Origin of the sequence: Mycolicibacterium sp. 624, from assembly GCF_040548615.1 — a bacterium.
GTDB lineage: Bacteria > Actinomycetota > Actinomycetes > Mycobacteriales > Mycobacteriaceae > Mycobacterium.
Genome location: NZ_JBEPRZ010000008.1, coordinates 57,672 through 173,014, shown reverse-complemented (window position 1 = coordinate 173,014; position 115,343 = coordinate 57,672). Strand labels below are relative to the sequence as shown.

The 115,343-nt window shown below is 67.0% G+C and carries 104 protein-coding genes (2 of these 104 cut by a window edge); 68 read left to right on the top strand and 36 right to left on the bottom strand.

Going from position 1 to position 115,343, the window contains the following annotated elements; translation table 11 throughout:
* The 8 genes in view from cobN to ABIA65_RS27480 are tightly spaced (at most 49 nt apart) and all read left to right on the top strand, a layout consistent with a single transcriptional unit that may run on beyond the window.
* Window positions 1–2,274, top strand: partial view of a cobaltochelatase subunit CobN gene (gene cobN / locus ABIA65_RS27515; protein ID WP_241404850.1) — the 3' portion only. Its footprint begins 1,314 nt before the window's first position; only the last 2,274 of its 3,588 coding nucleotides appear in the window; the start codon falls outside the window, past its left edge; it ends in the stop codon at window positions 2,272–2,274.
* The gene (locus ABIA65_RS27510; protein ID WP_241404851.1) at window positions 2,271–2,786 is read left to right on the top strand and encodes a GNAT family N-acetyltransferase; all 516 of its coding nucleotides are present in this window, start codon (window positions 2,271–2,273) and stop codon (window positions 2,784–2,786) included. The genes cobN and ABIA65_RS27510 overlap by 4 nt, the downstream gene beginning before the upstream one ends.
* A 49-nt stretch (window positions 2,787–2,835) precedes the next feature.
* Complete coding sequence (locus ABIA65_RS27505) at window positions 2,836–3,219, top strand: PPOX class F420-dependent oxidoreductase (RefSeq protein WP_241404852.1); 384 nt, start codon at window positions 2,836–2,838, stop codon at window positions 3,217–3,219.
* A gap of 2 nt (window positions 3,220–3,221) precedes the next feature.
* Window positions 3,222–3,626 (top strand): PPOX class F420-dependent oxidoreductase, encoded by a 405-nt coding sequence (locus tag ABIA65_RS27500; RefSeq protein WP_354525540.1) that lies wholly within the window; start codon window positions 3,222–3,224, stop codon window positions 3,624–3,626.
* A 34-nt stretch (window positions 3,627–3,660) separates the two neighbouring features.
* Window positions 3,661–4,173 (top strand): FxsA family protein, encoded by a 513-nt coding sequence (locus ABIA65_RS27495; protein WP_241404854.1) that lies wholly within the window; start codon window positions 3,661–3,663, stop codon window positions 4,171–4,173.
* Entirely contained in the window at window positions 4,170–5,783 is a 1,614-nt protein-coding gene (locus tag ABIA65_RS27490) for an amidohydrolase (protein ID WP_354525539.1), read from the top strand. The genes ABIA65_RS27495 and ABIA65_RS27490 overlap by 4 nt, the downstream gene beginning before the upstream one ends.
* Complete coding sequence (gene lnt, locus ABIA65_RS27485; protein WP_354525538.1) at window positions 5,776–7,509, top strand: apolipoprotein N-acyltransferase; 1,734 nt, start codon at window positions 5,776–5,778, stop codon at window positions 7,507–7,509. Before ABIA65_RS27490 ends, lnt begins: the two co-directional genes overlap by 8 nt.
* Window positions 7,506–8,267 (top strand): polyprenol monophosphomannose synthase, encoded by a 762-nt coding sequence (locus tag ABIA65_RS27480; protein WP_241404857.1) that lies wholly within the window; start codon window positions 7,506–7,508, stop codon window positions 8,265–8,267. The genes lnt and ABIA65_RS27480 overlap by 4 nt, the downstream gene beginning before the upstream one ends.
* A 25-nt stretch (window positions 8,268–8,292) precedes the next feature.
* Here the strand turns inward: ABIA65_RS27480 and ABIA65_RS27475 are convergent, their stop codons facing one another.
* Window positions 8,293–8,637, bottom strand: coding sequence for an RNA polymerase-binding protein RbpA (locus ABIA65_RS27475; RefSeq protein ID WP_241404858.1), 345 nt, complete (start codon window positions 8,635–8,637; stop codon window positions 8,293–8,295).
* A gap of 143 nt (window positions 8,638–8,780) precedes the next feature.
* On the opposite strand from ABIA65_RS27475, the gene ABIA65_RS27470 reads away from it, so the two are divergent.
* The gene (locus ABIA65_RS27470) at window positions 8,781–9,128 is read left to right on the top strand and encodes a hypothetical protein (protein WP_241405615.1); all 348 of its coding nucleotides are present in this window, start codon (window positions 8,781–8,783) and stop codon (window positions 9,126–9,128) included.
* 29 nt (window positions 9,129–9,157) lie between these two features.
* Here ABIA65_RS27470 and ABIA65_RS27465 read toward each other — a convergent pair whose 3' ends face one another.
* The 7 genes from ABIA65_RS27465 to speB form a co-directional block, all read right to left on the bottom strand.
* Window positions 9,158–10,006 (bottom strand): NAD-dependent epimerase/dehydratase family protein, encoded by an 849-nt coding sequence (locus ABIA65_RS27465; RefSeq protein ID WP_354525537.1) that lies wholly within the window; start codon window positions 10,004–10,006, stop codon window positions 9,158–9,160.
* Between the two features lie 55 nt (window positions 10,007–10,061).
* A complete protein-coding gene (locus tag ABIA65_RS27460) occupies window positions 10,062–11,513 on the bottom strand; it encodes an APC family permease (RefSeq protein WP_241404860.1) in 1,452 nt (483 codons plus the stop codon).
* 67 nt (window positions 11,514–11,580) lie between these two features.
* The gene (locus ABIA65_RS27455; RefSeq protein ID WP_354525536.1) at window positions 11,581–12,165 is read right to left on the bottom strand and encodes an SDR family oxidoreductase; all 585 of its coding nucleotides are present in this window, start codon (window positions 12,163–12,165) and stop codon (window positions 11,581–11,583) included.
* On the bottom strand, window positions 12,162–12,860 hold the full coding sequence (locus tag ABIA65_RS27450; protein WP_354525535.1) for an SDR family NAD(P)-dependent oxidoreductase: 699 nt from the start codon (window positions 12,858–12,860) through the stop codon (window positions 12,162–12,164). Before ABIA65_RS27450 ends, ABIA65_RS27455 begins: the two co-directional genes overlap by 4 nt.
* Window positions 12,853–13,629 (bottom strand): creatininase, encoded by a 777-nt coding sequence (locus ABIA65_RS27445; protein WP_241404863.1) that lies wholly within the window; start codon window positions 13,627–13,629, stop codon window positions 12,853–12,855. Before ABIA65_RS27445 ends, ABIA65_RS27450 begins: the two co-directional genes overlap by 8 nt.
* 50 nt (window positions 13,630–13,679) lie before the next feature.
* Window positions 13,680–15,293 carry a thiamine pyrophosphate-binding protein gene (locus ABIA65_RS27440; RefSeq protein WP_354525534.1) on the bottom strand — a complete coding sequence of 538 codons (1,614 nt, stop codon included), beginning with the start codon at window positions 15,291–15,293 and terminating at the stop codon, window positions 13,680–13,682.
* Window positions 15,290–16,243, bottom strand: a complete 954-nt coding sequence (speB, locus tag ABIA65_RS27435) for an agmatinase (protein ID WP_354525533.1) — start codon at window positions 16,241–16,243, stop codon at window positions 15,290–15,292. Before speB ends, ABIA65_RS27440 begins: the two co-directional genes overlap by 4 nt.
* A gap of 237 nt (window positions 16,244–16,480) precedes the next feature.
* On the opposite strand from speB, the gene ABIA65_RS27430 reads away from it, so the two are divergent.
* Complete coding sequence (locus tag ABIA65_RS27430) at window positions 16,481–17,374, top strand: Lrp/AsnC family transcriptional regulator (RefSeq protein ID WP_354525532.1); 894 nt, start codon at window positions 16,481–16,483, stop codon at window positions 17,372–17,374.
* A gap of 173 nt (window positions 17,375–17,547) precedes the next feature.
* Window positions 17,548–18,855, top strand: coding sequence for a diaminopimelate decarboxylase (gene lysA, locus ABIA65_RS27425; RefSeq protein ID WP_354525531.1), 1,308 nt, complete (start codon window positions 17,548–17,550; stop codon window positions 18,853–18,855).
* 19 nt (window positions 18,856–18,874) lie between these two features.
* On the opposite strand, the gene ABIA65_RS27420 is transcribed toward lysA, so the two are convergent.
* Window positions 18,875–20,545, bottom strand: coding sequence for a PucR family transcriptional regulator (locus ABIA65_RS27420; RefSeq protein ID WP_354525530.1), 1,671 nt, complete (start codon window positions 20,543–20,545; stop codon window positions 18,875–18,877).
* 443 nt (window positions 20,546–20,988) lie between these two features.
* Between ABIA65_RS27420 and ABIA65_RS27415 the strand changes: the two genes are divergently transcribed.
* The 13 genes from ABIA65_RS27415 (at window position 20,989) to ABIA65_RS27355 (ending at window position 38,084) form a co-directional block, all read left to right on the top strand.
* Complete coding sequence (locus ABIA65_RS27415) at window positions 20,989–22,545, top strand: ABC transporter substrate-binding protein (RefSeq protein WP_354525529.1); 1,557 nt, start codon at window positions 20,989–20,991, stop codon at window positions 22,543–22,545.
* Between the two features lie 47 nt (window positions 22,546–22,592).
* A complete protein-coding gene (locus ABIA65_RS27410; RefSeq protein ID WP_241404870.1) occupies window positions 22,593–23,531 on the top strand; it encodes an ABC transporter permease in 939 nt (312 codons plus the stop codon).
* Window positions 23,532–23,539: 8 nt separating this feature from the next.
* Window positions 23,540–24,415 carry an ABC transporter permease gene (locus ABIA65_RS27405; protein WP_354525528.1) on the top strand — a complete coding sequence of 292 codons (876 nt, stop codon included), beginning with the start codon at window positions 23,540–23,542 and terminating at the stop codon, window positions 24,413–24,415.
* Window positions 24,412–25,392, top strand: coding sequence for an ABC transporter ATP-binding protein (locus ABIA65_RS27400; protein ID WP_354525527.1), 981 nt, complete (start codon window positions 24,412–24,414; stop codon window positions 25,390–25,392). The genes ABIA65_RS27405 and ABIA65_RS27400 overlap by 4 nt, the downstream gene beginning before the upstream one ends.
* Complete coding sequence (locus ABIA65_RS27395; RefSeq protein ID WP_354525526.1) at window positions 25,389–26,354, top strand: oligopeptide/dipeptide ABC transporter ATP-binding protein; 966 nt, start codon at window positions 25,389–25,391, stop codon at window positions 26,352–26,354. The genes ABIA65_RS27400 and ABIA65_RS27395 overlap by 4 nt, the downstream gene beginning before the upstream one ends.
* Window positions 26,355–26,385: 31 nt before the next feature.
* The gene (locus ABIA65_RS27390) at window positions 26,386–28,320 is read left to right on the top strand and encodes a S9 family peptidase (protein ID WP_354525525.1); all 1,935 of its coding nucleotides are present in this window, start codon (window positions 26,386–26,388) and stop codon (window positions 28,318–28,320) included.
* Complete coding sequence (locus ABIA65_RS27385) at window positions 28,307–29,548, top strand: metal-dependent hydrolase family protein (RefSeq protein ID WP_354525524.1); 1,242 nt, start codon at window positions 28,307–28,309, stop codon at window positions 29,546–29,548. Before ABIA65_RS27390 ends, ABIA65_RS27385 begins: the two co-directional genes overlap by 14 nt.
* Before the next feature lie 58 nt (window positions 29,549–29,606).
* Window positions 29,607–31,331: an amidase gene (locus ABIA65_RS27380; RefSeq protein WP_354525523.1), complete on the top strand. Its 1,725-nt coding sequence runs from the start codon at window positions 29,607–29,609 to the stop codon at window positions 31,329–31,331.
* 56 nt (window positions 31,332–31,387) lie between these two features.
* Window positions 31,388–32,398 (top strand): agmatine deiminase family protein, encoded by a 1,011-nt coding sequence (locus ABIA65_RS27375; RefSeq protein ID WP_241405616.1) that lies wholly within the window; start codon window positions 31,388–31,390, stop codon window positions 32,396–32,398.
* 249 nt (window positions 32,399–32,647) lie between these two features.
* Complete coding sequence (locus ABIA65_RS27370; protein ID WP_354525521.1) at window positions 32,648–34,045, top strand: aldehyde dehydrogenase family protein; 1,398 nt, start codon at window positions 32,648–32,650, stop codon at window positions 34,043–34,045.
* Window positions 34,046–34,050: 5 nt separating this feature from the next.
* Complete coding sequence (locus ABIA65_RS27365) at window positions 34,051–35,580, top strand: GMC family oxidoreductase (protein ID WP_354525520.1); 1,530 nt, start codon at window positions 34,051–34,053, stop codon at window positions 35,578–35,580.
* The gene (locus tag ABIA65_RS27360) at window positions 35,577–36,380 is read left to right on the top strand and encodes a carbon-nitrogen hydrolase family protein (protein WP_354525519.1); all 804 of its coding nucleotides are present in this window, start codon (window positions 35,577–35,579) and stop codon (window positions 36,378–36,380) included. The genes ABIA65_RS27365 and ABIA65_RS27360 overlap by 4 nt, the downstream gene beginning before the upstream one ends.
* Window positions 36,381–36,383: 3 nt before the next feature.
* A complete protein-coding gene (locus ABIA65_RS27355; RefSeq protein WP_371747036.1) occupies window positions 36,384–38,084 on the top strand; it encodes a flavin monoamine oxidase family protein in 1,701 nt (566 codons plus the stop codon).
* A gap of 31 nt (window positions 38,085–38,115) precedes the next feature.
* Here ABIA65_RS27355 and ABIA65_RS27350 read toward each other — a convergent pair whose 3' ends face one another.
* Window positions 38,116–39,561 carry a purine-cytosine permease family protein gene (locus ABIA65_RS27350; RefSeq protein ID WP_354525518.1) on the bottom strand — a complete coding sequence of 482 codons (1,446 nt, stop codon included), beginning with the start codon at window positions 39,559–39,561 and terminating at the stop codon, window positions 38,116–38,118.
* Window positions 39,562–39,663: 102 nt separating this feature from the next.
* Here ABIA65_RS27350 and ABIA65_RS27345 point away from each other — a divergent pair, with 102 nt between their 5' ends.
* The gene (locus ABIA65_RS27345; protein ID WP_241404881.1) at window positions 39,664–40,407 is read left to right on the top strand and encodes a hypothetical protein; all 744 of its coding nucleotides are present in this window, start codon (window positions 39,664–39,666) and stop codon (window positions 40,405–40,407) included.
* A gap of 53 nt (window positions 40,408–40,460) precedes the next feature.
* On the opposite strand, the gene ABIA65_RS27340 is transcribed toward ABIA65_RS27345, so the two are convergent.
* Entirely contained in the window at window positions 40,461–41,153 is a 693-nt protein-coding gene (locus ABIA65_RS27340) for a hypothetical protein (protein WP_354525517.1), read from the bottom strand.
* A gap of 101 nt (window positions 41,154–41,254) precedes the next feature.
* Between ABIA65_RS27340 and ABIA65_RS27335 the strand changes: the two genes are divergently transcribed.
* The 4 genes from ABIA65_RS27335 (at window position 41,255) to ABIA65_RS27320 (ending at window position 47,127) form a co-directional block, all read left to right on the top strand.
* Window positions 41,255–42,760: a carboxylesterase/lipase family protein gene (locus ABIA65_RS27335; RefSeq protein ID WP_354525516.1), complete on the top strand. Its 1,506-nt coding sequence runs from the start codon at window positions 41,255–41,257 to the stop codon at window positions 42,758–42,760.
* 48 nt (window positions 42,761–42,808) lie between these two features.
* Window positions 42,809–44,746 (top strand): primary-amine oxidase, encoded by a 1,938-nt coding sequence (locus tag ABIA65_RS27330; RefSeq protein ID WP_354525515.1) that lies wholly within the window; start codon window positions 42,809–42,811, stop codon window positions 44,744–44,746.
* Window positions 44,747–44,809: 63 nt separating this feature from the next.
* Window positions 44,810–46,801: a DUF7064 domain-containing protein gene (locus tag ABIA65_RS27325; protein WP_354525514.1), complete on the top strand. Its 1,992-nt coding sequence runs from the start codon at window positions 44,810–44,812 to the stop codon at window positions 46,799–46,801.
* On the top strand, window positions 46,801–47,127 hold the full coding sequence (locus ABIA65_RS27320) for a YnfA family protein (RefSeq protein ID WP_241404886.1): 327 nt from the start codon (window positions 46,801–46,803) through the stop codon (window positions 47,125–47,127). The genes ABIA65_RS27325 and ABIA65_RS27320 overlap by 1 nt, the downstream gene beginning before the upstream one ends.
* Before the next feature lie 33 nt (window positions 47,128–47,160).
* On the opposite strand, the gene ABIA65_RS27315 is transcribed toward ABIA65_RS27320, so the two are convergent.
* Window positions 47,161–48,567 carry an MFS transporter gene (locus tag ABIA65_RS27315; RefSeq protein ID WP_354525513.1) on the bottom strand — a complete coding sequence of 469 codons (1,407 nt, stop codon included), beginning with the start codon at window positions 48,565–48,567 and terminating at the stop codon, window positions 47,161–47,163.
* A 54-nt stretch (window positions 48,568–48,621) separates the two neighbouring features.
* Here ABIA65_RS27315 and ABIA65_RS27310 point away from each other — a divergent pair, with 54 nt between their 5' ends.
* Window positions 48,622–49,275, top strand: coding sequence for a TetR/AcrR family transcriptional regulator (locus ABIA65_RS27310; RefSeq protein ID WP_354525512.1), 654 nt, complete (start codon window positions 48,622–48,624; stop codon window positions 49,273–49,275).
* A gap of 270 nt (window positions 49,276–49,545) precedes the next feature.
* Window positions 49,546–50,190: a DUF4303 domain-containing protein gene (locus tag ABIA65_RS27305; protein WP_354525511.1), complete on the top strand. Its 645-nt coding sequence runs from the start codon at window positions 49,546–49,548 to the stop codon at window positions 50,188–50,190.
* Here ABIA65_RS27305 and ABIA65_RS27300 read toward each other — a convergent pair.
* Complete coding sequence (locus tag ABIA65_RS27300) at window positions 50,187–51,596, bottom strand: HNH endonuclease signature motif containing protein (RefSeq protein WP_354525510.1); 1,410 nt, start codon at window positions 51,594–51,596, stop codon at window positions 50,187–50,189. The genes ABIA65_RS27305 and ABIA65_RS27300 overlap by 4 nt on opposite strands.
* A gap of 158 nt (window positions 51,597–51,754) precedes the next feature.
* Complete coding sequence (locus tag ABIA65_RS27295; protein ID WP_241404889.1) at window positions 51,755–51,964, bottom strand: hypothetical protein; 210 nt, start codon at window positions 51,962–51,964, stop codon at window positions 51,755–51,757.
* Window positions 51,965–52,053: 89 nt separating this feature from the next.
* On the opposite strand from ABIA65_RS27295, the gene ABIA65_RS27290 reads away from it, so the two are divergent.
* The gene (locus ABIA65_RS27290) at window positions 52,054–52,491 is read left to right on the top strand and encodes a nitroreductase family deazaflavin-dependent oxidoreductase (RefSeq protein WP_354525509.1); all 438 of its coding nucleotides are present in this window, start codon (window positions 52,054–52,056) and stop codon (window positions 52,489–52,491) included.
* A 50-nt stretch (window positions 52,492–52,541) separates the two neighbouring features.
* Window positions 52,542–53,822, top strand: a complete 1,281-nt coding sequence (gene ilvA, locus ABIA65_RS27285; protein WP_354525508.1) for a threonine ammonia-lyase IlvA — start codon at window positions 52,542–52,544, stop codon at window positions 53,820–53,822.
* Here the strand turns inward: ilvA and ABIA65_RS27280 are convergent.
* From ABIA65_RS27280 to sucT, 5 genes are all read right to left on the bottom strand, one after another.
* The gene (locus tag ABIA65_RS27280; protein WP_354525507.1) at window positions 53,819–54,268 is read right to left on the bottom strand and encodes a hypothetical protein; all 450 of its coding nucleotides are present in this window, start codon (window positions 54,266–54,268) and stop codon (window positions 53,819–53,821) included. The two genes, ilvA and ABIA65_RS27280, sit on opposite strands and share 4 nt — an antisense overlap.
* A gap of 70 nt (window positions 54,269–54,338) precedes the next feature.
* Window positions 54,339–56,069: a malto-oligosyltrehalose trehalohydrolase gene (gene treZ, locus ABIA65_RS27275; protein ID WP_354525506.1), complete on the bottom strand. Its 1,731-nt coding sequence runs from the start codon at window positions 56,067–56,069 to the stop codon at window positions 54,339–54,341.
* Complete coding sequence (gene treY / locus ABIA65_RS27270; protein WP_354525505.1) at window positions 56,062–58,386, bottom strand: malto-oligosyltrehalose synthase; 2,325 nt, start codon at window positions 58,384–58,386, stop codon at window positions 56,062–56,064. The genes treZ and treY overlap by 8 nt, the downstream gene beginning before the upstream one ends.
* A 3-nt stretch (window positions 58,387–58,389) precedes the next feature.
* Window positions 58,390–60,519, bottom strand: a complete 2,130-nt coding sequence (gene glgX / locus ABIA65_RS27265) for a glycogen debranching protein GlgX (RefSeq protein ID WP_354525504.1) — start codon at window positions 60,517–60,519, stop codon at window positions 58,390–58,392.
* 31 nt (window positions 60,520–60,550) lie between these two features.
* Window positions 60,551–62,728: an acetyltransferase SucT gene (gene sucT / locus ABIA65_RS27260; RefSeq protein WP_354525503.1), complete on the bottom strand. Its 2,178-nt coding sequence runs from the start codon at window positions 62,726–62,728 to the stop codon at window positions 60,551–60,553.
* Between the two features lie 78 nt (window positions 62,729–62,806).
* Here sucT and ABIA65_RS27255 point away from each other — a divergent pair, with 78 nt between their 5' ends.
* The 4 genes from ABIA65_RS27255 to ABIA65_RS27240 are packed head-to-tail and all read left to right on the top strand — an operon-like array spanning window position 62,807 to window position 66,474.
* On the top strand, window positions 62,807–64,099 hold the full coding sequence (locus tag ABIA65_RS27255; protein WP_241404897.1) for an adenosylmethionine--8-amino-7-oxononanoate transaminase: 1,293 nt from the start codon (window positions 62,807–62,809) through the stop codon (window positions 64,097–64,099).
* Window positions 64,100–64,131: 32 nt separating this feature from the next.
* Entirely contained in the window at window positions 64,132–65,280 is a 1,149-nt protein-coding gene (locus ABIA65_RS27250; RefSeq protein WP_354525502.1) for an 8-amino-7-oxononanoate synthase, read from the top strand.
* Complete coding sequence (bioD, locus tag ABIA65_RS27245; protein ID WP_354525501.1) at window positions 65,277–65,954, top strand: dethiobiotin synthase; 678 nt, start codon at window positions 65,277–65,279, stop codon at window positions 65,952–65,954. Before ABIA65_RS27250 ends, bioD begins: the two co-directional genes overlap by 4 nt.
* Window position 65,955: 1 nt before the next feature.
* Entirely contained in the window at window positions 65,956–66,474 is a 519-nt protein-coding gene (locus tag ABIA65_RS27240) for a 2'-5' RNA ligase family protein (protein WP_354525500.1), read from the top strand.
* Here ABIA65_RS27240 and ABIA65_RS27235 read toward each other — a convergent pair.
* Window positions 66,427–67,065 (bottom strand): TetR family transcriptional regulator, encoded by a 639-nt coding sequence (locus ABIA65_RS27235; protein WP_354525499.1) that lies wholly within the window; start codon window positions 67,063–67,065, stop codon window positions 66,427–66,429. The two genes, ABIA65_RS27240 and ABIA65_RS27235, sit on opposite strands and share 48 nt — an antisense overlap.
* Before the next feature lie 75 nt (window positions 67,066–67,140).
* Between ABIA65_RS27235 and bioB the strand changes: the two genes are divergently transcribed.
* Genes bioB through ABIA65_RS27220 form a run of 3 tightly spaced genes read left to right on the top strand, consistent with a single transcriptional unit; the run spans window position 67,141 to window position 69,096 of the window.
* On the top strand, window positions 67,141–68,148 hold the full coding sequence (bioB, locus tag ABIA65_RS27230) for a biotin synthase BioB (RefSeq protein WP_241405618.1): 1,008 nt from the start codon (window positions 67,141–67,143) through the stop codon (window positions 68,146–68,148).
* A 16-nt stretch (window positions 68,149–68,164) separates the two neighbouring features.
* A complete protein-coding gene (bsaP, locus tag ABIA65_RS27225) occupies window positions 68,165–68,377 on the top strand; it encodes a biotin synthase auxiliary protein BsaP (RefSeq protein WP_354525498.1) in 213 nt (70 codons plus the stop codon).
* Window positions 68,374–69,096 carry a DUF2567 domain-containing protein gene (locus ABIA65_RS27220; RefSeq protein WP_354525497.1) on the top strand — a complete coding sequence of 241 codons (723 nt, stop codon included), beginning with the start codon at window positions 68,374–68,376 and terminating at the stop codon, window positions 69,094–69,096. The genes bsaP and ABIA65_RS27220 overlap by 4 nt, the downstream gene beginning before the upstream one ends.
* Here ABIA65_RS27220 and ABIA65_RS27215 read toward each other — a convergent pair.
* On the bottom strand, window positions 69,032–70,390 hold the full coding sequence (locus ABIA65_RS27215) for a lipase family protein (RefSeq protein ID WP_241404904.1): 1,359 nt from the start codon (window positions 70,388–70,390) through the stop codon (window positions 69,032–69,034). The two genes, ABIA65_RS27220 and ABIA65_RS27215, sit on opposite strands and share 65 nt — an antisense overlap.
* Window positions 70,391–70,454: 64 nt before the next feature.
* Complete coding sequence (locus ABIA65_RS27210) at window positions 70,455–71,147, bottom strand: NUDIX hydrolase (protein WP_241404905.1); 693 nt, start codon at window positions 71,145–71,147, stop codon at window positions 70,455–70,457.
* A 64-nt stretch (window positions 71,148–71,211) separates the two neighbouring features.
* Here ABIA65_RS27210 and nadA point away from each other — a divergent pair, with 64 nt between their 5' ends.
* Genes nadA through nadC form a run of 3 tightly spaced genes read left to right on the top strand, consistent with a single transcriptional unit; the run spans window position 71,212 to window position 74,680 of the window.
* Window positions 71,212–72,243 (top strand): quinolinate synthase NadA, encoded by a 1,032-nt coding sequence (gene nadA / locus ABIA65_RS27205; RefSeq protein ID WP_241405619.1) that lies wholly within the window; start codon window positions 71,212–71,214, stop codon window positions 72,241–72,243.
* Window positions 72,240–73,823, top strand: coding sequence for an L-aspartate oxidase (locus tag ABIA65_RS27200; RefSeq protein ID WP_354525496.1), 1,584 nt, complete (start codon window positions 72,240–72,242; stop codon window positions 73,821–73,823). The genes nadA and ABIA65_RS27200 overlap by 4 nt, the downstream gene beginning before the upstream one ends.
* Window positions 73,823–74,680, top strand: coding sequence for a carboxylating nicotinate-nucleotide diphosphorylase (gene nadC, locus ABIA65_RS27195; protein WP_354525495.1), 858 nt, complete (start codon window positions 73,823–73,825; stop codon window positions 74,678–74,680). Before ABIA65_RS27200 ends, nadC begins: the two co-directional genes overlap by 1 nt.
* Here nadC and ABIA65_RS27190 read toward each other — a convergent pair.
* Window positions 74,677–75,495, bottom strand: coding sequence for an AraC family transcriptional regulator (locus ABIA65_RS27190; protein WP_354525494.1), 819 nt, complete (start codon window positions 75,493–75,495; stop codon window positions 74,677–74,679). The genes nadC and ABIA65_RS27190 overlap by 4 nt on opposite strands.
* Before the next feature lie 94 nt (window positions 75,496–75,589).
* Here ABIA65_RS27190 and ABIA65_RS27185 point away from each other — a divergent pair, with 94 nt between their 5' ends.
* Window positions 75,590–75,997 (top strand): SRPBCC family protein, encoded by a 408-nt coding sequence (locus tag ABIA65_RS27185; RefSeq protein ID WP_354525493.1) that lies wholly within the window; start codon window positions 75,590–75,592, stop codon window positions 75,995–75,997.
* A gap of 22 nt (window positions 75,998–76,019) precedes the next feature.
* On the opposite strand, the gene ABIA65_RS27180 is transcribed toward ABIA65_RS27185, so the two are convergent.
* Both ABIA65_RS27180 and ABIA65_RS27175 read right to left on the bottom strand, forming a co-directional pair.
* Window positions 76,020–76,655: a LysE family transporter gene (locus ABIA65_RS27180; protein WP_354525492.1), complete on the bottom strand. Its 636-nt coding sequence runs from the start codon at window positions 76,653–76,655 to the stop codon at window positions 76,020–76,022.
* 51 nt (window positions 76,656–76,706) lie between these two features.
* Window positions 76,707–77,129: a nitroreductase family deazaflavin-dependent oxidoreductase gene (locus ABIA65_RS27175; protein WP_354525491.1), complete on the bottom strand. Its 423-nt coding sequence runs from the start codon at window positions 77,127–77,129 to the stop codon at window positions 76,707–76,709.
* 92 nt (window positions 77,130–77,221) lie between these two features.
* On the opposite strand from ABIA65_RS27175, the gene hisD reads away from it, so the two are divergent.
* The 8 genes from hisD (at window position 77,222) to hisI (ending at window position 83,748) form a co-directional block, all read left to right on the top strand.
* Window positions 77,222–78,565 (top strand): histidinol dehydrogenase, encoded by a 1,344-nt coding sequence (gene hisD / locus ABIA65_RS27170; RefSeq protein ID WP_354525645.1) that lies wholly within the window; start codon window positions 77,222–77,224, stop codon window positions 78,563–78,565.
* Window positions 78,562–79,713, top strand: a complete 1,152-nt coding sequence (locus ABIA65_RS27165; RefSeq protein ID WP_354525490.1) for a histidinol-phosphate transaminase — start codon at window positions 78,562–78,564, stop codon at window positions 79,711–79,713. The genes hisD and ABIA65_RS27165 overlap by 4 nt, the downstream gene beginning before the upstream one ends.
* A complete protein-coding gene (gene hisB / locus ABIA65_RS27160; protein ID WP_354525489.1) occupies window positions 79,710–80,318 on the top strand; it encodes an imidazoleglycerol-phosphate dehydratase HisB in 609 nt (202 codons plus the stop codon). Before ABIA65_RS27165 ends, hisB begins: the two co-directional genes overlap by 4 nt.
* On the top strand, window positions 80,315–80,938 hold the full coding sequence (gene hisH, locus ABIA65_RS27155) for an imidazole glycerol phosphate synthase subunit HisH (RefSeq protein ID WP_241404913.1): 624 nt from the start codon (window positions 80,315–80,317) through the stop codon (window positions 80,936–80,938). The genes hisB and hisH overlap by 4 nt, the downstream gene beginning before the upstream one ends.
* Before the next feature lie 6 nt (window positions 80,939–80,944).
* Entirely contained in the window at window positions 80,945–81,703 is a 759-nt protein-coding gene (gene priA / locus ABIA65_RS27150; RefSeq protein ID WP_241404914.1) for a bifunctional 1-(5-phosphoribosyl)-5-((5-phosphoribosylamino)methylideneamino)imidazole-4-carboxamide isomerase/phosphoribosylanthranilate isomerase PriA, read from the top strand.
* 9 nt (window positions 81,704–81,712) lie between these two features.
* Window positions 81,713–82,531: an inositol monophosphatase family protein gene (locus ABIA65_RS27145; protein ID WP_241404915.1), complete on the top strand. Its 819-nt coding sequence runs from the start codon at window positions 81,713–81,715 to the stop codon at window positions 82,529–82,531.
* Window positions 82,528–83,313, top strand: coding sequence for an imidazole glycerol phosphate synthase subunit HisF (gene hisF, locus ABIA65_RS27140; protein ID WP_241404916.1), 786 nt, complete (start codon window positions 82,528–82,530; stop codon window positions 83,311–83,313). Before ABIA65_RS27145 ends, hisF begins: the two co-directional genes overlap by 4 nt.
* Window positions 83,314–83,400: 87 nt before the next feature.
* Window positions 83,401–83,748, top strand: coding sequence for a phosphoribosyl-AMP cyclohydrolase (gene hisI / locus ABIA65_RS27135; RefSeq protein WP_241404917.1), 348 nt, complete (start codon window positions 83,401–83,403; stop codon window positions 83,746–83,748).
* Here the strand turns inward: hisI and ABIA65_RS27130 are convergent, their stop codons facing one another.
* Entirely contained in the window at window positions 83,749–84,471 is a 723-nt protein-coding gene (locus ABIA65_RS27130; RefSeq protein ID WP_354525488.1) for an SDR family NAD(P)-dependent oxidoreductase, read from the bottom strand.
* A gap of 61 nt (window positions 84,472–84,532) precedes the next feature.
* Between ABIA65_RS27130 and ABIA65_RS27125 the strand changes: the two genes are divergently transcribed.
* A complete protein-coding gene (locus ABIA65_RS27125; protein ID WP_354525487.1) occupies window positions 84,533–85,072 on the top strand; it encodes a MarR family winged helix-turn-helix transcriptional regulator in 540 nt (179 codons plus the stop codon).
* 8 nt (window positions 85,073–85,080) lie between these two features.
* Here the strand turns inward: ABIA65_RS27125 and ABIA65_RS27120 are convergent, their stop codons facing one another.
* Window positions 85,081–86,490, bottom strand: a complete 1,410-nt coding sequence (locus tag ABIA65_RS27120) for an MFS transporter (protein ID WP_354525486.1) — start codon at window positions 86,488–86,490, stop codon at window positions 85,081–85,083.
* Window positions 86,491–86,515: 25 nt separating this feature from the next.
* Between ABIA65_RS27120 and ABIA65_RS27115 the strand changes: the two genes are divergently transcribed.
* Window positions 86,516–87,037 (top strand): CGNR zinc finger domain-containing protein, encoded by a 522-nt coding sequence (locus tag ABIA65_RS27115; RefSeq protein WP_354525485.1) that lies wholly within the window; start codon window positions 86,516–86,518, stop codon window positions 87,035–87,037.
* A 16-nt stretch (window positions 87,038–87,053) separates the two neighbouring features.
* Here the strand turns inward: ABIA65_RS27115 and ABIA65_RS27110 are convergent, their stop codons facing one another.
* Both ABIA65_RS27110 and ABIA65_RS27105 read right to left on the bottom strand, forming a co-directional pair.
* Window positions 87,054–87,851: an ABC transporter ATP-binding protein gene (locus ABIA65_RS27110; RefSeq protein ID WP_241404922.1), complete on the bottom strand. Its 798-nt coding sequence runs from the start codon at window positions 87,849–87,851 to the stop codon at window positions 87,054–87,056.
* A complete protein-coding gene (locus tag ABIA65_RS27105; RefSeq protein ID WP_354525484.1) occupies window positions 87,848–88,519 on the bottom strand; it encodes a FadR/GntR family transcriptional regulator in 672 nt (223 codons plus the stop codon). Before ABIA65_RS27105 ends, ABIA65_RS27110 begins: the two co-directional genes overlap by 4 nt.
* Window positions 88,520–88,680: 161 nt before the next feature.
* On the opposite strand from ABIA65_RS27105, the gene ABIA65_RS27100 reads away from it, so the two are divergent.
* Entirely contained in the window at window positions 88,681–90,414 is a 1,734-nt protein-coding gene (locus tag ABIA65_RS27100) for a 2-isopropylmalate synthase (RefSeq protein ID WP_354525483.1), read from the top strand.
* Here ABIA65_RS27100 and ABIA65_RS27095 read toward each other — a convergent pair.
* Window positions 90,401–90,856: a peroxiredoxin gene (locus tag ABIA65_RS27095; protein ID WP_354525482.1), complete on the bottom strand. Its 456-nt coding sequence runs from the start codon at window positions 90,854–90,856 to the stop codon at window positions 90,401–90,403. The two genes, ABIA65_RS27100 and ABIA65_RS27095, sit on opposite strands and share 14 nt — an antisense overlap.
* A 62-nt stretch (window positions 90,857–90,918) precedes the next feature.
* Between ABIA65_RS27095 and ABIA65_RS27090 the strand changes: the two genes are divergently transcribed.
* From ABIA65_RS27090 to ABIA65_RS27035, 12 genes are all read left to right on the top strand, one after another.
* A complete protein-coding gene (locus tag ABIA65_RS27090; protein WP_354525481.1) occupies window positions 90,919–92,481 on the top strand; it encodes an anthranilate synthase component I in 1,563 nt (520 codons plus the stop codon).
* Window positions 92,478–93,086: a TIGR02234 family membrane protein gene (locus ABIA65_RS27085; RefSeq protein ID WP_241404927.1), complete on the top strand. Its 609-nt coding sequence runs from the start codon at window positions 92,478–92,480 to the stop codon at window positions 93,084–93,086. The genes ABIA65_RS27090 and ABIA65_RS27085 overlap by 4 nt, the downstream gene beginning before the upstream one ends.
* A 92-nt stretch (window positions 93,087–93,178) precedes the next feature.
* Window positions 93,179–93,997, top strand: a complete 819-nt coding sequence (gene trpC, locus ABIA65_RS27080) for an indole-3-glycerol phosphate synthase TrpC (protein WP_241404928.1) — start codon at window positions 93,179–93,181, stop codon at window positions 93,995–93,997.
* Window positions 93,998–94,073: 76 nt separating this feature from the next.
* Complete coding sequence (gene trpB / locus ABIA65_RS27075; RefSeq protein ID WP_241404929.1) at window positions 94,074–95,342, top strand: tryptophan synthase subunit beta; 1,269 nt, start codon at window positions 94,074–94,076, stop codon at window positions 95,340–95,342.
* On the top strand, window positions 95,339–96,133 hold the full coding sequence (trpA, locus tag ABIA65_RS27070; protein WP_354525480.1) for a tryptophan synthase subunit alpha: 795 nt from the start codon (window positions 95,339–95,341) through the stop codon (window positions 96,131–96,133). Before trpB ends, trpA begins: the two co-directional genes overlap by 4 nt.
* Entirely contained in the window at window positions 96,130–98,283 is a 2,154-nt protein-coding gene (gene lgt / locus ABIA65_RS27065) for a prolipoprotein diacylglyceryl transferase (RefSeq protein WP_354525479.1), read from the top strand. Before trpA ends, lgt begins: the two co-directional genes overlap by 4 nt.
* Before the next feature lie 48 nt (window positions 98,284–98,331).
* Window positions 98,332–98,739: an NINE protein gene (locus ABIA65_RS27060; protein WP_371747037.1), complete on the top strand. Its 408-nt coding sequence runs from the start codon at window positions 98,332–98,334 to the stop codon at window positions 98,737–98,739.
* Window positions 98,729–99,139, top strand: a complete 411-nt coding sequence (locus ABIA65_RS27055) for a DUF2752 domain-containing protein (protein WP_354525478.1) — start codon at window positions 98,729–98,731, stop codon at window positions 99,137–99,139. The genes ABIA65_RS27060 and ABIA65_RS27055 overlap by 11 nt, the downstream gene beginning before the upstream one ends.
* A gap of 82 nt (window positions 99,140–99,221) precedes the next feature.
* Window positions 99,222–103,790 (top strand): glutamate synthase large subunit, encoded by a 4,569-nt coding sequence (gltB, locus tag ABIA65_RS27050; RefSeq protein WP_354525477.1) that lies wholly within the window; start codon window positions 99,222–99,224, stop codon window positions 103,788–103,790.
* Window positions 103,783–105,285, top strand: a complete 1,503-nt coding sequence (locus tag ABIA65_RS27045; protein WP_354525476.1) for a glutamate synthase subunit beta — start codon at window positions 103,783–103,785, stop codon at window positions 105,283–105,285. The genes gltB and ABIA65_RS27045 overlap by 8 nt, the downstream gene beginning before the upstream one ends.
* A gap of 50 nt (window positions 105,286–105,335) precedes the next feature.
* Complete coding sequence (gene pyk / locus ABIA65_RS27040) at window positions 105,336–106,754, top strand: pyruvate kinase (protein ID WP_241404935.1); 1,419 nt, start codon at window positions 105,336–105,338, stop codon at window positions 106,752–106,754.
* A 32-nt stretch (window positions 106,755–106,786) separates the two neighbouring features.
* Entirely contained in the window at window positions 106,787–107,665 is an 879-nt protein-coding gene (locus tag ABIA65_RS27035) for an acyl-CoA thioesterase II (RefSeq protein WP_241405623.1), read from the top strand.
* Window positions 107,666–107,670: 5 nt separating this feature from the next.
* On the opposite strand, the gene ABIA65_RS27030 is transcribed toward ABIA65_RS27035, so the two are convergent.
* From ABIA65_RS27030 to ABIA65_RS27005, 6 genes are all read right to left on the bottom strand, one after another.
* Window positions 107,671–108,129: a DUF4190 domain-containing protein gene (locus ABIA65_RS27030; RefSeq protein ID WP_241404936.1), complete on the bottom strand. Its 459-nt coding sequence runs from the start codon at window positions 108,127–108,129 to the stop codon at window positions 107,671–107,673.
* The gene (locus ABIA65_RS27025) at window positions 108,126–109,658 is read right to left on the bottom strand and encodes an ATP-binding cassette domain-containing protein (RefSeq protein ID WP_354525644.1); all 1,533 of its coding nucleotides are present in this window, start codon (window positions 109,656–109,658) and stop codon (window positions 108,126–108,128) included. Before ABIA65_RS27025 ends, ABIA65_RS27030 begins: the two co-directional genes overlap by 4 nt.
* Window positions 109,659–109,686: 28 nt before the next feature.
* A complete protein-coding gene (cydD, locus tag ABIA65_RS27020; protein ID WP_354525643.1) occupies window positions 109,687–111,291 on the bottom strand; it encodes a thiol reductant ABC exporter subunit CydD in 1,605 nt (534 codons plus the stop codon).
* Window positions 111,292–111,314: 23 nt separating this feature from the next.
* Window positions 111,315–112,355 (bottom strand): cytochrome d ubiquinol oxidase subunit II, encoded by a 1,041-nt coding sequence (cydB, locus tag ABIA65_RS27015; protein WP_241404938.1) that lies wholly within the window; start codon window positions 112,353–112,355, stop codon window positions 111,315–111,317.
* 10 nt (window positions 112,356–112,365) lie between these two features.
* Complete coding sequence (locus ABIA65_RS27010) at window positions 112,366–113,814, bottom strand: cytochrome ubiquinol oxidase subunit I (protein WP_241404939.1); 1,449 nt, start codon at window positions 113,812–113,814, stop codon at window positions 112,366–112,368.
* A 93-nt stretch (window positions 113,815–113,907) separates the two neighbouring features.
* Window positions 113,908–114,573, bottom strand: coding sequence for an HdeD family acid-resistance protein (locus tag ABIA65_RS27005; RefSeq protein ID WP_502919630.1), 666 nt, complete (start codon window positions 114,571–114,573; stop codon window positions 113,908–113,910).
* A 183-nt stretch (window positions 114,574–114,756) separates the two neighbouring features.
* Here ABIA65_RS27005 and ABIA65_RS27000 point away from each other — a divergent pair, with 183 nt between their 5' ends.
* Window positions 114,757–115,343 carry the 5' portion of an ABC transporter substrate-binding protein gene (locus tag ABIA65_RS27000; protein WP_241405625.1) on the top strand. 298 nt of this gene lie beyond the right edge of the window, so only the first 587 of its 885 coding nucleotides appear in the window; it begins with the start codon at window positions 114,757–114,759; the stop codon falls past the right edge of the window.

Below are 115,343 nucleotides of genomic sequence, written 5' to 3'. Positions count from 1 at the left end.
GTCACCAAGCACTGGGGTCCGGCCCCGGGTGAGCTGTTCGTCGACCGCAGCCGTGACCCCGACGGTGAGATCGTCATCGCCGCAATGCAATCGGGCAATATCGTGATCCTGGTCCAGCCGCCGCGCGGCTTCGGCGAGAACCCGGTGGCGATCTACCACGACCCCGACCTGCCGCCGAGTCACCACTATCTGGCTGCCTACCACTGGATCTCAGCGGAGTTCGGCGCCGACGTGATGGTGCACCTGGGCAAGCACGGCAACCTCGAGTGGCTGCCGGGTAAGACACTGGGCATGTCGGCGGGCTGCGGCACGGACGCGGCGCTGGGCGACCTGCCGCTGGTGTACCCGTTCCTCGTCAACGACCCGGGCGAGGGCACCCAGGCCAAGCGCCGTGCGCACGCCGTGTTGGTGGACCACCTGATTCCGCCGATGGCGCGCGCCGAGAGCTACGGCGACATCGCACGTCTCGAGCAGCTGCTCGACGAGCACTCCAACATCGCGTCGCTGGATCCCGGCAAGCTGCCCGCGATCCGTCAGCAGATCTGGACGCTCATGCGTGCCGCGAAGATGGACCACGATCTGGGCCTGGCGGACCGCCCCGACGAGGACGCGTTCGACGACATGCTGCTGCACGTCGACGGCTGGCTGTGCGAGATCAAGGACGTCCAGATCCGGGACGGCCTGCACGTGCTGGGTCAGGCACCCGCCGACGACGTCGAACTCGACCTGGTGCTGGCCATCCTGCGCGCCCGCCAACTGTTCGGTGGTGAGCAGCACGTGCCGGGCCTGCGTGAGGCGCTGGGTCTGGCCGAGGACGGCCACGACGACCGGGCATCGGTCGACGCGGCCGAGGGCAAGGCGCGCGAACTGGTGGCCGCGCTGCAGGAAAGCGGCTGGGATGCAGCGGCGGTCGACGGAATCACCGCGGATCCGGTGGTGGCCAGTGTGCTGCGCTTCGCCGCGGACGAGGTGGTGCCGCGGCTGCGGGGCACGTCGCGTGAGATCGACCAGATCCTGCTGGCCCTCGATGGTGGGTTCATCGCCTCGGGCCCGTCCGGCTCGCCGCTGCGCGGCCTGGTCAACGTGCTGCCCACCGGCCGGAACTTCTACTCGGTGGACCCCAAGGCGGTGCCGTCCCGGCTGGCCTGGGAAACCGGTGTGGCGCTTGCTGATTCACTGCTCGAGCGATACCGCGGCGATCACGGTGAATGGCCCCGATCGGTCGGGCTCTCGGTGTGGGGGACCTCGGCGATGCGCACCTCCGGCGATGACATCGCCGAAGTCCTTGCGCTGCTCGGTGTTCGGCCGGTGTGGGATGAGGCGTCCCGCCGCGTCGTCTCACTCGAGCCGATCGATCTCGGGGAGCTGGGCCGGCCGCGCATCGACGTGACAGTCCGGATCTCCGGCTTCTTCCGCGACGCGTTCCCGCACGTCGTCACGATGCTCGACGACGCGGTCAGCCTCGTCGCCGGACTCGATGAGGCCGACGAGGACAACTACGTGCGCGCCCACAGCCGGGTCGACCTCGCCGAGCACGGCGACCAGCGGCGCGCGACGACACGGATCTTCGGATCGAAGCCCGGTACCTACGGCGCCGGGCTACTGCAGCTCATCGACAGCAGGAACTGGCGCGACGACGCCGACCTGGCGCAGGTGTACACGGCGTGGGGCGGTTTCGCCTACGGCCGCGGCCTCGACGGTGCCCCGGCATCCGAGGACATGGAGACCGCGTACCGCCGCATCGCCGTCGCGGCCAAGAACACCGACACCCGCGAGCACGACATCGCCGACTCCGACGACTACTTCCAGTACCACGGCGGCATGGTGGCCACGGTCCGGGCGCTGACCGGACGCGACCCGGCGGCCTACATCGGGGACAACACCCGACCGGACTCGGTGCGCACCCGCACACTGTCGGAGGAGACCACCCGAGTGTTCCGGGCCAGGGTGGTCAACCCGCGGTGGATGGCCGCCATGCGCAGGCACGGCTACAAGGGCGCATTCGAGATGGCCGCCACGGTTGACTACCTGTTCGGCTACGACGCCACCGCCGGCGTGATGGCCGACTGGATGTATGAACGACTGGCCGGTGAGTACGTGCTGGACGATGAGAACCGCAAGTTCATGAACGAGTCCAACCCGTGGGCGCTGCACGGTATGGCCGAGCGGTTGCTCGAGGCCGCGGGCCGGGGCATGTGGGCCGAACCGGAGCAGGCGACTCTCGACGGGCTGCGCCAGGTGCTGTTGGAGACCGAGGGCGACCTCGAGGGATGACTACGCATCCGCACTGGCTCACCCGTCCGGAGACCGACGCCGATATAGCGTCTGTTCGGCGGATAAATCTCGCGGCCTTCGAGACGGCCGAGGAAGCCGATCTCGTCGACACACTCCGCACGGATCCCGCTTGGATTGACGGACTTTCGATGGTGTCCACAACCGACGTCGGTGAGCCCGCTGGTTACGCGCTTCTCACACGGTGCCATATCGGCGACGTAGCGGCGCTGTGCCTGGGGCCGTGCGCGGTGCCTCCCGAGCATCAGCGAGCTGGAGCGGGATCTGCCGCCATCCGCGCGGCCCTCGACGCGGCAAGGCAGCGGAATGAACGCTTCGTGACCGTCCTGGGGCACCCCGACTACTACCCGAGATTTGGATTTACGCGGGCCTCCACGCACGGGGTCAGGATGCGCGATGAGGTTCCCGATGCCGCGCTCATGGTGCTGGCCCTCGACGGGAGCGAGATTCCCGCGGGCACCATCCGTTACGCCGTGCCGTTTGGGGACATCTGACGCAACGTCCAGGTTCGGCGGGCTGAGTCGGGCAGATAGATTGGGCACCATGACCGTCACCTTCTCCGACGTCGCCAAGGCCGAGTACATCCTGCTGACCACGTTCACCAAGGACGGCCGGCCGAAGCCGACGGCCATCTGGGCCGTGCCGTCGGGCGACGGGCTGGTCGCGATCACCCAGGAGCAGTCGTGGAAGGTCAAGCGCATCCGCAACACCCCGCGGGTGACGATCGCCGTGTGCGACCGTGCCGGCAAACCGAAGGGTGAGGCGGTGGAGGCCACCGCGGCCGTCCTGGACAAATCGGTCAATGGCGCCACCTACGACGCCATCGGCAAGCGCTACGGGCTCATCGGTAAGACGTTCAACTTCTTCTCGAAGCTGCGCGGTGGAATGCAGAAGAATGTGACCATCGAGCTGAAGCCGGCTGTCTGAACATGGCCCCGAAATTCCCGGACGTCTACCGCGAGAAGTACCTGCTGCTGACGACTTTCACCAAGGACGGCAGGGCCAAGCCGACCGCGGTGTGGGGTGTGCCCGACGGCGGCAAGCTGGTGATCAGCACCGACGCCGGCTCGTGGAAGACCAAGCGCATCAACAACACACCGCGCGTCACGATCCAGAAGTGCGGTGTCCTCGGCAAGCCCAAGGGGGAACCCGTCGAGGCGGTGGCCCGCAACCTCCCGGCATCCGAGACTCGCCGCGTGTTCAACATGGTGACCAAGCGCTATTGGTGGCATGCGTGGTGGTGGGTGCCCCAGGCGCGGCTGCGCGGCGGTGTCGACAAGGTGCATGCTGCGATCGAGGTGGAGGCCGTGCCATCACGCCCCGGCACAGGCTAGGAACCCGACCGCCCGAGCATTCGTTGAACAGGACATGGCTATGAGGCTCTTTCTGGTGTACGTCCTCGTCGAACTGGCGGTGGTCGTCTGGCTTGCCTCCACGATCGGCTTCGGCTGGACGATCCTCCTGCTGGTCGGGACGTTCGCCGTCGGTCTGGCGCTGGCCGGCTCCCAGTTGAAGCGGCAGATCCAGCGGCTGCAGTCGGGGCTGGTGTCCCCACAGGGCGCGGTCACCGATGGCGCCCTCGTCGCGATCGGCACCGTCCTGACGGTCATCCCCGGCCTGGTCACCTCGGCGTTGGGTCTGTTACTGCTCGCGCCGCCGACTCGTGTCCTGGCGCGTCCGGCGGTCGCCGCGCTGGCCGCGCGTCGTCTGGGCCGCATGCCACTCATCGTCACCACCGCGGGCCAGACCGGGTTTAGGGCAGGTCCGAACGGATTCCCGCCGGCCCGCGGGGACTACATCGACGGTGAGGTGATCGACGTCACCGATTCGGAGCAGGATTCGGCGCAGAGCACCTTGCCACAGCCCCCTCGACCGATTTGACGACGCTACTGATCAATGGCCGGATCCACAGCCCGGCCATGCCAGACGCGACTGCCATGGCGGTCAGCGACGGACCGGACGCAGTGGTGCGATGGTTGGGATCGGACACCGTCGGGCGGGCGCAGTTTCCCGACGCCGAGGTGATTGACCTCGATGGCGCCTTCGTGGCACCGGCGTTCGTCGACAGCCACGTGCACGTGACCGCCACCGGCTTGTCCGTCGACGGTCTCGATCTACGTGGTGCCACATCACTCGACCACCTGCTGCGGATGGTCGCCGAACACGCGGGGCGTCATCCCGACGGGCCCATCTGGGGGCACGGCTGGGATGAGACGACATGGCCGCGGCCGGTTCCGCCGACCACGGCCGATCTCGATGCGTTACTCGGTGACCGGCCCGCATACCTGGCACGCGTCGACGTGCACTCCGCTGTGGCGTCCACGGCGCTGCGGAGGTTGACCGCCGACCTCGAGGCGGAGCCGGGCTGGGCGGCCCAGGAGCCGCTGACCGCCGCGGCACACCACCGGGTCCGCGCGGTCGCACGCTCGCTGCTGACCCCGGATCAACTGCGCACCGCCCGCCTATCCGCTCTGGACCTGGCCGCGCGGTCCGGCATTGTCGCCGTGCACGAATGTGCCGGGCCCGAGATCGGTGGGCTCGACGACTGGCTCGCGGTACGCGCGCTCGACCATGGCGTCGACGTTGTGGGCTATTGGGGTGAGGCCGTCGCCTCCGCCGACGCAGCCCGGGAGCTGATTGCGACCACCGGGGCGGCCGGTCTGGCCGGTGACCTGTTCATCGACGGCGCACTGGGCTCACACACTGCCTGGCTGAGCTCGCCGTACGAGGACGCGTCCGACACATGCGGCAACGCCTATCTCACTCCCGAGGCGGTCGAGGCGCACCTCGCGGCGTGCACCGCCGCCGGGGTGCCCGCGGGGTTCCACGTCATCGGCGACGCCGCCGTCGCGACGGTGGTGGACGCCATGGATCGTGTCGTCGCCCAGTTCGGCGCGCCTGCGGTCGCCCGGTGCGGCCACCGGCTCGAACATCTCGAGATGGTCGACGCCGATCAGGCCGCCCGGCTCGGCGCATGCGGTGTCATCGCCAGCATGCAGCCCAACTTCGACGCACTCTGGGGCGGTCGGGATGGTATGTACGGGCAGCGTCTCGGGGCGGATCGGGCCGCAGGGCTCAATCCACTCGCGTTGCTTGCGGCCAAGGGCGTGCCACTCGCCTTCGGCTCGGATGCGCCTGTGACCAGCATCGAACCCTGGGGGACGGTGCGTGCGGCGATACATCACCGGACCAAGGGCAGCGCCATCTCGGCCCGTGCCGCGTTCTCGGCGGCGACCAGGGGAGCCTGGCGGGCGGCGGGGGTGCGGGACGGTGTCACCGGCACCCTGGTGCCCGGGGCGCCTGCCTCATACGCGGTGTGGGAGATCTCCGGCGGACCCGAGCGTCTCGAGGTCGCGGCCCCCACCGACACGGTGCAGCGCTGGTCCACCGAGCCGGGTTCACGGGTGCCTGCGTTGCCAAGGCTCGACCCGGCCGACCCATTGCCGCGGTGCCTGCGGACGGTGCATCGGGGCCGAGTCCTCCATGAGTGACCACCCCAAGACCGAGCCGGTCGAGACCGAGCCCGGCACAGCCGAACCCGAAAACACCGACGATCAGGGGTCGCGAGTCCGCGCGCTGGCATCGCGCGTATCGAGGCGGGTGTGGATCGCGTTGCAGCCACGGTTGGTGCGGCTGACCCTGTCGATCGCGGCGGGCCTGCTCCTGTGCCTGGCCTTCCCGCCGTTCGGGTGGTGGTATCTGGCGTTGCTCGCCATGGCGCTGCTGGCCTGGGTGCTGACCCGGCCGGAGACCACCAGGGCCGGGGGCCTCGGATACGGCTTCCTGTTCGGGCTGGCCTTCTACCTACCCCTGTTGCCGTGGATCAGCGGACTTGTCGGCGCAATGCCGTGGGTGATGCTCGCGGTATTGCAGGCGCTCTTCGCCGCAGTGTTCGGGCTGCTCGCGGTGACCGTGCGGCGACTACCGGGCTGGCCCCTCTGGTTCGCCGGGGTCTGGATGCTGGCGGAGTGGCTGAAGTCTGTCGTGCCCTTTGGTGGATTCCCTTGGGGTGCAGTCGGGTTCAGTCAGACAGACAGCCCGCTGCTGGTCGTCGCGCACTTCGGTGGTGCGCCGCTGGTGTCCTTCGTGACGGTGCTGACCGGCTTCGCTCTCGCGGCGCTCGTGATGGAGTGCGTGCAGTGGTGGCAACGGACCGACACCTCGGCAGGACCGCCTGCCGTCGTCGTGCCGGGTGTGTGCATCGTGGTGGTCCTGTTGATCGTCGCGCTGTCCGGGCCGCATGTCCGTCAGTCCGGTGTCGGCGCCGGTGACGAGCAGCCCGTCACGGTGGCCGCGATCCAGGGCAACGTGCCCCGGCTTGGTCTGGAGTTCAACGCCCAACGGCGCGCGGTACTGGACAACCACGTCAACGAGACCATGCGCCTGGCTGACGACGTCCGCGCAGGCCGGGCGCCCGCGCCCGCCGTGGTGATCTGGCCGGAGAACTCCTCGGACATCGACCCCCTGGCCAACCAGGACGCCGCCGAGCAGATCTCGATGGCCGCCGAGGCCATCCGTGCCCCAATCCTGGTCGGCGCGGTGATCGCGGCTCCCGGATACAGCCGGAGTGATCCTGCGGCGCTCAACACGGCGATCGTCTGGGACGGCGTCGACGGCCCCGGCGAGCGGCACGACAAGAAGATCGTGCAGCCGTTCGGCGAGTACCTGCCGTGGCGCAGCTTCTTCTCCAAGCTGTCCTCCTTCGCCGACCGGGCGGGCTACTTCGTTCCCGGCGACGGCAACGGCGTGGTGCACGCGGCGGGCATCCCGATCGGCGTCACCACCTGCTGGGAGGTCATCTTCGACCGAGCGGCCCGCGAGTCGGTACTCGCGGGGGCGCAGTTCCTGGCGGTGCCGGCCAACAACGCGACGTTCAACGAGGCGATGAGTTCACAGCAGTTGGCCTTCGCGCGCCTGCGGGCCGTCGAGCACGACCGGTACGTCGTGGTCGCCGGCACCACCGGAATCAGCGCAATAATCGCGCCGGACGGTCGTGAACTGGCGCGGACCGCGTTCTTCGAGCCGGCCTATCTGGACAGCCAGATCCGTTTGAAATCAAACATCACGCCCGCCACGCGCTGGGCGCCGGTGGTGCAGGCCCTGCTGGTCAGTCTCGGTGTTGGGGCTGTCATCGCTGGGATGCTGCACAATGGAGGTTTCGTGCGTCGTCGCCAACCGGCGACCGCAGCTAAGGGCAACGGCGAAGGAGTGTCATGACGATGGGTGGCGAACGCCCGAGTCAGCGCACGCTGGTCATCATTCCGACCTACAACGAGCGCGAGAATCTGCCGTTGATCCTGGGCCGGGTACATAAGGCACGCCCCGACGTGCACGTCCTCATCGTCGATGACGGTAGCCCCGACGGCACGGGTGAGCTGGCCAACGAACTGGCCCTGGCCGATCCGGATCGTGTCCATGTCATGCATCGGGCGGGCAAGGGCGGCCTCGGGGCCGCCTACGTCGCGGGCTTCGGCTGGGGTCTCGGCCGCGGCTACTCCGTACTGGTCGAGATGGACGCAGACGGCTCACACGCGCCCGAGGAGCTGTACCGGCTGCTCGATGCCGTTGATAAGGGAGCGGACCTCGCGATCGGCTCGCGCTACGTTCCCGGCGGCACAGTCCGGAACTGGCCCCGGCGCCGGATGCTGCTGTCGCGCACGGCCAACGGCTACTCAAGGATTCTGCTGGGCGTCGATGTTCACGACATCACGGCGGGTTACCGCGCGTACCGTCGCGAGGTCCTCGAGAAGATCGATCTGGCAGCCGTCGACTCCAAGGGCTACTGCTTCCAGGTCGATCTGACCTGGCGCACCATCAGCGCCGGTTTCGTGGTCGTCGAAGTGCCGATCACGTTCACCGAACGTGAACTCGGGGTGTCCAAGATGAGTGGGTCCAACATCCGCGAGGCGATCTTCAGGATCGCCCAGTGGGGCATTCGCGGGCGCTTCGATCGCGCCCGCGGCGTCGTGCGCTAGCGCACGACGCCGTGCAGGGCGTGGGTCAGCTGCCGCTGCCGCGGCGACGCGTCTTGATGATGTCCATGCGCTCCTTGAGCAGTTCGTCGAGTTCCTCCAACGAACGACGCTCGAGCAGCATGTCCCAGTGCGTACGCGGCGGCTTGACCTTCTTCTGCTCGGGCACGTCACCATCGATGAGGGTGCCTTCCAAGCCGTTCTTGCACGGCCAGGTGCCGGGGATCTCGGCATCGTCGGCGAAGGGGACCTCGAACTCCTCACCGTTGTCGGTGCGGTAGCGGGCGACCTGACGGGGCGCCAAGTCGTGGTTGCGGTCCGTCTCGTAGCTCACGGCTCCAAGGCGGCTGCCCCTCAATACACGATCAGCCATCGTCAACACCTCTCGTCATACGTTTTTCGTCCGGAAGAGTCAACGCGACACAGTTGCGCGAAGTTCCCGACCCAACTGTCCATGATACCGGGATACTCGCCGAACTCGGTTTAGAGTCATGTCCCGTGACAGTGGGCACGGGGATGGGCGCCGGGACGGGAACTGGCAGGCGCAATCGCCTGCAGCCCTGCCGATGGTGCGGCCGGGAGGTCGCCGACGCCGGAATCGGCCGCCGCAGGCAGTACTGCAGGCAGTCGTGCCGTCAGCGGGCCTACGAGCAGCGCGCCCTGGTGAAGGGCACGTCGCTACCGCCTGACGCCGTGGTGCTCACGGCCGACGAGGCCTCGCAGCTGTCCGATCGTGTGTTCCAGGTGCGATGCGCCGCCGAGGACGTCGCGACCGCGGTACAAGAGGGAGCGCAGAGCCACGAACTGCGCGAGCTGTGCGAGGCGCTGTTGCAGGCGGCCAAGGACGCCGACGGCTGGCGTTAGTCCTCGCGAGTGCCGGTCCGCCCTGGGCGTCAGGCGCCGCCGATCAGGGTGGTGCGCAGTTCCGCGCGTGTGATGCGCGGCGCCCAGTTCAGTGCCTGCCGTATCGCCGTCGTGTCGAACGCGCTCGCGCGCGGGTCGGCACGGTAGCGCTCGGCGTCGACGGTGGCCGGTAGCTCGCCGAGAGACTCCGACAGGAACTCCAGCGTGTCCCTCGGTGACAGGGTGTCGTCCGCAGCGACGAGGTAGGGACCGAACCCCGGCGAGGCGGCGTCCAACGCCGCGAGAAAGGCCTCACCGCAGTCCGTGGCGCAGATGTACTCACCCAGGAAGATCTCGCCGTCGGGATCGAGCAGCGTCTCCAGGTTGTCGGCCGTCACGACGGTGCACGGCCGAAGGCAGACGACGTCGAGTGAATTGCCGTCGACGAACGAGCGGGCCATGGTCTCCGCTGCGGCTTTGCTCACGCTGTATGGCTCGACGGGGGAGACGGCATGCTCCTCGGAGATGGGCAGGAATAGCGGTTTCCAGTTGTCGCGCATCTCGTGCAGGCCCATTGCCGCGACGCTGGAACACATCACCACACGACGAACGCCGGCTTCCGCACTGGCTTCGAGGACATTCCACGTTCCCAGCGCATTAACCCGGATGGTGTCCTCGGCGCGCGTGTGGAAGTCGTAGTCCACGCCGGCCAAATGGATGACGGCGTCCGCGCCCTCGAACGCACGTCGCAACGACTCGGGGTCGAGCACGTCGACGACGACGCGGCCGTCGTCGATCGTGGCCGGCCGGTCGGCCACGATCACCTCGTGGCGGCGCATCACGGCTGAGCACACGTACCGGCCCAGTCTGCCGGCGCCACCGGTCACCACAACTCTCACTTCGCTAACCCTCCATCGATCCTGACCGTGCCCGCCCTGCCCTTCACCCGTCGAGTCATGACGGCTCCATGGCTGGAGGTGCGGCTGACTCTGAGGTTTGGACCTTCTCGAATTCCTCGCTGCGGGTGAGCCATTCGGTGTCACCGCGCAGTGATCGAATGACGAGTATCGCGATGCCCAGGATGAACCAGGCGATGACGACCGGGAGTGCCCAGTTCAGTGGCGCCGCGGGGATCGGATTGAGCGACATGTAGGAGACCGCGACGAGCGCCACGGAGCCGATGATTGGGATGGCGCCGTGTTTGACGATGTTGAACTCCGACAGCGCCCGGGTGCGGTACAACCGCCACACCGCGAAATTGGCCAGCACGTAGACGAAGTTGAGTGCGAACACGAACATCAGGCCCGTGAACGGGAACACCTCTGACAGACCAACCGTTCCGACGAGAAGGAACCCGACGACGACGTTCAGGACGGTTTGCAGCACGACAGCGTTGCCGGGGGTTCGGTTGCGGTTGAGGCGTCCGAGGATTGCGGGCAGAGTTCCGGTGCGTCCCATCTCGTAGAAGATGCGAATCGATGCGTTCATACATGCCAGGCATGCGCCGATGATGGCGGTGATCATGGCTATGGGGGCCAGGATCCAGGCGGCGCCCCAGTGCCGTTCGGCCAGCACGAAGATCGGTGGAATATCCGAATCCGCCATCGTGGCAAGCTGATTCGTACCCCACCCGGTGATCTCACCCCATGTGGTGATGACGACGAAGATGCCCATGATGACGATCGATCCGAGCACGGCTCTTGGCACGTTCTTCAACGGGTTCGAGGTCTCCTCGCCCAGGGTCGCCGCGTTGTCCCAGCCGGTGAGGTTGTAGATGCTGAAGATGAATCCCAGGAAGAAGGCGCCCATCCCCGGGCTGTTGTCGCCCCATATCCACGAAATGCTGGTCCCGCCGTCACCAGGTACGAAGAGGCACCACACACACAGCGTCAACATGATGAGGATCTCGGCGAGGCCGAGGACCACCACGACCCCCACTGCCATCTCCACCCCGCGAATCGCCAGCAGGGCCACGACTGCGATCAGCACGACCATCGGTAGCCACCAGGGGATGTCAATCCCGTAGTTCGCCAACAGAATCTGGTGCATCGTGGATCCGAGAAGGGTGGTCAGCATCGCCGTGGCGACGGGATAGAACAGTAGGTACACCCAACTGACCATGAATGCTGAGCGCGGCCCGATGAGTTGGCGTGTGAAGGACCCGTAGGACCCAGCAGAGCGAAGATGGCGTGTCAGTTGCGCCAGCGAGTAGCCCAACAGGTAGGACACCACGGCGGCGAGGAAGACAGCCAACGGGCTGAGGTAGCCCGAGGTCACGGCCAGGAATGGCACGGAGAAGATGACGCTGACTGCCGGCGACATCGTGGTGATCGACTGCATGATCGCTCCCGGAAGCGTGACGGCGCCCGCGCGCAGTCCCTCCGGTGGTGCTGTGGCATTGTCCACGGTCGTACTCCTTGGGTGGTTCGGTCGATTGCAGATGGAGCCGGATAGAGCAGTTGCGGTGAGACGTTCAGATCCGCGCACGGACGGTCGAGTTGTTGCACGCGACGATCTGACCGGTCAGATGTTCAAGTTCGGGATCGGCGAGGAAGGCGACGAGTTCGGCGACCTTGGTTCCATATCCCTCGACGCTGAGGCTGGCGAGAAGATCCGTCTGGACGGCGACCGCGTTGACCGACACGCCTCTCGGACTGAATTCCCTCGCAAGCGATTTCGTCATGGCGATGGCCGCGCCTCCGAGCGCGGACTCGATGGATCGACCTGCCTCACCGCAGACCCCGGCATCATTGGCGACCAACACGACCCGACCGCCACCGTTCTCGACCATGCCGTGAACGCGCTGGAGCCGTTCGAATGCCGACGCCAGGGTCCTCTCGACCGCATCCCACCACGCCGAGTGGTCGCTATCGAGAAACCTCGTGACCTCCTGCGCCGGTGGCATCACGCCGACGATGAGAACGCGCGGAGCGATGCGTGCAGGGGTGCCGAACGGCTGTGACGAGCAATGCAGCCCCACGTTCGTGAGAGCGGCACTGACGGATACCGTCAGGTCCTCTGGCAGAAGGGCCAACTCGGCTTCGGTGGTCGTGGTCACAGCACACTCCCTGCATTCGGCGAAATGACTTGCCCAGACACCTCGGCGTGACCGCCCAACAGAAATGCGACGGTGCGGGCGATCTCAACGGGTCGTACCAACCCACGTGATGGCAGGGTCGACAGATAGGCCTCGGTGCGCCATACCGTGCCTGCGCCGATCATGGCGGTATCCGTTGGTCCCGGCGCGACGCTGTTCACGCCGATGCCATCAGGAGCGAACTCGACTGCCAGCGCACGCGTGAGGCCAAGCAGTGCACCCTTTGCGGCCACGTAGTGCAACGCGTCGTCCCCGCCGGCGAGGGCCAGCTCGGACGATATCGACACAATCTGGCCGCCGCCGCGCTCGCGCATCAGAGGGGCCGCCAGCCGGCACCACCAACCGAACGCGCGCAGGTGGGTGCGCAGCATCGAAGTCAATGCGACGCTGCTGATCTGGGCCAGCGGGATCTCCTCGACGTACCCGGCGGCGCTGACCAAGCCGACGACCGGTCCCAGCTCGTCACACACCTTGGCGAACGCTCCTCGCATACCGTCGAGGTCCATGACATCGACGCGCACGTCGAGATCGACATCGGGCGATGGGGAGCGATCCAGGCCGGCCACAAGCCAGCCCTGGCGGCGAAGTTCCCGCGTTGTCGCGGCGCCGATCCCTCCTGCGCTCCCGGTGACGAGAGCGACCCGGCGATCAGACATCGGCATTGCCTCCGAATTCCTTGCGGAGGGCGGCAGACATCTCGGCCACCGCAACCTCGAACATCGCCCGGCCAAGCTCGGCGGAGCTTCCTGACGCCGTCCGCAGCACCCCCGACGGATCCACCATCCCTGCCGGTTCTGGAAGGACGGTGTACGGAGGTGCCGACACCGTGGCGGTGTCGGGCGAGATCAACTGCGGCCGGACTCGTTCGGCGTCGAGATGCCACACGAGTGACGTCTCGACCACGCCGGCGTGCTCAGCCTCCCAGCCGGGAAACATGCCGTCGAAGATCTCGTCCAGTTGGTGTGCGCTGATCTGCTCCCACCAGTTCAGGACAACCACCTTGGCCTGCGCACCGCGTTCCAGGGCGAGGTTGACTCCCTCGACGATGAACAGCGTGTTCTCGTAGTGCCCGTTGATCAACGCGATGCGTGACAACCCGTGGCGTGCCCATCCGTAGACGATGTCGGAGACGATGGCGCTGAGAGTGGCTCCCCGCAGGCTCACCGTCCCGGGAAACAGTTCGCCGCCACCACTGGCCGGCTGCGAGCGGTAGCCGTAGTTGAATCCGGGCAGGACCACGCCTCCGATCTGATCGGCCAAGGCCTCCGAGAATTTGATGGCGAGGAAGGTGTCGGTGTCCAAACCCATATGGGGGCCGTGCTGCTCGATTGCGCCGACGGGGATGAGTCCGACGTCACGCCCGACCCGTTGTGCAATGTCTGGTCCACTGAGGAGGCCAGCAGATGTTGTGAGCGGATGAGTCACTGGTATCGCCTTAGAGTTTGGGGACGGGGGATGGGGAGCGCTGAGAACTCCTAGAGATGGGTGGGGTCGAACATTCTCAGCAGGGCTGGCAGCACCACCACTGCCGGGCCGGTCGTGGTGAAGGTCTCAGCCACGACGCGGCCGACGTCGGCAAGTGATGCGGGATACGCGGGGATGCCGAAACTGGCTGCCAGCGAAACGAAGTCCGGTCGGGAGAGCTCGGTGGCGGTGGCCTGACCGAATGCGTCGGTCATGTACTCGCGAAGGATCCCGTAGCCGCCGTCGTCGACGATCAGCCACGTGACGTCCGCGTCGTGTTGCCGCGCGGTGGCAAGTTCGGCGATGGAGTACATGGCACCACCGTCGCCGGACACCGCGAACGTCCGCCGTCCCGATCCGATCGCCGCTGCCACAGCAGCGGGGAAGGCGAAGCCGAGCCCGCCGGAGCCCTGTGCCGAGTGGAACTCGCCCTCGACGGGATCCCAGGCCGACCACGCCCAGTAGCCGGCAATGGTCATGTCCCAGAATGTGTGTGCGGTCGACGGGACCGCGGCGCGCAGGTCGCGCATCAACGTCAACTCGGTGGCGACGTCCTGGCCGGCGAGCCTGTCCTCGACCGCCTCACGCAATCCGGCGGCGACCTGCCCGCCGTGGGACGGTTCGCGCGGTGACACGCGTTCGGCGATGGCGCGCAGTGCCAGCGCTGCATCGGCATGGACGGCGAGCGCCGGATGGTTCGCCTGCAGGACGCGGGCCTCGGCGTCGACGTGGATCAGCCTGCCCTTCGGGGCGAACGTGAAGTAGTTGCTGGTCACCTCGCCCATCGCCGTGCCGACCGCCAGCAGCACGTCGGCGTTCTCCAGCAGGTCGGTGGTGTGGCGGTCCTCGATCCACGACGCGGCCGATAGCGGATGGTCGAACGCGATGGCGCCCTTACCTCCGACGGTCGAGACCACCGGTGCGTCAAGTCTTTCCGCGAGCGTCACCAGAGCCTCGTGACCACCCGCCGATCTGCGGACCCCGCCGCCGGCCAGGATGACGGGCCGGTGTGCACCGTCGAGTAGTCGGGCCGCGGCCTCGATCACCTCGACGCGCGGCGCCCGGCCACTGGAAGCAGCGGCGACCGACGTCACCGGCGGCATATCGGCCGACTCGAGGAGCACGTCCTGCGGGATCTCCACCCAGGTCGGCCCTGCCGGCGCGGACTGTGCGGTTGCCCACGCGTCAGCGATCAGGCTCGGGATGTCGGCGGCCCGTCGAACCACGGCGGTGCTCTTGGTGACGTTGACGGCGCTGCGCTGCTGGTCATCGAGCTGATGCAGCATGCCGCGGCGCAACCCGAGCCCGGAGCGTGGCACCTGACTGGTGATCACCAGCAGCGGGACGCACGTGGCGTACGCCTCCTGCAGGGCGCCGAGTGCGGTCAGCGCCCCCGGTCCCGTCGACAGGAACAGGACACCGACTTCGCCAGTGGCCCTGGCGTATCCGTCGGCACCGAACGCCGAGTTGTTCTCCACCCGCGAGCTGACGAACGTCAGGTCACTGCGCCGGATCGCATCGAATAGGCCAAGGGCGTGCTGGCCGGGGATGCCGAAGACATGCGAAACACCTAGTGCGGTCAGGGTTTCGACGACGACGTCGCCACCGTTTCTCGGCCGGCTCATTGATCGGCCTTGTGGCGCATCGCGAGCAGGGACACCAGATCGTAGGCGACGTGTGCGGCCGCCACACCCGTGATCTCGGCGTGGTCATAGGCGGGGGCGACCTCGACGACGTCGGCGCCGACGAGATTGAGGCCGGCGAATCCGCGCAGGATCTCGAGTAGTTCGCGGCTGGACATGCCACCTGGCTCCGGCGTGCCGGTACCTGGGGCGGCGGCTGGGTCCAGGACGTCGATGTCGACCGATATGTAGACGGGACGATTCCCGAGGCGCTGACGCAGCTTGTCGATGACTTCCCGCGCCCCCTGGTAGTAGACGTCGGCCGACGTGACGATGCCGAACCCGAAGCGGCGGTCGTCCTCAAGGTCCTTCTTGCCGTAGAGCGGACCGCGGGTGCCAACGTGGCTCAGGGCCTCGGTGTCGAGGATGCCCTCCTCGACCGCGCGGCGGAACGGCGTGCCGTGGGTGTACTCGGCACCGAAGTAGGTGTCCCAGGTGTCCAGGTGAGCGTCGAAGTGCACCAGCGCGACGGGGCCGTGCTTCGCGGCGGCGGCCCGGAGTAGCGGTAGGGCGATGGTGTGATCGCCGCCGATGGTGACCAGGCTCGTATCGCCGCGGGTCAGATCGATCGCGGCGGCTTCGATGGTCTCGATCGCCTCGTGAATGTTGAAGGGGTTCACCGCGATATCTCCGGCGTCGGCCACCTGGGCGATCTCGAACGGCGACACGTCCAGCGCCGGGTTGTACGGCCGCAGGAGGCGTGAGGACTCGCGAACATGGGTGGGCCCGAACCGTGCACCTGGCCGGTAGGACACCCCGGAGTCGAACGGCACACCGACCACCACGACGTCGGCCTTGCCCACGTCGTCGAGGCGCGGCAGGCGGGCGAATGACGCAGGCCCGGCGAACCGCGGGGTCACTGATGCGTCGATCGGGCCGATGGGGGTGGTCATGCGAAGGCCTCCGCGGGCTTGGTGTGGTGTCGAAGTCGTGCTGTGATCCGGGCCACTGTAAGTCGACTCACGCACCCGCGCAATCACTTCGATCGCCGCATCGATGTCGATAATCACGATATGACGGAGATTGACGGAGAATCCGGCATGATGGGCGTCAATTGCTGCTTTAGGTGTCCGATATGACGCGTCGGGCGGGTGGAAAATTCTTCTACGAGATTTCGAGGATGGAGAGCGATGGACCAGGTCGACGAGGCGATCGTGGAACTGTTGGAGGTCGACGGGCGCTTGACTCACCCGGAGATCGCCCGCGCGGTCGGGCTGTCCCGGTCCGCGGCCGCGGTGCGCGTGCAACGACTCATCGCCAGCGGCCAGGTGATCGTGCGCGGTGTCGTCCACCCCGCGGTGATCGGACGCGGCGTGCTGGCCTACGTCGGGCTGACGGTCGACGGACCGGCGATGCGCATCGCCGCCGCGGTCGCCGACCGTGACGACGTTCCCTTTCTGTCGTTGACGAGTGGTTTGCACGGCCTGGTCGCCGAGCTGCGCGCGGCCTCGATGCGCGATATCGACAGGGCAGTCGGCCAACTACGCGGCCTCGAGGGTGTCGTCGGCGTCGACACGCTCACCTACGTCGAGGTGGTCAGAGACGTGGTGGGCCCCGTCGGGGACGTCGCCACCGACGTCGATGACGTCGACCTCGCACTGCTTCGGGCATTGCAGGAGGACGGCCGCGCCTCTTACGTCGACCTCGCCAGGGTCGTTGGGCTGTCCTCGGCGGGTGCGCGGAGACGCGTCGTTCGGCTCGTCGACGCGCAGGTGGTCCGCATCGGCGCCGTCGTCCGCCATTCGGGTCAGGACCGGCAGAGCGCCATGGGATTCGGCATCCGCCTCACCGGTGACCACCACGACGTCGTGGCCGCATTGACCGCCATGCCATCGGTGATCTTCGTGGCCCGCACCCTTGGCCGGTTCGATGTCCTTGTGACCGTGCGCGCCTTCTCCGCGGCCCAACTCGTCGAGCTACTCGACACGGTGCGCGCCATGCCAGGCGTGAGCGCGCTGGAGAGCTGGGTGCACCTCGAGGTGGTCAAGGAGAGCTACGCCTCGGTGTTGGACTCCGCCGGCTGACGATTTCACCGCAGCGCGATACCCGGGCATCGATCGTGGCGATATCCGAGCCGCAACGAGAATCTTCAACGCTTTCTCCAAAGACCCTGGTGGCGAGGCTGACTACCGTCACTGCTGCACGGTGTTGCCGACAGGCGGGCCACTGCGCGACACCACGTGGATGGGAGAAATGGATGCTCGGTCCGGTAAATGGCGGCCGTCTTGAGGAGGGCATGCCGGCGCTCACGGGCAGCACATACGAGCCCGTCCTCCCGGTGAACTCGGCGATCTCCGATCAAGGCGAGCTGCTCGTCGCAGGGTGTGCTGTCAGCGATCTGGCCCGGGAGTTCGGCACGCCCCTGTATGTGTTCGACGAGCAGGGGATTCGCGATCAGGCGCGGGCGTATCGAACTGGTCTCGCCGAACTGTGGCCCAATTCGGCAGTCGCATACGCCTCGAAGGCCTTTCCGTGCGTTGCGATGTACCGGCTGGCGGCCGAGGAGGGCCTGAGAGTCGACGTTGCCGGCGGGGGCGAACTGCACCTGGCGCTGCGAGGTGGCGTCGATCCCGAGCACATCTACATGCATGGCAACGCCAAGACCGACGCTGAACTCGGCATGGCGCTTAGGGCTGGTGTCGGCACGATCGTCATCGACAACCAGGACGATATCGATCGGTTGGAGCGTCTGGTCGAGCGTGAGCAGCGGGTGCTGTTGCGTGTCATCCCCGACGTCTCACCCGTCACCCACGAGTCGCAATCCACGGGCGGCGCACGGTCGAAGTTCGGGCTGCCCCATGATCAGGCGATGCGTGCAATCGAACGAATCGAGCGCTCACCCAAGCTGAACTTCCAGGGAGTGCATCTGCACATCGGTTCCCAAATCCTGTCCACCGCACCGTTTGCGGAGTCGGTTGGCGCTCTGTCCGCGTACGGCAGCTATCCCGTATACGACCTCGGTGGCGGCCTCGGCGTCCAGTACACACGCGACGAACCCGCGCCCAGCGTCTCCGACTACCTCCGCACACTCGTGGATGCTGCCAAGACCTATCTGCCACACGATTCGCAGCTACTGATCGAGCCGGGCCGTGCACTGGTCGCCCGCGCGGGCATCACGCTGTACCGAGTGACCACGGTCAAGTCCACGATGAAGACCTTCGTGGCCGTGGACGGCGGTATGTCCGATCACCTCGATGCGGCGCTCACCGACCAGCGCTACGAGGCGATCGTCGCCAACCGCATGCTCGACCGCTTCGACGTGCAGGCGGATGTGGTCGGGCGTCAATGCGAGTCCGGTGATCTGCTAGTGGGCGACGCAATGCTCAACAACCCTCGGCGCGACGACATTCTGGCGATCTTGGCCACCGGTGCATACAGCTACACATTCGCCAACAACTACAACGGCGCACTCAAACCGGCCATCGTGTTCTGCCGCGATGGTGATGCGCGATTGGTCACGCGACGCGAGACCTACGAGGACCTCGCGCGGACACACCTCGCATGAACCTCATCGAGATCACCAGCTAGGAGGAGGCGGAGCGTCCGCCCGGTTCCTGCTGCCCACTCGCCATCGAATCGGGTTGCAGGAGCAACGCCCGATGGTTGGCGATGGCACCCCGAAGCTCCAGCCAGAAGGCAAGCCTGCGCTCGGGTGTCTCGAGTGCGATGTCGAACAGTTCGTGGGCGCGTTGCAGGCGATAGCGCACGGTGTTCTCGTGAAGACCGAGATGTCGCGCCGTAGCCGGAATGTGTGTGAAGTTGTCCAACCAACTCGACAGTGTCAGTGCATATTCCGTATTGTCCCGGCGATCGTTGGCGAGGATCTCCCGGATCGCTGGGTCGGCGAGACGTGGATGGCCGGCAATGGCCGTCGTCAGCTTCGACAGCAGCACCTGCGCTCGGACGTCAGACACCGTCGCGGTTGTCGAGGGCATGTTCGGGCCAGCGATGCAGTTGAGCACCTCGTCGACCTCGAGTCTCTGCTCTCGCACTTGGTCTGCCGAGCAGGTTGGCGCACTCACTCCTGCATACGCGCGTTGACCGACGGTTTGGCCGATGAACTGAAGAACCCGTTCAGCGGCAGAACGCATCTCGACAATGTCGCTTCCGGGAACGAGTGCATAGACGGTGTTGTCGATGACTGCCGTCGTCGTGGCCGAGCGGTACGGGGCGAAGTGTCGCGCGACGACACTCCGAATCTGGTGCGTGCCGACCGACGACGGAAGATTCGGTCCCACGCTGAACCCCACCAGGGTGGATTCTTCTGCCTCGACGGAGAACAGGTCGGCCAAGCCCTCGCTGCCAGGCTGGATCCCCAGCAGCAGTCCTCGCAGCATGGAATCTCGCCGCCGGCGGTCCACGGGGTCGTTGTCTCGCCGTTGGATGAGCTGAAACGCCGCCTGATCGCCGCCCTGGCGCAGCATCTCGACCTGCGTGGAGGTGAGCGGCACGTCCGGGCAGGGATCGATCACCCAGATGGTTCCCAGCTGCATGTCGCCCGCGGTGACGGCGATGGCGATTCGGGCGAGTTCATCGCCGACCTGTGGGAAGCGGCATGGCTCGTGCGATCTGGCGACCCTCCGGTACTGCTCGTCGTTGCGGTCGGACGGTGGGACGTACCGCTCCAGGATTCCTGCGGTACGTAGCGGATCGATGAGTTGACCGGGGGTCGATGAATAGGCAATGACCCGGCGATCCAAATCCTCGATCGCCACGGACCCGCCGAAGGAGCCCGCGATGGTGTCCGCGAGCGCGGATAACTCGGCGCTGTCATCGGCATACGGCAGCCTCTCGCCAAGTCCGTGCACCGTCATTGCCGCGGACACTGCAGCGTTGAAGTGCCGCCACGACAGCCCGCTGTCCACCACCAGCAGCGCGATATCCGATTCGTTCGCCACGTCGACATAGCCGGCGGTGTTCGCGGAGGCCGATACCGCGATGGCGGCGCACCTGGAGTCGCGCGCCCGCGTCGCGATCGTCGTGAAGGCGCCCGGGGGCAAGCCGTCCGCCGACAACAGGCACAGGACGATTCCGCGCTCCGCAGGCAACGAGCGCGCCGAGTCAAAGAACTCGACACCGGTAACCTCGACGTCGACGCCCCCCGGCGCGGCCGCGATGTCAACGAGATCCTGCCCGATCGCACCCACCACCTCTTGCAGGGTGAGAGCACGGGTCGAGCGCGGTGTCAGGTCCATCAGTGGTTCCTCAATGGTGAATACCGTCTGCCGGCGGCGCCGTCAGCGCTTCGTGGATACCTACGAAGTCAGAGGCTAGTCCGGAGAGGCGAAGTCCGAACGACGACGCAGCACTGGCCTCAGCCTGCACGCCGCCGATGCGCAACTATTGCTGTTCAACGCATCCTACTTCGGTGATCGGAGTGGGGCGCGCGAATGATCCAGCCAATCAGTCGAGCCTCGCGCCGACGTCGAGAGTGCGAGAGACCTTGTTGCTTTCCATGAAGCGCCGCGAGGGTTTTCGGGGTTTCCCCTCAAGACACCGTCGCCCTTCGGTGACTAACTTCATGTGAGCCAGCGCACGTTCTTCCCAGCCCTCGGTCGAGCGGAGCCCGGGAAGCGCGGGTCGGCCATTGCCGGAAGTCCGTCTTGGAGATGACTTAGTGATCAATCGTGGAGGAAGCGTGCCAAGTTCATTTACGGGATTGCGGCGGAAACTGATCGCCGTCGCTGTGCCGGGGCTGATGTTCGTCACGCTCGCCTGCTCGGGGTCGTCGACGAATTCAACCGCGCGGGACGACTCCGGCGAGCCGCAACGCGGCGGGACCGCCACCATCGCCGTCATAGACCCGATCGACACGTGGAACCCACAGCTGGCGCTGGTCCAGTCGAGCTATCAGGTGTACCCGCAGGTGTATGCCTCTCTGCTCCGCACGCCCGCCGATGGAACCACCGTCCAACCGGGGCTCGCCGCCACACACGCATACGATCCGGCAGCCAAGACGCTCACCTTCACGCTCGACCCCGCCGCCAAGTTCAGCGACGGCACACCGGTGACCTCTGCCGACGTCAAGTTCTCATTCGGGGTGTGGCGGGCAGGTGAACTGTTCGGCAGCTACTTCGAGTCGGTTCGCGATGTCACGACCCCGGATCCGCACACAGTGGTGTTCGAGATGTCAGAGCCCGACGTGACGCTCGTCGACATATTGGCAACGTCGAACGCGGCGATCTTCCCGAACAACTTTGGCGGCCGGACCGCCGACGAGTACTGGAAGCGACCGATTGCGGCCGGCCCGTTCAAGATCGACGACGAGATTCCCGGCCAGTCGATCTCATTGTCGCGCAACCCCTTCTACTACCGTGCGGAGCTGCCCCGCCTGGACAAGCTCGACTACAAGGTTGTCGCCGATCAGAATCAGCAACTGCTGCAGTTCCAGAGCGGTGCCATCGACATCGTCAACGAGGTGGATCCCGCGCAGATAGCGCAGTACCCCGCGGGCTCAACCGTGTCGAGCCCGTCGTCGGGCACTAGCGTGCTGATGGCTCAGACCAAGGCCGCCCCGCTCGACAATGCAGACCTCCGTCGCGCGATCACGCTGGCCATCAAGCACGACGAGTTGATCGCAGGCGGCTACGCCGGTGAGGCAGAGCAGGCGAAGACTCTTCTGCCACAGGCCGTTCCAGGCATCCAACCGTGCCCGGGGTGTGACTGGTCGAAACACGATCTGGACCTGGCCAAGCAGCTGGTCGAAAAGTCCGGCTACCGCGGCGAGAAACTTGAGGTGATAGTCCCGTCGTCCTCGGCCAGCGAGGTCCTCGCTGCCCAGGCGCTCGAACCGATGCTCGCCGAGGCCGGTATCAAGATCTCGGTCAACGCGTTGCCGACCAGCACCGTCATCGATCGACTGGAGAAGGCCGACTACCAGCTGGGCCTGCTGACCGCCAGCGCGAACGCGCCCAGTCCGCTCGACCCACTGGGACTGATCGCGTCGACCAACTTCCTCTACACACAGTTCGACACCGCTTCCGCTGACACCGCGATCGAGGCATTGCGGCAGGCCGAGAATGACGAGCAGGTCTCCGCGGCGACAGAGGCATTCGAGAAGCAGGCCTTCGGCAGTGTCGCCGCCGTTCCGCTGGCACAACCCAACGTTGTCTACGCGGTATCGAAGGACCTGCACGGCTTCGCCCCGGCGCCGTACCGGCTGTACCCGGCCGACGAGTTCTGGGTGAGCCAGTGATGCGGCCAGTGATGTGTGGCGACGGCGGCCCGAAAGCGATCTGACACGTGCGCATCCTTCGGATGTTCCTGAGCCGCGCGGGTCAACTGCTGGTAGTCCTGTTGGCGGTCACGCTCGTGGTGTTCATCCTCACGCAGGTTGCACCCGGTGACGCCGCCCGACTCCGGCTGGGACCCCGCGCCTCTCAAGAGGCCGTCGACGAGTTGAGGCACCAACTCGGCCTCGATCAGAGCCTGCTGGCGCAGTACTTCAGCTACCTGCTGCGAGTCCTCCGAGGAGATCTCGGAGTATCGATCGATGGGCAACAGGTGACGAGTATCGTGGCGCAGCGGTTCGCTGACACCGCGTGGTTGGTGACGGGCACCGTGGTGGCGTCGGTTCTCTCGGCGCTGGCACTGGCGTGGCTGGCGGCGATGTACCGCGATCGGATTCTCGATCACACGCTTCGGCTGGGCATGCTGTTGGTGCTCTTTCTTCCGTCGTTCTGGGTGGGCTTCCTGCTCATCCGCTTCGTGGCGATGCCGACCGGGTGGTTTCCAGTGGCCGGTCTCGGCGACAACCCCCAGGAACTGTTCCGAGCGCTCATCCTGCCGTCAATCACGGGCGCCATTGCGTTGGCACCGGTGCTGGTGCGAAGCCTGCGGTCGAGTCTTGTCGACGTGTTGGACTCGGAATATGTCGCTGTGGCAAGATCATTGGGCATCTCTGGTCCCACACTGGCGCTGCGACACGTCATGCGCAACGCGCTAGGCCCTGTGATCACCCTGCTCGCTCTGAACGTCGGCTACCTCATGTTCGGCGTCGTGGTTCTCGAGGCCACCTTCGACATTCCCGGTCTTGGCAGTGCGCTCGTTCTCGCATCTGCAAAGCAGGACGTCTACGTGGTCCAGGGCGTAACGCTGGTTTTCGCGATCGGCGTCGTCATCGCGACGTTCGTCGGTGAGAGTGCCGTTGCACTCCTCGATCCGAAAGTTGCACAGCCTTGATCGAAGTCATGGAATCCGTTGAACCCGTGCAGACCAGCGACACCGCCGGCCCGAAGCGTCGACAGGGTGGCGGCAAGCTTCTCTGCGGCGGGATCGTCGTCGGAGTGTTCGTCCTCGCCGCGGTTTTCGCCCCGCTCATCACGACGGGGGACCCCGCGGCCCAGGATCTGCTCAACCGTCTGGCGCCCCCATCCAGCCAGCACCTGCTGGGCACCGACCAGTTGGGCCGAGATGTGTGGACGCGGCTCATCTACGCGATCCGAATCGACCTGCGCATCGGCGTTCTCGGCGCGGTCATTCCGGCATTGATCGGCAGTGTGATAGCCGTCATCGCCAGTTTTGGTGGGAGGGTGGCGGATACGGTCATCATGCGCATATGCGATGTCGTGGTGTCCTTCCCGCTTCTGGTGTTCTTCATCGCACTGGTCGGAATGCTCGGCCCGGGCGACGGCTGGCTCTTCCTGGGCCCCGGTGAGCTTCCGATCATCATCGGGTTCACCGCGATCTCGTGGGTCGTCTACTCCCGGCTCCTGCGCACCGAGATCCGCCGCGTGCGTGACACGGATTACGTGCGCGCCGCCGTCACGGGTGGCCTGCCACGGCGTCGCGTCGTACTCAATCACGTACTGCCCAACGCCATCGGGCAGACCATCGTGTACGTGGTGGTTGACATCGGGCTGGCGATCGTTGCGATTGCGACGTTGTCGTTCCTTGGTGTCGGCATCCCCGTCAACACTCCCGAGTGGGGCGCCATGATCAATTCGAGTCGCGGCTTGATTCAGACCAACTGGTGGCTCATGGCCGCCCCGGGTGTGGCGATCGCGACCCTGGCGATGGGGCTGGCACTCATTGGTGACGGCATCGACGACCGGATCAAGTCATGACCCGTTGCGTACTCGAGATCGACGGCCTCGAGGTCGGGGTCGGTCGCACGCTCGCACCGACTCTCGTCGATGACGTCGCACTTCGTGTCAATGCCGGGGAGTGTCTGGGCCTGGTGGGGGAATCCGGCTCGGGCAAGAGCCTCACCCTGCGGTCGATATTGGGCTTGTTGCCGCCGACTCTGCAGCACACCACACGCACGTTTCGATTCGCCGACGACACCGGAACGTTGCGCCCGCGCCGCCCCCAGGAGCTTCGCGGGGGTGGCGTGTCGATGGTGTTTCAAGAGCCGATGAGTTCGTTGAATCCCACGATGCGCGTCGGCGATCTCGTCTCCGCTGGTGCCAGGGCGAACGGGCTGTCGCGCAAGGCCGCCGCGGCACGGGCACTGGAACTGCTCGGCGAGGTCGGCATACCGGATCCGCGGCGGCGTTACCGCGCATGGCCACACGAACTCTCCGGAGGTCTGCGCCAACGCGTGATGATCGCGATGGCGCTATCGGTGCAACCGCGGCTGTTGCTGTGCGACGAACCGACGACGGCGCTCGACGTCACCGTCCAGGACCAGATCCTTGCGTTGATCGAGCGCCTCCGCAGCGAGTTGGACCTGGCGGTGATATTCGTCAGCCACGATCTCGGTGTGATAGCCCGTGTCGCCGATCGGACCGCGGTTATGTACGCGGGGCGAATCATCGAGGAGGGTCCGACCAGCCGGCTTGTGGACGCGCCACGGCATCCCTACACGCGGGCCCTGATCGAATCGGTGCCACGGACCGACCGGCCGTCCCTCCGGCTGGCGACGATCCCCGGTAACCCGCCGGCTGCCGGGCACTTTCCCTCCGGATGCCGATTCGCACCCCGGTGCGATCTTGCCGAGGACCTCTGCCGCGCCGAGGTTCCGCGATTGGCCCGCCTGGATGGGGATCACAGCACGGCATGTATCCGCCACTCCTTGCTCACGATTGGAACTCCCACATGAGCGCGCTCATCCAGATGCGAGACATTCACGTGAACTTCCCCGTGCGCAATCCAGATGGCGGGAAAATGCTAACGCTGCGCGCTCTCGACGGTGTCGACCTCGGCATCACGCGGTCGCAATGCGTCGGCGTGGTTGGCGAATCCGGCTGTGGTAAGACGACATTGGCGAAGGTCCTGATGGGTCTGGTCGAGCCGAACGACGGGAGTGTCCATGTCGACGGCGAGTTGCTCACCGAGCGGCGAAGCGCGAGTTCACGTCGTCGCCTGCAGATGGTGTTCCAGGACCCCGGTTCGTCGCTGAACCCACGACGCCGCGTGCGATCGGCACTCGCAGAGCTGATCACCTATCACGACCTGGTTCCGGCCTCTGGTCTGTCGGCTGCGTTGCGCGAGTTGATGGACATGGTGGGACTGCCGGATCGGTGCCTCGACGTGCGGCCACGCGATCTGTCAGGTGGTCAGCGTCAACGCATTGCGATCGCGCGGGCGCTTGCCGTCCAACCCGATGTCATCGTCGCGGACGAGGCGGTCTCCGCCCTCGACGTGTCGGCGCAGGCGAAGGTCGTCAACCTGCTGTCCGATCTACGGGAGCAACTGGGTCTCACGCTGGTGTTCATCTCGCACGATCTCGGTGTGGTGCGCGCACTGTGCGACCGCGTCGTCGTGATGTACCTGGGGCGCGTCGTCGAGGACGCGCCCACCGAGCAACTCTTCGAGGACCCACAGCACCCCTACACGAGGGCTCTGCTCGCTGCAGTGCCTGATATCACCACGCGGCGTGAGGATGCCGCGGCGCGAAAACCCGCATTGGACGGTGAACCGGCCAGTGCACTCGCGGTCGGCGAGGGTTGCAGGTTCAGGCCGCGATGCCCGGTCGCGGTGTCGACATGCGCGACCGAGGATCCGCCACTGGTCGGCATGCGATCGCACCGCGCCGCCTGCGTTCACGCCGCCGCGCACTGACGCGCATTGAATAGTCAACGAGGAGAGAAACATGACAGAACAGAGCCGGCCGACTGCGGTCTCCGAGCCGGTGGGGACCATTGAGGCGTTGACCTACGCTCAGGGCGCCGACCTGTCCCCGGATGGTCACCGAGTCGCGTGGTGTGTCAGCCGCATCGTCGATGGCGCCGAGCGAATTACCCTCCGCATAACGACGGTAGGGGAGCGCGATCTCGTCGAAGTCGACTGTGGGACGAAGAGTTACGACCCCACGTGGTCGCCGGATGGGACGCGCGTCGCATTTGTCTCGGAGCACGACGAGGTGCCGCAGGTCATGGTGCTCACGCTCGACTCGATGCGCATCGATCGACTCACCGATATCCCTCGCGGTGTGGCGGGGCGACCGGTATGGAGTCCCGACGGGAGCAGACTGGCATTCGCCGCGTTGTCGGGAGCGGGACGAGAGGCCGGTATGCCGTACCGGATCACCCGGGCGATCGGGTGGCTCGATGGCGTCGGCCTCGTCGACGATGGCGCCACTGACATCTACGTTGTCGAATGTGACGGCGGACGGCTCCGACGGCTCACCGACGATGCCTGGATCAACGGGACGCCGAGCTGGCGGACGGGCTCGGCCGAACTCGTCTACGTCGCCACCAGCGGTCCCGACGACTGGGATCCGAAGTACGTCGTGCGCAGCGTCTCCCTCGATGGAACCGTTGGTGACATCGCGCACCTGTCCGACGTGCAGGCGGTTGCCGCGCTGCCCAACGGCGACGTCGCCGTCACCTCACTGGGATTCGCCACACCGGACCTCGGTGAGTTGGTCGTCGTGCGCGGTGGCGAGCGGGTGGAGAAGCGGACCGACGAACTCGAGTTGGACGTCACGGGCGACGTGCTCGGGGACATGCCCGTGCCGTATGCCGATCCCGATGATCGGCTCCTCATCGCGGGTGACGAGGCGTACGTACGGGTGCAGTTCGGGGATCGCCTTGAGATCCATCGTGTCGCCTTGACCGGACCGCAGTCGACCGTCGAGGTCGTGGTGGCCAATGGGTGCGCGTATCCACTGGCATTGGCCAGCGGCCGACTTCTGTATGCCACCGGCTCTCTGACCAGCCCTCCCGATCTCTGGGTACGCGATCTGACGAGCGGCGTGGCGACCAGGGTCAGTTTCACCGCTGAACAGAACGCGGACGTGCTGCGCGCCGTTGAGGTCGAGGAGCTGAACCTGCCGCCAGTCGGCAGACCATCGGTCGACGTCAAACTCCTCCGCCCGCGAGGACTCTCGGGGCCACTGCCCACCGTGCTGTTGATCCACGGCGGACCCAAGTCGGCATTCGGACAGTCCTTCTTCGCCGACGCGCAGTTGTTGTGCGAGGCGGGATTCGGCGTGCTCATGGTGAACCCGCGAGGTTCCCGAGGGTACGGACGAGATTTCGCATCTGCCATCACCGGAAACTGGGGTTGTGACGACTACGCAGACCTGATGGCCGCGGTCGACCTCGCCATCGAGAGGAGCCTGGCCGATCCCGACCGGCTCGGTGTCGCCGGGCTGTCCTACGGCGGATACATGACGTCGTGGATTGTTACGCAGACCAACAGGTTTCGGGCCGCAGTCGTCGAGAACCCTGTCACGAACTTCTGGAGCATGTACGGAACCAGTGACATCGGACTGGTGTTCGTCGCCGAGATCCTCGGCGGAACACCGCAGACGGCGATGGATTCCTACCTGCGCAGTTCGCCGATCTCGAACGCACACCGCTGTGTCACCCCCACCCTGATCGTGCAGGGCGAGGAGGACCATCGCTGCCCACCGGAGCAGAGCCTGCAGTTCTACGCGCATCTCAAGCGGGCGGGCTGCGTCGCGGAATTGCTGATGCTGCCGGGTGCCTCACACGTCGGGTCGATCTCGGGACCCGTCGCCGTCCGGCGTGCACAGAACGAGGCCCTAGTGGAATGGATGACCAGATATGTCGCAGACTGACCTCGACGAACGACGTCGCGTGCTCTTGACCGGGGGATCGGTGTTCGACGGCACCGGCGCCCCACCGCAACGTGCCGACGTTCTCATAGTCGGTGGACTGATCGCCGGCGTGGGGGAGGGATTCGACGCCGACGACGTGCTCGACGTCTCAGGCCAAACTCTGCTGCCCGGCCTCATCGACTGCCATGTCCACGTGATGATGACCGGCATTGACATGTGGGTGTGGCAACAGGCGCCGTTCTCGCTGATGTTCTACGAGGCGGCGCGCAACCTGCGGCGCACGCTGGAGGCCGGGGTCACCACTGTGCGAGACGCGGCGGGAGCGGACTACGGCGTCAAGCGGGCTCTGGAGACAGGCCTGATACCTGGTCCGCGCCTGCTGATCTCGATCGCCATGCTGAGTCAGACCGGTGGACACGGGGACGGACACCTTCTCTCCGGATGCGATATCCCGCCGTTTCACTCACACCCCGGCGCGCCGGACGGCATCGTTGACGGAGCCGATCAGGTGCGGTTCAAGGTGCGCGAACTCATCCGGGCGCGCGCTGACTGGATCAAGATCGCGACCACCGGTGGTGTCCTGTCCGAGGATGACCTGCACTGCACACAGCTGCGCGATGACGAACTGTTCGAGGTCGCCGCCGAGGCGGCGGCAGCGCGCGTCGACGTCATGGCACACGCCCACGCGGCGGCGGGCATCAAGGCCGCGATCAAACACGGGGCCCGCTCGATCGAACACGCCGTCTATCTCGATGACGAGACGATCGATCTGATGCGCAGCCACGGAACCTGGCTGGTCCCCACCCTGCTCGCACCCGTTGCCATAGTCGAGCAGGTGGGTGCGGGAGCCATGCTGTCGGCTGACTCCGTCCGCAAGGCTCGTGAGGTCGCCGAGGTTCATGCGAGCGCCCTCCGGCGCGCGTATGACGCCGGTGTCCGCATCGCGATGGGCACCGACATGGGGGTCGGCGTGCACGGTGAGAATCTGCGAGAACTCGACCTGATGCAGCGTGCCGGCATGCCCGCAACGAGTGTTGCGCACGCCGCAACCGGCAGCGCGGCCGAACTGCTTCGACTCGACCACGAGATCGGCTTCCTCAAGGAGGGGCTGGTCGCCGATCTGACGCTGGTCGAGGGTGATATCGACGATCTGTCCGGTATCGGTGACCGGGTGACCGCGGTGATGCAGTCAGGCCGGATCGTCCACCGCCGAGTCCCTGCCGGCTAAGTACCCTCATGGGATGGAGGAACATGTCAGAAGCGACGCTGCTTAGGGGTTGTTCGCAATGACAGGATGCGACGTCGTCGAAGCCGATATCGCCACCTTGCGCAGCGCGCTCGAGGACGGCCGAGTCACCAGTGTTGAACTCGTCGATGCCTACCTCGCGCGCATCGATGCCTACGACCGCAACGGTCCCCGGTTGAACGCCGTCGTTGTGCTCAACCCCGACGCGCGCGAGGAGGCACGCGCCTCCGACGAGCGGCGCAAGCGGGGGCAGGCGCGCGGACCGCTGGACGGTATCCCGTACACCGCCAAGGACAGCTATCTGGTGAAGGGTCTCACCGCGGCCTGCGGGTCGCACGCCTTCGAGAACCTCGTCGCGCAGCGCGACGCGTTCACCATCGAACGGCTCCGGGCCGGTGGAGCGATCATGCTCGGCCTGACGAACATGCCGCCAATGGCCAACGGCGGTATGCAGCGTGGGCTCTACGGACGCGCTGAAAGCCCCTACAACGCAGATTATTTGACGTCAGCCTTCGGCTCAGGATCGTCAAACGGATCGGGTACCGCGACGGCGGCCAGCTTCGCGTCATTCGGTCTCGGCGAGGAGACGTGGTCCAGTGGTCGAGCCCCGGCGACCAACAACGGCCTGTGCGCCTACACGCCGTCGCGTGGCATGATCTCAGTCCGGGGCAACTGGCCGCTCGTGCCCACAATGGACGTCGTGGTGCCCCACACGCGGTCGATGGCCGACATGCTGGAGGTTCTCGACGTCATCGTCGCCGACGACGACGAGTCACGCGGCGACTTCTGGCGGACGCAACCGTGGGTGGCGATCCCGACGGCGTCGACACTGCGGCCCAAGTCCTACCCCTCGCTGCTGCCAGCCGATCTCGGTGCCGCGCAAGAGTGCCTGTCCGGCAAGCGTTTCGGCGTGCCGCGGATGTACGTCAACGACGATCCGGAAGCGGGCACGGCCGAACGCCCGGGGATCGGTGGCGCCACGGGCCAGCGCATCGAGACCCGGGTGTCGGTCATCGAGTCCTTCGAGGCCGCGGTGAACGACCTGCGCGTTGCCGGTGCAGAGGTGGTGTCGGTCGACTTCCCCGTGGTGTCCAACTACGAGGGGGACCGTCCCGGTGCCCCGACGATCCGCACGCGGGGCCTGGTCTCTCAGGCGTTCCTTGACCGCGAGATGCTCGACCTGTCGGCGTGGGCGTGGGATGACTTCCTGCGCGCGAACGACGACCCGAACCTGAATCGGCTCGCCGACGTCGACGGAACGCTGATCTGGGTGCACCCGTCTGGGGCCTTGCCCGACCGCGCCGAGGGCTTCGGAGACGACATCACCGCGTATCCGGACTTCATCCGGTCGAATCCGATTGCGTCGCTGGCCGACATCCCCGATCTGGAGGAGGGTCTGCGCGGGCTCGAGGAGACCCGAAGGATCGATCTGGAGGACTGGATGGAGCGGCACGGGCTGGACGCGGTGGTGTTCCCGGCTGTCGCCGACGTCGGCCCGGCCGATATGGACGTCAACGAGAAGTCCGCCGACCTCGGATGGCGCAACGGCGTGTGGGTCGCCAACGGCAACCTGGTACCCCGACACCTGGGTATTCCGACCGTCACCGTGCCGATGAACGCGATGTCCGACATCGGCATGCCCGTCGGTCTCACCATCGCCGGCCGGGCGTACGACGATGTCGCGTTGCTGCGACTGGCCGCCGCGTTCGAGGCGACTGGGTCGCGGCGGATCTCACCGCCGCGCACCCCGCGCTGCCGTGACTGAATCGTGTGTGAAAGGAACCCGTGACCACTGACGACGGCACTCCGGCCGGATACAGGATGCCGAGTGAGACGGCACCTCAGGACAGGGTGTGGATGGCGTTCCCGGTGACGGGCTACTCGCTGGGTGACACCGAGGAGGCCGCGCATGAGGCGCGTTCGACGTGGGCCGCGGTCGCGCATGCGATCGCGGAGTTCGAGCCGGTGACTGTGGTCGTCGACCCGTCCGAGCGCGCCGCCGCCGGGCGGTACCTGTCATCCGATCTCGACGTGGTGGAGGCGCCGCTGAACGATGCGTGGATGCGCGATATCGGGCCGACCTTCGTGCACGCCGACGACGGATCGGTGGCCGCCGTCGACTGGAAGTTCAACGGTTGGGGCCAACAGGACTGGGCGCGTTGGGATCTCGATGAGAAGATCGCGCTGACCGTCGCGGAGCACGCGGGTGTCCACGCAGTGCGGTCGTCCCTGGTGAACGAGGGCGGAGGCATTCAGGTCGACGGCGAGGGCACGGTGCTGGTGACACAGACCGTCCAACTCGACCCGGGGCGCAACCCCGGCTTGACCCGCGCCGACGTCGAGGTCGAGCTGGCGCGGACCATCGGCGCGACCCACGTGGTGTGGTTGCCTCGCGGGCTCGCACGCGATAGCGAGCAGTACGGCACCCGCGGTCACGTCGACATCGTCGCGGCGATCACCTCACCGGGGCGATTGCTGGTGCATACCCAGCACGACGCGTCACATCCGGATCACGCGATCTGCAGGGAGATTCGCGCAGCCCTCGAGGCCAGCCATGACGCGGCGGGTCGCAGCTGGGAGATCGTCGATGTGCCGGCACCGGCGACCCTCACCGACGCCGAGGGATTCGTGGACTACAGCTATATCAACCATCTGGTGGTCAACGGCGGCGTGATCGCATGCAGCTTCGGCGACCGGAACGACGCCGAGGCCGCGGCGATCCTCGCCGAGCAGTACCCGGGGCGCAAGGTCGTCAGCATCGACGCGCGACCGCTGTTCGAGCGGGGCGGCGGCATCCACTGCATAACGCAGAACCAACCTGCCGAACTCTGACGAACGGTCGTCTGAGCGGTCACCCGTACTACGCCCGCATGCACCGCGGACCCGGTCGCCACGAACGGAAGTCATGGCTACCAGACTTTTCGGGGTCCACAGCGAACCGGGAGTGTCCTGTGACGGTGCTATCGTACATCTGGTTTGTTCAGCGTAATTAATTTACGATACAGTCTCAGCGGGAACGAGGGGGAGGCGGTCGTCGACCTTTTGGGGCGCGCGGTCGGACAACACTATGAAAGGCACCGCATGACCGAAACCACTTTGGCTGCTGAAGATCTCGTTATCCGGCGCGACCCGCGCACGGGTGAACAGATTGACCAGTTCCATCCCGGTCGCGGGGTCGAGGTAGATGCGGCGTTCGCCGACGCCACGGCGGCGTTCCTTCAGTGGAGTCGCACGACGCCCGGTCAGCGGCAGGAGGCGTTGTTGCGCGTAGCGGATGACATGGAGGCACTGGCCGACGAGTTCGTCGCCGCTGAATGTCGCGACACGGGTAAGTTGCCCGAGGTGTTCCGCGCGGAGGAACTGACGCCGATCATCGACCAGATGCGGTTCTTCGCCGGTGCAGCACGCACACTCGAGGGACGCGCGGCAGGCGAGTACGTCGAGGGTCACACTTCGATGATCAGGCGCGAGCCCGTCGGAGTGGTCGCAGCTATCGCACCATGGAATTACCCACTCATGACGGCGGTGTGGAAGTTGGCTCCGGCGCTGGCGGCGGGGAACACCGTGGTCTTCAAACCGGATGCTGCCACACCGTCGAGTGCCCTACTCCTGGAACGTATCTGCGTCAGACACCTGCCGCGCGGAGCTGTCCGCCTGGTGTGCGGTGACCGAGTCACCGGTGAATTGGTGGCATCGCACCCCGACGCTGCAATGGTTGCATTGACGGGGTCGGTGGAGGCTGGTGTCGCGGTGGCCAGGAGCGCCGCCGCAGACCTGCGAAGCACCCACCTGGAGCTCGGTGGCAACGCGCCGGTCCTGGTGTTCGAGGATGCTGACATCGACGCGTGTGCGGCACTAATCAGCGGCGCTGCCTACTACAACGCCGGGCAGGACTGCACCGCGCCGTCGCGGGTCCTCGCTCACCACTCAGTAGCCGAGAAGCTCACCGCGGCGCTGGTTCGCGAGGCCTGCGCCCTCCTCACCGGTGACGCCGACGACCCGAGCCACGGCCGCAGCCCCTTGATAAGTGAGTCTCAGTGCGGCCGTGTCGCCGGACTCGTTCAGAGGCTCGGGGAACACGCGGAGATCCTCACCGGCGGTGTGGCGGAATCTCGTCCGGGTTTCTTCTTCGAACCCACAGTCATCACCGGAGTCAGGCAAAGCGACGAGATTGTGCAGGAGGAGATCTTCGGCCCAGTCCTCACGATCCAGAGCTTCGACACCGAGACCGAAGCGCTCGAGTTGGCCAACGGAGTCCGGCAGGGATTGGCCGCGGGCGTGTGGACTCGCGACGTTGGGCGCGCTTTCAGAGTCACCACTGCGCTTGACTTCGGCGTGACATGGGTGAACACCCATGTCACAACCGCAGCCGAGATGCCGCACGGCGGCTTCAAGAGCACCGGTGGCGCACAGGACCTCTCGATCTACGGGTTGGAGGCGTACACCCGGATCAAGCACGTGCTGATGGCCTGGAGCTGAGGGTGATGACTGCGCACCACAGCGGATCTGCCGAGTTCCTTGTTGTCGGCGGCGGAACGGCGGGCTGTGTCGTCGCGGCACGCTTGCTCAGTGCCGGGCATCAGGTGACACTGCTCGAGGCGGGCCCCGACCACGGGACGTTGGCGGCGGGCAACTGGCCGGCCGACCTGCTGGACGCGGCAGCCTTGCCGGTGCAGACCCATGACTGGGGGTATAGCGGCGTGGGGGCAGGGGGACAGCCGCTGGCCTTCGAGCGGGCCAAGGTGATGGGCGGTTGCTCGTCCCACAACGGCTGCACGCAAACCGTTGGGTGGGCCGGTGATTACGACGGATGGGCAGCCGACTCGTGCCCGGGTTGGGATGCCGCGAGCCTGCGGGAGGACTTCGACCGTGCCGGTGCGACGCTGCGGCTGCGCCAGTACTCCGAGGACGAGATCCAGCCATTTCATCGAGGATTCATTGGCCTATGCGTCGAGGCGGGTCTGCCGTATCGGCACGACCTACATCAACTCGACGGACGACGGGGCGTGGGGTGCGCCCCGGTCAACAGCCTGGATGGGGTGCGCTTCAACACCTCGTTCGCCTATCTCGACGATCTGCGCTCGCACCCGCGGCTGACGGTCGTCGACCGCGCCACGGTCGACACCCTGGTCGTTGAGGGTAGCGCGGTCAGAGGCGCCCGCTACCTTCGAGAAGGGCGCGTGCTCACCATTCGCGTGGATCATGTGGTGCTGTGCGCGGGTGCCTTCGGGTCACCGGAGATCCTGCTGCGCACGGGAATCGGTCCAGCCGATCATCTGTCCGGGCTCGGCATACCTGTGCTGCTGGACCGGCCTGGCGTGGGTTCGAACCTGCACGAACACCCAACCGTGCAGCTTGAGTACGCGGCTACTGCCGGTCTGGCGGATGCGCTGACCGAGTTCGCCTCGACGCAATGGCTTCCCGAGGAACAGACGATCGCCAAGTTGACGTCGCCGTTCTCGGACGGACCGTTCGACCTCCACGTCTACCCGTGGGTCGAACCTGATCGCACCATCGAAAGTGGCTGGCGTGTGGTATTTCCCATAAGTCAGCTGCGTCCGCGTTCTCGGGGTTCTGTGCGGCTGCGGAGCGCTGACCCGATGGTACGGGCGGTGATCGATCCCGGCTTCCTGACCGACCCAGAGGGGGCGGACATCGGCTCGCTGCGGTTCGGGTTGGAGTGGGTGATGACGCACGTCGTGGCGAAGATGACGGGTCGGATCCTGGAGCGCCCATTGCACGATCTCGCCGAGCACCGGGACGTCGATGCGTGGATCCGTGGCCACCACACGCATTACTGGCATCCGGCTGGCTCTTGCCGGATGGGGTCATCTGCTGACCCGATGAGTGTGGTGCGCCACGACGGTGGTGTGATCGGTGTGGACGGGCTCACCGTCGCCGATGCGTCGATCTTTCCGACCATTCCGCGCGCCACACCGGCACTACCCACTGTAGTTGTGGCCGAGCGAGTTTCTCGATTTCTCCTCGGTGAGGCATTGGCGGTGACCGCATGATCGCCGCACACTTCCAAGGACCCGAATCGGGCGGCGAGGTAACCGATCACCTCAACTCGATCGCTGCCGCGGCACGCGACGCGGCGGCCGCTGGCGCACGCATACTGATCACCCCAGAGATGTCGGTGACCGGGTACGACATTGGTGCCGCCGTCGCGAAACGAGCTGAGCGTGCCGACGGGCCGATCTTCGTTGCCATTGCCGAACTGGCTCGGCAGCACGGGCTTGCGGTGGTCTACGGTTTTGCGGAGCGTGTCGACGACGTGATCTACAACGCCGTCTCCGTCGTGGACGCCGAGGGTCGGCGGATCGGCCACTACCGCAAAACCCACTTGTTCGGCGACCTCGATCGGTCTCGGTTCGCGGCTGGCAGTGTTCCCGTTGTCCAGTTCGCGATCGGCGATCTCCTGTGCGGCTTACTCATCTGCTACGACGTCGAGTTCCCGGAAGCGGTCCGCGCTCACGCCGACAACGGTACCCAGTGGCTCATCGTGCCCACGGGTCTGATGGACCCGTACGGCTTCGTCGCCGACACGGTGATCCCGGCACGAGCCTACGAGAACCAGATGTTCGTCAGCTACGTCAACCGATGCGGCCGGGAGCGCGAACTCGTCTACGCAGGACGCAGTTGCGTCTATGCGCCCGACGGTGGCGAACTGGCGCGGGCCGATCGTACCCAACGGCTCCTGGTCTGTGATCTGGACAGTGCGAGGCTGCACCGGTCCAGGCGTGTCAACACTCACCTCGACGACCGTCGCCGCAACCTCTATGTAGCCAGCTCGCAGGCGACCGTGCGTTAGACGGTGACTATTCCCGTTGCAGTGCATCATGATTCGTCGACTCACAAGCCGCCACTGACGATGTTCGGTCCGGACTTCCCGTTTGCATACGACGGTTACGTCGCCCACGGGGACGGGATCGGAACGGTTCCCGAACCTCACCACGGGCGAGAGGTGGCCGTGGTGGGTGGCGGACTGGCTGGCATGGTGGCGGCACACGAGCTTCTCGCGATGGGGCTCAAGCCGATCGTGTACGAGGCGGGTGAGATCGGCGGCCGGATGCGCTCCCACGAGTTCGACGGTCACCCGGGTGTGATCGCCGAGATGGGTGCGATGAGGTTCCCTCCGTCGTCAACGACACTGTTCCACTACCTGGATGCGCTTGGCCTGACGACGACACCCTTCCCGAACCCGCTCGCCGACTGCACTGCCAGCACCGTGATCGACCTCAAGGGCCGGTCGCACTACGCCACGACCGCAGAAGACCTCCCGGAGAAGTTCGGGCAGGTGGCCTTGGCCTGGCAGCACACGCTGGCAGAGCAGGCCTCGATGGCCAGCTTGAAGGATGCCATAAGAAGGCGCGATGTCACCGAGATCAAGCGGATCTGGAACCCGTTGATACGTGGGCTGGATGACCAGACCTTCTATGGGTTCCTGGCGCAGTCGCGTCACTTCTCGTCATTCGAGCATCGAGAGCTGTTCGGTCAGGTCGGATTCGGGACCGGAGGGTGGGACACCGATTTTCCGAACTCCATCCTTGAGGTGCTCCGCGTGGTTAGTACCGAGGCCGATGACAACCACCGCGGCATCGACGGTGGCTGTCAACAGCTTCCGCTCCGATTGTGGAACAGGAGCCCGCAGCGCCTGACCCACTGGCCCGCCGGTACCACGGTCGAGTCCGTCAACGGTGGCCGACCGTGGCCGCGGGTCACCGAGATCCGCCGAAATGACTCCGGTCAGTACACCGTGGTCGACGCCGGCGGTGGAATTCGCCGCTACGCCGCGGTCGTGGTAACGGCGCAGAGTTGGTTGCTGCTCAACCGGATCCGCTGCGCCGATGACCTGTTCCCGGCCGGGCACTGGACCGCGATCGAGCGCACCCACTACATGGGATCCAGCAAGGTGTTCGCCCTCGTCGACCGGCCGTTCTGGCGCGACCGGGATCCGGAGACCGGCCGCGACGCCGTGAGCATGACACTGACCGATCGGATGCCAAGGGGGACTTATCTGATCGACAACGGGGAAGACCGCCCCGGTGTCATCTGCTTGTCGTACACCTGGTGTGACGACTCCGCGAAGCTTCTCACGCTGGACGCATCCGAGCGGATGGATCTGATGATCAAGTCCCTGAGGGAGATCTATCCGCGCGTCGACTTCCACCGTCACGTCATCTCGACGCCAGTGACAGTGTCCTGGGAAACCGAACGCAACTTCATGGGCGCGTTCAAGGCGAACCTGCCTGGTCACTATCGATACCAGCAGCGGCTCTTCAGCCACTTCATGCAGGCGGGGTTCGATGCGCGCCACCGCGGCATCTTCCTTGCCGGCGACGACATCTCATGGACTGCGGGATGGGCCGAGGGCGCGGTCCAGACCGCACTCAATGCGGTGTGGGGCGTCATGCATCACCTCGGGGGTGCGACGTCAGCCCACAATCCAGGGCCGGGGGACCGTTACGCAGAAATCGCGCCGGTGGTCCTCGATGACGTCGACGACCGGTCCTGACCGCGGATCCGCCGGGGGCGCATTGGCGTTCTCATCGGCGCGCCTCGACGGTGACGGCCACGGGGTCGAGTGCAGGTGTCTGGGCTGGCAGCAGAAGGTAGACGGTCCCTGAGATGACAGCGGCGAGCAGGAAACTGAGATCTACACCGCCGGTGTAGTCGAGAAGCGGTCCGCGGAAGAGCGACGTGTCGATGCTGAGCAGGCCGACGAAGGCGCCCGCCACCCAGGCGACGGTCGCCTGGATGCTCCACCCTGCGCGGTACCAGTAGATTCCGCCGCGCGCGCGTCGGTTGTAGATCTGCAGCGCGTCGAGATCGTAACGACCGCGTCGTTGCGCGTGTCCGATGAGCGTGATCACGGCCCACGGCGTGCCCAGCGTCGTCAGCATCAAGACGAAGGCCGTGATTGCGTCCTGGGCATCCCAGACGAAGTGCCCGAAGAACACCAGCACGGTGGCTAGTACGGCGACGATTGCCGTCGCCATCGTTCGACGAAGGCTCGGCACGATGGCGTCGAGGTCGAGTCCCATGTCGTATGCCAACATGCTTGAGTTACCCAGTGTCCCAAAGAGTCCGCTGAGCGCCAGGGGAATGAGCAGCCACACCGGCGCGGCCGTGACCAGAGACGTGACGTAGTCGTCTGTCGCCCGTGTGGCCAAGGCGGTGAACGTGCCGAACATCTGCGGGATGAAGAGGCCGAAGAACAGGCCCAGGCCCGTCGCCGTGATCACTGCGTGCGACGTCGTGGTGCGCGGCGACATGTAGCGGGTGTAGTCGCCAAGGACTGTGATGTAGCTGATCGGTCCGCTGATGCCCACGACAACGACGGCAAGAGCCCACGTTGGCCAGAACCCGCCGCTGGCGTACTCGTTCACAATCGCCTCGGTGGTGAACGTGTGTGCATACGCGACGACGGCGAGGAGCATCAATGCGATGGTGCCGACCACGATCCATCGGTTCAGACGGACCACCCAGTGATATCCGACCACCGCGACGAGGATCGTCAGTGCGGCCATGATGACGTAGACGATCGTGTAAGTCGCGGCGCTGTCGGCGATGCCGACCATCCGGTGAAGCAGGACTACGACGATTCCGCCGCCGGTCCAGATGATGAGCGCCGTGTAGCCGAGTGCCAGCAGTAGGCCGATCGCCGATCCGAGGAGACGGCCGCGCACGCCGAAGGTCGCCCCGCTACTGGTCGACAGGTTGGTTGCGGTCCGCATGGATATGAGAGACAGCGGGGTCACCAGTGCCACGCCGATGAGGGTGCCGAGGGCCATCGCCGACACGCTTGCCCAGAACCCGAGGCCCATCGAGACCGGCAACCATCCGAAGAGAACCGTTCCGAGCGACATGTTGGATCCGAGCAAGACACCGAGAATGTCACGCGGACGCCCAGTGCGCTCGTTCTCGGGAATCGTGTCGACGCCATGCGTCTCGATCGCCCCTGCTCGAGTGGAGCCAGACTCTGATGCCATAACTGATCTCCTAGCTGCGGCGATGGACGGACCAGTAATTGTGTTCGATTTAACGTAGTTTAATTACGCAATCTGGGCAGACTGTACGCTAGCATCGGGCGCGTGCCTAGAGCCGCGATTGGCCGAGAATCTGCTGCGCCAGGGAACGCTTCGCGCCGTCGCCGACCGCGCGAGGAAACCAGGGCGCTCTTCCTGAAGGCCGGCACCCGGGTTGCCATCAACCGGACTGCGGAGCCGACGGCACGCGATCAGAACCTGCTGGCTCACATCCGCGTGACCGACGTTCTTGGCGAGATCAATGCCGGCGAGGCGGCCCAGCTGACGACGGGTGCGTTTTATCAGATTTGGCCGAGCCAGGCCGAGTTTCAGCGCGAACTTCTCACCCACATAATGGATCAAATCGCCGTACCCGGGGGCGAGGAGATCACGGCGCTGGTCTTCAACCTGGTTGCCGAACGGGTCGACTCGGACGAGATCTTTCGGCGCCTGGCCGATGAGGACTTCCGCCTGACCCGCGAGTCTCCCGAACTCTTTCTGGCCATAGGTCTCGGAGCGCTGGCGCCTGCCGATCTGGTCAGAGATGCTCAACGGGATGCGAACGAGCAGTACGTCGCGTCGCTGGGTCGCGTGCTGAACGGTCTGCTCGCCTACGCGCGCCGCCAGCTGAGACCGGGCCGCACCATCGAGGACCTCATCTGGGCGATCGAGGCGCTGAGTGTCGGCTACCTCCTACGGTCGCGTACCGACCCAGACGTGCCCGAACGCGCCGATTCCGAAGGCTGGAGCGCCCGAGCCACCGCCTTTCTGGGCATGGTCGAAGCGTTCACTGAACCAGTCGGTGCTTAGAGCCGCCGGTTGTCGAGGCCGAAGGGTGTTGCGTAACTGCCCGTTGGGCCCGTTCAGCAGCTGAACTGCTTGCCGATACCGGCGGGCGGTGTGGCGGGGCGCAGGCAGCCGAAGGTCTCGATGCCCGCGGCGTCGAACTTGACCGCCGACTGGTGGGCGTAGTTCACGCAGTACACGCTGGCAGTGTCGGCGCGGCAGCGGTAGTCGCCGAACGCCAACGTCTGCCCGGGCGGCAGTTCGGCACCGGTGCCTCGGCTGAAACGGCCCGGATCACCGTGCGCTGAGCCAACTTCCACGCTGGGCCCGCTGAAGTCGACCCAACCCCCCTTCCATTGGCCGTAGACGTCTGCCGGCTGCGGCGGGGGATCGGTCAGGTCCACAAGGCAGGCCAGTGCGCCGTCGGCCCTGGCGTCGGTCATGCAGTTCGGTGTACCGGACGGGCCGGTGAACGCGACGTCCTCACCCAGCTCGGTGGTCTCACCCGCCCGTGACGCCGTGTGGTGGGCCGCCACGTCGGCCGCTGTGCCCTGCTCAATCCAGCCGATGACGTCGGTGATCGTGGCGCCCGCCTGCGGTGGCTTGGCCGCCGCCGTTGTGGTGGTCGACCTGCCCGTCGAGGTCGGCGAGGTTTTCGAGATCGTCGGGTGGGCTGTCAGCGCTGTTTGGGAGCGTTCGGCACCGTCGCCCGCGATGGATGAACACCCTGCGACCAGCGCAGACGCCGCGATAATGACAGCAATCCGCATACCTGCCAGGCTAGCGGGCCGCGTCGCGGCTGCGGGTCGGCAACCCCTCGTCTGCACTATTTCCGATCGAGACCATCCACATTCTTCGCTACCGTCATGTCATGCACGACCGACCCATTCGCGTGACGATCGACAGCGGAACCATCGAGGGGTTCACCCGTGACGGTGTCAACCGGTGGCGATCGGTCCCATATGCACGGCCGCCGGTGGGGGCCCTGCGGTACCGGGCGCCGCAACCGGTGCAGCCGTGGCGCGGCGTGCGGTACTGCCACGGGTTCACCTACTGCGCACCCCAGGACCGCAAGTACACCATGGTGCGCGTCGGCAAGTACCAGCCGATGAGCGAGGACTGTCTGACACTCAACGTCGTCGCGCCGGAGTCCCCTTCAGACGGTCCGCTGCCTGTGATGGTCTTCATCCACGGTGGCGGCTACATCCTCGGTAGCTCGGCGACACCGATCTATGACGGTGCCGCCCTGGCGAGGCGCGGCTGCGTCTTGGTGTCGGTGAACTACCGGCTCGGCGCGCTGGGCTGCCTGGACCTGTCGTCGCTGTCGACGCCCGAGCATCAGATCGGCGACAACCTGTTTCTGCGCGACCTGGTGCTCGCACTGCAGTGGGTCCGCGACAACGCCGCGGTGTTCGGCGGTGACCCCGACAATGTGACGATCTTCGGCGAGAGCGCCGGTGCGCACGCCGTCGCCACCCTGCTGGCCGTGCCCGCGGCGAAGGGACTGTTCCACCGGGCGATTTCGGAGAGCCCCGCCAGCGGTATGGCCGGCACCCCGGACATCGCGGCGGCATTCGCCGACGACTTCGCCGGTATCCTCGGCGTCACACCCCAGGACGGCGCGGCCGCGGTGATGGCCGCGCGCCCGTCGCAGTTGGTCGAGGCACTCAACACGCTGATGCGGAACATGAAGGAGATGCGCGGCGCGTTTCCTGTCGGCCCGACGTATGACACCGAGTACCTGCCTCGGGATCCGGTCGCGGCCATGCGCGACGGCGCCGCGCACCAGGTGCCGCTCATCGTGGGCACCAACGCCGACGAGGGCAGACTCTTCACTCGGTTCCTCCAACTGCTGCCGACTACCGAGCCCATGATCGACGTGCTGTTCGCCGATACCGATGTCGACGTGCGAAACCGGATCACCAACGCCTATCCCGGATATCCGAACTCAGCGGCATGCGTCCGGTTGGGCGGGGACTTCGCGTTCGGGACCGCGGCGTGGCAGATCGCCGAGGCCCATGGCCGACACTCGCCGACCTACGTCTACCGCTACGACTACGCGCCGCGCACCTTCCACTGGTCTGGACTGGGCGCCACCCACGCCACCGAGCTGTTCGCGGTGTTCGACGTGTACCGCACGCGTTTCGGCTCGCTGCTCACCGCGGCAGCGGACCGAGCCTCCGCCCGCCGGGTCAGCAATGACGTGCAGAACCGATGGCGGGCGTTCAGCCGTGTCGGCGTGCCGGGTGAGGGCTGGCCGACCTACACCGACCAGGACCGGGCGGTGCTTGTGTTCGACCGGCAGACGCGTGTGGAGTTGGACCCCGACGCCGATCGCCGACGCGCATGGGAGGGCTTCACACTCACGTCGAACTGAGGTGTGATTTCGACTGCGCGGCACCGCTCGATGTGATTGCGTGAGCGGGTGAGCCACCCATTGGATCCGCTATCGGCCGACGAGTTCAGCGCCGTCGCAGCCATTCTGCGACGCGAACGCGGCGTGGACTTGGGCTGGCGATTCGCGTCGATCGAGTTGGCCGAACCCGGTAAGGAGGAGTTGGCCGCATTCTCCGACGGCGGCCCGGCGCCGACGCGCAGGGCAACGGTGGTCTGCTTCGAGCGGTCCGTCAACGCGACCTACAAGAGTGTGGTGTCGCTGAGCGAGGACAGCGTCGAGTCCTTCGAGCACATCCCCGGCGTGCAGGCGAACTTCACCGTTGACGAGTTCGTCGAGTGCGACCAGGTGCTGCGGGCCCATCCCGGCGTCATCGCCGCATTGGCCGCGCGTGGAATCACCGATCTCGACAACGTCTTCATGGACACCTGGACCTACGGTGACGCCGTCATCCCGGACGAGTTCCGTGGGCGGCGGCTGGGCTGGTCGGACACGTGGCGCAAGGACGGGCCGGGCGCCAACCCGTACGCGCACCTGATCAGTGGGCTGCACTGTGTGATCGATCTGAACAGCATGGAGGTGCTGCGGGTCGAGGACACTGGCCCGTTCGCCGGCGGGGATGTTGAACCGCCAAATGTCATGGGGGAGTATGTGCCCCGACACATTCCCGACCGGATCCGGGCGGCGTCCCGGCGCGAGCCGCTCAAGCCGCTGCACATCACCCAGCCCGAGGGGCCGTCGTTCAGCCTCGACGGCAACCTGCTGCGCTGGCAGAACTGGTCGCTGCGCATCGGGTTCAACTACCGCGAGGGCATGACGCTGCACACGGTGCGCTACCAGGACGGGGACCGGAACCGGTCGATTGCGCACCGGATGTCATTCGCCGAAATGGTGGTGCCCTACCGGGACTCGTCGGCTGACCACTACCGGCGCACCGCGTTCGACATCGGCGAGTGGGGGCTGGGCTTCATGACGCAGTCCCTGGAACTGGGTTGTGACTGCCTGGGGGAGATCCGCTATCTCGACGCCGTGCTGCACAACAGCAGGGGTGAGCCCCACACCATCACCAATGCGATCTGCATTCACGAGGAGGACAACGCCGTGCTGTGGAAGCACGTCGACCATGACATCGGTGCCGAGGTGCGGCGGATGCGCCGGCTGACGCTGTCGTTCCACGTCACCGTCGCCAACTACGAGTACCTGGTGTACTGGCGGCTCTACCAGGACGGCAACATCGAGTGCGAGGTGCGGGCCACCGGCATCATGGTCACCACACCGCTGGCGCCCGGTCAGTCGAACCCCAACGGCACACTGGTCGATGAACGCACGTACGCGCCGTTCCACCAGCACTTCCTGGTGGCGCGACTGGACCTCGACATCGACGGTCCGTCCAACACCGTCTACGCGAGCGAGTCGTTCGCCGAGCCGATGGGTCCCGACAACCCCTACGGACTGTCGGTGGTCGTCCGCAACGTCGCGCTGCGGAACGAGGAGGAGGGCAAGCAGGACGTCGACTTCAGCACTCAGCGGGCCTGGAAGGTGGCCAACCCCAACGTCACCAACGGGCTCGGCACCCATCCCTCCTACAAACTCGTGCCGGGCAGCGCGATCCCGCCGATGTTCGACCCCAAGTCGCCGGTACTGCAGCGCGCCAACGTCATCGGACACACCCTCTGGGTGACACCGAACCACCCCGACGAACGGTGGCCCGCGGGCGAGTTCGTCAACCAGTCGGTGGCGGACGCCGGTCTGGGGCGGTGGACGAAGGCGAACCGTCCGATTGAGAACACCGATGTCGTGCTCTGGTACGTGTTCGGCCTGCATCACATCACGCGTCCCGAGGACTGGCCGGTGATGCCTGTTGACGTGGTGTCGTTCTGGCTCAAACCGTTCGGCTTCTTCGACCGCAACCCGGCACTCGACGTGCCCGCGGCACCACCCGAGCAGTGCCACACTGCACATACTTGACACCCGTCAACTGAATCGACGGAATTGTCGCCGCTGACGACGCCGGTGCCCTAGGTTTGCGGGGTGCAACCTTCCGCGCCCCTCCTCGAACGCCCCGCCGACCTGACGGCCGAGTGGCTGACTGCCGCCCTCGGGGCAGGCACCGTGTCGGACTTCAGCTACGACCGGATCGGCACCGGACAGATGAGCGAGTGCTATCGCGTCACCCTGGAGTATGCCGATGGCGGGGAGGGTCCCACCGCGGTGGTACTCAAGGTGGCGGCGGCCGACCCTAGTAGTCGCCAGACGGGTCTCGCGATGGGACTCTACGAGCGGGAGGTCTGCTTCTACACCGATATCGCGCCGGGGCTCGACGGTCCGGTGGCGCCCTGCTACCACGCGGCCTACGACGCGGAGACAGGCGCCTTCGACCTGCTGCTCGGCGATGCCGCGCCCGCGGTTGTCGGTGATGAGATCCGCGGTGCCACAGCCGAACAGGCGGCGATGGCGCTGACACAGCTGGGGCGCGTGCACGGTCCCCTGCTCGGCGACGCCACGCTGGCGGCCGCCGAATGGCTCAACCGGGAGTCACCGGTCAATCAGGGTCTCGTCGCGGCGCTGTACGCCGGGTTCATCGACCGGTACCACGACGAGATCAGCCCCGAGCATCGCAACGTCTGTGAACGATTTGTCGAGTCGTTCGACGCGTACATGGCGGCGGAGGCCGAGTCGGACCGCGTGAGTGGGTTGGTGCACGGTGACTTTCGGCTGGACAACATGCTGTTCGGTGAGGAGGGCGCGGACCGGCCGCTCACGGTCGTCGACTGGCAGACCGTGACCTGGGGCCCGGCGTTCAGCGACGTCGCATACTTCCTCGGCTGCGCACTACCGATACCGCAGCGCCGCGAGCAGTACGACGCCCTGCTGCACGTCTATCACGATGCGCTCGGCGCGGATGCCGACGTGAGCTTCGACGACGTTCGCGAGGGCGTGCGGCACCAGAGCTTCTTCGGCGTGCTCATGTCGATCGTCTCGCCGATGCTCGTCGCCCGCACCGACCGCGGTGACCAGATGTTCATGGCGATGATCGAACGGCACTGTCAACACGTCATCGACACCGACGCGCTGGCCGTGCTTCCGCCGAAGTCGACTCCGGAGCCGTTGCAGCCCAACGCTGATGACGAGGGGACTCACGACCCGTCGGGTGAACCGCTGTGGAGCGAGAGCTGGTACTTCGACTTCGCCGATCCCGGTCAGGACATCGGCGGGTGGATCCGTCTGGGATTGCTCCCGAATCAGGGGAAGGCGTGGATCAACGCGCTGGTGTGTGGCCAGAACATGCCGACGGTGGCCGTCCTGGACTTCGAGGCGCCGCTGCCCGAGGTGCACACCCACGTCCAGACGGACACCATCGATCTGGGCATGGAGGTGGTCGAACCGCTGCGCACGTACCGCGTTTCACTGCGAGGTTCGGGTGAGGCACACGACGACCCGGCTGCGCTGCTGCGCGGGGAGAGTGGTCGGCTCGCCGAAGTGACTATGGACCTCACCTGGACGACCGTGGGCACGCCGTACCAGTACCGGGTGTCGCCGCGATACGAGATCCCCTGCACCGTCGCAGGCACGGTGACGGTCGACGGCCGCACCTTCGACATCGCCGACGTGGCGGGCCAGCGGGATCACTCCTGGGCGGCACGGGACTGGTGGGGCATGGAGTGGGTGTGGAGCGCGCTGCACCTCGACGACGGCACGCACATTCACGGTGTCGACATGCGCATCCCTGGAATGCCGCCGCTGGGTCTCGGATACTCACAGCGCCAGGGCGAGCCACTGGTGGAGTTCGAGCGGGTGACGGCGCGAGAGACGTTCGACGAGAACGACTTACCCCTGGCGACGGTTCTGGAGTGCGAACCAGGTGACCTTTCCGCGAGTATCGACATACGGGGCCACGCGCCCGTGTTGTTGACATCGCCCGAGGGTCAGGTGAGCCACTTCCCGCGCGCCTGGGCTACGGTAGTCACCGCCGACGGTCGGTCCGGGGTCGGCTGGGTCGAGTGGAATCGCAACCAAACCTGATGGTTTTCAAGTCAATTGCACTGTTCGTGGCTGCGGCGATCCTCGAGATCGGGGGCGCCTGGCTCGTCTGGCAGGGTGTCCGCGACCATCGTGGCTGGCTGTGGATCGGTGCGGGCGTGCTTGCACTCGGCGCCTACGGCTTCGTCGCGGCCTTTCAGCCTGACGCGCACTTCGGCAGGGTGCTGGCGGCTTACGGCGGCGTGTTCATCGCGGGATCGCTGCTGTGGGGGATGGTCGCCGACGGCTTCCGGCCCGACCGGTGGGATGTCACCGGTGCGGTGATCTGCCTCGCTGGCGTCGGACTGATCATGTACGCGCCGCGCTAGGGAACCCCTGGGGCAGGAACGTTGCGCTAAGGGTCAGCGACGCGTAGCCCACGCGGTGGCGAGTGCCAGCACCGCAGGCACGAGGAATATCGCGAACAGCCAGCGCGCGGCATCAGCGGTATGAGACGGGTCGGTGAAGCCGACGATATTGGTCACGGCCCCTGCTATGGCGGATCCGACAGCTGTCGCGGTGAGTTGAACGGTCGTGGCGGATGCGCCAGCCAGGGCTTGATCGCGGTCGCCGGCCAGCTGCAATACATCTGTCAACAAGTGAGGCCAAGCGGCGCCAACACCCAACCCGACTAGCAGCAAGCCCAGTGCGACCGTCAGTACGGTGGTGAGTGCGTGCGATTCGAGCGGGCCGACAAAGACCAGCACAATCAGACCGGTGATGGTGCACGCGGGCGCTGTAGCGATCAGCAGCGCCTTGCGGCGGCGTACACCGCTGAACGCGATCGACCCTGCAGTCCACCCGGCGGCCATTATCGCGCCGAGAAATCCGGCTGCCAACGGCCCAAGCCCCTGCAAGTGCTGGCCGAAATATGGGACGAACACCTCGACCGTCGATGCGATGACGAGCGCTGCCATCGTCACGTAGATCAGCCCCAACCTACGATTGGGTCCGAATGTTGCCGCGGGCAGCACCCCGGCATCTGTGCTGCGTTCACGCCACAGCCAGATCAGCAAAATCACGGCCGCCATGAGTATGCCGGCACCGTTGACTATCAGCGAGGTGGTCACACTGGCGCCCGAGATCACCAGCACGGCCGCGGTGAGCAGGCTGATCGCGAGCCACGGGATTCGCAGTGGTGCTAGGTCATTGGATTGGGCGGGGAGTCGGGCGGCTCCCCAAACGCTGAAGACGACGACGATCGGAACCAGCATCCAGAACGCGCCCCGCCACAGGTGCAGCTGTGACCACAAGCCGCCGAGTGCAGGCCCTACAAGGGTCGCGACGCCCCACATCGCCGAGACGAGCGCCATCGCCCGCGGCCACAATTCCTCGTTAAGCGCAAACCGCACGATCGAATAGCACAGCGCGAACAGCAGTCCACCGCCGAGGCCCTGGACGGCACGGCCGACGAGCAACGCGGGCATCGACGGAGCAACTGCGCAGATCGCCGTCCCCAGCGCGAGTGTGATTGCCGACCAACGGTAGGCCGATCGCGGTCCGACCTTCGCCAGCACCGCCCCTGCCAGCGTTGAGCCCAGCACCGAGACCACCATGAAAATGGTTGTCGCCCAGGCATACAACCTGGCACCACCTATGTCCTCGACGACCGATGGCATCACGGTGGCCGCCAGGTACACATTCGTTGCGTGTAAGCCGACGCCGCCAGCCAGGGTGGCCGAGACCGCGCCATGGCGGCGGCCAAGCAGTGTTCCCCAGCTTGCTGCCGTGGCATCGGCAGCCGAGGACACTCCGGGAGATGAAGACATATCCGCCTACTTTCGATACGCACCGAGTCGTATCGAATACGTTAGGCTGACTTCGTGCAGGAAGACAAGTCGCGTACTGGCAGGCCTCGCGACGAGAGCATTGACCATGCGGTTCGTGACACCACGCTGGCGCTGCTCTCCGAGGCGGGGTATGGCGGGCTTGCCATCGAGGCAATCGCTCGAGGTGCCGGGACCACAAAGGCCGCCATCTACCGGCGCTGGCGCAGCCTGCCTGGACTCGTGCTGGACGCACTCGCCATGCAGTTGGGCGCGCTTGATGCCCCGGACACCGAATGCACCATCTGTGACCTTTGTGATGTAATCAAGCTGCATCTCAACGTATTTCGTCGACTACCACCGGATGCCCTCGCATCACTTCTGGCTGACTGCAATTCCGATCCCGCACTGCGGGAAGCTTTCATGACGACACTGTTCCAACCACCGCGCGTTGCTGTCGTCCAGGTTCTCGATGCCGCTATTGCGCGCGGCGACCTGCGAGCTGATACCGATCGCGAATTACTGCTCGATCTGCTGGCATCCCTCGTTCACTACCGGGCCCTGTTTGGCCATGCGTCGACGAGCGACAGCGAAGTCGAGGAAGCTGTCCACGCCCTGCTGCGCGGTGTGGCGTCCAACTACGAGCGGTTGGTTGCGATAAGCAAGGCGAAGACTGGCGATCCCCGTATCCATCACCGCCATAGCCATTGACGATGGGCTACTGCCCTAACGGCCTTGCCGACCCTGGGAGCTCCGGACAAGTTCGGCAGGCTGGTTTCGTATCCAGCCTGTCAGCCCGTCGTGGCTCTTGAGGCACAGGCGTCAGCAACGACGCTGGGCTGGGCCTGACCGGGCTCCCTGGTCACCGACGCTGTGCATGGACCGTATGAGCGAGCGTGCGCGCAGCTCAACCCCAAAGATCGCGGTGGGATCGCGAATCGCACTAGCGTGATTGACGCATACAGCTTGAGGAGATGATTGGTGACCACGTCGAGCACGGACCCTGCTGACGCTGTCCATTCAATCCGTGAGACCGTACGCGAGGCCTGTCGCAAAGCTTGGACCGAGCTGCGCCACGCATGCCCCAACGAGACTTTCTACTATTACGGGCTGTGGACGACCGCCGCGCTCCATCAGCCGGCGCCGACAGCATGCTCTGTCGAGGGACTCCAGCGCATCGTCGCTGAAGCGGCGACACAGCCCAGACCTTGGGCGGCGGAACGAGAGCTGCGTTGGTCTGAGTCCGATTCACCGTACGACCTGTTCGGCCATGACGAGTTCTTTGGACAGGTCGAGCGTCTGTTCACAGACCTTGGCGACCCGTATGAGTTCTCCGACGAACTGCGCACCGCGCTGACAAATGCACTGACGGGCGCACTGGCTGATCTCGACCAAGAGGGTTTCTTCGGAGCGGGCTCCGCGCGAGAATCGGTCGTCATCAACCTGACTCTCCCCGGAGAAGAGGACGAGGTGGACGCTGTAGCTCGGGCGCGACACCTCAATCCACCGAGCGCCCTTCAACAGTACGAGCTCGATCTGCTCCTTCCGAATGAGGCCCACGACGGTCCCACCGCTGCACAGGACGTGCGCGCAGGCTGCAATCCCGCCAGTTTCAAATTGCGCTAGAGACCCTCGTCATCCTGGTCGGATTCCCCGTCGTCGGTTGGGTGCAGCATGCGTTCGGGGTGGTGCAGGTCGTTGACGCGTGCTTGGCCGGTGTCGAGGTGTGGGGGTGGGATCCATTCGGTGCGGCCGTCTTTGCGTTTTCGGGTGCGCCACTCGGTTTGTTCGATGAGGCGGTTGTCGGGTCCGCAGGCCAGGGTGAGTTCGTCGATGTTGGTTTGGCCGCCGTTCTTCCAGTCCGCGACGGCGTGGTGGGCTTGGCATGTGTAGCCCGAGGCTGTGCAGCCGGGTCGGGTGCAGCCACGGTCTTTTGCGTAGAGCACGATGCGTTGGGCGCCGGTGGCGCAGCGTCGGGTGCGCCCGAGGTGGAGGGCCGCTTCGGTGTGTTGGTCGAACACCGCCAGGTAGTGGAAGGCGTGGGAGGCCTGCGCGATGACGTCGCGCATGGGTAGTCGGGTGCCGCCGGCGGTGATGGCGTGCCCGGTCCCGGATTCGAGCTGTTGCAGGGTGGTGGTGACGATGATGGTGGTCGGTAGCCCGTGGTGTTGGCCGAGTTGTCCTGAGCACAGCAGGTTGCGGCCCATGGCGAGTAGGGCGTCGTGGTTGCGTTGGTATTGGGTGCGGTCATCGCTGTCGATGGCGGCGTCGGTGGGTTCGCCGTCGATGGTGGGTGTCTGGTCGTTGGGGTTGCACATGCCGGGCTTGCCCCATTTGGCGAGGATCGGTTCGAGGGTGGCGCGCAGTTGGGGGGTGAGGTGTCCGCTGATGCGGCTCAGCCCGTCAGCGCCCTGGTTGCCGATCGAGATGCCGCGGCGGCGGTCGCGTTGGGCGTCGGTGTAGTCCCCGTCGGGGTGTAGCAGCGCGAGCAGCAGAGCAGTGGCACTGCGCAGCCCCTCGGGGCTCTGTTTGGCGGCCACACGCACCAGGTCGGTCTCGGCGTCGGTGCGGGTCTGGGTGTCGATGTGCTCGGGTAGGTCGGCGAAGAACTTGCGGATGATCGCGATGTGTTCGGTGTTGATCTGGCCGCGGGCCTGAGCGGCGGCGGTGCGCTCCAAAACGGGTGGTAGCGGTTGGCCGGTCAGGGTGCGCCGGGGGCCCAGGTCGGCGGCGGTGTCGATGCGCTTGCTGGCCTCGTTGACGCTGATTCGCAACCGGAAGGCCAGTAGCTTTCGCAGTGTGGTGTCGCCGAGTTCGAGCGGGTTGGCCTCAGCAGCCAGCCGGTTGAGGACGCGATTCCCGGTGACGGGCAGTCTGCGGTTCACCCGTTCCAGGCGGTCCATGACATCGAGGAGTCGACGGTGGCTCAGCGTGTCGAGGCACGCCTGGTCCAGGTCATCGAGGGCGGCGTCGAGCGCATCGAGGGCCGCGACGACCGGGCCCTGGTAGTCATGCAACTCCGCCACCGACATACTTCGAACACTAGTTCGATACACCGACAGGAATCTCGGATTTGTGGCTGGTGAAACCAAAGGGGCAGAAGAGAATTCACCATTCTGGCGAGCGTGCGGAAACTCGTATCCGAGACCGGCGTGTCGCCCTCAGACACGCGCACTCGCGGGAGAGGGGGCTAGTCCTCGGAGTGTTGCAGGAGGCCCATGGCGAGCCAGATGGCCGTGCCGGTCGCCGATGCGGCGATGACGGCCGGGCCGAGTGACATCGTCACCAGGCCGACCAGGGCGAGCACTACCGCTCCGACTGCCAGCGCCACCAGCTTGTACATCGGCCATGCAACCCCGGCGATGTGCACCTGGGGCGGCAGCTGGATGGGCGCGGTCATGGGTTCTACGATAGCTCGCATCGAAGTTTTCGGTCAACCGAAACTCTGAATCTAGGTTGACCTGTTTCGTGGAGCCCTAGGCTGGTGGGATGCCACTGACCGGAGACTACGAACCAAGCACACTGGACTGGGCCCGAGAGAACGCCGAGCAGTACATGGCCTCAGGCGGGACCGAGGGCACCGAGATGAAGGGCAAGCCCGTCATCCTGCTGACCACCATCGGGGCTAAAACGGGCAAGATCCGCAAGACCCCGCTGATGCGGGTGGAGCACGACGGGGAGTACGCCGTGGTCGCGTCGCTGGGCGGCGCGCCGAAGCACCCCGTCTGGTACCACAACATCGTCGCGCATCCCCGAGTGGAATTGCAGGACGGCACGGTGACCAAGGACTACGAGGCCCGCGAGGTGTTCGGCGACGAGAAGGCCGTCTGGTGGGAGCGCGCGGTCGCCGCCTGGCCCGACTACGCCGAGTATCAGAAGAAGACCGATCGGCAGATCCCGGTGTTCGTGTTGAGCCCGGTGAACTGATTTCCCGCCGCCAAATCAATCGGCTTCGCGCCACGTGGCACCATTGACCGGTGTCCACGCAACTGAGTCAGAGTTCCCGGATGTCGCCGCTGAGCGCGGCTGATATCGAGGCGGCGGCTCAGCGAATTTCCGGGGTGGTCTCACCGACACCGCTGCAGTTCAGCGATCGGCTGTCGCAACTGACCGGCGCGCTGGTCTACCTCAAGCGTGAGGACCTGCAGGTCGTCCGGTCCTACAAGGTCCGGGGTGCGTACAACCTGCTCAGGCAGCTCACCGCCGAGGAGATCGCAGCCGGCGTGGTGTGCTCCTCGGCGGGTAACCACGCGCAGGGATTCGCGCTGGCGTGCCGTGAGATGGGCATCCACGGCCGGGTGTACGTGCCGGCCAAGACGCCGAAGCAGAAGCGCGACCGGATTCGCTATCACGGCGGCGAGTTCATTGAGCTGATCGTCGGCGGCAAGACCTACGACATGGCCGCCGAGGCGGCGCTCGAGGATGTGGCCCGCACCGGCGCCACCCTGGTACCGCCCTATGACGATCTGCGCACCATGGCGGGGCAGGGCACGATCGCTGTCGAACTGCTTGACCAACTCGACACCGAGCCCGATCTGGTGATCGTTCCGGTCGGCGGTGGTGGCTGTATCAGCGGCGTCACCAGCTATCTCACCGAGCGCACCACCCGGACCGCGGTACTCGGCGTGGAGCCGGCGGGTGCCGCGTCGATGTTGGCTGCCCTGTCGGCAGGGGAGCCGGTGGTCCTCGACGACGTCGATCAGTTCGTCGATGGTGCCGCGGTGAACAAGGCTGGGGCGCTTCCATTCTCGGTGCTCACACAGGCCGGGGATATGGTCACGATCACCGCGGTCGACGAGGGCGCGGTGTGCACGGCGATGCTTGATCTGTACCAGAACGAGGGCATCATCGCCGAGCCCGCGGGCGCCCTGTCGGTCGCCGGATTGCTCGAAGCCGACATTGCCCCGGGATCGACCGTGGTGTGCCTGATATCGGGTGGTAACAACGACGTGTCTCGCTACGGCGAGGTGCTGGAGCGCTCGCTGGTCCATCTCGGCCTCAAGCACTACTTCCTGGTCGACTTCCCGCAGGAGCCCGGGGCCCTGCGCCGTTTCCTCGACGGGGTGCTCGGACCCGACGACGACATCACGCTGTTCGAGTACGTCAAGCGAAACAACCGCGAGACGGGGGAGGCGCTGGTCGGCGTCGAGATGGCCAACGCCTCCGACCTCGACGGTCTGATGGCGCGGATGCGTGACTCCGAGTGCCATATCGAGCTACTCGAGCCCGGCTCTCCGGCGTATCGCTATCTGACCTAAACCGCCGACGCACGGGCAGCGCCCTCGGGCTCGACGAGCACGAGCGACTCGTCGTTGGCGCGGAAGATCGGATGGATCGGCACGTCGAATCGCGCGGCACCCCTGTCGAGCAGCGTCGCCCACCGCCGGTCGCGCCCGCTGATTCCTCCGGTGCCCGGCCGGCTCAGCAGTAGGGCGACGGTGACGTCTGGGCCGATCTCATCGAGCACTGCGCGCAGCATGCCGAAGAGATCGTCGACTATCCGGGGTGTCGGTCGGTCGGGCACCGGCATGTCGTGGAGCACCTTGAGCAGACGTCGGTCCGGCCCGACGAACACGAATCGCAGAAGTCTCTCCCCAAACCCGAGCTCACCCATGAGTGCGCGCCACCGCTGGCCGAGGTCGGCCGTGGAGTGGATCGGATCGGTCGCGGTCTCGAGTGGGGGTGGGTGGTACGGATTAGCCATACCGGCGAGCATGTCCCCTAACCGGCGTGCCGGGGAAACGATCCATCCACAGGGGGCTGCCTGTGGATGACTACTTGACGGTTCGCAGAATGGCGAACGAATGGCCCGGCAGGACAGTGGTTTCGCCGACAATCGGCTGATCCCACGCCAGCAGCACCTCACCGGTGACGGGCACATCAGCAGGTGTGGCACCGAGATTGCAGGCGACCGCCAACGCGCCGCGATGCATCACGATCCAGTGCTGTCGCTCGTCGAAGTCGATCCGCAGGTGATCCAGCCACGGGTCGGCGAGGTCGGGTTCATTGCGTCGCAGCGCGATGAGGCCGCGATACACCTCGAGCAGCCTGGCGTGCTCGCTGATGCCCACCTCGTCCCAGTTCACCTTCGACCGGGCGAAGGTGGCGGGGTCCTGAGGATCGGGGACCTCGTCGGCGTCCCAGCCGTGCTGGGCGAACTCGGCCTTGCGCCCCTCGGCGGTGGCCCGTGCGAGCTCCGGCTCCGGGTGGCTGCTGAAGAACTGGAACGGACTGGATGACCCCCATTCCTCGCCCATGAACAGCATTGCGGTGTAGGGAGATCCAAGGACGAGCGCCGCCTTCACCGCCAGCTGCCCGAAATCCAGGTTCTGAGACGGCCGGTCGCCGATCGCGCGGTTGCCCACCTGGTCGTGGGTGAGTGTGTAGGCCAGCAGTCGGGTCGCTGGGATGGTCGCGGTGTCGAGCGGCCGGCCGTGCCTGCGGTGCCGAAACGAGGAGTACGTGCCTGCGTGGAAGTACCCGTGTTTCAGCGTCGTGGCCAGCGTGGAGAGCGTGCCGAAATCGGCGTAGTAGCCCTGCCGTTCGCCCGATACGGCGGTGTGGATGGCGTGATGGATATCGTCGTCCCACTGGGCGGTCATACCGTAGCCGCCGCGGTCACGGGGGGTGATGAGGCGTGGGTCGTTGAGGTCGCTCTCGGCGATCAGGCTCAACGGTCTGCCCAGTTGCGTTGCCAGTTCATCGGTCTCGGATGAGAGTTCCTCGAGGATGTGCACGGCGGTGGTGTCCATCAGGGCGTGCACGGCGTCCAGGCGCAGGCCGTCGGCGTGGAAGTCTCGCATCCAGCGCAGCGCGCACTCGATGATGTGGCGGCGCACCTCGTCGGAATCGGCATCGGCGATGTTGATGCACTCACCCCACGGGTTGCTGCCCGCTGACAGGTACGGGCCGAACCGCGGCAGGTAGTTGCCGGACGGGCCGAGGTGGTTGAAGACGGCGTCGATGAGCACGCCCAGCCCGCGGGCATGGCAGGCGTCGACGAAGCGGACCAGACCGTCGGGGCCGCCGTAGGGTTCGTGGACCGCATACCAAAGCACGCCGTCATAGCCCCAGCCGTGCGTACCGCTGAAGGCGTTCACCGGCATGACCTCGACCAGATTCACACCGAGATCCACTAGGTGATCCAGTCTTTCAACCGCAGAGTCGAAGGTGCCCTCTGGTGTGAAGGTGCCGATGTGAAGCTCGTAGATGACCGCACCCTCGACGGATCGTCCGGACCAGCCCGCATCGGTCCACGTCGCGGCCGACGGGTCCCACAGCTGCGAGCGCTCGTGCACACCGTCGGGCTGTCGGGGCGAACGGGGGTCGGGCAGCACCTTCTCCTCGTCATCCACCACGAAGCCGTACCGGGCGTCGGCCGGCACGGCGAGCGTCGTCCGCCACCACCCATCGTCGGAGCGCACCATCGGATGCAGTGCGCCGTCGACATCGAGCCGGACCCGCTCGGGACGGGGCGCCCAGACTGCGAACTCGTGCTCAGCCAAGGGTCTTCGCCAGAAGTGCGACGGGAAGGTCGGCGTACAGATCGGTCAGTCCGACGGTGCCTGCGAACCGGCGTCCGGTGAGCCGGTCGGTCCAGTCGCCGTCGGGCAGCGGTAAGGCGGTGTCACCCCAACCGGTTTCGGCGAGCCGCGCGGTCCACCGACTGACGGCCACCAGGACGTCGTCGCCACGCTGGAACGCGACGACGTGCTCACGCCGCGTGCCGCCGGCGAGCACCGGCCGGTAGTCACCGGACAGGAAGGTGTCAGGCCGTTCGCGGCGCAACCGGAGGGCCTCGGCGGTCACACGCAGCTTGGGATGCTCCGATATACGCAACATCGCGCGGCGCGTGCGGAAGTCGACGGGTCTGCGGTTGTCGGGGTCGACGAGGCTGTCCTCCCACAGTTCGGTGCCCTGGTAAACGTCGGGCACACCGGGCGCGGTCAGCGCGATCAGCTTCTGGCCCAAGGCGTCACTGCGGCCGTACTCGTCGAGGCGACCGACAAGCGTTGTCATCTCGGTGGCCACCGGAGGTGCCAGCACACCGTCGAGCCAGGTGTGGACAGCTGACTCGAACTCTGAGTTCGGCGCGTTCCAGCTGGTGTGCACTGCCGCCTCGCGGATCGCCTTCTCCGCGTAGGCGTGCAGGCGCTCACGCAGCCCGGCGGTGATGTCTCCGTCGATTGGCCACACCCCGAACACGTTCTGCCACAGGAAGAGTGCGGTCGCCGGGTCTGGGGGAGGATTCTGCAGTGTCCACTTCCCGATCAGTTCGGTCCACAACGAGGGCACCTGGGACAGCACGCCGATGCGGGCGCGGACATCCTCGCCCCGCTTGGTGTCGTGCGTGGACAGCGTCGTCATCGCCGCCGGCCACAGCCGCCCCCGGGTCGCGGTGCGATCGTGGAACTCGGCGCTGCCCACCCCGAACCACGCCGGTTCGCCGCCCACCTCGTTGAGCGAGACCAAGCGTGCATCCCGGTAGAACAGGCAGTCCTCCATCGACTTCGCGGTGGCCGCACCGCACAACTGCTGAAGGCGTGTCGCGCTCTCGGGGTTCGTCGCGACGGCGGTGGCGACGAGTGCCAGCGGTGCCTCCAGATGCGGTGCCTGGGCGGCGGTCTGCGCCAGCGCCACGGGAAGCACCGAGGCCAGCGTCGGATAGTCCGACCGGTAGACGCCGACCCGGCTGACCAGGTCGGCGATCGCTCCGATGAGATCGGGGTGGTCATCACCTGTGGCGCGGACGACGGCGCGCCGCAACCGGCTCACCTCGCTGTGCAGCGTCCCGGTGATCGCCTCGAACTTGAGAGTGCGTGCCGCGGCGTGGATCTGGCCGGAGTCGTCACCGGTGGAGTCGGCGAGTTCGGTCAGCGCCTGGGTACCGGTCGGATCGACGAACAGGCCACCGATCTCACGCAACGCGTCGTAGCCGGTGGTACCCGCGACGGGCAGGGTGAGGTCCAATGCCTCATCGCCGGCGAGGATCTTCTCGATCACGATCCAGGCGTCTGGCCCGGTTGTCTCGCGTAGCCAGGTGAGATAGCAGGGGGGATCGGACAATCCGTCCGGGTGGTCGATGCGTACCCCATCCACCAGGTCCTCGTCGAACCAGCGCTTCACCTCGACGTGGGTCGCGTCGAAGACGGCACGATCCTCCTGGCGCAGCGCCGCGAGTGAGGTTATCGAGAAGAACCTGCGGTAGCCGCAGATGTTGGCGCGCCAGCTGATCAGCCTGTAGTTCTGCCGGCCGTGCACCTCGGCGGCGGTGCCGCCAATTGTGCCCGCGGCGGTGCCACCGGCGCTGCCGGGGGCGATCGGCCACACTCGATCGCCGAGACGGAGCAGATCGCCGTCGACCACCAGATCATCGACGTCGTCATCAGATCCCAGCACCGGCAGCACTATTCGACCATCCGGGTCGAGTTCCCAGTCGACGTCGAAGTACGTGGCGTAGTGCGAGTCGCGGCCGTGGGTCAGCAGATCCCACCACCACCGGTTCTGCCGCGGATCATCGACGCCGACGTGATTGGGCACGATGTCGACGATCAGGCCGATGCCACGCACACGTGCGGCGGCCGACAGCCGGGCCAGCCCCTCGGCGCCACCGAGCTCGGCCGACACCGTGGTGGGATCGGTGACGTCGTAGCCGTGCGAGGAGCCTTCGGCTGCGGTCAGGATGGGGGACAGGTACAGGTGACTGACACCGAGGTCGTCGAGGTAGTCCAGTAGGTTCTCGGCGTCGGCGAAGGTGAACGGTTGCCCGCTCTTCGGCCCGCGCAGCTGAAGCCGGTAGGTCGAGAGGATCGGTGACGGCACGGGTCAGGCTGTCTTGCGTAGGACGAGCAGTGACCGGGCTTGCAGCGTGACCTTCTCGCCGGCCACCACCACGAGGCTGGTGTCCCCGGTGGGATCTGCGGTGTCGAGGTCCGCGGTCCACTGCTCGGCGTACCAGTCGGCGGGAATGACGAAGTCGAGGTTCTCGCTGAAGGCGTTGAAACACAGTAGGAATGAGTCACCGGTGACGCGTTCGCCGCGGGCGTTCGGTTCCGGGATGGCATCGCCGTTGAGGAAGACGGCGATGCTCTTGCCGAATGCCGCGCCCCAGTCCTCTGGTGTCATCTCCTCGCCGGCTGGTGTCAGCCATGCGATGTCGCGAACCTGTCCGCCTGTGCGGATCGGCTTGCCCGCGAAGAACCGTCGGCGGCGGAACACGGGGTGGGCCTTGCGCAGGGCGACCGCCTTGCGGGTGAACGCGAGTAGGTCGGCGTTTGTCTCGCACAGCGACCAGTCCATCCAGGACAGCTCGGAGTCCTGGCAGTAGACGTTGTTGTTACCGCGCTGTGTGCGGCCGATCTCGTCGCCGTGGCTGATCATCGGGGTGCCCTGAGACAGCATCAGCGTGCCGAAGACATTGCGCATCTGCCGGGCCCGCAGCTCCAGGATGTCGGGGTCGTCGGTGGGTCCCTCCACCCCGCAGTTCCAGGACCGGTTATGGCTCTCGCCGTCCCGGTTGTCCTCGCCGTTGGCCTCGTTGTGCTTCTCGTTGTAGGAGACGAGGTCGGCCAGGGTGAAGCCGTCGTGGCACGTCACGAAGTTGATGCTGGCGCCCGGTCGGCGGCCGGTCGCCTCGTAGAGGTCAGACGACCCGGTCAGTCGGGACGCGAACTCGCCAAGGGTTGCGGGCTCTCCCCGCCAGTAGTCACGCACAGTGTCGCGATACTTCCCGTTCCACTCGGTCCACAAACCGGGGAAGTTTCCGACCTGGTAGCCGCCCTCGCCGATATCCCACGGTTCGGCGATGAGTTTGACCTGGCTGACCACCGGGTCCTGTTGGACCAGATCGAAGAAGGCCGAGAGGCGGTCGACGTCGTAGAACTCGCGGGCCAGGGTGGAGGCCAGGTCGAACCGGAACCCGTCGACGCGCATCTCCAGCACCCAGTAGCGCAGCGAGTCCATGATCAGCTGCAGCGTGTGGGGATGGCGTGCGTTGAGGCTGTTACCCGTACCGGTGAAGTCCTTGTAGAACTTCGGGTCGCCGTCCAGCAGTCGGTAGTACGCGGCGTTGTCGATGCCTCGGAAGTTGATGGTGGGGCCGAGGTGGTTGCCCTCGGCGGTGTGGTTGTACACCACATCGAGGATGACCTCGATACCCGCCTCGTGGAACGACCGCACCATCGTCTTGAACTCGGCCACCGCGCCGCCGGCGTGCTGGTTGGCGGCGTACTGGTAGTGGGGGGCAAAGAATCCGAAGGTGTTGTAGCCCCAGTAGTTTCGCAGCCCGAGGTCCAGCAGTCGGTGGTCGTGCATGAACTGGTGTACCGGCATCAACTCGATGGCCGTCACGCCGAGTGACTTGAGATGCTCGATGATCACTGGGTGGGCCAGGCCGGCGTAGGTGCCGCGCAGCTCGTCCGGGATGCCGGGATGGGTCTCGGTCATGCCCTTGACGTGGGCCTCGTAGATGACGGTCTCGTGGTACGGCGTGTTGGGCGCGCGGTCCGACGCCCAGTTGAAGAAGGGGTTGATGACGACGCTGGTCATGGTGTGCCCCAACGAGTCCACCCCCGGTGGGGTGCCGCCCGTGGCGAGGTCCTCGGCGTTCAGGTCGTAGGAGAACAGGGCCTGGGTGAACTCGAAGTCACCGTGGAATGACTTTCCGTACGGGTCGAGGAGCAGCTTGCTCGGATCGCATCGGTGACCGGCCTCGGGGTCCCACGGCCCGTGCACGCGGTACCCGTAACGCTGGCCGGGCGTGACGGTGGGAAGGAAGCTGTGCCAGACATAGCCGTCGACCTCGTCGAGTGTGATGCGTTCCTCGGTGCCGTCCTTGGCGATCAGGCACAGTTCGACCTTCTCGGCGACCTCGGAGAACACCGAGAAGTTGGTGCCCGCACCGTCATACGTTGCGCCCATCGGGTAGGGCGTGCCCGGCCAGATCGCGGAGACCATTGCTATCTACGCTCCTTGCGTGCGCGGACGCCTACCACCAGCCGGTGACAGCGGCGACCTGGCGACCCAGCTCATTGGTCATGGTTCGCATGTAGGTGGTGGTGAAGTGATGAGAGTCGTGATAAATCAACACATTTCCCTCCACTGCCCGACAGTAGTCATCCCGGCACACAGCTTCACTCATATCGAGCGGTTTCAACAGCGGGAACCGCTCCACGAAATCCAGAGTGGGGTTGTGGTCGGACAGTACCTTGGAGCGCTTGATGCCGCAGGAGATGGCATCACCGCCGCTGGCCAGACAGTCCGCCGGGAAGAACGGCTCACCGTCACGGACCAGCCATGGCGTGTCGCGCATCGCCAGCACCGGAATTCCGGCGTCGGCGAACGCCTTCCAGATGCCGACGTAGGTGCCCGGCATGACGTCGCCGTCCTTGATGTTCCACGGTCTCGTCGACGTCGTGAACACGTAGTCGGGATGGTCGGCGATCAGTCGCGGCATCACCTTCTCATTCCACACGCGACACTTCGGGTAGGGCCTGTTGTCGCCCATGACCAGCGGATTCTGTTCGGTGGTCAGCGGGCAGCCCATTTTGAGGTATGTCACGACCTTGAAGTCGTGTAGCCGGCCAAGAAGGTCCAGCGCGGTGAGCCAGTGCTCGGCGTGCGAGCCGCCGGCCAGCGCGATGGTGCGCTTCGCCGATGCGTCGCCGTAGGTGCAGGTGATGACGTCGACGTTGTCGAAATCGCCGATGCACTTGTCGGTTGTGCTCTGCGGTAGATCGTCCGTGGCCTCCAGCACCGTGGGGCGCATCGGCAGTTTGGGCACGCGCGCATGGTTGACGAGTGCGCGCGCACCCGGGTAGTCGCGCGATGACAGCCCCGACAGTTCCTTGCCGTTGGCGCGCTGGATGGTCATGTGCTCACGCCACGTGAACGATGTGGCGGTCAGCGCGACGCCGAGCAACGTCACGATCGAGCCCAGCACGATGGTGGGCCTGCGCAGCCGAATGCGCAGCGGTATCGCAACGGCCGGCTTCTGCGCGACGGGAGCGTGCAACCGCAGCGGCTCCTCCACATAGCGGGTGGTCAGCCACGCCAGCACGCCGGAGATCAGAAGTACGGCCGCGCCCTCGAGGAAGTTCGCGCGGCTGTGCCCGGAGTAGGCCAGCCAGAAGATCAGCAGTGGCCAGTGCCACAGGTACAGGGAGTACGCCATCGCGCCGAGCGATACGAACGGCGCGGAGGCCAACCACCGGTTGGGCAGCGGCATCCGGCCGTCGGCGCGGGTGAGGTGCGGGTCAGCGGCGCGGTTGGCTGCGCTGAGGATGAACAGGATGGTCGCGCCCACCGGAACCAGCGTCCACGGACCCGGGAACTCCTTGACGCCGTCGATGAGGAAACCGCACGACACGATCGCGGCCAGCGCCACCACCGAAACCACAGTGCGCAGCCACATCGGGCACCGCACGAATGGCACGAGGGCTCCCGCCAGGGCGCCGAGGAGCAGTTCCCAGGCACGGGCGAAGCTGTTGTAGTAGGCGGTGGCCTGGTCGGCGTTGTGGGCGATGATCGCGTACACGAACGACGCGATGGTCAGCGCGGACAGCAGCACGATCAGCGCGACCCGGAGGTGGCGGCCCAGCAGTCTGCGGAACAGGTAGGCGAAGGCGAAGATCAACACCAGGAACGCGATGTAGAACTGGCCCTGCACGGACATTGACCAGATGTGCTGCAGCGGGCTGACGGCCTCGCCGGCACGTAGGTAATCGGCCGCCGTGCTTGCCAATTCCCAGTTCTGGTAGTAGCCCAGGCTTGCCAGGCTCTGGTCGGCGAACGCCTCCCACCGAGTCTCGGGCTGCACCAGGATGGTCAGCACCGCGGAGGCTGCCAGCACCACGACCAGCGCGGGAAGCAGCCGGCGTACCAACCGCTTCACCTCGGGCAGCGGCGCCAGCGAGGTGGTCGACGACAGTGACGCACGCAACAGCCGTCCGCCGAAGAAGAACCCCGACAGTGCCAGGAAGACGTCGACGCCACCTGATACCCGGCCGAACCAGACGTGGAACACCGCGACCAGTGCGATCGCTATGCCACGCAAACCATCCAGGTCATGGCGGTAGAAGCCCGAGGTACGGGTGCCCATGACGGCAGGCGAGGGTGACCCGGAATCGGTGCGCGAGGCCTTCCGGGGTGGGTCAAGGGTCAGCATGGTCGTCGGACAATCTACCGTGCGGCGCTGTGAGTGCGCGCTTTGCGATGAGCGCCCGAGCGAGCAGAGTATGACTTCGTGCCTGCGTTGACACCCTCTGAAATCAGTGCAATCGACACCGCGCACGTCTGGCACCCCTACAGCACCATCGGCGCCGAGGCGCTGGCGCCGGTTGTGGCTGTCGGCGCCAAGGGGGCGTGGCTAACCGTGGTTCATGACGGCCATCCCGTCGAGGTGATCGACGCCATGAGTTCATGGTGGACGGCGATTCACGGACACGGGCATCCTGCGCTGGATGACGCGATCACGCGCCAGCTCGCCACCATGAATCACGTCATGTTCGGTGGACTGACCCACGAGCCCGCCGCGCGGCTGGCGGAGTTGCTGGTGCAGATCACTCCCGACGGCCTGGACACGGTGTTCTTCAGCGACTCGGGCTCAGTGTCAGTCGAGGTCGCGGTCAAGATGGCGTTGCAGTACCAGGTGGCCAGGGGACGACCAGGCCGACACCGACTGATGACGTGGCGTGGGGGATACCACGGCGACACCTTCACCCCGATGAGCGTGTGCGATCCCGATGGGGGCATGCACTCGCTGTGGCGTTCTGTTCTCACCCCGCAGGTGTTCGCCCCGGCGGTGCCGTCCGCCTACGACCCGGCCTACGCCGAGGCCTTCGCGCGTCAACTGGCGGAGCACGCCGACGAACTCGCCGCGGTCATCGTCGAGCCGGTGGTCCAGGGCGCCGGCGGCATGCGTTTCCACGATCCCCGGTATCTGGTCGATCTGCGGGAGGCGTGCACGCGCCATGACGTGGTGTTGATATTTGACGAGATCGCCACGGGATTCGGCCGGACCGGCGCGCTGTTCGCCGCCGATCACGCCGGTGTGACACCCGATGTGATGTGCGTCGGCAAGGCGCTGACCGGTGGCTACATCACATTGGCTGCCACGCTCTGCACGGCCGAGATCGCGCGCACCATCAGCACCAGCGACGCGGGTGCACTGATGCACGGGCCCACGTTCATGGCCAACGCCCTGGCGTGCGCGGTCTCCGTCGCGTCGGTCGAACTGCTGATCGGGCAGGACTGGCAGAGCCGGGTTCGCGATATCGAGGCAGGGCTGAAGGTGGGATTGGCTCCGGCCGCGGCTCTGCCTGGCGTCGCCGACGTGCGGGTGCTCGGCGCCATCGGCGTGATCGAGATGGAACAGCCAGTCGACATGCGGGTGGCAACGCACGCGGCTCTGGAGCATGGGCTGTGGTTGCGCCCGTTCGGCAAGCTGGTCTACGCCATGCCGCCCTTCGTCTGCACGCCCGACGAGGTGGCTCAGATCGGGGCGGGCATGGTCGCCGTCGCGCGTGCTCTAACCTGAACGGTGTTCAATTGTCGGGAAGGGAGCACCGGATGCCGCAAGTGGACCTCTCCCCGCTGGCCTGGCTTGCCGAGGTGGAGCAGGAGCGCCGGGCCGCTGGACTGCGCCGCGCACTGCGAACTCGGCCCCCAATAGGCGACGAACTGGACCTGGCGTCCAACGACTACCTGGGCCTGTCCACGCACCCCGGCGTCATAGACGGCGCGGTTCGGGCGCTGCGCACCTGGGGTGCTGGCGCGACCGGATCGCGTCTGGTCACCGGCAACACCGAGCTGCACGAGGGTTTCGAGGCGGCGCTGGCCGACTTCGTCGGCGCTGAATCGGCCCTGGTCTTCTCATCGGGGTACACCGCGAACCTCGGTGCCGTCGTGGCGCTGTCTGGTCCCGGCGCGCTGGTGGTGTCCGATGCCTTCACGCACGCGTCGCTGGTGGACGCGTGCCGGCTGTCGCGTTCGCGGGTGCTCGTGACGCCGCACCGCGATGTCGACGCCATCGACGCGGCCCTGGCCGAGCGCACCGAGAAGCGCGCCGTCGTGCTGACGGACTCGGTGTTCAGCGCCGACGGGGCGATGGCCCCGTTGCGCGCGATGCACGACGTCTGCCGCAAGCACGGTGCACTGCTGATCGTCGACGAGGCGCACGGACTCGGGGTGCGTGGCACCGGCGGGCGCGGGCTTTTGCACGAGGTCGGTCTGGCGGGAGCCCCCGACATCGTGATGACGACGACGCTGTCCAAGGCGCTCGGCAGCCAGGGCGGTGTGGTGCTCGGCCCGATTGCCGTGCGGGAGCACCTGATTGACGCCGCGCGACCGTTCATCTTCGACACCGGTCTGGCCCCGGCCGCGGTGGGTGCGGCATGGGCCGCCCTGGAGATCCTGATCGCCGAACCCTGGCGCGCGGATGCCGTTCTCGCGCACGCGGCGACGCTCGCCGAGGTCTGCGGTGTTCCCGAGACACCGGGGTCGGCGGTCGTTTCGGTGATTCTCGGCGAGCCCGAGGTGGCGCTGGGGGCGGCGACCGCCTGCCTGGACCGAGGTGTCCGCGTCGGGTGCTTCCGCCCGCCGACGGTGCCCGCGGGGACATCGCGCCTGCGGCTGACAGCGCGGGCCTCACTCGATGACCGCGAGATGGCATTGGCGCGCAGCGTGCTCGCCGAGGTCCTCGCCTCGGCGCGCCGATGAGCGTCGTCGTCGTCACCGGCACCGATACCGGCGTGGGAAAGACCATCACGACCGCGGCGTTGGCCTGCCACGCGCGACTCGCCGGTCTCGACGTGGCGGTGTGCAAACCCGTGCAAACCGGTGCGGCCGACGGCGATGATGACCTGGGCGAGGTGGCGCGGCTGTCGGGCGTCGTCGATCTGGTGTCGGGGTGGCGCTATCCGGAACCGCTGGCGCCGGTTGCCGCGGCGCAGCGAGCCGGCATGGCGCTGCCCACGCGATCCGAGTTGGGGGAGTTGGCTGCTTCGGCCGATCGGCCCGGCAGACTGGTGATCGTCGAGGGTGCGGGAGGCCTGCTGGTGGAGATCGGCACGGACGGTGTGACGCTGCGCGATGTCGCCGCGGATCTTCGTGCCTCGGTTCTGGTGGTCGCGGCCCCGGGACTTGGCACCCTCAACCACACCGCGCTGACCACCGAAGCCCTGGCGGCACGGGACATTCCGTGTGCCGGGGTCGTGGTCGGTGCCTATCCCGCGAGCCCGACGGTGGCCGAGGAGACCAACCTGCACGCGCTGGCCCTGATCGCGCCCGTGCGCGCGGCGCTGCCATCGAGTGCCGGTGCACTGTCACCCGCAGCGTTCGCCGAGATGAGCACCGCGGCCTTCGAGACGTCCTGGGTCCGCGGTCTGGCCTGACGTGGCGCACTCCATCGAGCTGCTCTTCGACGAGGCGACCGAGGCGGCGGTTCGGCGGGACTGGGCGGCACTGGCGCAGGCGGGCCTGCCGAGCCAGGGTCGGCACCGCTCACCGACCAACCGGCCGCACGTCACGCTGGCCGTGTCCAATCACATCGATCCTGCGGTCGACGCTGAGCTGACCGAGCTGGCACACCGGTTGCCGCTGAGCTGCCGGATCGGGGCGGCCATGGTTTTCGGACGGGCGACATTGACGCTTGTGCGCCTCATCGTGCCGTCGGCGGCGCTGCTGGACCTGCACGCTGGGGTTGCCGTCGTCAGCGCGCCCCATCAGACGCCTGGCCCGTTCGCGCACTCGCAGCCCGGCCACTGGACCGCGCACGTCACGCTCTGCAGGCGTCTGTCGGCACGCGATCTGCCTGCCGCGCTCGAGGTGATCGGCGTCGACGACCTCGACGGCACCTTCGCGGCGCTACGCCGTTGGGACGGTGACGCCCGTGTCGACACCCTCATCGGGTGAGGCGCCGTCATCGGGTGAGACCGTGTGCTGGGCGGACATGCCGTCGACCAGCAGTCGCATGCCGAAGGCGAAGCGGCCGTTGGGATTCGACGTGAGGACCGACTGGCCGTCGGGCAGTGCGCCCGCGGCGTCCCACTGCAGCCGGGACTGTTCGTCGACGGTGAAGCCGAGGACGTAGTACACGATCGTGCGTGCGGCGAGCGCGGCGTTGGTGGTCTCGAACCCCGCGTCGGATGCCGCGGCGGCCAGGAGATCCAGGATGCGGGCCAGCGCCGCCGAGCGGCCCGAGGCGAATGTCGCCGACACCAGTTCCGCGCCGTCGGTGGAGGACAGCAGTGCCTCGCGCAGGGCAGCGCCGATCGTCGAGATCCGCTGGGCCCATGGCAGCGCGGCCACATCGGGCACCGCCGGTTCGAGAATGCGATCGGCGACGGCGCCCAGAAGTTCCTGCTTGTCGGCGAAGTGCCAGTACAGGGCGCCGGGTGTGACGCTGAGCTCGCGCGCCAGCCGGCGCATGGTCAGATCGGCGATGCCGAACTCGTCGAGGATATGAGCGGCCTTGGTGACCACGTCGCTTCGGTGCAGCTGCACCCCTGTATCCTAAACACCGTTCAAGTTCGATGTTCGGGAGGAGTGCCGGTGACGCAGACGGCCACAGAGGTTTCGGTGGATTCGGCAGACGGGGACGTGTTGGCCCTGGCTCGCGAACAGGTGCTCGAGCGCGGTGAGGGTCTCGATCAGGGGCAGGTGCTGGCAATCCTGCAGCTCCCCGACGACCGTCTCGAGGAGCTGCTCGCGCTGGCCCACGACGTCCGGATGAAGTGGTGCGGTCCCGAGGTCGAGGTCGAGGGCATCATCAGCCTCAAGACCGGCGGCTGCCCCGAGGACTGCCACTTCTGCTCGCAGTCGGGACTCTTCGCGTCTCCCGTGCGCAGCGCCTGGCTCGACATTCCCAGCCTGGTGGAGGCCGCCAAGCAGACCGCGAAGTCCGGTGCCACCGAGTTCTGCATCGTCGCCGCCGTCCGCGGGCCCGACGAACGACTGCTGGCTCAGGTCGCCGCTGGTATCGAGGCCATCCGCAACGAGGTCGACATTCAGATCGCGTGCTCGCTGGGCATGCTGACCCAGGAGCAGGTGGACCGCCTCGCCGCGATGGGCGTGCACCGCTACAACCACAACCTCGAGACCGCCGAGTCGTACTTCCCCAACGTCGTCACCACCCACACCTGGGAGGAGCGCTGGGGCACCCTCGAGATGGTCCGCGAGGCGGGCATGGAGGTCTGCTGTGGCGGCATCCTCGGCATGGGCGAGACGCTGGAGCAGCGCGCGGAGTTCGCGGCTAACCTCGCGAAGCTCGATCCGCACGAGGTGCCGTTGAACTTCCTCAACCCGCGCCCGGGCACGCCGTTCGGCGATCTCGAGGTGCTGCCCGCCGCCGAGGCGCTCAAGGCCGTGGCCGCGTTCCGGTTGGCCCTGCCGCGCACGATGCTCCGCTTCGCAGGCGGCCGCGAGATCACGCTCGGTGACCTGGGCGCCAAACAGGGCATCCTCGGCGGCATCAACGCAGTCATCGTCGGCAACTACCTGACCACCCTCGGCCGTCCCGCCGAGTCGGACCTGGAGCTGCTCAACGATCTGCAGATGCCGATCAAGGCGCTCAACGCCACCATCTAGCCGCCAGCAGCCAGCGATGTCGCAGAAGTTCAACGTCTACACCGGCGAACCCGAGGGCTCGCCCGGTGCCCAAGCCGTTTCCACCGCGGCGCGGCTCGGGCTCGAACCGCCCCGGTTCTGCGCGGAGTGCGGGCGCCGGATGATCGTGCAGGTGCGTCCCGACGGTTGGTCGGCCAGGTGCTCCCGGCATGGCGAACTGGACTCCATCGATTTCGAGGAACGGCGATGAGTCAGGTGACCGAGGACACCGTGGCACGACCGGAACCGGTTGAGCCGCCCCGTGTCTCACACCGTCGCGCCGCGCTCATGGTGGTCGCCTCACTGGCGGGGGCAGGCGTTCTCGTCGGCGCACTGTGGGCCTGGCTCGCGCCGCCGATCGGCGTGGTCGTCGGACTCACCCGAGGCGGCGAACGGGTTCGCGGCTACGTGGGCAACGAGGCCGACCACCTGTTCCTCGCGGCGTTCCTGGTGCCGGGATTCCTCACCGTCGTCGCCGTGATCGCGGCCGTCCTGGTGTGGCGGTGGCGAGCCCATCGCGGGCCACTGATGGCAGGCGCCCTCGCCGTCGGATCAATGTTGGCGGCCGGCTTGGCGGCCGGGGTCGGGGCGGGTTTGGCGCGGCTGCGGTACGGCGTCGTCGACGTCGCGTCGGCGCCCGTGTCCCCGGAGCATCGCGTGCACTACGCGGTCGAGGCGGGCTCGGTGTTCTTCGGGCACTCGCCACTGCAGATCGCGGCGACCATAGTGTTCCCTGCGGGAATCGCGGCGTTGGTCTACGCGCTGTGCACGCTGGCGACCCCGCGCGATGACCTCGGTGCATGGCCGCCGGCCGAGCCCATTGTCCTGCGGTACCCGTACGCTCCGGCCACCGATCAGGTGCAGGTCACTGATCCAGTGCCGACAGAGGCCGACGTTCCACCCGTTGACCCGTCATCACCTTCGCGCTGATCAACCCCAGCCGGAGCATGCCCCGGTAGGTCGACGGATTGAGCAGCGTCGGCCACTTCGTCCGCAGTCGATGTGCCGACGACGGACGTCCAGCGAACCGGTCGCGCAGCCAGCGCAAGGTCATCGGCGCGGACATCGGATGTAGCAGCAGGTGCTCGCTGAACATGTCGCGGTGGTAGGTGACATCGGTGCCGCCTGCGATGTACGCATCGGCGAGTTCGTCGATACAGGCCACCGAGATCAACTCGTCGTGCACGGCCTGCACGATCAGCACCGGAATGCTCGGGGCCCGCGTGCCCAGCTTGATGCTGTCGAAAACGTGCCGCACCTCGGGTGTGGCCAGGATGCGCTCGAGTGGCCAGTCGACCATGTCGTCCATGTCCTTGCGGATGAGCCGCAGCACCGCGCCCGCAGTCGTCATCGACTCGATGCTCTCGAGCATCACCTTGCCCTCGGGCGTGGCGTGCTCGGCGATGATGCGGTCAAGGTCTGGATAGACGTGCGACAACGCCGCGACGACGAGCGCCGGGAGCCCGGAGAAGACCGTGCCATTGAGGCGGCGGAAGGTTTGACCCAGATCGCCGACGGGGGATCCGAGGACGGCGCCGACGACGTTGAGTTCGGGCGCGTACTCGTCCAGCACCTCGGCTGCCCATGCGGTCGCGAGACCTCCGCCGGAGTACCCCCAGAGCCCGACGGGCGCCTCGGCGGACAGTTTGGCCGGTGCGTAGCTCAGCGCCGCGCGCAAACCGTCGAGCACGTGATAGCCGGGCTCATAGGGTGCGCCCCAGCTGCCGCGGGTGCCCTCGTGATCGGGGATCGACACCGCCCAGCCCTCGGCCAGTGCGGCGGCGACCAGGAGGAACTCGAACTGGGCCACGGCGCCGACGGCCTTCGCGCCTCGTCGTAGCGCATAGGACGGGAAGCAGCGCGATGCGACGGCGTCGATCGCGCACTGGTAGGACACGATGGGGCACGGCCGCTCGGGCGTGCGCTCGGCTGGCGCCACGACCGTGGTGACGGCCGCCTGCGGCGCTCCGTTGAGGTCGGTGCTGCGGTAGAGCAGTTGGGTCGCGCTGATGGGCTGGGGTATCCGGCCGAGGAACGCGAGTTCGACGTCACGCGATCGCAGCACGGTGCCGGGGTGGGCATGTTCGAAGCCTGCGGGTGGTGTGTAGAACGGGTCGTCTGACGGAAGTATCGGACGGCCCGGTTGCGACTGCAGGTCCTCGTGGGGTGCGGTGCCGATCCACTCGGCATCACCGGTCGACTGGGCCGCGCTGCCGATATCCATCGGGACATCTTCTCTTAGTGGTCTCTTAAAATCCAATACATTGGTCGTTCTCGGGGCGCTGCCTCTACGTCGGCGGGCGCAGTGCGGCGAACTCATCGGTCACGCGGTACTGCGACTCGGTGAAGCGGTAGAGCGCCGCGGGACGCCCACCGCTGCGGCCCGAACGGGCTGTGGTTCCTGTCGGCGTGATGACACCGCGGCGGACCAGCACGCGTTGCAGGTTGGTGGCGTCAACCTGGTAGCCGAGCGCCGCGCTGTAGACATCCCGCAGGGTGGAAACCACGAATTCCTTTGGAGCCAAGGCAAATCCGATGTTCGTGTACGAGAGTTTGGCGACCAGGCGGGTATGGGCGTTGGTGATCATCGTGCGGTGGTCGAACGCCATGGGGGGCAGGGCGTCCACCGAGTGCCAACGAGTGTCGGGCGGTAGTTCGGGTGTGGCGGGGGACGGCACCAGGCCCAGGAACGTCGACGCGATGGTGCGTACGCCCGGCACGCGGTGCGGGTCGGAGAACACCGCGAGCTGCTCGAGGTGGGTCACCTGACGCAGGTCCACCTTCTCGGCGAGTTGACGCCGAACCGAACTCACCATGTCCTCGTCGTGTCGCAGCTGCCCGCCCGGCAGCGACCAGGCGCCACGCTCCGGTTCCATGGCTCTTTCCCACAACAGGACGCTGAGCTGCGGCTTTCGCGTGTCCAGCTGGCGAACCTGGAAGACGACGGCAAGCACTTCGTGGGCAGTGCTAGTATCAAGCATGTTTTCGATCATAAGTCGAAAACCTCCGAGATCAAAGGAGACGGCCGTGACGGTGCTGGACCGCATGACTGCGTCGCAGGGTGGATGGACCGCCCAGATCACCAACGGCCCCGCCGGATACGGCGGCGTGGAGCCCGATCAGGAGTGGGCCGCCGAGGTGCGAAGGCTCGCCAAGCTGCGCAATGCGACGCTGCTGGCGCACAACTATCAACTGCCTGCGATCCAGGATGTGGCCGATCACGTCGGCGACTCCCTTGCCCTGTCTCGTATTGCGGCTGAGGCATCGGAGGAGACCATCGTCTTCTGCGGCGTGCACTTCATGGCCGAGACCGCCAAGATCCTCAGCCCGGACAAGACGGTGCTGATTCCCGACCAGCGGGCCGGTTGCTCGCTGGCCGACTCGATCACGGCAGAGGACCTGCGGGCGTGGAAGGACGAGTACCCCGACGCCGTCGTCGTCTCGTACGTCAACACCACCGCCGCGGTGAAGGCGCTCACCGACATCTGCTGCACGTCGTCCAACGCCGTCGAGGTGGTGGCCTCCATACCCGAGGACCGTGAGGTGCTGTTCTGCCCCGACCAGTTCCTCGGGGCTCACGTCAGGCGCGTCACGGGCCGCAAGAATCTGCACGTGTGGGCGGGAGAATGCCACGTCCATGCCGGTATCAATGGTGATGAACTCGCCGATCAGGCTCGCTCGCACCCCGATGCCGAGTTGTTTGTGCACCCCGAATGCGGTTGCGCCACATCGGCTCTCTACCTCGCAGGTGAGGGAGCGGTCCCCGAGGACAGGGTGAAGATCCTGTCCACCGGCGGAATGCTCGACGCGGCGCGCGAGACCCACGCCAAGCAGGTCCTGGTCGCGACCGAGGTCGGCATGCTGCACCAGTTGCGCCGTGCCGCACCCGATGTCGAGTTCCTGGCCGTCAACGACCGGGCCTCCTGCGGATACATGAAGATGATCACGCCCGCGGCGCTGCTTCGCTGCGTGGCCGAGGGTGCCGACGAAGTTCACGTCGACATGGAGACCGCCCGGCTGGCTCGCGCCAGCGTGCAGCGCATGATTGAGATCGGGCAGCCCGGCGGCGGGGAATGAGCCTCTTCGCGTGCGGTGGTGACGGGCAGATCGCCTGGCAGCAGCGCGCCGACGTCGTCGTCATCGGCACCGGCGTGGCCGGGCTCGCCGCCGCTTTGGCGGCGCACCGGCGCGGTCGCAGGGTGGTGGTGCTGAGCAAGGCCGGTGAGACCGCCACGTTCTACGCCCAGGGCGGAATCGCCGTCGTGATACCCCGCACCGATGACTCCGTCGAGGCCCACGTCGCCGACACGCTGGCTGCGGGGGCAGGGCTGTGCGATCCAGCCTCGGTGACCTCCATAGTGTCCGACGGCTTCGCGGCGGTCTCCGAACTGGTCAGTGCCGGGGCACGATTCGACGAAACGGTGCCGGGCCAGTGGGCGCTCACCCGGGAGGGTGGTCACTCGCTGCGCAGGATCATTCATGCGGGTGGTGACGCGACCGGCGCCGAGGTGCAGCGCGCCCTTGACCGGGCCGCGGCAATGCTCGACATCCGGCGCAATCACGTGGCGCTGCAGGTACTCCACGACGATGGCGCCGTGACCGGTGTGCTGGTGCACAACGCCGACGGGGTGGGTGTCATCCACGCGCCATCGGTGATCCTTGCCACCGGTGGTCTCGGTCATCTGTACTCGGCGACCACCAACCCCGAGGGGTCCACCGGCGACGGCATTGCGCTGGCGCTGTGGGCCGGTGTCGCGGTCGGTGACCTCGAGTTCATTCAGTTCCACCCCACGATGCTGTTCGACGGTCACGCCGCGGGACGACGTCCCCTGATCACCGAAGCGCTGCGCGGTGAGGGTGCGGTGCTCGTCGACGCCCGCGGCGCGTCGATCACCGAAGGGGTTCACCCGATGCGCGATCTGGCCCCCCGCGATGTGGTGGCCGCGGCCATCAACGCGCGCCTCATCGAGACCGGCGATCCGTGCGTCTATCTCGACGCCCGCGGGATCGACGATCTCGCGCGGCGGTTCCCCACGGTCACCGCGGCATGCCAGGCCGCGGGAATCGACCCCACTGCGCAGCTGATCCCGGTGGTGCCGGGTGCCCACTACAGCTGCGGTGGCGTCGTCACCGACGTGCACGGCCGCACCGAAGTCGCCGGGCTGTTCGCCGCAGGCGAGGTGGCGCGCACCGGCATGCATGGAGCCAACCGGTTGGCGTCCAACAGCCTGCTCGAGGGACTCGTGGTGGGCGGTCGCGCCGGACGCGAGGCAGCCGAGCATTCCGCCACGGCCGCAACCGGCCGCCTGGCGCAGATCGAATCGCGAGATCGGATCACATTGCCCCGTAACGAACTCCAACACGCCATGAGCCGGCACGCGTCGGTCGAGCGCGACGCCGCAGGACTGCGGGAGCTGACCGCCGTGCTCGACTCGGCAACAGATCGATCGTTGCGCGACCGCGCGTCGTTCGAGGACGCCGCGCTCACCGTCACCGCACAGGCCGTCGCCGTCGCCGCGGCGGATCGCGCGGAATCGCGCGGTTGCCATCACCGGTCGGACCACCCCGGAAACGATCCGGCGGGCGCCGTCAGCACCACCGTGCGCTGGGTCTCGGGTCGCGTCACCGTGGCACATCCCGTGGAGGTGGGTTGCTGATGAGAATCTCGGACACCGAACGCGCCGAGGCTGTTTCGGCGATCGAACGCGCGCTCTCGGAAGACCTGCGCTATGGGCCCGACGTGACGACGCTGGCAACCGTGCCCGCAGACGCGACCACCGTCGCGGCGATGGTCACGCGTGAACCCGGTGTAGCCGCCGGTGTCGACATCGCGCTGATGGTCCTCGACGAGGTACTCGGCCGCGACTCCTACCGCTTGATCGAACGGGTCGAGGATGGGACACGCCTGGAGGCCGGTGGCGCCCTGCTACGTCTCGAGGCATCGACGCAAGGCCTTCTGACCGCAGAGCGCACGATGCTCAACCTGGTGTGCCACCTCAGCGGGATAGCCACCGCGACGTCGCACTGGGTGGACGCCGTCGAGGGCACCCGCGCCGTGATCCGTGACACCCGAAAGACGATGCCGGGCCTGCGCGTGCTGCAGAAGTACGCGGTGCGTGTCGGCGGCGGGGCGAATCACCGCATGGGCCTTGGCGATGCCGCGCTCATCAAGGACAACCACGTCGCCGCCGCGGGTGGTGTCGTCGCCGCGCTCAAGGCGGTGCGGCACGCCGCACCCGACCTGCCGTGCGAGGTGGAGGTCGACTCACTCGAGCAGCTCGACGAGATCCTCGGTGAGGACGTGCAACTCGTCCTTTTGGACAACTTCCCGGTGTGGCAGACGCAGATCGCCGTGCAACGGCGCGACTCGCGGGCGCCGGGAACCAAACTGGAGTCCTCGGGCGGTCTCTCACTGGAATCGGCGGCTGAGTACGCGGGTACCGGTGTCGACTACCTCGCTGTCGGCGCGCTCACTCACTCGGTGCGCGTCCTCGACGTGGGGTTGGACGTTTAGTCGGTTGCGGCTCTTTGCAACTCGCGTCTGACTTCGGTCGGCGTGTGCCCGGTGTGCTGACGAAGAGTCCTGCCGAAATGCGCCTGGTCGGCGAAACCGAGTCCGGCGGCGATCTCGGCCAGCGTTGACTCGCCGCGCTCCAAGCGATCGAGGGCGTGACCGACGCGGACCCGATTGCGATAGCGCGTCACCGAGACACCCAGCTCTGCGGTGAACGCCCGGCTCACCCGGTACGGCGACGCCCCGAGCAGCGCGGCCAGCGGGAACAGACCGTCTGCGCATGGATGCGCGTCGTGGATGGCGGCGCGCGCCCGCTCGACCAATCGCCGGTCCGCCGGCGATGGCGTGTCGTTGGCCGGGATCGGGCGATCCGTCGCGGCACGCAGCACCGAGGCGACCAGCCGCACCAGATCCTCGGCAAGCCGGTAGTCGGTGTCGTTCCGGCCGGTGACCAGCAGACGCCGATGCGCCAGCTCGAGCCGCGCATCCACGTACACCGCCGCGCGTCTCACCCGGCCCGGCTCACCCGCGAGCTGCTCCCAGCTCTGTGGGCTGAGTTGCACCGATGTGCAGGTATCGCCGCCATGCGGATGCGCGAACTCCTCGGTTTCACCGGGTTCCCCCAGATACCCGACTGTCGAGTCGAGATCGATCGAACCCTTGGCCCCGCGGCGCTGGAAGTGGCCCGACCGGACCAGCACCAGCCGCGCGCCGACCGGACACTCGGGCTCCGACCAACCCGGTCCGTGAGCCCGGCAGGTCCATTGGGAGACGCTGAACTCGGGCCGGGCCGCGAGCGTCACCGCAGTCAACACACCCTGGACGCTAGCCGGGGGGTGTGACATCTCCCGTGCGGATGGCCGCAAGGATGTTCAAGACACCGGTGCTGTCCCTGACGACACTGGGGACATGGCATCCATTCGCATCGAATTCGACATCGCCGCCGACGCGGCGCACGTGTGGCAGGTGATCGGGGACTGGGCGGACGGCCCCGCGCGGATGGCGCCGGGTTATGTCGTGTCGTCACGGGCCGCCGATGACGTTCGCGTCGTCACGTTCGCCGATGGCTTCGTAGCGCGTGAGCGCCTCGTCACCCGCGATGACAAGGCGCGCCGCATCGTCTACTCGTTGATCGGCGACACTGCGCCCGAGCACGACAACGCGGTGATGCAGGTCGTGCCCGACGGCCTGGGGCGCTGCCGGATGCACTGGTCGCGCGATGTGCTGCCGGATGAGGCCGCGCAACCGTTGAGCTCAGCCATGAACGAGGCCGCCCCGATCATCAAACGTGCGTTGGAGACGGCAGGAGGCTCCTGAGTACCGATCTATTCAGTCGCGTCTATGCCGTCGCGCCGCGGCGCACCAGCGACAACACCACCGCGGCGGTGGCGAACAATCCGGAGAACACCCGGTTGACGATGGTCTGCTGGCGCGGGGTGTGCAGCCAGTGCAGCAGGCGCACGGCCAGCCCGGTGTAGAGGCCCATCACGACCACGTCGACGGCGACCATGGTCACGCCGATCGCCAGGTACTGCGGCACTAACGGCGCGGTGGGCACCACAAACTGCGGCAGAACCGCGAGGAAGAACACCAGCCCCTTCGGGTTGGTCGCGTTGACCAGGAAGCCCCGCAGCACCAGCGCGGCCCGGCCGCCTTCCGTGGCCGCCCCGACCTGCTCGCGGAGGTCGCGCGTCGCCGTCCGCCATTGCCGGACGGCGAGGTAGATGAGGTAGGCGACGCCGATCCACTTGACGACGTTGAACGCCACGATCGAGCTGGTGACCAGCGCGCCGAGACCCAGGGCGACGAGCAGCAGCTGCAGCATCAGCCCGATTTCGAGGCCCAGGATGCTCCAGTAGCCGCGTCGGACACCGTGGGTCAGCCCGGTCGCCATCGACTGGATCGCGCCGGCACCGGGGGAGACCGCTATCAGGACGGCCGCACCGATGAACGCCAGCCAGATCTCCCATGCCATGTCCGAGAGTGTCTCAGCTGGTGACCGGCCGGCTCAACCGAGTATCGGTTGTCATGCGATGTCGGCGACGAACGTGCCCTGACGCTTCGCCAGCATCTGCGCCATCCGGGGCAACGTGGGGTCCACCGTGCCCGCTGGAAGCACGCGGGGGTTCACCAGATGCAGGTCCTTGCGCCCGACATGGATGTCGGCCTCGCCCGCCGCGAGCACGTTCTTGACCCAGTTGGTCTTGCCGTGGACCAACCCGATCGCCAGCACGCTGCCCTTTCGGTAGGCGGTGACAATGGTCTCGTAGTCCGTGCCCGACGTTCGGCCGCGGTGCTTGATCACCGCGACTCCGGGCATGCGCTTCGACAACGGCCGGAGCAGCGGGTTCAAGTACTTGATCTGCGCACGTTCCAGCCACACCGGAATCAGCATCGGCACGCCTGGTGCGTTGTTCGGGTGGTCCTGTCGTGACGATGAGGTGGACATGGCGGCTCCCGTATTCGATTTGTACTGCTCTGGGACAATAGCCATCGTGGAGGCCAAACGTGGAGGTTAACGTGCCCGACCCGGCTGTGCTCATGTCCCGTATCGATCTGCGGGGCCAGCACCTGTCGACCGCAGGTCTGCGCGCCGTGCTGCCGCGCGGTGGCGTCGACGTCGACGCGGTGGTCCCGACGGTGCGTCCGATCGTCGACGCGATCGTCGACCGGGGTGCCGAGGCGGCCCTGGAGTACGGCGAGCGATTCGACGGTGTGCGCCCCGACACCGTGCGTGTCCCTGCCGCCCGACTCACCGCCGCGCTGGCCGATCTCGACCCCGAGGTCCGCGCCGCGCTGGAGGTCGCGATCGATCGCACCCGTGCCGTGCACGCCGATCAGCGGCGCACTGACACCACGACGACGCTGGCCCCTGGTGCCACGGTCACCGAACGCTGGGTGCCCGTCGAGCGGGTGGGGCTCTACGTGCCGGGCGGCAACGCCGTGTACCCGTCGAGCGTCATCATGAACGTCGTGCCCGCGCAGACCGCCGGGGTGGACTCCCTGGTGATCGCCAGCCCGCCGCAGGCCGAGTTCGGGGGCATCCCACACCCGACGATCCTGGCCGCCGCCGCACTGCTCGGGGTCGAGGAGGTGTGGGCCGTCGGCGGTGCGCAGGCTGTCGCGCTGCTGGCTTACGGTGGCACCGACACCGACGGCGCTGGGGCAAGCGGAGCGCCGGGAAATGGCACAGAACTCGCGCCCGTCGACATGATCACCGGACCCGGCAACATCTACGTCACCGCGGCGAAGCGGATCTGTCGCTCGCAGGTGGGCATCGACGCTGAGGCGGGGCCCACCGAGATCGCGATCCTCGCCGACCACACAGCCGATCCCGTGCACGTCGCCGCCGATCTCATCAGCCAGGCCGAGCACGACGAGATGGCGGCATCGGTGCTCGTCACGACGAGCACCGCACTCGCCGACGCCACCGACCGCGAGGTGGCCGCGCAGGTGGCGACGACGACACACCGCGAACGCGTCACCGCCGCACTGTCCGGCAAGCAGTCGGCCATCGTCCTCGTCGACGACCTCGACGCCGGGATCGCGACGGTCAACGCGTACGCCGCCGAGCACCTCGAGATTCAGACCGTCGACGCGTCTGCTGTTGCCGGTCGGATCCGTTCTGCCGGTGCGATATTCGTCGGCCCATGGTCGCCGGTCAGCCTCGGCGACTACTGCGCCGGATCGAACCACGTGCTGCCGACTGCCGGCTGCGCCCGGCACTCCAGCGGGCTATCGGTACAGACCTTCCTGCGCGGCATCCACGTCGTGGACTACACCGAGGCTGCGCTGAAGGACGTGTCCGGACCCGTCATCACGCTGGCCAAGGCCGAGAACCTGCCTGCGCACGGTGAGGCCGTCCGGCGGAGGTTCGAGCGGTGAGCGGGAAGAGGATCACACTCGACGATCTGCCGTTGCGGGACAATCTGCGCGGCAAGTCGCCATACGGTGCGCCACAGCTGGCGGTGCCCGTCCGGCTCAACACGAACGAGAACCCGCACCCGCCGACGCAGGCGCTCATCGAGGACGTCGCCGCCTCGGTGCGCGATGCCGCCGCCGAGCTGCACCGCTACCCGGACCGCGACGCCGTCCTGTTACGTGCCGACCTCGCGGCGTACCTGACGGCGCAGATCGGCGTACCGGTGGTCACCGACAACGTCTGGGCGGCAAACGGTTCCAATGAGATCCTGCAGCAGCTGCTGCAGGCCTTCGGGGGGCCCGGCCGCGGTGCCATCGGGTTCGTGCCGTCCTACTCGATGCATCCGATCATCTCCGACGGCACGCAGACCGAGTGGCTGGAGACCAGCCGCGCCGAGGACTTCGGCCTCGACGTCGAGGCCGCCGTTTCGGCGATCGCCGACCGCCGCCCCGATGTCGTGTTCCTGGCCAGCCCGAACAACCCGTCCGGGCAGAGCGTGTCACTCGAGGAGCTTCGCCGGCTGCTCGATGTCGCGCCGGGCGTGGTGATTGTCGACGAGGCGTACGGCGAGTTCTCGTCGCAGCCCAGTGCTGTGCACCTGCTGGCCGACTACCCGGCGAAGCTCATCGTCACGCGCACGATGAGCAAGGCGTTCGCGTTCGCGGGCGGTCGCCTCGGCTACCTGGTCGCCGACCCCGCAGTCATCGACGCGCTGCTGCTGGTGCGGTTGCCCTACCACCTGTCCTCGGTCACGCAGGCCGCCGCACGCGCGGCACTGCGACACGCCGACGACACGCTGGGGAGCGTCGCCACCCTCATCGCCGAGCGCAACCGCGTGTCGGAGGCGTTGACGCGCATGGGATTCCGGGTCATTCCCAGTGACGCGAACTTCGTGCTGTTCGGCGAGTTCGCCGACGCCGCCGCGACGTGGCAGCGCTACCTGGACGCCGGCGTGCTCATCCGAGACGTCGGCATCCCCGGGTTCCTGCGTGCCACCACAGGTCTGGCTGACGAGAACGACGTGCTGCTCGAGACCAGTGCGCCCCTGGCCGAAACCGAACTCACTCGGCCGATTCCGAGTGTCCCCGCGAACCTCCGAGGAGCATCGTGACCCGTCACGCCCGTGTCGAACGCAAGACCAGGGAATCCGACATCGTCGTCGAGCTCGAACTCGACGGCACCGGACAGACCGACATCAGCACCGGTGTGCCGTTCTACGACCACATGTTGACGTCGCTGGGCAGCCACGCGAGCTTCGACCTGACGGTGCGGGCCGTCGGGGATATCGACATCGAGGGGCACCACACCATCGAGGACACCGCCATCGTGCTCGGCCAGGCGCTGGGGCAGGCGCTGGGGGACAAGAAGGGCATTCGTCGATTCGGCGATGCCTTCATCCCGATGGACGAGACGCTCGCGCACGCTGCCGTCGACGTCTCCGGGCGGCCGTACTGCGTCCACACCGGCGAGCCGGATCACATGCTGCACAACACGATTGCCGGCAGCTCGGTGCCCTACCACACCGTCATCAACCGCCACGTCTTCGAGACGCTTGCGATGAACGCGCGGATCGCACTGCACGTCCGCACGCTGTACGGCCGGGATCCGCACCACATCACCGAGGCCCAGTACAAGGCGGTCGCCCGCGCGCTGCGCCAGGCCGTCGAGTTCGATCCGCGGGTCTCGGGTGTGCCGTCCACCAAGGGCAGTCTGTGACCAAGAGATCTGTGGTGGTGCTGGACTACGGGTCGGGCAACCTCCGCTCGGCCCAGCGCGCCCTTGAGCGGGTCGGTGCCGACGTCGAGGTCACGGCCGATCCGGCCGCCGCGGCGGCAGCCGACGGCCTCGTGGTGCCCGGCGTCGGCGCGTACGAGGCGTGCATGACCGGGCTGCGCGCGGTCGGGGGAGACGACATCATCGCCGACCGCCTGGCCAACGACCGGCCCGTGCTCGGTGTGTGCGTGGGGATGCAGATCCTGTTCGCCCGTGGCGTCGAGTTCGGCGTCGAGTCGGTGGGCTGCGGTCGGTGGCCCGGATCGGTCGTGCGCCTGGACGCGCCGGTGGTTCCGCACATGGGGTGGAATGTGGTGGAGCCGCCCGAGACGACCCGACTGTTCGCCGGAATCGACCCCGCGACCAGGTTCTACTTCGTGCACTCCTACGCCGCGCAGGCCTGGGAGGGCGACCCGACGGCCAAGCTGACCTGGGCGACGCACCACGTGCCGTTCCTGGCCGCGGTGGAGGACGGCCCGCTTTGGGCCACGCAGTTCCATCCGGAGAAGAGCGGTGATGCCGGAGCGGCCCTGCTGACCAATTGGCTCAAGGAACTAGGGTGATCTGACGTGCCTGTAAAGACTCCACTCATTCTGCTGCCCGCCGTCGACGTCGTGGACGGAAAGGCCGTCCGCCTCGTCCAGGGGCAGGCCGGTAGCGAGACCGACTACGGCTCCGCGCTCGACGCCGCCCTTGGCTGGCAGCGCGACGGGGCCGAATGGATCCACCTCGTCGACCTCGACGCCGCCTTCGGTCGCGGGTCGAACCGCGAACTTCTCGCCGACGTGATCGGCAAGCTCGATGTCGCCGTGGAACTCTCCGGTGGCATCCGCGACGACGAGTCGCTGGACGCGGCGCTGGCCACCGGCTGCGCCAGGATCAACCTCGGCACGGCCGCACTCGAGAATCCGCAGTGGTGCGCTCGGGTCATCGCCGAACACGGCGAGAAGGTCGCCGTCGGCCTCGACGTCAAGCTCGACCCCGCAGCGCCCGAGGGCGGCTACCGGCTTCGCGGACGTGGCTGGGAGACCGACGGCGGAGACCTGTGGGAGGTGCTGGAACGCCTTGACCGCGAGGGGTGCTCGCGTTTCGTCGTCACCGACGTGACCAAGGACGGCACCCTCAACGGGCCCAACCTGGAACTGCTGGCGGGTGTCGCAGAGCGCACCGGCGTGCCCGTCATCGCCTCCGGTGGAGTGTCGAGCATCGAGGATCTGGAGGCGATCGCCACCCTCACCGACCGTGGTGTTGAGGGCGCCATCGTCGGCAAGGCGCTGTACGCCGGTCGGTTCACATTGCCGCAGGCGCTGTCCGCGGTAAGTCGGTAGGCGATCACCATGGCGCTCGACGAACCTGACCTCGACGCGTTGGTCGTCGCGGCGACGGCGATCCTCGACGAGGCGGCCAAGCCGTTTCTCGCCGGGCATCGCGCACAGTCCGCAGTCCGTAAGCAGGGCAACGATTTCGCCACTGAGGTGGACCTGGCGATCGAACGCCAGGTGGTGGAGGCGTTGGAGTCCGCGACGGGTATCGGCGTCCATGGCGAGGAGTTCGGCGGCGCGCCCATCGACTCGGACATGGTGTGGGTGCTCGACCCCATCGATGGCACCTTCAACTATGCCGCCGGGTCACCGATGGCCGCCATCCTGCTGGGCCTGCTCTCGCGGGGAAAGCCAGTGGCGGGCCTGACCTGGCTTCCGTTCACGGGTAACCGCTACACCGCGACGATCGGTGGACCGCTGCGAGACAACGGGAAACCGCTGCCCGCGCTGGTCCCCAGCCCCCTCGCCGATTCCATCGTCGGCATCCAGACCTTCAACATCGACTCCCGCGGCCGTTTCCCCGGCCGCTACCGCGTTGAGGTGCTGGGGAACCTGAGCCGGGAGTGCTCGCGGGTGCGCATGCACGGCGCGACCGGTGTCGACCTGGCCTACGTTGCGTCCGGTGTGCTGGCTGCGGCCATCAGTTTCGGGTACCACATCTGGGATCACGCCGCCGGTGTGGCGCTGGTGCGCGCCGCCGGGGGCATCGTCACCGACCTGGCCGGCGAACCGTGGACGCCGGAATCGAAATCGGCGCTAGCCGCGGCTCCGGGTGTCCACGAGCGCATGCTCGAGATCGTGGCATCGGCGGGCGCCCCGGAGGACTACCTGTGAACCACCACGAGGGCCTGGCTGTGCGCGTCATCCCGTGCCTGGACGTCGACGACGGTCGGGTGGTCAAGGGTGTCAACTTCGAGAACCTGCGTGATGCAGGCGATCCCGTCGAACTCGCCGCAGTCTATGACGCCGAGGGCGCCGACGAACTGACGTTCCTCGATGTCACCGCGTCCTCGTCGGGCCGGACCACCATGCTGGACGTGGTCCGTCGCACCGCCGAACAGGTCTTCATCCCGCTCACAGTCGGCGGGGGCGTGCGGTCGGTCGCCGACGTCGACGTTCTACTGCGCGCGGGCGCGGACAAGGTGTCAGTCAACACCGCGGCCATCGCGCGCCCCGAACTGCTCGCCGAGCTGTCGCGACACTTCGGCTCGCAGTGCATAGTGCTGTCCGTCGATGCGCGCACGGTGCCAGACGGCGCGGAGCCGACACCGTCGGGCTGGGAGGTCACGACACACGGTGGACGTCGCGGCACTGGCCTCGACGCGGTCGAATGGGCCAGGCGGGGAGCTGAGCTCGGCGTCGGCGAGATCCTGCTCAACTCCATGGACGCTGACGGGACCAAGGCGGGTTTCGACCTCGACATGCTGCGTGCGGTCAGGGCAGCGGTGACGGTGCCCGTGATCGCCAGCGGCGGGGCGGGCGCGGTCGAGCACTTCGCCCCGGCCGTTGACGCCGGCGCCGATGCGGTGTTGGCCGCCAGCGTGTTTCACTTCGGCGAGCTGACGATCGGTCAGGTCAAGGCGGCGATGGCCGAGGACGGGATCGTGGTCCGATGACTCTCACCGCCCGCGATTTCGGCGCGCTGAGGAGCGGTGAGCGCTCCAAACCGCGCCGAAATCGCTCAGGATGGATGGGGGAGTGAGATGAGCCTGGATCCGGCGATCGCGGCGCGGCTCAAACGCGACGCCAACGGCCTGTTCGCCGCCGTCGCGCAGGAACGCTCCACCGGGCAGGTGCTCATGATGGCGTGGATGGACGACGAGGCGCTGGCCCGCACACTCGAGACCCGCAAGGGCACGTACTACTCGCGCTCGCGCGGTCAGTACTGGGTGAAGGGTGAGACTTCCGGCCACACGCAGTACGTGCACTCGGTGCGCCTGGACTGCGACGGTGACACGGTGCTGCTCGAGGTCGATCAGATCGGTGCTGCCTGCCACACCGGTGCGCACACATGCTTCGACGCGGATCTGCTGCTCGGCCCCGAGAGCTGATTATCGCGAGGTCCACTCGCCGCCGTTGACAGCGAAGACCTGCCCGGTGATCTGCCGTGCCTGGGGTGAGGCCAGGAAGGCGACCGTGTTGGCGATGTCGTCAGGGATGCCCGCCCGCTTGGTCATGGTGGCGTCGATGAGCGCCACTTTCCTGTCGTCGGTGAGGACGTCGCGGAAGAACTCGGTGTCAGCGATGTAACCCGGTGAGACGACGTTGGCGGTGATTCCGGTCGGGCCGACCGTGCGTGCCAGATCGACGTTCCACGAGGCGATCGCGGCCTTGGCTGCCCCGTAGGAGCCGGCACCCTTGTCTGCGGCGATCGAGCCGATCGTGATGATCGCGCCGCCGTGGCGCATTGCCGGCAACAGTGCGGTGGTCGTCAGGACGGCCGACATCACGTTGGACTCGAAGTTCGACCGCCACGCGACGGCCACGTCGTCGAGCCCGGAGGGCGCCGCGAGGTCGAAATCAGTGTTCCCACCGGCGTTGTTGACCAGCACATCGATCTCACCCAGCTCACGGGCGAACGCCTCGACGTCAGCGGGTCGTGAGGCGTCGAAACTATGCGCCGAGACGTCCCCGTCGATCTCGGCGACCGCCTGATCCAGGACAGCACCGCGGCGGCCGGTGATGATCACGCGCGCACCGTCACCGGCGAAGCGGGCCGCGATAGCCCTTCCGATACCCGTCCCGCCGCCCGTCACTACGACCGTCTTCTGCATGAGCTCTCCTCCTGAGATATGGTTTAGACCTAAACGTACACCCTGATCTGAGAGGTCTGCGATGGAGCTGGATCCTGAGGACTCGGTGGACGCGATCGCGCTGGCATGGCTGCGTGAGCGCCCGCAGACCCCAGTCGACTCGATTGGAATCGTCACCCGCCTATGGCATGCCGCCAAACTCCTGGGCGATGACCGGGCCCGACTCCTGCGTGAGGCTGGCGCCGACGCGGCGACGTTGGACCTGCTGTCCACGCTGCGCCGTAGCGGGCCGCCGTATCGACTCACCACTCGAGAACTCGCCGACGCTGCACTCATCACTGCCGGTGCCATCACGCAGCGCGTTGATCGAGCCGAACGACAGGGTTTGGTGACGCGCTCAGCCCAGGGCGAGGGATCACGTCGCGTCGATGTCGAACTCACCGACCTCGGGCACGCCACCGTTGAACGACTCGTGGACGCCGTGCTGGAGCGAGAACTCGCCTTGCTCGACGGGTTTCCCGCTGACGAGGTCGAGCAACTCAACAGTCTTCTGCGCCAACTCCTCAGCGCGCTGCACACATCGCTGGGCGACCGCCGTCCGGGCCACGTGGGCGAATTGTAGGAGTCCCGTCACGCTGTCACCGCTTCCACTGGGCGGAGCAATACGGCGCTGATCGCACCGCCGCAGAGTGCGACGGCGCCGCAGGCGATCAGCGCAGTGACCACGCCGCCGGTCGTGCTGCCGCTCACGTGGGCGGTCTGGCTGAGGGCGCCGCATAGTGCGATGCCGATGGTCAGCCCGAGTTGGCGGGCGGCATTGGCTGCTGCGGCGGCAGTTCCCGCACGCGCTGGCGGCACCGATGCCGCGGCCACCGCAGGCAGGACGGGGGACACGATGCCAGCACCAATGCCCGTCACCGCAAGCATGGCGATCACGGTCGTCCAGTCCGGCCACGCCAAAAGGGCGGCGCCGGTGAGACATGCCAGGCCCGTCAGCAGCGTTCCTCCGCCGAGCACCCAGCTGCGGGGTGCGTCGTGAAGCCGAGCGCTGACCATCAGCGACACCAGGATGAAGGCAACGAGCTGAATGGTGAGGACTAAGGCGGCCCGCAGTGGGCTCATCGCCTGCTCGGTCTGCAGCCACCGCGCCAGCACCGGCAGTGCCGCGAAAGCAGCGAAGTAGTAGGCGAATCCGACGAGGAGAACGGCTGTGAACTCGCGAGTGGCGAACAGGCTCGGGGGCAGCGCCGGATGGACAGCGCGGCGTTGGGATGGGACGAACGAACAGATCGATGCCAAGGCCACCACACCGCCACCGATGGTTCCTGGTGACATCCAGCCGTTTTCACCGCCGTTGATCACGGCGTAGGTGGTCCCGCCCATCGCCGTGGTGACGAGCGTTGTTCCCAGGACGTCCACGCGTACTCGGCGTGGGCGCTCCCGCGCCAACGAGATCGAACCGATCGCCACGGCGAGCGCGCACACCGGCAAGGCTCCGAGAAACAGCCAGCGCCACGAGACGAATTGTGTGACGGCGCCGCCCGCGATGGTGCCGACGGTGCTGCCGGCGCCGGCGACCGCACCCCACACCGCGAACGCGATCCCGCGGGTGCGCCCCGTGTAGCACTGCGTCAGCAGAGGTACGGCGGTGGCGAAGATCGCCGCGCCACCGATGCCTTGAGCCGCGCGCGCCACAGCGAGCATGCCGCCTGAAGTTGCCACCGCACACGCCACCGACGCCGCACAGAACGCGACAAGGCCGGTCAGGAAGAGCCGCCGGTGGCCGAGGCGGTCTCCAAGAGTCCCCATGGCCAACACGAGGGCCGCCAGCCCGAGGGTGTAGACGTCGATGATCCACTGGGATAACGCGAATCCGGCGCCGAGGTCGTCAGCGATGGTTGCGGCGCTGACCGTCACGATGGTGGTGTAGGCAAGCAACACGAATGTCGCCAGACAACACGCCAGCAGCGGGCGCCAATCGGTGGGCTCGCTAGCGGCGATGCGGCCAGCACCAACGGATTCGTGGGGGTTCGACGGCATGACGCCACGGTGATGTAATGACCTTGTGCGTGTAAACCCTTACATCGAGCCGCTGCTGCAGAACGTGACCGATTTGCTCAATCGACCCGCGTCGACGCCGGCCGACCTGGAGGACCGATGGACCTCACGGGGCATGCCTGCGCAACGTCACGCCACCACCGACGACCTACGAGGGGTGCGCGAGTTCCTACTCGGGTGGGAGGACGTCGTCGACGCCGGCACCGAACACGAGCGGGTGAGAGTGCTCAACGACCTGCTGGATCGCTTCACCGCGAGCCCGTCCATCACCGACCACGACGGCAGCGGCTGGCACCTGCACTACCGCGACCCGGACGCGGGTTTCGCGGCGACCCTTGCCGGTGCCACCACCGCTGCCGCCGCCCAATACCTCACTGATCGGGGGATGCATCGCATCCGCCGGTGCGCGCGCACGGACTGCGCCAACGCCCTGGTCGACTTCAGTCGGCCAGGCACGCAGAGGTACTGCAGCCACAGCTGCGCCAACCGCGATGCCGTCCGCCGACACCGCGCTGCGTCGTCGCGCTGACCTGCCAGCTGGCGGGTCAGACCCCGAAGCGGCTGGCCTTGGCGCGGGCTGTCCACCTGCCGTCGGAGAAGCCGACCTGCACCGGGTGATCGAACGCCGCGCTGACGTTGTCGGTGGTGACGACGTCGTGGGCGGCCCCCGCCGCCACGGTGCGACCCTCGGCGATCAGCAGTGCGTGCGTCGTTGTGGTCGGCAGCTCCTCGAGGTGATGGGTGACCAGGATGGACGCTACGTCGGGGTGCGTCTGATCCAGCGAGTCCATCGTCTCCAGAAGCTGTTCGCGGGCAGCGACATCGAGCCCGGTGGTCGGCTCGTCGAGTAGCAGCAGTCGAGGCTCCGAGATCAGCGCCCGGGCGATCAGTGTGCGTCCCCGTTCGCCCTGGGACAGGGTCGGCCATCGGTCATCGGCCTTGTGCGCCAGGCCGACTGAGGCGAGCATGGCGTCGGCGCGGTCGAGTTCGTCGGGGCTGGGCGTCCAGCGCATCGGCAGGTCGATCGTCGCGGTGATGCCGGTCAACGCGACCTCACGGATCGTCAGCGAGGACTGCAGTCGATGACGCGGATTCACGTGCCCGATGGAGTGCCGTAGCTGGGCCAACTCCACGTGGCCCATCTGCTCGCCCAGCACCCGCACCATGCCCGACGTCGGAAACACCACGGCCGCACAAAATCCCAGCAGCGTGCTCTTTCCCGCGCCGTTGGGGCCGAGCAGCGCCCAGTGCTCGCCGGCGCCCACGGTGAGTGAGATGCCGCCGATGATCTGCTTGCCGTCGCGGCGGAATGTGACATCGGTCAGCTCGAGAACCGCGTTCACGAAAAGCCCTCCTTCAGCTTGGTCAGATGAGTTCTGCTCGACGCCGCTGCGGCAGCGGGGTTGCGGGCGATGATCGCGTCGGCCAGCTGCTGATGCAGGGCGTGGTCGCACGGCTCTGACTCGATCGGTCGAATCTTGAGCATGTCGATCATCGCCAGCCGCAGCCGCGGCAGGAACGCGTCGAACAATTGGATCAGCACATCGTTGTGGGCCGCGGAGATCACGGCGCGGTGAAACGCCATATCGGCGTCCACGTGGTCGGGCCCCGACTGGCCGAGTGCGCCGCGGGCGGCCAGGGTGCGACGGATCGCGCGCAGATCGTCGGGGGTCCGTCGGGTCGCAGCCAGCGCTGCAGCCTCGGCCTCGATCGCGATACGGGCCTCGATCACTGAGGCGATGGTCGACCGCCGAAGCACGGTGTCCCAGTCCTCGGCGGTATCCAGCGCGGTGACGAAAACCCCGGCGCCCTGTCGGCTGTCGAGGACCCCTCTGCCGGCGAGCTCGCGGATGGCCTCGCGCAGGGTGGAGCGGCCGACGCCGAGTTGGGCCGCCAGCGTGGTCTCGCCGGGGAGCCGATGACCCAGCGGCCATTCCCCATCACGGATGCGGGCCAGCAGCAGCTGTGCCGTCTGCGCTGCCAGCGGATGCCGCTGTACCTGGACGATCATGCCCACCACTCTACTTGTCTGAGGAGTTGTGTATAGTTCGGGCATCATGACGCGCTTCCTCCTGCTTAGTCGCCGCAGCAGGGCCTGACCGACCGGCCCCTGCTGTGGGGCTTTGTTGCGCCGGTCGAATTCAGGCAAGAGCAGACCAGAAAGCGCACACCATGAGCATCAACGCATTTCCCACCATCGACACCCCCACGGGCGAGGCCCCGGGCCCGGCGTGGAACCGGCAGCGACACTCCCAGATGCCCTCGCATCGCTATGCCAGCATCTATGACCGGGTGGATGTGCCACTCGCCGAACGGCATTGGCCCACATCGCGAATCGCCGAAGCCCCCTTGTGGGTTCCGGTCGACCTGCGCGACGGCAACCAGGCACTGGCCGAACCCATGGACCCGGCGCGCAAGCGGCGGTTCTTCGAGCTGCTGGTCGCCATGGGTTACAAGGAGATCGAGGTCGGCTACCCCTCGGCGTCGCAGACCGATTTCGACTTCGTTCGGCTGCTGGCCGAAACCGATATCGCCCCATCGGACGTCGCCATCGTCGTGTTCACCCCGGCCCGCCGCGACCTCATCGAGCGCACCGTGGCCGCCGTACACGGGATCAGCAACGAGGTGGTCATCCACATGTACACCGCAACCGCGCCGGTATGGCGAAACACCGTGCTCGGCAAGGACCGTGCGGAACTGCGCGAGTTGATCCTGTCCGGTGGACGCGATGTCCTGGAGTTCGCCGGTGACCTGCCCAACGTCCGGTTCGAGTTCTCTCCGGAGGTCTTCAACCTGACCGAACCCGATTACGTGCTGGAGCTGTGTGATGCCATGACGAGTCTCTGGCAGGCCACCGCGGAGCGCCCGGTGATCCTGAATCTGCCGGCCACGGTCGAGGTCGCCACCCCGAACGTGTACGCCGACCAGATCGAGTACATGCACCGCAATCTGTCTGACCGCGACAGCGTGATCCTGTCGGTGCACCCCCACAACGACCGCGGCACCGGCATCGCCTGCGCCGAACTGGCGCTGCTCGCCGGTGCGCAACGCGTCGAGGGCTGCGTCTTCGGCAACGGCGAACGCACCGGCAACGTCGACATCGCCACCTTGGCGCTCAACCTGCACGCGCAGGGCGTCGACCCGATGATCGACTTCTCCGATATCGACGAGATCGCCCGCACCGTCGCGCACTGCACTCGCATGCCGATCCACGAGCGGCACCCCTACGTCGGTGATCTGGTGCACACGGCGTTCTCCGGCACTCACCAGGATGCCATCAAGAAGGGTCTGGCCGAGCACCGCGCCCGCGCAGTCGACTCGGGTCGATCCGAGAGTGAAATCGATTGGCAAGTGCCCTATTTGCCGATCGATCCGGCTGATATCGGCCGCACCTACGACGCGGTGATACGGGTGAACTCGCAGTCCGGCAAGGGGGGCGTCGCCTATCTGCTGTCCACGGAGTACGGCCTGGACTTGCCGCGCCGGCTCCAGATCGACTTTGCCCGCCACGTTCAGGCGCACGCCGACGACACCGGGGAGGAGATCACCGCAGCCGAGTTGTTCGACCTCTTCGAGGCGACCTACTTCGACGCCCACGGTCCGGTGGAGCTGAAGGACTGGCGCACCGGCAGCGATACGGACACCGAGATCACCCTGTGCGTCGACGGCCGCACCACCCGCAGCGCACACAGCGGTATCGGTCCGGTGGACGCGTTGAGCCGGGCACTGGCCGATATCGGGCGACCCGTGGAGATACTCGGGTTGACCCAGCAGTCCATCGGCAGCACCGCGGTCAGCTACCTGGAGTATCGAACCGGCGGTGTGACCGGTTGGGCGTGCGGGCGCAGCGACTCGGTGCCTGCCGCCTCGATGGCGGCGGTGATCCGCGCCGTCAACGCGCCTTGAGAACCTCCAGCGCCTTGTCGGCGTGGCTGTCCATGCTGAGTTCGCTCGCGATGACCTCGAGAACGGTGCGATCGGTGTCGATGACGAATGTGGTGCGCTTGACCGGCATCAGCTTGCCGAGCAGCCCGCGCTTGACGCCGAACTTCGTGGCCACCACACCATCGGAGTCCGACAGCAGCGGGTAGTCGAAGTTCTGTTGCTCGGCGAACTTTGCCTGCTTGGCCACGGCATCCGTGCTGATCCCGACCCTGCTGGCACCCACAGCGGCGAACTCGCCGGCGAGGTCCCGGAAGTGACAGGCCTCCTTGGTGCAGCCCGGTGTCATGGCCGCTGGGTAGAAGAACAGCACCACTGGTCCGTCGGCCAGCAGGCTGGTCAGATTGCGCACCGTGCCTGTCTGGTCGGGCAGCTCGAACTCGTCGACGCGGTCGCCACGTTTCATGGAGGTCACGCTACGCCCAGCTGATTTTGGGATGGGTGCGCCCGGTCTGGGAGGATTGGCCCGTGCAACCTCGTCCTCCGGTCGATTCGCTCCACCCCGCCGGACCCCGTTCCGACCTCGCCGTGACCACGTCGCGCGAGGACTTCCGGGCGCTGGCCGCCGGGCACCGAGTCGTGCCCGTGACGCGCAAGGTGCTGGCCGACAGCGAGACGCCGCTGTCGGCGTACCGCAAGCTCGCCGCCAACCGCCCCGGAACGTTCCTCCTGGAATCCGCGGAGAACGGTCGGTCGTGGTCGCGCTGGTCGTTCATCGGCGCGGGGGCACCGTCGGCGTTGACGATCCGCGACGGCGAGGCGATCTGGTTGGGTGTGACCCCGCGCGACGCCCCGAGCGGCGGTGATCCGTTGCAGGCGCTGCGCAGCACGCTGGATCTGCTCGAGACCGCCGCACTGCCGGGTCTGCCGCCGTTGTCGAGCGGTCTTGTCGGTTTCTTCGCCTACGACTTCGTGCGGCGCCTCGAGCGGCTGCCCGAACTGGCCGTTGACGACTTGAAGCTGCCTGACATGCTTCTGCTGCTGGCCACCGACATCGCGGCCGTGGACCACCACGAGGGCACCATCACCCTCATCGCGAACGCGGTGAACTGGAACGGCACCGATGAGCGCGTCGACTGGGCCTATGACGACGCGGTGGCGCGCCTCGACATCATGACCGCGGCACTGGCCGAGCCGATTCGCTCCACCGTGGCCACATTCAGCAGGCCCGAGCCGGAGCCCCGGGCCCAGCGCACCATGGCCGAGTACACCGCGATCGTCGACAAGCTGGTGGGCGATATCGAAGCCGGTGAGGCATTCCAGGTGGTGCCGTCGCAGCGCTTCGAGTTGGACACCGCCGCCGACCCCCTCGACGTCTACCGGATGCTGCGGGTGTCCAACCCGAGTCCCTACATGTACCTGCTGAACGTGCCCAACGCTGCTGGTGAACTGGAATTCTCGGTGGTCGGCTCCAGCCCGGAGGCGCTGGTGACGGTGATCGACGGCAAGGCGACGACGCATCCGATCGCCGGTACCCGGTGGCGGGGCGCCGACGAGGAGGAGGACGTGCTCCTCGAGAAGGACCTGCTCAACGATGAGAAGGAGCGCGCCGAGCACCTCATGCTGGTGGATCTCGGCCGCAACGACCTCGGGCGCGTATGCGTGCCCGGAACGGTCCGGGTGGAGGACTACAGCCACATCGAGCGCTACAGCCACGTCATGCACCTGGTGTCGACCGTGACCGGATCTCTCGCGGCCGACAAGACCGCGCTGGACGCCGTCACGGCCTGCTTCCCGGCGGGCACGTTGTCGGGTGCCCCGAAGGTTCGGGCCATGGAGCTCATCGAAGAGGTCGAGAAGACCCGCCGCGGGCTCTATGGCGGGGTGCTCGGATATCTGGACTTCGCGGGCAACGCGGACTTCGCGATCGCCATCCGGACGGCCTTGATGCGCAATGGCACCGCTTACGTCCAGGCGGGCGGGGGAGTCGTGGCCGATTCCAATGGCCCCTACGAGTACAACGAGGCAGCCAACAAGGCGCGCGCGGTGCTCAACGCCATCGCCGCGGCGGGAACGCTGACCGAGCCATGACCCGAATCGCGCAACTGTTGCTGGTGCTCGCCGCGGCGGGCCTGTGGGTGGCGTCGCGGATGACCTGGGTGGTTCTCGAGTCCGCGGACGGACTGGGGCCGCAGCGGACGACAGCGGTATCGGGGGCGACGTGGGCGGCGGCGCTGGTGCCGGTCGCGGCGCTGCTGGTGGCGGCGGCCCTGGCGCCGCTGGCCGTTCGGGGATGGGCACTACGCGTGGTGGCGCTGCTCGTCGCTGTGGTCAGCGCCGGTGTCGCGTACATGGGCCTATCGCTGTGGGTGGAGGCCGACGTCGCCGGGTACGCGGCCACAGCGGCGGATGTGCCGATCGTCTACCTGGTCGGCAGCGAGCGCCACGTCTGGGGTGGGGTGCTTACCCTGGTTGCTGCGGTAGGCACGCTGCTCGCGGCCGTGCTGTTGCTGCGCGCGGCTGTGCGGGCGGGTGCGACGCCGACGAAGTACGCCGCGCCCGCGGCCAGACGCGAGGCGGCGTCGAAGGAGAGTTCTGTTGACGGGACGACGGGGGATGGGATGTCGGAACGAATGATCTGGGATGCACTTGACGAGGGGCGCGACCCGACGGTCGAGCCCACTGAGGGTCGGTGACGTCACATGCCAAGGTGGCGGTTAGGCTTCGACACAGAACTAAATCCGGCGGCACCCCGGTGCCCTGGTAACTCTCGGAAGGACATCGGCTCATGAGTTCGGCCAATGTGCTCGACTCCATCATCGAGGGAGTGCGCGCCGACGTCGCTGCCCGCGAGGCCGAACTGAGCCTGGCCGAAGTCAAGGCGAAGGCCAAGGACACCGCGCCAGCCCGTGACGTCCTGGCGGCGTTCCGCGAGCCGGGCATCGGCGTCATCGCCGAGGTGAAGCGGGCCAGTCCGTCTCGCGGCGCACTGGCGTCCATCTCCGACCCCGCCGAACTCGCGCGTGCCTATGAGTCCGGCGGCGCACGGGTTATCAGCGTGCTGACCGAAGAGCGCCGTTTCAACGGTTCGCTCGACGACCTCGACGCGGTACGGGCGGCAGTGTCGATTCCGGTGCTGCGCAAGGACTTCATCATCGGGCCGTACCAGATCCACGAGGCGCGTGCGCATGGCGCGGACATGGTGCTGCTGATCGTCGCCGCGCTGGAGCAGTCGGTTCTGGTGTCGATGATCGATCGCACCGAGTCACTCGGCATGACTCCTCTCGTGGAGGTGCACACCGAGGAGGAGGCCGACCGCGCACTGCAGGCCGGTGCCCGCGTGATCGGCGTCAATGCAAGAAATCTCAAGACCCTCGAGGTCGACCGGGACTGCTTTGCACGGATCGCCCCCGGGCTTCCGTCGAACGTGATCCGAGTCGCCGAGTCCGGCGTCCGCGGTACCGCGGATCTGTTGGCCTACGCCGGAGCGGGCGCCGATGCCGTCCTCGTCGGTGAGGGCCTGGTGACCAGCGGCGATCCGCGCAGTGCTGTCGCGGACCTCGTCACCGCCGGTACCCACCCGTCCTGCCCCAAACCCGCCCGCTGACGCCGACGCTGGCGATGTACGGCTTGCGTGAAGAGCGGAACGGGGCGATGAGCCGCGTGCGCAAAGAGAAGAGAAAATGGCTGATCTAGCCGGTCCCAAGCTGCCGCGATCCAGTGCAGCCGTGGCCGAACCCACCGTCCACGACCCCGATCAGCGGGGTCATTTCGGCGCGTACGGCGGACGGTTGGTCGCCGAAGCCTTGATGGCGGTGATCGAGGAGGTCACCGCCGCCTATGAGAAGGCGCGGACCGATCAGACGTTCCTCGATGAGCTGGACCGCCTGCAGTGCCACTACACCGGGCGGCCCTCGCCGCTGTATGAGGCCACCCGGCTCAGTGAGCACGCAGGCGGAGCCCGACTGTTCCTGAAGCGAGAAGACCTCAACCACACGGGATCTCACAAGATCAACAACGTGCTGGGTCAGGCCCTGCTGGCCAAGCAGATGGGCAAGACGCGCGTTATCGCCGAGACCGGCGCTGGGCAGCACGGCGTGGCGACCGCGACGGCGTGTGCGCTGCTCGGTCTGGACTGCGTGGTCTACATGGGTGCGGTCGACACCGCGCGCCAGGCCCTCAACGTGGCCCGGATGCGGCTGCTCGGTGCCCGCGTGGTCTCCGTCGAGTCGGGGTCCAAGACCCTCAAGGACGCCATCAACGAGGCGTTCCGTGACTGGGTGACCAACGCCGACGCCACCTACTACTGCTTCGGAACCGCGGCCGGACCGCACCCCTTCCCGACGATGGTCCGCGACTTTCAACGCGTCATCGGTCTGGAGGCCCGTGCTCAGATCCAGCATCAAGCCGGCCGTCTCCCGGACGCGGTGACCGCCTGTGTTGGTGGCGGATCGAACGCGATTGGCATCTTTCACGCGTTCATCGACGATCCCGGGGTTCGACTTGTCGGCTACGAGGCGGCCGGTGACGGCGTCGAGACAGGCAGGCACGCGGCCACGTTCACCGGCGGCTCGCCCGGGGCGTTCCAGGGCTCGTTCTCCTACCTGCTTCAGGACGACGACGGTCAGACCATCGAATCGCATTCGATCTCAGCGGGTTTGGACTATCCCGGGGTCGGTCCCGAGCACGCATACCTCAAGGACATCGGCCGTGCCCAGTACGAGCCGATCACCGACACCGAGGCGATGGACGCGTTCGCGCTGTTGTGTCGCACCGAGGGAATCATCCCGGCGATCGAGTCCGCGCACGCAGTGGCGGGGGCGTTGAAGCTCGGTGTCGAACTCGGCCCCGGCGCGATCGTTCTGGTCAACCTCTCGGGCCGCGGCGACAAGGACGTCGAGACCGCGGCGAGTTGGTTCGGACTTCTCGACGAACAGGATGAGACCGAATGACGACGAGTCGGCTGTCCGGTCTGTTCTCGACATGCCGCGCGGAGAACCGCTCGGCACTCATCGGGTACCTGCCGACGGGGTACCCCGATGTCGCGACGTCGATCGACGCGATGGTGGCGATGACCCAGGCGGGCTGCGACATCGTCGAGGTCGGAGTCGCCTACTCCGATCCCGGAATGGACGGCCCGACCATCGCGGCGGCCACCGAGGCCGCGCTGCGCGGCGGGGTGCGAGTTCGTGACGCCCTGAAGGCCGTCGAGGCGATCAGCAGCGCCGGTGGCAGTGCGGTCGTGATGACGTACTGGAACCCCGTGCTCAAGTGGGGGGTCGAAGCCTTCGCCCGCGACCTGGCCTCGGCCGGTGGCCTCGGCCTCATCACGCCTGACCTGATCCCCGACGAGGCCGAGGAGTGGATTCGGGCCTCCGACGAGCACAACCTGGACCGCATCTTCCTGGTGGCGCCGTCCTCCACGCCGGAGCGGTTGGCCGCGACGGTGGACGCGTCACGCGGATTCGTCTACGCGGCATCGACGATGGGCGTCACCGGTGCACGTGATGCCGTCTCGAATGCGGCACCGGAGTTGGTGAGCCGCGTCAAGGCCATCTCGGATATCCCGGTCGGTGTCGGGTTGGGCGTGCGCTCGCGCGACCAGGCCGCTGAGATCGGCGCCTACGCGGACGGCGTCATCGTGGGGTCGGCGCTGGTGTCGGCCCTCGAGGAGGGTCTCGCCACGTTGAGGGCATTGACAGAAGAACTGGCCGACGGAGTGCGACAGAGGATTACAGCGTGACCGCAACGGTACTGGCGTATCTTCCCAGCCCGGCACAGGGCGTGTGGCATCTCGGGCCGGTACCGATTCGCGCGTACGCGCTCTGCATCCTGGTCGGCATCGTCGCAGCCCTGATCATCGGGGACCGGCGCTGGGTGGCTCGCGGTGGCGAGCAGGGCGTCATCTACGACATCGCGCTGTGGGCGGTGCCGTTCGGCCTGCTCGGCGGCCGGCTGTACCACGTCATCACCGATTGGACGACCTACTTCGGCGCCGACGGCAAGGGTTTTGGTGCGGCACTGCGCATCTGGGACGGTGGCCTCGGCATCTGGGGTGCGGTCGCGCTCGGAGGTGTTGGCGCATGGATCGCGTGCCGAAGGCGGGGAATCCCGTTGCCTGCCTTCGGAGATGCCATCGCGCCGGGCATCGTGCTCGCGCAGGCGATCGGACGACTGGGCAACTACTTCAATCAGGAACTCTTCGGCCAGGCCACGACCGTGCCGTGGGGCCTCGAGATCTATGAGCGTCGCAATGCCGCCGGTGCGCTCGACTCGCTCAACGGGGTGTCGACGGGCCGGCTGATCGAGGTCGTCCATCCGACGTTCCTCTATGAGCTGCTCTGGAACCTGCTGGTCTTCGCAGTGTTGATCTGGGTGGATCGGCGCTTCAAGATCGGCCATGGCAGGTTGTTCGCGCTCTACGTCGCGGGCTACTGCATGGGCCGGTTCTGGATCGAACTGATGCGCAGCGACTACGCGACGACGATCGCCGAGACCGGGATCCGAGTCAACACATTCACGTCCACGTTCGTCTTCATTGGCGCGGTGGTCTACATCATGCTCGCGCCAAAGGGTCGCGAGGATCCCGCGACGCTCAAGGGCCACGACTACGACGAATCGCTTCTCGACGAGGTGGGCGAGGAACTCGTTGCCGTCGCCGCGACCAGCGGAATCGTCGCTGCGGCCAAGGTGGCCGGTGCCGAGGACGAGGCTGCCGAGCACGAGTCGGAAGCCGAGGAGATCGACGCCGAGTCGCTCGAACCCGACGTCGCTCTGGATGACGCGGACGACGTTGCCGAGGACGAGGCTGAGGAGGCCGAGGCCGCCGACGAAGCCGAACCCGCTGAACTCGCCGAGTCCGATGACGAATCCGAGGCATCCGCCGTTGCCGTTGAGGGCACCGAGGTAGCCGAGGCGCTCGAGGCTGAGGTTGAACCTGAGGCTGAGGCTGAGGCTGACTCGGGCGAACCTGCCGAGGAGCCTGCGCCCGAGGAAGGGCTGGGCTCGGTGGATGCCGATGAGGTTGTTGCGGCTGAGGGTGATGTGGCCGAGGTGCGCGAGGCTGCTGTCGAGGGTGAGCAGGAGGCGGAGTCGCTGGCTGAGGACGTGGCTGCTGAGGCCGACGCCGAGTCCGACGAGTCTGACGAAGCTGCCGCCGACGAGACCGAGACCGAGCCTGCTGAGGAGCCTGCGCCCGAGGAGGGTCTGGGTTCGGTGGATGCGGATGAGGTTGTTGCGGCTGAGGGTGATGTGGCCGAGGTGCGCGAGGCTGCTGTCGAGGGTGAGCAGGAGGCGGAGTCGCTGGCTGAGGACGTCGCTGCTGAGTCCGACACCGAGTCCGACGAAGCTGTCGCCGCTGAGACCGATACCGACGCCGATACCGACGCCGAGACCGAGACCGAACCCGAGACCGAGACCGAGCCTGCTGAGGAGCCTGCGCCCGAGGAGGGTCTGGGTTCGGTGGATGCGGATGAGGTTGTTGCGGCTCAGGATGACGTTGCCGAGGTGCATGAGGCTGCTGTCGAGGGTGAGCAGGAGGGGGAGTCGCTGGTTGAGGACGTGGCTGCTGAGGCCGACGCCGAGTCCGACGAGTCTGACGAAGCTGTCGCCGACGAGACCGAACCCGAGTCCGAGACCGAGCCTGCTGAGGAGCCTGCGCCCGAGGAGGGTCTGGGTTCGGTGGATGCGGATGAGGTTGTCGCGGCTGAGGGTGACGCTGCCGAGGTGCATGAGGCTGCTGTCGAGGGTGAGCAGGAGGCGGAGTCGCTCGCCGAGGAAGTGGCAGATGAGGCCACCGACGCGACCGACGCCGACGCGCCTGCCGCCGAGACCGTTACGCCAGCGGTCGAGGCCGAAGAACCGCGTCGCCGGTGGTGGCGCCGCAGGGGATAACGCCTGCGGTCGCACTGACCCGGCCTTGGTTCTGGCATGCTGAATGTCATGACCGAACCGCAGTCCGGCGGCCGGGAGGACTGGACCGCGTCGTCCATGCCGCCGCCCCCTCCGCCCCAGGGCTATCCGCCTCAGGGCTACCCGACGCAGTACCCGCCGCCCCCCGGCGCGTACTACGACCCGACGGCGCCGTACGGCAGACATCCAATGACTGGCGAGCCGTTCTCGGAGAAGTCGAAGATCGTCGCGGGGCTCCTGCAGCTGCTCGGCTTGCTCGGGCTGGTCGGGATAGGCCGCATGTACCTCGGGCAGGTGGGCCTCGGCATCCTTCAGCTCGTCGTCGGCCTCGTCACGTGCGGTATCGGCGCATTCATCTGGGGCATCGTCGATGCCGTGTTGATCCTGACCGACAAGGTCCGTGACCCACAGGGGCGTCCGCTCCGCGATGGCACCTAGCGTCACTGCCAACCCGAGACGGGTCGCTTCCGCGCTGGGCGCCGGTGCGCTGCTCGCGGGCGGGCTGACCTACATCGGTCTGGCCGACCCGCACCGACCCGGATTCCTGTTCCCCCTCTGTCCCTTCTACGCGCTGACGGGGTGGTACTGCCCGGGATGTGGCGGCATCCGCATGACCCACGACGTGCTCACCGGCGACATCTCCGCGGCGGTGACGGACAACGTCTTCGCGCTCGTCGGCATCCCGATGCTGGTCCTCTGGCTGGTGGTGCGGTGGCGGCTGGGACGACCGCTGATGCCGCGATCGGCGGTGGTGACGCTGGTCGGTGCGGTCATCGTGTGGACGGTCGTGCGGAACTGGCCGCGCTTCCCGCTGGTGCCGACCTTCGTCGGAGGGTGACCCCGCAGCCCCGCTGATACAATCGGCCTTCGGGCCGGTGAAGTCCCGGAAAGAACTTTTCCGGACTGCGGAGGTACGTCCAATGCTGTTCTCGGCATTGCCCGAAACACAGGGTCTCTACGATCCCGAGCACGAGTCGGACTCGTGCGGTGTCGCCATGATCGTCGACATTCAGGGGCGTCGTTCGCATTCCATCGTCGCCGATGGACTGACCGCGCTCGAGCACCTCGAACATCGCGGCGCGGCAGGCGCCGAGCCCAACAGCGGTGACGGGGCCGGCATCCTGCTGCAGCTGCCCATCGAACTGCTGCGCGACGTCGTCGACTTCGCGTTGCCCGAGTCCGCACCGGACGGCTCAAACACTTTCGCTGCCGGAATCTGCTTCCTGCCAATCGATCCCGTCACGCGGATCGCGGCACGCGAGCGCATCGACCAGATCGCGGCGGAGGAGGGACTTGAGGTCCTCGGGTGGCGTGAGGTCCCGATCGATCCAGACGGTGCTCAGGTCGGTGACACGGCGCTCGGCTGTCTGCCCCACATGTCCCAGTTGTTCGTCACCGCACCGGAACTCGACGGCGTCAGGCCCGGTGGAATCGACCTGGACCGTCGGGTCTATCCGCTGCGCAAGCGCGCAGAGGCGAGTCCCGACGAACTCCAGGTGTACTTTCCGTCGCTGTCCAGTCGCACCATGGCCTACAAGGGCATGCTCACCACGATGCAGCTGCCCCGGTTCTTCCCGGACCTCCGAGATGAACGGTGCCGCAGCGCGATTGCGATCGTGCACAGCCGGTTCTCCACCAACACGTTCCCCTCGTGGCCGTTGGCCCATCCGTTTCGGTTCGTCGCCCACAACGGCGAGATCAACACCGTGCGCGGTAACCGCAACCGTATGCGTGCACGCGAGGCGACACTGGCGAGCGCCCGCATCCCCGGCGACCTGAGCAGGCTCTCACCCGTCTGTACGCCCGGAGCGTCGGACTCCGCGACCTTCGACGAGGTGCTGGAACTGTTGCACCTCGGTGGGCGGAGCCTGCCGCATGCCGTGATGATGATGATCCCGGAGGCGTGGGAGAACAACACCACGATGGATCCGCGGCGCAGGGCGTTCTGGCAGTTCCACGCCTCGCTTATGGAGCCGTGGGACGGACCTGCGTGTGTGACCTTCACGGACGGCTCGGTGGTCGGAGCGGTCTTGGACCGCAACGGGTTACGCCCCGGACGCTGGTGGCGCACGATCGACGACCGGATCATCCTGGCCAGCGAGAGCGGTGTGTTGGACGTACCGTCGGCCGAGATCGTGGCCAAGGGCCGCCTGGAACCGGGCAGGATGTTCCTCATCGACACGGCCGCGGGCCGGATCGTGTCCGATGACGAGGTCAAAGACCAACTGGCCGCCGCGGAGGCCTACGGCGAGTGGCTGCACGCCGGTCTTCTCGACCTCAAGACACTGCCCGACCGGGCGCGCGTGCGACCCAACCACGAATCCGTCGTGCGCAGGCAGATCTCCTTCGGCTACACCGAGGAGGAGCTGCGGATCATGCTGACGCCGATGGCAGCCTCCGGTGCCGAACCGCTGGGATCCATGGGCACCGACACCCCAGTCGCGGTGCTCTCACAGCGGTCGCGGCTTCTCTACGACTACTTCGTCGAACTCTTCGCTCAGGTCACGAACCCGCCGCTGGACGCCATCCGCGAAGAGGTCGTGACGTCGATGGCACGCGTCATGGGTCCCGAGCAGAACCTGCTGGAACCGTCGGCGGCGTCGTGTCGCCAGATCGTGTTGAGCAGGCCGGTTCTGGACAATGACGAACTCAACAAGATCGTCCACATCAATGACGACGGTGAGCAGCCCGGTCTCAAGACAAAGGTGCTGCGTGCGCTCTATGACGTGGAGCGTGGCGGTGAGGGTCTCGCCGAGGCGCTGGAGGAGCTGCGCGTCCGGGCCAGCGCGGCGATCGCGCGGGGGGCCAGGACGTTGGTCATCTCCGATCGCGACTCCGACCACACCAAGGCGCCGATCCCGTCGCTGCTGGCGGTGTCGTCGGTGCACCACCACCTGGTCCGCACCAGGGAGCGCACCAGGGTCGCGCTGGTGGTCGAGAGCGGTGACGCCCGCGAGGTGCACCACATCGCCATGCTGATCGGATTCGGCGCGGCGGCGGTGAACCCCTATCTGGCCTTCGAGTCGATCGAGGATCTGGTTCGCGAGGGTGAGCTCACCGGAATCGAGTCGTCGACCGGCGTCCGCAACTACCTCAAGGCGCTCGGCAAGGGCGTGGTGAAGGTGATGAGCAAGATGGGCATCTCCACCGTCGCGTCCTACACCGGAGCCCAGGCCTTCGAGGCCATCGGCCTGGACCGCGATGTGGTCGACGAGTACTTCACCGGCACACCCAGTCAAATCGGCGGGGTCGGCCTCGACGTCATCGCCGAGGAGGTCAAGCTGCGGCACCGCCGCGCCTACCCCGAGAATCCGACCGAACGCGTGCACCGTCGGCTCGAGGTCGGCGGTGAGTACGCATTCCGACGCGAGGGCGAACTGCATCTGTTCACCCCGGAAGTGGTCTTCCTGCTGCAGCATTCGACGCGAACCGGCCGTCGGGAGGTGTTCGAGAAGTACTCCGAGGAGGTCAACCGGCTGGCTCGCGAGGGTGGGGTGCTGCGCGGCCTTTTCGAACTGAAGTCTGGCGTGCGCCCGCCGGTGCCGCTGGCCGAGGTGGAGTCAGCCGAGTCCATCCTGACCCGGTTCAACACCGGCGCAATGAGTTACGGGTCCATCTCCGCCGAGGCGCACGAAACCATGGCGATCGCGATGAATGCGCTCGGTGGCCGGTCGAACTGCGGGGAGGGCGGCGAGGATGTCGACCGGCTCTATGACCCGCGTCGGCGTAGTGCGGTCAAGCAGGTCGCATCCGGCCGATTCGGCGTCACCAGTGACTACCTCGTCAATGCCAGCGATATCCAGATCAAGATGGCTCAGGGCGCCAAGCCCGGTGAGGGTGGTCAGCTGCCGGGATACAAGGTGTACCCGAACATCGCGAAGACGCGGCACTCGACGCCTGGTGTTGGCCTGATCTCACCGCCGCCGCACCACGACATCTATTCGATCGAGGACCTCGCGCAGCTGATCCACGATCTGAAGAACGCCAACTCGCAGGCCCGGATCCACGTCAAGCTGGTGAGTTCGGTGGGGGTCGGAACCGTGGCGGCGGGGGTGTCCAAGGCGCACGCCGATGTCGTGCTGATCTCCGGATACGACGGCGGGACCGGCGCTGCTCCGCTGACGTCGCTCAAGCACGCGGGGGCGCCGTGGGAGATCGGGTTGGCCGACACGCAGCAGACGTTGGTGCTCAACGGTCTTCGTGATCGCATCACGGTGCAGTGTGACGGCGGTATGCGCACCGCCCGCGACGTGATCGTCGCCGCGCTGCTGGGTGCCGAGGAGTACGGGTTCGCCACCGCGCCGCTGGTGGTCGCCGGGTGCATCATGATGCGGGTCTGTCACCTCGACACCTGTCCGGTGGGTGTGGCGACTCAGAACCCGGAGCTGCGGGCGCGTTTCAACGGCAAGCCCGAGTTCGTGGAGAGCTTCTTCCGGTTCATCGCCGAGGATGTTCGCAAATACCTTGCCGAGTTGGGCTTCCGAAGCATTGACGAGGCGGTCGGACGGGTCGATGTGCTCGACACGGCTCCGGGTGTCGCGCACTGGAAGAGCCGCGGCCTGGACCTCAGCCCGATCTTCGCGGTTCCCACCGATGCGCACGGCGCCAAGCTGACGCAGCGGCGCAGGCTGCGTGACCAGGACCATGGTCTCGAGCACGCACTCGACCAGACCATGATCGCGCTGGCCGAGGGTGCGCTCGAGGACGCCCATCCCGTGCGCCTCGAGGTGCCGGTGCGCAACGTCAACCGCACCGTCGGCACGCTGCTGGGCGCGGAGGTCACTCGCCGCTACGGCGCCCAGGGCCTGCCCGAGGACGCCATTCACGTCACCCTCACCGGATCGGCGGGCCAGTCGCTGGGCGCCTTCCTGCCGCCTGGCGTCACGCTCGACCTTGTCGGCGACGCCAACGACTATGTCGGCAAGGGGCTCTCGGGTGGCCGGGTGATCGCTCGCCCCGACGACGACGTGCTGTTCCTGCCGGAGGACAACGTCATCGCGGGTAACACCCTGCTGTTCGGCGCCACCTCGGGAGAGGTGTTCCTGCGGGGCCGCGTGGGTGAGAGGTTCTGCGCCCGCAACTCCGGGGCGCTGGCGGTCGTCGAGGGGGTGGGTGACCACGCCTGCGAGTACATGACCGCTGGACGCGTCGTGGTGCTTGGCGCGACGGGCCGGAACATGGCTGCGGGGATGTCGGGCGGCATCGCCTTCGTCCTGGGGCTCGACCCGGCGCAGGTGAACCTCGAGATGGTGGAGCTGCAGCGCCTGGAACCTGAGGATCTGTCCTGGTTGCGCGGCGTCGTCTCGCGGCACGCGAAGTTCACGGGGAGCACCGTCGCGGGGTCACTGCTGTCGGACTGGCCAAGGCGCAGTGCGCAGTTCACGAAGATCATGCCGACCGACTACCAGCGGGTGCTCGCGGCGACCAGGATGGCGAAGGCCGAGGGCCGAGACGTCGACACTGCGATCATGGAGGCCAGTCGTGGCTGACCCAATGGGATTTCTGCGGGTACCCAAGGTTGATGCGGCCAAGCGGCCGGTCGACGAACGCGTCGGGGACTGGCGGGAGGTCTACGAACGTCAGGATCCCTACGAGCGGGCCGATGAGGTCTCGCAGCAGGCCCGCCGGTGCATGGACTGTGGTATTCCGTTCTGCCACTCGGGTTCTGCGGGCTGCCCGCTGGGCAACCTGATCCCCGAGTGGAACGATCTGGTGCGGCGTGGCCGGTGGGACGCGGCCAGCGAGCGGCTGCACGCCACCAACAACTTCCCTGAGTTCACCGGCAGGCTGTGCCCGGCACCGTGCGAGGCCGCGTGTGTGCTGTCGATCGCCGAGGAGACGACCGGCGGCGCCGTGACCATCAAGCGCATCGAGCAGACCATCGCCGATCACGCGTGGCGCAACGGCATCGTCGAACCCACGCCGGCGGCCATCGTCACCGGCAAGAGCGTGGCGGTGGTCGGGTCGGGGCCTGCGGGACTGGCCGCGGCACAACAGCTCACCCGCGCCGGACACCACGTCACCGTCTACGAGCGGGACGATCGGCTGGGCGGTCTCATGCGGTACGGGATCCCCGAGTACAAGCTGGAGAAGTCCGCACTCAACCAGAGGCTCGCCCAGATGCGAGCCGAGGGCACGCGATTCATCACCGACTGTGAGGTCGGGGTTGACCTCAGCGTCGAGGCGCTACGGGCACAGCACGACGCGGTCGTGCTCGCCGTGGGCGCATTGCGCGCCCGCGACAACGCCGTGCCGGGGCGCGAGCTGGCCGGCGTGCATCTGGCGATGGAACATCTGGTGCTCGCCAACCGCGAGTGCGAGGGCGACGGGCACTCCGATGTGTCCGCCGAGGGCAAGCACGTCGTGATCATCGGTGGCGGTGACACGGGGGCGGACTGCCTGGGCACGGCGCATCGCCAGGGTGCGGTGTCGGTCACCCAGCTCGACTACAACGCCGAACCGCCCGAACAGCGCGACGACACGCTGTCCCCGTGGCCGACGTGGCCGATGGTGCTGCGCATGTCGCCCGCGCATGCCGAGGGTGGTGCCCGTCGCTATGAGGTCGCCGTGCAGCGGTTCATCGGTGACGCCTCGGGCAACGTGGCCGCGATGGAGATCGCGGAAGTTCGCGTCGAACGCGACGCCGACGGGCGCAGGTCCATCACACCGGTGGGGGACCCGATGGAGATTCCGTGCGACCTGGCTCTGCTGGCCATCGGATTCGAGGGCGTCGAGCACATGAGGCTGCTCGATGACCTCGGGCTGGCACTCAACGGGCGTGGGGCATTGCCGTGCGGGTCGGACTGGCAGACCAGTGCGCCCGGAGTCTTCGTCTGTGGTGACGCGCATCGGGGCGCGTCGCTCATCGTGTGGGCCATCGCGGAGGGCCGCAGCGCGGCGCACGCCGTCGACGCCTTCTTGATGGGGGAGTCCGATCTGCCGGCGCCGGTGAGACCCGGAACCCTGCCCCTGGCCGTCGTGTGAGACTCCGTCTGAATGGTCATCTGAATCGATCATGACTATGCTGAGGTCCCGTGAATAGACGCGGAAAAATCGTCTGTACCCTCGGTCCTGCCACGGGCAGCAGCGAGATGGTCAAGTCCCTGGTCGAGTGCGGAATGGACGTCGCTCGACTCAACTTCAGCCACGGCGATTACAGCGATCACGAAGCCAACTACAACTACGTCCGGTCGGCTTCAGACGCCACGGGGCGTGCGGTGGGTGTGCTCGCCGATCTCCAGGGGCCCAAGATCCGGCTCGGCCGGTTCTCCACCGGTGCCACGCTGTGGGCCACCGGTGAGACGGTGCGCATCACCGTCGAGGACATCATGGGCGTCCACGACCGGGTGTCGACCACCTACAAGAACCTCGCGGTCGACGCCGCGCCGGGAGACCGACTCCTGGTCGACGACGGCAACGTGGGCCTCGTGGTCGAGGCGATCGAGGGCGACGACGTGGTGTGCAAGGTCACCGAGGGTGGCCGGGTCAGCAATAACAAGGGCCTGTCGCTGCCCGGTATGAACGTCTCGGTGCCGCCACTGTCGGCGAAGGACATCGCCGACCTGGAGTTCGCGCTGAACCTCGGCGTCGACCTCGTTGCGCTGTCGTTCGTGCGTTCGCCCGCCGATATCGAACTCGTTCACGAGGTCATGGACCGGGTGGGCCGGCGGGTTCCGGTGATCGCCAAGCTGGAGAAGCCCGAGGCGATCGCCAATCTCGAGGCGATCGTGCTGGCCTTCGACGCCATCATGGTCGCGCGCGGTGACCTCGGCGTCGAACTGCCGCTCGAGGAGGTGCCGCTGGTCCAGAAGCGCGCGATCCAGATGGCGCGGGAGAACGCGAAGCCCGTCATCGTCGCGACGCAGATGCTGGAGTCGATGATCGAGCACTCCAGGCCCACTCGCGCCGAGGCCTCCGACGTGGCCAACGCCGTCCTCGACGGCGCGGACGCCGTGATGCTCTCCGGCGAGACGTCGGTGGGCAAGTACCCGCTCGAGACGGTCCGCACCATGGCGCGCATCCTGCAGGCCGTCGAGGACAACTCGACGGCGGCGCCGCCGCTGACCCACATGCCGCGCACCAAGCGCGGCGTCATCTCCTATGCGGCCCGTGACATCGGCGAGCGGCTCGACGCGAAGGCGCTGGTGGCCTTCACCCAGTCCGGTGACACCGTCAAGCGGCTGGCTCGCCTGCACACACCGCTACCGCTGCTGGCGTTCACCCCGCTGCCCGAGGTGCGCAGTCAGTTGGCGCTGACGTGGGGCACCGAGACGTTCATCGTCAAGCAGATGGACACCACCGACGGCATGATCCGCCAGGTCGACGAGTCGCTGCTCGCGCTGGGTCGCTACAAGCGGGGCGACCTCGTGGTCATCGTCGCTGGGGCTCCTCCGGGCACAGTAGGCTCGACCAACCTGATCCACGTTCACCGGATCGGCGAGGACGACCACTAGGAGGGTTCGTGTCGGGAGGCGCCGAGCAGCCGATGGCGCGACGAGCGTCCCATCCCGACTTCACCGAACTCCTGGCGGTCCTCGACGTCGAACGCGTCTCGGATGGCCTGTTCACCGGGTCGCACCCCAGCAAGAACCCGGTGAGGACGTTCGGCGGCCAGATGATGGCGCAGGCGTTCGTCGCGGCCAGTCGCACGGTTCGTGACGGCCTGCCGCCCAGTGCGCTGTCAATGCACTTCATCGCGGGCGGTGACCCCGAGCGGGACCTCGAGTTCCACGTGGTCGCACTACGCGACGAGCGCCGCTTCGCCAACCGCCGGGTCGACGTCATGCAGGACGATCTGCTGCTGGGGTCGGCCCTGGTGTCGCACCTGTCCGGTGGTCGCGGACTGGAACACGATGTCGAGGCGCCGGTGGTTCCGCCGCCGGGCGACCTGCCGGGGATCGACGATGTGCTGCGCGGTTATGAGAAGACCGTGCCGCACTTCGCCGAGGCGCTGCGGCCCATCGAGTGGCGCTACACCAACGATCCAGCGTGGGTGATGCGGGACAAGGGCGAGAAGCTCAAGCACAACCGGGTGTGGATGACGGCCGCGGGGGAGATGCCCGACGACCCGATCCTGCACGCGGCCGCCCTGGTGTACTCGTCGGACACCACCGTGCTCGACTCGATCATCACCACCCACGGACTGTCGTGGGGTTTCGACCGCATCTTCGCGGTGACGATGAACCACTCGGTCTGGTTCCACCGGCCGATCCGGTTCGACGATTGGGTGCTCTACTCGACGTCGTCGCCGGTGGCATCGGATTCACGGGGGCTGGGCACCGGCCACTTCTTCGATGAGTCCGGACGCGTGCTCGCCACCGTCGTGCAGGAGGGCATCGTCAAGTACTTCCCGGATCGAGGCTGACGCCGCTACCTGGTGGGCGTTGGGGCCACGCTGAACCGGCTCTCCACGCGATCGCGAAGTTGGTCGGCGCACGCCTCGGAGGCGGTCCGATCGGTGCCCGCATTCGCGACGCAGTCGAGGTAGTCCGCTCCGCCGACCTCATTGAAGATGCCAACCCAGACGGCGATGAAGGCCAGCGACACGACGATCGCCAACGCGCCCAAGGCGATTCCCGCGACGGCCACTCCACCGTTGGATGCCTCACCCCGCTTCGCCCGGCCCCGACCGGCGATGCCGAGAATCACTGCGACGACGCCGATCACGACGCCACCGACCACTGACCAGAAGAAGAGCAGCGCCACGATCGCCAGAACCAACGCGGCGATACCGAGCCCGTTGCGCGGCGCGCTGGGTGGTGGCGGCCCGTAGCCGGGGTATGGATTCTGCTGGTATGGCGGCGGATATCCGCCCGGATACCCGGTCATGTCTGGTCAGCGTACTCGCCGCGGTCGGAGTTGAATTCTGCGTTGAATTCGGCGGCGGTGACGACTCGGCAGGGCAGCCCGTCGGGCAGGTGATGAGTGGCGACGACGACCGTGCGGTCGGCCCCGAACAGCATGCCCGGTGTCAGGAGGCGGACCAGGATCCGGTCGGCGTCGACCGCGTCGAGGTGTTCGGTGGGTTCGTCGAGCAGCACGATGGGGAAGTTCGAGACGAGCGCACGGGCCAGCAGGAGGCGTCGGCGCTGCCCGGCCGACACCGCGGCGGCGCCGCCGTCGAGAACCGTCGAGAGCCCATCGGGCAGTGCGTCGAGCCAGGGCCGCAGGCCGACGGTGTCGAGTGCCGCGGTCAGTTCGGCGTCGGTGGCGTCACCGCGGGCCACCAGCAGGTTATCCCGCACAGTGGTGTCGAACAGGTGGGCGTCCTCGGCGAAATAGCCTGCGGTGAGGGGCTCTTGATGCGCCTCGGCGATGGTGGTCAACAGGGTGGTCTTGCCGCTGCCGCTCGGACCGAGCACCGCGAGGCGGTCGCCCTCGCACAAGTCGATCCGGGTCAGCCTCGGGCGCGGTCGACCGTCTACCGGGGCGGTGAGGTCTGCCAGTCGACGAGCCGCGATGCGGGCGCGCACCAGGTGCACGGCGGCGGCCGGTAGCGCGGAGGTCGCCTCGAATGCCGACAGTGGCAACAACATCAGGATCGCCACCGTGGTCGGGGCCGCTGTCGCCGCGAGCGTCGTCGCCACCAGGGCGGCACCCAGCGCGGCGGCGCCCACCGCCAGCGTCGGTACCGCTGCGGCGACCGCGGCGGGCCGTGCGGCGCGGTCGGATGCATGGCCCCAGTTGCGGTGCTGGCGAGTCGATTCGGCGATCGTCGTGTCGAGCCGGCCCGCGACACGTAGCTCGGGTCCATGGTCGAGCGCCAGCATGCCCGCGGTGTCTCGTCCCGCGTGGTGGCCGACTGCCAGCGTCTCGGCGTGGTCGGCCGCGCGTGCGGCGAGCCATGGTGCGAGGATGCCCGCGACCACCAGGCTGACGGCGAGCACGACGGCGGCGGCCACGGACGCGAATGCCAGCGCGATGACGGCGGCCGACGACAGCACGACCGCGACCGCGATCGGGATCAGTGCACGCACGATGACGTCGGCCAGCTCATCCACCGAGCCGCCGAGTCGTGACACCAGTTCGCCACCATGCCAGCGCATTGCAGTGTCGGCGGGCGCGGCGGCGAGTCGCCGGTACAACAGTGACCGAGCGTTGCCCGCCGCGCGCAGCGCTGTGTCGTGTGTCGCGAGCCGTTCGCAGTAGCCGAGGACCCCGCGCGATATGCCCAGAGCGCGGACGGCCACGACGGCGACGGTCAGGTCGAGGATGGGTGGTCGCTCCCAGGCGCGGGCGATCAGCCAGGCCGCCACGACGGCCAGCGCCAGTGCGCTTCCCAGCGACAGCACGCCGAGTGCGACCGCCGCGGCGAGCCGGCCCCGGCGCGGTCGCAGCAGCCCAATGGCGGCGGCCATCGGGTCGGTGTTGGTCCGGTCGTCGGGCTCAGTGGCGAGCAAGGGCCGCACCTCCCACGTGCACGATGCGGTCGCCGACGGCGACGACCTCGGCGCGGTGTCCGACGAGCACCACCGTCGCGCCCGCACGGGCTCGCGCGACGATCGCGGCGAGCACCCGGCTCTCCAGTGCCGCGTCGAGGTGCGACGTCGGCTCGTCGAGCAGCAGGACCGACGCGGACGAGCCCAGCACGCGTGCCAGCCCGAGCCGCTGGCGCTGACCCAGCGACAGGCCGGTTCCGGCGCGTCCGAGCGGGGTGTCGTAGCCGTCGGGGAGCGTGGCCAGAACGTCGTCGAAACCGGCTGCGCGACAGGCAGCATCGAGATCGACAAGTGGTCCGAACAGGTTCAGGTTCTCGCGCACCGTCCCGGGAATCAGGACCGGCCGTTGCGTCAGCCAGGCCACCTGCGCCCACCAATCGTGGGGTTCGAGATCGACCACGTCGACATCGTCGATCAGAACACGACCCGAGGTCGGTGGCGCCAACCCCAGGATCATTTGCAGGGTGGTGCTCTTCCCGGCGCCGTTGGGTCCGGTCAGCACGGTGATCTCACCCGGGGCGATCTCCGCCGACAAGCCGTCCGGGGCCGCGCCGTCACGCCCAGTCAGCGTCAACCCGTCCAGACGGATCGGCGCTCCCGCCGCGGTCACCGTTGCGACACCTGCCTGCGGTCGTGGGAGTTCGTCCAGCAGTGCAGCCGCTTTGGCTGCGGCGGTCTTCCCGTCCTGGGCGGCGTGGAACTCCACGCCGACGCGACGCAGCGGCCAGAACACCTCAGGTGCCAGCAGCAGTGCGGTGAGTGCGTTGGCCAACTCCATCTCGCCGTACACCAGTCGCAGTCCGACGCTGACCGCCACCAGTGCGACACCGAGTGTGGCCAGCAGTTCGAGCACCAGCGAGGACAGGAAGGCTATCCGCAACGTGGACATGGCCGAACGTCGATGCGCTGCACTGAGTTCGGTGATTCGGTATGCGGGTCCGTCGGCCCGGCCGAGTGCCCGCAGGGTGGGGATGCCCGCGACGAGGTCGAGCAGGCGGGATTGGAGCGTGGACATCGCGTTGAGCGAGGCTGCGGAGCGGTCGGCGGTCACCAGACCGATGAGGATCATGAAAACGGGGATCAGCGGCAGCGCGATCACCACGATGATCGCGGACTGCAGGTCGTAGCAGGCCATGACGATTACGGCTGCAGGGCTGAGGATTCCGGCGAGGACGACCGCCGGGATGTATCGGGTGAAGTAGGGACGCAGGCCGTCCAGTCCCCGCGTGGTGAGGAGCGCGGCCTCGTCGCGCACCTCGGCGAGACGCCGCGGGGGCAGTGCGGCCACGGTGGAGAGCACCTGCCGGTTCAGGTCACTGATCGTGGCGGTCGCCCCGCGCTGGCTGAGCCGTGCCTGCACCCACTGGCCGGCCGCGCGCAGCACCCACAGTCCCAGCAGGAGCCACAGCGACTCCGCCCAGTGCGCGACGTTGCGGGATGCCGGATCGGTGATGAAGCCCGCCGTGACGTGTGCCAGGACCACCGCGGCAGCGATGGCCGCACCGGTGATGACCACACCGCAGCACACGGACGCGGCCAGGTGTCGCCGCATCGCGGGGGAGCCGCCGAGCGGGTTCACGGCATTTGCCGTGACAGTCCGATCGGGTCGGGAATCCGGTCGGCGGAGATCCGTTGGCGGAACACCCAGTACGTCCATGCCTGATAGGCGATGACGAGCGGCGCGAAGATCAGCGCGGCCCACGACATGATCTTCAGCGTGTACGGGGACGATGATGCGTTCTCGATCGTCAGACTCCACGCGGGATCGAGCGTGGACGGCACCAGGTTCGGGTACAGCGACCCGAACAGCAGGACCACGACGGCCGCGATCACCACCGCGGTGAACACGAAGGTCCACCCGTCTCCGCCGCGACTCCACACCAACATGACCGCGGATATCTGCGCGATCACCGCGATACCGACCACCAGCCAGGTCCAGTCCTTGCCGTACGCGAGTTCGGTCCACAGTCCGAATGCGGCGACGACGACGGTGACCGGGACGGCCAGCAGGCCGGCGAACCGGGCGGCTTCGTCCCGCACGGACCCCTCGGTCTTCAATCTGATGAACACCGCACCGTGGAAGGCGAACAGGCCGCCCGTGGCCAGACCGCCGAGCAGCGAGTACGGGTTCAGTACGTCGCCGAACGTGAGGTGGATCTGCGCGTTGGCGTCCACCGGCAGCCCCCGTACCAGCGAGGCGAACGCGACACCCCAGAGGACGGCGGGCAGCCACGAACCGACCGCGATGGCGGCATCGGCCCATGAACGCCACCGTGGATCGTCGACCTTGCCGCGCCACTCGATCGCACAGACGCGGACGATCATGCCGACCAGGATTGCCAGCAGCGGAAGGTAGAGACCGGAGAAGACCGTCGCGTACATGGCTGGGAACGCGGCGAACATCGCGCCACCGGCGGTGATCAGCCACACCTCGTTGCCGTCCCACACCGGCCCGATGGTGTTCAGGACGGCGCGCTGGCTGCGCTCACGGTCGTCGCCCTCGCGTCTGCCGAACCACCGCATGAGCATGCCGACGCCGAAGTCGAATCCCTCGAGCACGAAGAAGCCCAAGAACAACGCCGCAAGTGCGATGAACCAGAAGTCCTGAAGTCCCATGTTCCCTCCCTCAGTAGGCGAACGACAGCGGAGCGATCTCGTCGTCGCCGGGCGGTTTCGGTGGTGTGGGTTCTGCGTCGTGTTCCAGTGGCCCCTCGACCACGTAGCGCCGGATCAGCCAGAACCAGACCACCGCGAGCACCGCGTAGATGAGGGTGAAGAGGAGCAGCGATGTCACCACCATTCCGGCGGAGTGGCCCGACACGCCCTGCGCAACGTTCAGGTGAAGTTCCGGATCACCCGTGGGGTTGGGCACCACCACCCACGGCTGGCGGCCCATCTCGGTGAACACCCATCCCGCGCTGTTGGCCAGGAACGGTGTGGGCAGGGTGAGCAGTGCGAACCACGAGAACCACCGTTGGCCGGGGATGCGGCCGCCTCGTGTCAGCCACAGCGCGACGACGGCGAAAAGCGAGGGTATGGCCAGCAGGCCGATCATCGCGCGGAACGACCAGTACGTGACGAACAGGTTCGGTCGGTAGTCACCGGGACCGAACTGTTTCTCGTACCTCTCCTGGAGGTCTTGGACGCCTTCGAGCGTGACGCCGGAGAGTTTTCCCTCGGCCAGGAAGGGAAGCACGTAGGGCACCTCGATGAGGTGTGTGACGCTGTCGCAGTTGTTGTGCGTCCCGACGGTGAGAACCGAGAAGTTGGGGTCGGTCGTGGTGTGGCACAACGATTCCGCTGATGCCATCTTCATCGGCTGTTGCTGGAACATCAGTTTGCCCTGCACGTCCCCGGTGTAGGCGAGGGCACCGGCCGAGACGAGTGTGACGAGGCAACCGAGGATGGCCGCCGGGCGGTACATGGTGCGCGCGTCATCGCTTGTGCGGTCCCGCACCATCCACCACGCACACACGCCGGCGACGAAGGTGCCCGCGGTGAGGAACGCCCCGAACACGGCGTGCGAGAACGCCGCTATCGCAGTGTTGTTGGTGAACAGCTCCACGATGCTGGTCAGTTCGGCACGGCCGGTCTCCGGATTGAAACGGGCGCCCACCGGATGCTGCATCCACGAGTTGGCGGCGATGATGAAGAAGGCCGACATGTTCACCGCGATGGCGACCACCCAGATGCACGCAAGGTGTACCAGGCGATTCAGGCGGGTCCACCCGAAGATCCAGAGGCCGATGAAGGTCGACTCGAAGAAGAAGGCGACCAGGCCCTCCAACGCCAGCGGTGCGCCGAAGACGTCGCCGACGTATCGGGAGTACTCACTCCAGTTCATCCCGAACTGAAACTCCTGCACGATCCCGGTTGCCACGCCGAGGGCGAAGTTGATCAGGAACAGCTTCCCGAAGAACTTCGTCAGCCGGTACCACGACGTGTTGCCCGTGATAACCCATGCGGTCTGCATGACGGCGATCAGCGGCGCGAGACCGATGGTCAGCGGCACAAAGATGAAGTGGTAGACCGTCGTGATTCCGAACTGCCACCGTGATACATCCAACGCGTCCATGCGCACCATCTCCCGGGCTGCGGTCCCAATCCACTACGGATCTACGACGGAGTGTAGTAGACCCCGGGGCCGCGGGTGATGCGATGTGAGCTGTCAGTCAGTAGTGGATTCCTTGACGGGAGTTGTCGGCTCCGTGGGTACAACCGTTTCCGTCGCCGGCGTCGTCGCCGCCGGGTCAGAGTTCGCGCCCAGGGCCTTGGCGGTCCTGTGGATTCCGATGGCGGCGACGACCTCCATCACGCCGATGACGATCAGCCAGATGCCGACAACCAGGGCCAGGGTCTGCATCGATGTGAACGGGGATGCGAGAACCACGACACCGGCGATCAGGCTGATGATGCCGACGAAGATGTTCCAGCCGCGGCCGGGCAGCGTCGGGTCGCTGATTGCGGAAACCGTTGTGGCCACCCCGCGGAAGATGAATCCGATGGCGATCCAGATGGCCATCAACAGCACGGCGTCGTACAGGTGGCGGAATGCGAGCACGGCGAGGATGAGCGATGCTGCGCCACTGATGAAGAGCAGCACGCGTCCGCCCGCGGCCACGTGCAGGCTGAAGGCGAAGATGACCTGCTGAATGCCGGTGATCAACAGGTATACGCCGAAGAAGATCGCGGCCACGGTGATGGTGATATCTGGCCACGCCACCACGGCGACGCCCAGTGCGACGGCCAACACGCCGGAGATGAGGGCCGATTTCCACAGGTGGGGCAACAGACTTGGCGTGGCGGAAGTACTCATGGTCGAAGTCTTGCACAGCACGGAATCCGTGGGACGTTTTCGTCGCGGTCGATGGCGATAACGGCGCCGTCAGCCCGGCGAGGTCGTTAATGTTCCGTTACCGGCCATGCGTGCTGGCGCCCATGTCGTTAACCTCCTCGGCTTGGGGGAATGATGACGACCCGAAGAAGAGAGATGAGGCAACTCGTGTCAGCTCCGAAGATGTGGCGCATCGCCGCGGTGTTTGCCGCGGCCGGCGCTCTGGCCCTATCAGGGTGTGCGAGCAACACCGAAAGCAGCGGTCCGTCGACCAGCACCACCGCAGCGTCCGCCGCGAAGGTCGACGAAATCGCCAACACCGTCCCGGAGGACATCAAGTCCTCCGGCAAGCTGATCGTCGGCGTGAACCTGCCGTACGCGCCCAACGAGTTCAAGGACGCCAGCGGCAAGATCGTCGGCTTCGACGTGGACCTGATGAACGCGATCGCCGCCACCCTGGGGCTCACCCCGGAGTACCGCGAGTCCGACTTCGCCAAGATCATCCCGTCGATCCAGGGCGACACGTACAACGTCGGCATGTCCTCGTTCACCGACACCAAGGAGCGCGAGCAGTCGGTGGATTTCGTCACCTACTTCTCCGCCGGCATTCAGTGGGCGCAGCGGCCGGACTCGCCGGTAGATCCGAACAACGCGTGCGGCAAGAAGGTTTCCGTGCAGGCGACGACTACCGAAGAGGTCGATGAGTTGCCGGCCAAGAGCAAGGCCTGCACCGATGCCGGCAAGCCGGCGATCGACATCTTGAAGTTCGA

What these genes read in the sequence shown, in the direction of transcription:
- ABIA65_RS27510 (WP_241404851.1), top strand. Translation starts at nt 2,271, where the DNA reads ATGACTACGCATCCGCACTGGCTCACCCGTCCGGAGACCGACGCCGAT.
- ABIA65_RS27505 (WP_241404852.1), top strand. Translation starts at nt 2,836, where the DNA reads ATGACCGTCACCTTCTCCGACGTCGCCAAGGCCGAGTACATCCTGCTG.
- ABIA65_RS27500 (WP_354525540.1), top strand. Translation starts at nt 3,222, where the DNA reads ATGGCCCCGAAATTCCCGGACGTCTACCGCGAGAAGTACCTGCTGCTG.
- ABIA65_RS27495 (WP_241404854.1), top strand. Translation starts at nt 3,661, where the DNA reads ATGGCTATGAGGCTCTTTCTGGTGTACGTCCTCGTCGAACTGGCGGTG.
- lnt (WP_354525538.1), top strand. Translation starts at nt 5,776, where the DNA reads ATGAGTGACCACCCCAAGACCGAGCCGGTCGAGACCGAGCCCGGCACA.
- ABIA65_RS27480 (WP_241404857.1), top strand. Translation starts at nt 7,506, where the DNA reads ATGACGATGGGTGGCGAACGCCCGAGTCAGCGCACGCTGGTCATCATT.
- ABIA65_RS27475 (WP_241404858.1), bottom strand. Translation starts at nt 8,637, where the DNA reads ATGGCTGATCGTGTATTGAGGGGCAGCCGCCTTGGAGCCGTGAGCTAC.
- ABIA65_RS27470 (WP_241405615.1), top strand. Translation starts at nt 8,781, where the DNA reads ATGGGCGCCGGGACGGGAACTGGCAGGCGCAATCGCCTGCAGCCCTGC.
- ABIA65_RS27450 (WP_354525535.1), bottom strand. Translation starts at nt 12,860, where the DNA reads ATGTCTGATCGCCGGGTCGCTCTCGTCACCGGGAGCGCAGGAGGGATC.
- ABIA65_RS27440 (WP_354525534.1), bottom strand. Translation starts at nt 15,293, where the DNA reads ATGAGCCGGCCGAGAAACGGTGGCGACGTCGTCGTCGAAACCCTGACC.
- speB (WP_354525533.1), bottom strand. Translation starts at nt 16,243, where the DNA reads ATGACCACCCCCATCGGCCCGATCGACGCATCAGTGACCCCGCGGTTC.
- ABIA65_RS27430 (WP_354525532.1), top strand. Translation starts at nt 16,481, where the DNA reads ATGGACCAGGTCGACGAGGCGATCGTGGAACTGTTGGAGGTCGACGGG.
- lysA (WP_354525531.1), top strand. Translation starts at nt 17,548, where the DNA reads ATGCTCGGTCCGGTAAATGGCGGCCGTCTTGAGGAGGGCATGCCGGCG.
- ABIA65_RS27420 (WP_354525530.1), bottom strand. Translation starts at nt 20,545, where the DNA reads ATGGACCTGACACCGCGCTCGACCCGTGCTCTCACCCTGCAAGAGGTG.
- ABIA65_RS27405 (WP_354525528.1), top strand. Translation starts at nt 23,540, where the DNA reads ATGGAATCCGTTGAACCCGTGCAGACCAGCGACACCGCCGGCCCGAAG.
- ABIA65_RS27400 (WP_354525527.1), top strand. Translation starts at nt 24,412, where the DNA reads ATGACCCGTTGCGTACTCGAGATCGACGGCCTCGAGGTCGGGGTCGGT.
- ABIA65_RS27395 (WP_354525526.1), top strand. Translation starts at nt 25,389, where the DNA reads ATGAGCGCGCTCATCCAGATGCGAGACATTCACGTGAACTTCCCCGTG.
- ABIA65_RS27390 (WP_354525525.1), top strand. Translation starts at nt 26,386, where the DNA reads ATGACAGAACAGAGCCGGCCGACTGCGGTCTCCGAGCCGGTGGGGACC.
- ABIA65_RS27385 (WP_354525524.1), top strand. Translation starts at nt 28,307, where the DNA reads ATGTCGCAGACTGACCTCGACGAACGACGTCGCGTGCTCTTGACCGGG.
- ABIA65_RS27380 (WP_354525523.1), top strand. Translation starts at nt 29,607, where the DNA reads ATGACAGGATGCGACGTCGTCGAAGCCGATATCGCCACCTTGCGCAGC.
- ABIA65_RS27375 (WP_241405616.1), top strand. Translation starts at nt 31,388, where the DNA reads ATGCCGAGTGAGACGGCACCTCAGGACAGGGTGTGGATGGCGTTCCCG.
- ABIA65_RS27370 (WP_354525521.1), top strand. Translation starts at nt 32,648, where the DNA reads ATGACCGAAACCACTTTGGCTGCTGAAGATCTCGTTATCCGGCGCGAC.
- ABIA65_RS27365 (WP_354525520.1), top strand. Translation starts at nt 34,051, where the DNA reads ATGACTGCGCACCACAGCGGATCTGCCGAGTTCCTTGTTGTCGGCGGC.
- ABIA65_RS27360 (WP_354525519.1), top strand. Translation starts at nt 35,577, where the DNA reads ATGATCGCCGCACACTTCCAAGGACCCGAATCGGGCGGCGAGGTAACC.
- ABIA65_RS27350 (WP_354525518.1), bottom strand. Translation starts at nt 39,561, where the DNA reads ATGGCATCAGAGTCTGGCTCCACTCGAGCAGGGGCGATCGAGACGCAT.
- ABIA65_RS27340 (WP_354525517.1), bottom strand. Translation starts at nt 41,153, where the DNA reads ATGCGGATTGCTGTCATTATCGCGGCGTCTGCGCTGGTCGCAGGGTGT.
- ABIA65_RS27335 (WP_354525516.1), top strand. Translation starts at nt 41,255, where the DNA reads ATGCACGACCGACCCATTCGCGTGACGATCGACAGCGGAACCATCGAG.
- ABIA65_RS27320 (WP_241404886.1), top strand. Translation starts at nt 46,801, where the DNA reads ATGGTTTTCAAGTCAATTGCACTGTTCGTGGCTGCGGCGATCCTCGAG.
- ABIA65_RS27315 (WP_354525513.1), bottom strand. Translation starts at nt 48,567, where the DNA reads ATGTCTTCATCTCCCGGAGTGTCCTCGGCTGCCGATGCCACGGCAGCA.
- ABIA65_RS27300 (WP_354525510.1), bottom strand. Translation starts at nt 51,596, where the DNA reads ATGTCGGTGGCGGAGTTGCATGACTACCAGGGCCCGGTCGTCGCGGCC.
- ABIA65_RS27295 (WP_241404889.1), bottom strand. Translation starts at nt 51,964, where the DNA reads ATGACCGCGCCCATCCAGCTGCCGCCCCAGGTGCACATCGCCGGGGTT.
- ABIA65_RS27290 (WP_354525509.1), top strand. Translation starts at nt 52,054, where the DNA reads ATGCCACTGACCGGAGACTACGAACCAAGCACACTGGACTGGGCCCGA.
- ABIA65_RS27280 (WP_354525507.1), bottom strand. Translation starts at nt 54,268, where the DNA reads ATGGCTAATCCGTACCACCCACCCCCACTCGAGACCGCGACCGATCCG.
- glgX (WP_354525504.1), bottom strand. Translation starts at nt 60,519, where the DNA reads ATGGTCTCCGCGATCTGGCCGGGCACGCCCTACCCGATGGGCGCAACG.
- sucT (WP_354525503.1), bottom strand. Translation starts at nt 62,728, where the DNA reads ATGCTGACCCTTGACCCACCCCGGAAGGCCTCGCGCACCGATTCCGGG.
- ABIA65_RS27250 (WP_354525502.1), top strand. Translation starts at nt 64,132, where the DNA reads ATGCCGCAAGTGGACCTCTCCCCGCTGGCCTGGCTTGCCGAGGTGGAG.
- bioD (WP_354525501.1), top strand. Translation starts at nt 65,277, where the DNA reads ATGAGCGTCGTCGTCGTCACCGGCACCGATACCGGCGTGGGAAAGACC.
- bsaP (WP_354525498.1), top strand. Translation starts at nt 68,165, where the DNA reads ATGTCGCAGAAGTTCAACGTCTACACCGGCGAACCCGAGGGCTCGCCC.
- ABIA65_RS27220 (WP_354525497.1), top strand. Translation starts at nt 68,374, where the DNA reads ATGAGTCAGGTGACCGAGGACACCGTGGCACGACCGGAACCGGTTGAG.
- ABIA65_RS27215 (WP_241404904.1), bottom strand. Translation starts at nt 70,390, where the DNA reads ATGGATATCGGCAGCGCGGCCCAGTCGACCGGTGATGCCGAGTGGATC.
- ABIA65_RS27210 (WP_241404905.1), bottom strand. Translation starts at nt 71,147, where the DNA reads ATGCTTGATACTAGCACTGCCCACGAAGTGCTTGCCGTCGTCTTCCAG.
- nadA (WP_241405619.1), top strand. Translation starts at nt 71,212, where the DNA reads ATGACTGCGTCGCAGGGTGGATGGACCGCCCAGATCACCAACGGCCCC.
- ABIA65_RS27200 (WP_354525496.1), top strand. Translation starts at nt 72,240, where the DNA reads ATGAGCCTCTTCGCGTGCGGTGGTGACGGGCAGATCGCCTGGCAGCAG.
- nadC (WP_354525495.1), top strand. Translation starts at nt 73,823, where the DNA reads ATGAGAATCTCGGACACCGAACGCGCCGAGGCTGTTTCGGCGATCGAA.
- ABIA65_RS27185 (WP_354525493.1), top strand. Translation starts at nt 75,590, where the DNA reads ATGGCATCCATTCGCATCGAATTCGACATCGCCGCCGACGCGGCGCAC.
- ABIA65_RS27180 (WP_354525492.1), bottom strand. Translation starts at nt 76,655, where the DNA reads ATGGCATGGGAGATCTGGCTGGCGTTCATCGGTGCGGCCGTCCTGATA.
- ABIA65_RS27175 (WP_354525491.1), bottom strand. Translation starts at nt 77,129, where the DNA reads ATGTCCACCTCATCGTCACGACAGGACCACCCGAACAACGCACCAGGC.
- hisD (WP_354525645.1), top strand. Translation starts at nt 77,222, where the DNA reads ATGTCCCGTATCGATCTGCGGGGCCAGCACCTGTCGACCGCAGGTCTG.
- ABIA65_RS27145 (WP_241404915.1), top strand. Translation starts at nt 81,713, where the DNA reads ATGGCGCTCGACGAACCTGACCTCGACGCGTTGGTCGTCGCGGCGACG.
- hisI (WP_241404917.1), top strand. Translation starts at nt 83,401, where the DNA reads ATGAGCCTGGATCCGGCGATCGCGGCGCGGCTCAAACGCGACGCCAAC.
- ABIA65_RS27130 (WP_354525488.1), bottom strand. Translation starts at nt 84,471, where the DNA reads ATGCAGAAGACGGTCGTAGTGACGGGCGGCGGGACGGGTATCGGAAGG.
- ABIA65_RS27125 (WP_354525487.1), top strand. Translation starts at nt 84,533, where the DNA reads ATGGAGCTGGATCCTGAGGACTCGGTGGACGCGATCGCGCTGGCATGG.
- ABIA65_RS27120 (WP_354525486.1), bottom strand. Translation starts at nt 86,490, where the DNA reads ATGCCGTCGAACCCCCACGAATCCGTTGGTGCTGGCCGCATCGCCGCT.
- ABIA65_RS27105 (WP_354525484.1), bottom strand. Translation starts at nt 88,519, where the DNA reads ATGATCGTCCAGGTACAGCGGCATCCGCTGGCAGCGCAGACGGCACAG.
- ABIA65_RS27100 (WP_354525483.1), top strand. Translation starts at nt 88,681, where the DNA reads ATGAGCATCAACGCATTTCCCACCATCGACACCCCCACGGGCGAGGCC.
- ABIA65_RS27095 (WP_354525482.1), bottom strand. Translation starts at nt 90,856, where the DNA reads ATGAAACGTGGCGACCGCGTCGACGAGTTCGAGCTGCCCGACCAGACA.
- ABIA65_RS27085 (WP_241404927.1), top strand. Translation starts at nt 92,478, where the DNA reads ATGACCCGAATCGCGCAACTGTTGCTGGTGCTCGCCGCGGCGGGCCTG.
- trpC (WP_241404928.1), top strand. Translation starts at nt 93,179, where the DNA reads ATGAGTTCGGCCAATGTGCTCGACTCCATCATCGAGGGAGTGCGCGCC.
- trpB (WP_241404929.1), top strand. Translation starts at nt 94,074, where the DNA reads ATGGCTGATCTAGCCGGTCCCAAGCTGCCGCGATCCAGTGCAGCCGTG.
- trpA (WP_354525480.1), top strand. Translation starts at nt 95,339, where the DNA reads ATGACGACGAGTCGGCTGTCCGGTCTGTTCTCGACATGCCGCGCGGAG.
- ABIA65_RS27060 (WP_371747037.1), top strand. Translation starts at nt 98,332, where the DNA reads ATGACCGAACCGCAGTCCGGCGGCCGGGAGGACTGGACCGCGTCGTCC.
- ABIA65_RS27055 (WP_354525478.1), top strand. Translation starts at nt 98,729, where the DNA reads ATGGCACCTAGCGTCACTGCCAACCCGAGACGGGTCGCTTCCGCGCTG.
- gltB (WP_354525477.1), top strand. Translation starts at nt 99,222, where the DNA reads ATGCTGTTCTCGGCATTGCCCGAAACACAGGGTCTCTACGATCCCGAG.
- ABIA65_RS27035 (WP_241405623.1), top strand. Translation starts at nt 106,787, where the DNA reads ATGGCGCGACGAGCGTCCCATCCCGACTTCACCGAACTCCTGGCGGTC.
- ABIA65_RS27030 (WP_241404936.1), bottom strand. Translation starts at nt 108,129, where the DNA reads ATGACCGGGTATCCGGGCGGATATCCGCCGCCATACCAGCAGAATCCA.
- ABIA65_RS27025 (WP_354525644.1), bottom strand. Translation starts at nt 109,658, where the DNA reads ATGGCCGCCGCCATTGGGCTGCTGCGACCGCGCCGGGGCCGGCTCGCC.
- cydD (WP_354525643.1), bottom strand. Translation starts at nt 111,291, where the DNA reads ATGCGGCGACACCTGGCCGCGTCCGTGTGCTGCGGTGTGGTCATCACC.
- cydB (WP_241404938.1), bottom strand. Translation starts at nt 112,355, where the DNA reads ATGGGACTTCAGGACTTCTGGTTCATCGCACTTGCGGCGTTGTTCTTG.
- ABIA65_RS27010 (WP_241404939.1), bottom strand. Translation starts at nt 113,814, where the DNA reads ATGGACGCGTTGGATGTATCACGGTGGCAGTTCGGAATCACGACGGTC.